The 113,327-nt window shown below is 67.9% G+C and carries 112 protein-coding genes (1 of these 112 running past the window's edge); 28 read left to right on the top strand and 84 right to left on the bottom strand.

Annotated elements, in window-relative coordinates; genetic code table 11:
• The 8 genes from MO1_RS10265 to MO1_RS10230 form a co-directional block, all read right to left on the bottom strand.
• On the bottom strand, nt 1-1,814 hold the 5' portion of the coding sequence (locus MO1_RS10265) for an SDR family NAD(P)-dependent oxidoreductase (protein WP_082724408.1). 115 nt of this gene lie to the left of the window's left edge; only the first 1,814 of its 1,929 coding nucleotides appear in the window; it begins with the start codon at nt 1,812-1,814; its stop codon lies off the left edge, out of view.
• Nucleotides 1,811-3,289 (bottom strand): FGGY-family carbohydrate kinase, encoded by a 1,479-nt coding sequence (locus MO1_RS10260; protein WP_209436038.1) that lies wholly within the window; start codon nt 3,287-3,289, stop codon nt 1,811-1,813. Before MO1_RS10260 ends, MO1_RS10265 begins: the two co-directional genes overlap by 4 nt.
• 31 nt (nt 3,290-3,320) lie before the next feature.
• The gene (locus MO1_RS10255; protein ID WP_060915977.1) at nt 3,321-4,985 is read right to left on the bottom strand and encodes a glycerol-3-phosphate dehydrogenase/oxidase; all 1,665 of its coding nucleotides are present in this window, start codon (nt 4,983-4,985) and stop codon (nt 3,321-3,323) included.
• Nucleotides 4,986-5,052: 67 nt separating this feature from the next.
• On the bottom strand, nt 5,053-5,925 hold the full coding sequence (gene lsrF / locus MO1_RS10250; protein ID WP_060915976.1) for a 3-hydroxy-5-phosphonooxypentane-2,4-dione thiolase: 873 nt from the start codon (nt 5,923-5,925) through the stop codon (nt 5,053-5,055).
• Entirely contained in the window at nt 5,918-6,973 is a 1,056-nt protein-coding gene (locus tag MO1_RS10245; protein ID WP_060915975.1) for an ABC transporter permease, read from the bottom strand. The genes lsrF and MO1_RS10245 overlap by 8 nt, the downstream gene beginning before the upstream one ends.
• Entirely contained in the window at nt 6,970-7,956 is a 987-nt protein-coding gene (locus MO1_RS10240) for an ABC transporter permease (protein WP_082724404.1), read from the bottom strand. The genes MO1_RS10245 and MO1_RS10240 overlap by 4 nt, the downstream gene beginning before the upstream one ends.
• Nucleotides 7,953-9,443 carry a sugar ABC transporter ATP-binding protein gene (locus tag MO1_RS10235; RefSeq protein ID WP_060915974.1) on the bottom strand — a complete coding sequence of 497 codons (1,491 nt, stop codon included), beginning with the start codon at nt 9,441-9,443 and terminating at the stop codon, nt 7,953-7,955. The genes MO1_RS10240 and MO1_RS10235 overlap by 4 nt, the downstream gene beginning before the upstream one ends.
• A gap of 34 nt (nt 9,444-9,477) precedes the next feature.
• The gene (locus tag MO1_RS10230; RefSeq protein ID WP_060915973.1) at nt 9,478-10,563 is read right to left on the bottom strand and encodes a substrate-binding domain-containing protein; all 1,086 of its coding nucleotides are present in this window, start codon (nt 10,561-10,563) and stop codon (nt 9,478-9,480) included.
• Between the two features lie 184 nt (nt 10,564-10,747).
• On the opposite strand from MO1_RS10230, the gene MO1_RS10225 reads away from it, so the two are divergent.
• Both MO1_RS10225 and MO1_RS10220 read left to right on the top strand, forming a co-directional pair.
• Entirely contained in the window at nt 10,748-11,497 is a 750-nt protein-coding gene (locus MO1_RS10225) for a GntR family transcriptional regulator (RefSeq protein WP_060915972.1), read from the top strand.
• 74 nt (nt 11,498-11,571) lie between these two features.
• Nucleotides 11,572-13,035: a glutamate-cysteine ligase family protein gene (locus MO1_RS10220; protein ID WP_060915971.1), complete on the top strand. Its 1,464-nt coding sequence runs from the start codon at nt 11,572-11,574 to the stop codon at nt 13,033-13,035.
• Between the two features lie 145 nt (nt 13,036-13,180).
• On the opposite strand, the gene MO1_RS10215 is transcribed toward MO1_RS10220, so the two are convergent.
• From MO1_RS10215 to rplM, 8 genes are all read right to left on the bottom strand, one after another.
• Entirely contained in the window at nt 13,181-13,351 is a 171-nt protein-coding gene (locus MO1_RS10215; protein ID WP_036309909.1) for a CsbD family protein, read from the bottom strand.
• A 127-nt stretch (nt 13,352-13,478) separates the two neighbouring features.
• Nucleotides 13,479-14,876: a dTDP-4-dehydrorhamnose reductase gene (gene rfbD / locus MO1_RS10210; RefSeq protein ID WP_060915970.1), complete on the bottom strand. Its 1,398-nt coding sequence runs from the start codon at nt 14,874-14,876 to the stop codon at nt 13,479-13,481.
• Between the two features lie 2 nt (nt 14,877-14,878).
• Nucleotides 14,879-15,877 (bottom strand): dTDP-glucose 4,6-dehydratase, encoded by a 999-nt coding sequence (gene rfbB, locus MO1_RS10205; RefSeq protein ID WP_060915995.1) that lies wholly within the window; start codon nt 15,875-15,877, stop codon nt 14,879-14,881.
• Between the two features lie 2 nt (nt 15,878-15,879).
• Entirely contained in the window at nt 15,880-16,749 is an 870-nt protein-coding gene (gene rfbA, locus MO1_RS10200; protein ID WP_060915969.1) for a glucose-1-phosphate thymidylyltransferase RfbA, read from the bottom strand.
• Nucleotides 16,750-16,944: 195 nt separating this feature from the next.
• On the bottom strand, nt 16,945-18,462 hold the full coding sequence (gene wzy, locus MO1_RS10195) for an O-antigen polysaccharide polymerase Wzy (protein WP_060915968.1): 1,518 nt from the start codon (nt 18,460-18,462) through the stop codon (nt 16,945-16,947).
• Between the two features lie 65 nt (nt 18,463-18,527).
• Complete coding sequence (gene glmM, locus MO1_RS10190; protein ID WP_060915967.1) at nt 18,528-19,871, bottom strand: phosphoglucosamine mutase; 1,344 nt, start codon at nt 19,869-19,871, stop codon at nt 18,528-18,530.
• A gap of 7 nt (nt 19,872-19,878) precedes the next feature.
• Nucleotides 19,879-20,364 (bottom strand): 30S ribosomal protein S9, encoded by a 486-nt coding sequence (gene rpsI / locus MO1_RS10185; protein WP_020098671.1) that lies wholly within the window; start codon nt 20,362-20,364, stop codon nt 19,879-19,881.
• Between the two features lie 29 nt (nt 20,365-20,393).
• On the bottom strand, nt 20,394-20,840 hold the full coding sequence (rplM, locus tag MO1_RS10180) for a 50S ribosomal protein L13 (RefSeq protein WP_036309904.1): 447 nt from the start codon (nt 20,838-20,840) through the stop codon (nt 20,394-20,396).
• Nucleotides 20,841-21,263: 423 nt separating this feature from the next.
• Between rplM and MO1_RS10175 the strand changes: the two genes are divergently transcribed.
• The 7 genes from MO1_RS10175 (at nt 21,264) to MO1_RS10145 (ending at nt 29,477) form a co-directional block, all read left to right on the top strand.
• Complete coding sequence (locus MO1_RS10175) at nt 21,264-22,025, top strand: glycosyltransferase (protein WP_167542032.1); 762 nt, start codon at nt 21,264-21,266, stop codon at nt 22,023-22,025.
• A complete protein-coding gene (locus MO1_RS10170; RefSeq protein ID WP_060915965.1) occupies nt 22,022-23,071 on the top strand; it encodes a glycosyltransferase in 1,050 nt (349 codons plus the stop codon). Before MO1_RS10175 ends, MO1_RS10170 begins: the two co-directional genes overlap by 4 nt.
• Nucleotides 23,072-23,102: 31 nt before the next feature.
• Nucleotides 23,103-24,275: a lipopolysaccharide biosynthesis protein gene (locus MO1_RS10165; RefSeq protein WP_060915964.1), complete on the top strand. Its 1,173-nt coding sequence runs from the start codon at nt 23,103-23,105 to the stop codon at nt 24,273-24,275.
• Complete coding sequence (locus tag MO1_RS14500; protein WP_082724402.1) at nt 24,272-25,291, top strand: polysaccharide pyruvyl transferase family protein; 1,020 nt, start codon at nt 24,272-24,274, stop codon at nt 25,289-25,291. The genes MO1_RS10165 and MO1_RS14500 overlap by 4 nt, the downstream gene beginning before the upstream one ends.
• Nucleotides 25,292-25,395: 104 nt before the next feature.
• Nucleotides 25,396-26,895, top strand: coding sequence for a tyrosine-protein kinase domain-containing protein (locus tag MO1_RS10155; protein WP_060915962.1), 1,500 nt, complete (start codon nt 25,396-25,398; stop codon nt 26,893-26,895).
• Nucleotides 26,896-26,898: 3 nt separating this feature from the next.
• Nucleotides 26,899-27,774: a hypothetical protein gene (locus MO1_RS10150; RefSeq protein ID WP_060915961.1), complete on the top strand. Its 876-nt coding sequence runs from the start codon at nt 26,899-26,901 to the stop codon at nt 27,772-27,774.
• Nucleotides 27,738-29,477, top strand: a complete 1,740-nt coding sequence (locus tag MO1_RS10145) for a sensor histidine kinase (RefSeq protein ID WP_236081021.1) — start codon at nt 27,738-27,740, stop codon at nt 29,475-29,477. The genes MO1_RS10150 and MO1_RS10145 overlap by 37 nt, the downstream gene beginning before the upstream one ends.
• A gap of 1 nt (nt 29,478) precedes the next feature.
• Here MO1_RS10145 and MO1_RS10140 read toward each other — a convergent pair whose 3' ends face one another.
• On the bottom strand, nt 29,479-29,847 hold the full coding sequence (locus MO1_RS10140) for a response regulator transcription factor (RefSeq protein WP_060915959.1): 369 nt from the start codon (nt 29,845-29,847) through the stop codon (nt 29,479-29,481).
• Between the two features lie 89 nt (nt 29,848-29,936).
• Between MO1_RS10140 and MO1_RS10135 the strand changes: the two genes are divergently transcribed.
• From MO1_RS10135 to MO1_RS10110, 6 genes are all read left to right on the top strand, one after another.
• Nucleotides 29,937-31,583 carry a sensor histidine kinase gene (locus MO1_RS10135; protein WP_167542031.1) on the top strand — a complete coding sequence of 549 codons (1,647 nt, stop codon included), beginning with the start codon at nt 29,937-29,939 and terminating at the stop codon, nt 31,581-31,583.
• Nucleotides 31,584-31,665: 82 nt separating this feature from the next.
• Nucleotides 31,666-33,174 (top strand): sugar transferase, encoded by a 1,509-nt coding sequence (locus tag MO1_RS10130; RefSeq protein ID WP_060915957.1) that lies wholly within the window; start codon nt 31,666-31,668, stop codon nt 33,172-33,174.
• 44 nt (nt 33,175-33,218) lie between these two features.
• Nucleotides 33,219-34,856 carry a sensor histidine kinase gene (locus MO1_RS10125; protein ID WP_060915956.1) on the top strand — a complete coding sequence of 546 codons (1,638 nt, stop codon included), beginning with the start codon at nt 33,219-33,221 and terminating at the stop codon, nt 34,854-34,856.
• A complete protein-coding gene (locus MO1_RS10120) occupies nt 34,853-35,983 on the top strand; it encodes a nucleotidyl cyclase domain-containing protein (RefSeq protein WP_060915955.1) in 1,131 nt (376 codons plus the stop codon). Before MO1_RS10125 ends, MO1_RS10120 begins: the two co-directional genes overlap by 4 nt.
• Nucleotides 35,984-36,020: 37 nt before the next feature.
• Nucleotides 36,021-37,820 (top strand): DUF4012 domain-containing protein, encoded by a 1,800-nt coding sequence (locus MO1_RS10115; RefSeq protein WP_060915954.1) that lies wholly within the window; start codon nt 36,021-36,023, stop codon nt 37,818-37,820.
• A gap of 94 nt (nt 37,821-37,914) precedes the next feature.
• Nucleotides 37,915-38,472 (top strand): hypothetical protein, encoded by a 558-nt coding sequence (locus MO1_RS10110; protein ID WP_060915953.1) that lies wholly within the window; start codon nt 37,915-37,917, stop codon nt 38,470-38,472.
• A gap of 23 nt (nt 38,473-38,495) precedes the next feature.
• Here MO1_RS10110 and MO1_RS10105 read toward each other — a convergent pair whose 3' ends face one another.
• Nucleotides 38,496-39,185 carry an endonuclease/exonuclease/phosphatase family protein gene (locus tag MO1_RS10105; protein WP_036309890.1) on the bottom strand — a complete coding sequence of 230 codons (690 nt, stop codon included), beginning with the start codon at nt 39,183-39,185 and terminating at the stop codon, nt 38,496-38,498.
• 30 nt (nt 39,186-39,215) lie between these two features.
• Between MO1_RS10105 and MO1_RS10100 the strand changes: the two genes are divergently transcribed.
• Together MO1_RS10100 and MO1_RS10095 are read left to right on the top strand one after the other, a co-directional pair.
• Nucleotides 39,216-40,223 carry a glycoside hydrolase family 6 protein gene (locus MO1_RS10100; protein ID WP_255209252.1) on the top strand — a complete coding sequence of 336 codons (1,008 nt, stop codon included), beginning with the start codon at nt 39,216-39,218 and terminating at the stop codon, nt 40,221-40,223.
• Nucleotides 40,224-40,312: 89 nt separating this feature from the next.
• Nucleotides 40,313-41,368, top strand: a complete 1,056-nt coding sequence (locus MO1_RS10095) for a response regulator transcription factor (protein ID WP_060915994.1) — start codon at nt 40,313-40,315, stop codon at nt 41,366-41,368.
• A gap of 66 nt (nt 41,369-41,434) precedes the next feature.
• Here MO1_RS10095 and MO1_RS10090 read toward each other — a convergent pair whose 3' ends face one another.
• The 3 genes from MO1_RS10090 to MO1_RS10080 all read right to left on the bottom strand — a co-directional run bounded on the left by MO1_RS10090 (nt 41,435) and on the right by MO1_RS10080 (nt 44,800).
• Nucleotides 41,435-43,123, bottom strand: coding sequence for a glycosyltransferase (locus MO1_RS10090; RefSeq protein WP_036309888.1), 1,689 nt, complete (start codon nt 43,121-43,123; stop codon nt 41,435-41,437).
• A gap of 20 nt (nt 43,124-43,143) precedes the next feature.
• Nucleotides 43,144-43,980, bottom strand: coding sequence for a hypothetical protein (locus MO1_RS10085; protein ID WP_060915951.1), 837 nt, complete (start codon nt 43,978-43,980; stop codon nt 43,144-43,146).
• A 193-nt stretch (nt 43,981-44,173) separates the two neighbouring features.
• Complete coding sequence (locus tag MO1_RS10080; RefSeq protein WP_235186048.1) at nt 44,174-44,800, bottom strand: hypothetical protein; 627 nt, start codon at nt 44,798-44,800, stop codon at nt 44,174-44,176.
• A 229-nt stretch (nt 44,801-45,029) separates the two neighbouring features.
• Here MO1_RS10080 and MO1_RS10075 point away from each other — a divergent pair, with 229 nt between their 5' ends.
• A complete protein-coding gene (locus tag MO1_RS10075) occupies nt 45,030-45,581 on the top strand; it encodes a hypothetical protein (RefSeq protein ID WP_036309885.1) in 552 nt (183 codons plus the stop codon).
• A 76-nt stretch (nt 45,582-45,657) separates the two neighbouring features.
• Here the strand turns inward: MO1_RS10075 and truA are convergent, their stop codons facing one another.
• Genes truA through MO1_RS10060 form a run of 3 tightly spaced genes read right to left on the bottom strand, consistent with a single transcriptional unit; the run spans nt 45,658 to nt 48,311 of the window.
• The gene (gene truA, locus MO1_RS10070; protein ID WP_036309884.1) at nt 45,658-46,500 is read right to left on the bottom strand and encodes a tRNA pseudouridine(38-40) synthase TruA; all 843 of its coding nucleotides are present in this window, start codon (nt 46,498-46,500) and stop codon (nt 45,658-45,660) included.
• Nucleotides 46,501-46,522: 22 nt separating this feature from the next.
• On the bottom strand, nt 46,523-47,434 hold the full coding sequence (locus MO1_RS10065) for a PfkB family carbohydrate kinase (protein WP_060915950.1): 912 nt from the start codon (nt 47,432-47,434) through the stop codon (nt 46,523-46,525).
• A gap of 34 nt (nt 47,435-47,468) precedes the next feature.
• Nucleotides 47,469-48,311, bottom strand: coding sequence for a universal stress protein (locus tag MO1_RS10060; RefSeq protein WP_036309882.1), 843 nt, complete (start codon nt 48,309-48,311; stop codon nt 47,469-47,471).
• Nucleotides 48,312-48,503: 192 nt separating this feature from the next.
• Here MO1_RS10060 and MO1_RS10055 point away from each other — a divergent pair, with 192 nt between their 5' ends.
• Complete coding sequence (locus tag MO1_RS10055; protein WP_060915949.1) at nt 48,504-50,450, top strand: acyltransferase family protein; 1,947 nt, start codon at nt 48,504-48,506, stop codon at nt 50,448-50,450.
• A 159-nt stretch (nt 50,451-50,609) separates the two neighbouring features.
• Here MO1_RS10055 and rplQ read toward each other — a convergent pair whose 3' ends face one another.
• The 39 genes from rplQ to MO1_RS09860 all read right to left on the bottom strand — a co-directional run bounded on the left by rplQ (nt 50,610) and on the right by MO1_RS09860 (nt 76,060).
• A complete protein-coding gene (gene rplQ, locus MO1_RS10050) occupies nt 50,610-51,179 on the bottom strand; it encodes a 50S ribosomal protein L17 (protein ID WP_036309880.1) in 570 nt (189 codons plus the stop codon).
• 55 nt (nt 51,180-51,234) lie between these two features.
• The gene (locus MO1_RS10045; protein ID WP_036309879.1) at nt 51,235-52,224 is read right to left on the bottom strand and encodes a DNA-directed RNA polymerase subunit alpha; all 990 of its coding nucleotides are present in this window, start codon (nt 52,222-52,224) and stop codon (nt 51,235-51,237) included.
• Nucleotides 52,225-52,341: 117 nt separating this feature from the next.
• Nucleotides 52,342-52,740, bottom strand: a complete 399-nt coding sequence (gene rpsK / locus MO1_RS10040) for a 30S ribosomal protein S11 (RefSeq protein WP_018171470.1) — start codon at nt 52,738-52,740, stop codon at nt 52,342-52,344.
• A 34-nt stretch (nt 52,741-52,774) separates the two neighbouring features.
• Nucleotides 52,775-53,149 (bottom strand): 30S ribosomal protein S13, encoded by a 375-nt coding sequence (gene rpsM, locus MO1_RS10035; protein WP_036309878.1) that lies wholly within the window; start codon nt 53,147-53,149, stop codon nt 52,775-52,777.
• Between the two features lie 146 nt (nt 53,150-53,295).
• On the bottom strand, nt 53,296-53,412 hold the full coding sequence (gene rpmJ, locus MO1_RS10030) for a 50S ribosomal protein L36 (protein WP_005050492.1): 117 nt from the start codon (nt 53,410-53,412) through the stop codon (nt 53,296-53,298).
• Nucleotides 53,413-53,477: 65 nt separating this feature from the next.
• Nucleotides 53,478-53,699: a translation initiation factor IF-1 gene (infA, locus tag MO1_RS10025; protein WP_017201569.1), complete on the bottom strand. Its 222-nt coding sequence runs from the start codon at nt 53,697-53,699 to the stop codon at nt 53,478-53,480.
• A gap of 139 nt (nt 53,700-53,838) precedes the next feature.
• On the bottom strand, nt 53,839-54,516 hold the full coding sequence (locus MO1_RS10020; protein ID WP_060915948.1) for a DsbA family protein: 678 nt from the start codon (nt 54,514-54,516) through the stop codon (nt 53,839-53,841).
• 12 nt (nt 54,517-54,528) lie between these two features.
• Entirely contained in the window at nt 54,529-55,362 is an 834-nt protein-coding gene (gene map, locus MO1_RS10015) for a type I methionyl aminopeptidase (RefSeq protein WP_060915947.1), read from the bottom strand.
• Nucleotides 55,362-55,955 (bottom strand): adenylate kinase, encoded by a 594-nt coding sequence (locus tag MO1_RS10010; protein WP_060915946.1) that lies wholly within the window; start codon nt 55,953-55,955, stop codon nt 55,362-55,364. Before MO1_RS10010 ends, map begins: the two co-directional genes overlap by 1 nt.
• Nucleotides 55,952-57,277, bottom strand: coding sequence for a preprotein translocase subunit SecY (gene secY, locus MO1_RS10005; protein ID WP_036309874.1), 1,326 nt, complete (start codon nt 57,275-57,277; stop codon nt 55,952-55,954). Before secY ends, MO1_RS10010 begins: the two co-directional genes overlap by 4 nt.
• A 100-nt stretch (nt 57,278-57,377) precedes the next feature.
• Nucleotides 57,378-57,938: a 50S ribosomal protein L15 gene (gene rplO, locus MO1_RS10000; protein WP_036309873.1), complete on the bottom strand. Its 561-nt coding sequence runs from the start codon at nt 57,936-57,938 to the stop codon at nt 57,378-57,380.
• Nucleotides 57,938-58,123 (bottom strand): 50S ribosomal protein L30, encoded by a 186-nt coding sequence (rpmD, locus tag MO1_RS09995; protein WP_020098644.1) that lies wholly within the window; start codon nt 58,121-58,123, stop codon nt 57,938-57,940. The genes rplO and rpmD overlap by 1 nt, the downstream gene beginning before the upstream one ends.
• Nucleotides 58,123-58,809 (bottom strand): 30S ribosomal protein S5, encoded by a 687-nt coding sequence (gene rpsE / locus MO1_RS09990; RefSeq protein ID WP_036309872.1) that lies wholly within the window; start codon nt 58,807-58,809, stop codon nt 58,123-58,125. Before rpsE ends, rpmD begins: the two co-directional genes overlap by 1 nt.
• Nucleotides 58,806-59,165 carry a 50S ribosomal protein L18 gene (rplR, locus tag MO1_RS09985; RefSeq protein ID WP_036309871.1) on the bottom strand — a complete coding sequence of 120 codons (360 nt, stop codon included), beginning with the start codon at nt 59,163-59,165 and terminating at the stop codon, nt 58,806-58,808. Before rplR ends, rpsE begins: the two co-directional genes overlap by 4 nt.
• A 2-nt stretch (nt 59,166-59,167) precedes the next feature.
• Nucleotides 59,168-59,704, bottom strand: coding sequence for a 50S ribosomal protein L6 (gene rplF / locus MO1_RS09980; protein ID WP_036309870.1), 537 nt, complete (start codon nt 59,702-59,704; stop codon nt 59,168-59,170).
• Between the two features lie 6 nt (nt 59,705-59,710).
• Nucleotides 59,711-60,109 carry a 30S ribosomal protein S8 gene (gene rpsH / locus MO1_RS09975; protein ID WP_036309869.1) on the bottom strand — a complete coding sequence of 133 codons (399 nt, stop codon included), beginning with the start codon at nt 60,107-60,109 and terminating at the stop codon, nt 59,711-59,713.
• A 134-nt stretch (nt 60,110-60,243) separates the two neighbouring features.
• On the bottom strand, nt 60,244-60,834 hold the full coding sequence (rplE, locus tag MO1_RS09970) for a 50S ribosomal protein L5 (protein ID WP_036309868.1): 591 nt from the start codon (nt 60,832-60,834) through the stop codon (nt 60,244-60,246).
• Nucleotides 60,835-60,836: 2 nt separating this feature from the next.
• Nucleotides 60,837-61,196 (bottom strand): 50S ribosomal protein L24, encoded by a 360-nt coding sequence (gene rplX / locus MO1_RS09965; protein WP_018187341.1) that lies wholly within the window; start codon nt 61,194-61,196, stop codon nt 60,837-60,839.
• A gap of 2 nt (nt 61,197-61,198) precedes the next feature.
• Nucleotides 61,199-61,567 (bottom strand): 50S ribosomal protein L14, encoded by a 369-nt coding sequence (rplN, locus tag MO1_RS09960; RefSeq protein ID WP_036309867.1) that lies wholly within the window; start codon nt 61,565-61,567, stop codon nt 61,199-61,201.
• A 3-nt stretch (nt 61,568-61,570) separates the two neighbouring features.
• Nucleotides 61,571-61,936: a 30S ribosomal protein S17 gene (gene rpsQ, locus MO1_RS09955; protein WP_036309866.1), complete on the bottom strand. Its 366-nt coding sequence runs from the start codon at nt 61,934-61,936 to the stop codon at nt 61,571-61,573.
• Nucleotides 61,936-62,250: a 50S ribosomal protein L29 gene (gene rpmC, locus MO1_RS09950; RefSeq protein WP_036309865.1), complete on the bottom strand. Its 315-nt coding sequence runs from the start codon at nt 62,248-62,250 to the stop codon at nt 61,936-61,938. The genes rpsQ and rpmC overlap by 1 nt, the downstream gene beginning before the upstream one ends.
• Entirely contained in the window at nt 62,250-62,669 is a 420-nt protein-coding gene (gene rplP / locus MO1_RS09945) for a 50S ribosomal protein L16 (protein WP_036309864.1), read from the bottom strand. The genes rpmC and rplP overlap by 1 nt, the downstream gene beginning before the upstream one ends.
• Nucleotides 62,669-63,424: a 30S ribosomal protein S3 gene (gene rpsC, locus MO1_RS09940; RefSeq protein WP_036309863.1), complete on the bottom strand. Its 756-nt coding sequence runs from the start codon at nt 63,422-63,424 to the stop codon at nt 62,669-62,671. The genes rplP and rpsC overlap by 1 nt, the downstream gene beginning before the upstream one ends.
• Entirely contained in the window at nt 63,424-63,819 is a 396-nt protein-coding gene (gene rplV / locus MO1_RS09935) for a 50S ribosomal protein L22 (protein ID WP_018187347.1), read from the bottom strand. Before rplV ends, rpsC begins: the two co-directional genes overlap by 1 nt.
• A 40-nt stretch (nt 63,820-63,859) precedes the next feature.
• A complete protein-coding gene (rpsS, locus tag MO1_RS09930) occupies nt 63,860-64,141 on the bottom strand; it encodes a 30S ribosomal protein S19 (RefSeq protein WP_018187348.1) in 282 nt (93 codons plus the stop codon).
• A 12-nt stretch (nt 64,142-64,153) separates the two neighbouring features.
• Nucleotides 64,154-64,993 (bottom strand): 50S ribosomal protein L2, encoded by an 840-nt coding sequence (gene rplB, locus MO1_RS09925; RefSeq protein WP_036309862.1) that lies wholly within the window; start codon nt 64,991-64,993, stop codon nt 64,154-64,156.
• Between the two features lie 24 nt (nt 64,994-65,017).
• Complete coding sequence (gene rplW / locus MO1_RS09920; protein WP_036309861.1) at nt 65,018-65,317, bottom strand: 50S ribosomal protein L23; 300 nt, start codon at nt 65,315-65,317, stop codon at nt 65,018-65,020.
• The gene (gene rplD / locus MO1_RS09915) at nt 65,314-65,976 is read right to left on the bottom strand and encodes a 50S ribosomal protein L4 (protein ID WP_036309860.1); all 663 of its coding nucleotides are present in this window, start codon (nt 65,974-65,976) and stop codon (nt 65,314-65,316) included. Before rplD ends, rplW begins: the two co-directional genes overlap by 4 nt.
• Before the next feature lie 2 nt (nt 65,977-65,978).
• A complete protein-coding gene (gene rplC, locus MO1_RS09910; RefSeq protein ID WP_036309812.1) occupies nt 65,979-66,638 on the bottom strand; it encodes a 50S ribosomal protein L3 in 660 nt (219 codons plus the stop codon).
• Nucleotides 66,639-66,649: 11 nt separating this feature from the next.
• Nucleotides 66,650-66,958, bottom strand: coding sequence for a 30S ribosomal protein S10 (rpsJ, locus tag MO1_RS09905; protein ID WP_018171443.1), 309 nt, complete (start codon nt 66,956-66,958; stop codon nt 66,650-66,652).
• Nucleotides 66,959-67,364: 406 nt separating this feature from the next.
• Nucleotides 67,365-67,580 carry an Rv0909 family putative TA system antitoxin gene (locus MO1_RS09900; RefSeq protein ID WP_036309810.1) on the bottom strand — a complete coding sequence of 72 codons (216 nt, stop codon included), beginning with the start codon at nt 67,578-67,580 and terminating at the stop codon, nt 67,365-67,367.
• A gap of 144 nt (nt 67,581-67,724) precedes the next feature.
• Nucleotides 67,725-68,915, bottom strand: a complete 1,191-nt coding sequence (gene tuf, locus MO1_RS09895; RefSeq protein ID WP_036309808.1) for an elongation factor Tu — start codon at nt 68,913-68,915, stop codon at nt 67,725-67,727.
• Nucleotides 68,916-69,063: 148 nt separating this feature from the next.
• Nucleotides 69,064-71,178 (bottom strand): elongation factor G, encoded by a 2,115-nt coding sequence (fusA, locus tag MO1_RS09890; protein WP_036309806.1) that lies wholly within the window; start codon nt 71,176-71,178, stop codon nt 69,064-69,066.
• Nucleotides 71,179-71,255: 77 nt separating this feature from the next.
• Complete coding sequence (gene rpsG, locus MO1_RS09885) at nt 71,256-71,726, bottom strand: 30S ribosomal protein S7 (protein ID WP_018187368.1); 471 nt, start codon at nt 71,724-71,726, stop codon at nt 71,256-71,258.
• Between the two features lie 5 nt (nt 71,727-71,731).
• Nucleotides 71,732-72,100: a 30S ribosomal protein S12 gene (rpsL, locus tag MO1_RS09880; RefSeq protein ID WP_018187369.1), complete on the bottom strand. Its 369-nt coding sequence runs from the start codon at nt 72,098-72,100 to the stop codon at nt 71,732-71,734.
• A 305-nt stretch (nt 72,101-72,405) separates the two neighbouring features.
• On the bottom strand, nt 72,406-73,761 hold the full coding sequence (locus MO1_RS09875) for a DUF5684 domain-containing protein (RefSeq protein WP_060915945.1): 1,356 nt from the start codon (nt 73,759-73,761) through the stop codon (nt 72,406-72,408).
• A gap of 27 nt (nt 73,762-73,788) precedes the next feature.
• A complete protein-coding gene (locus tag MO1_RS09870) occupies nt 73,789-74,448 on the bottom strand; it encodes a hypothetical protein (RefSeq protein ID WP_036309803.1) in 660 nt (219 codons plus the stop codon).
• A 66-nt stretch (nt 74,449-74,514) separates the two neighbouring features.
• Nucleotides 74,515-74,982 carry a DUF6121 family protein gene (locus MO1_RS09865; RefSeq protein WP_060915944.1) on the bottom strand — a complete coding sequence of 156 codons (468 nt, stop codon included), beginning with the start codon at nt 74,980-74,982 and terminating at the stop codon, nt 74,515-74,517.
• Between the two features lie 16 nt (nt 74,983-74,998).
• Nucleotides 74,999-76,060, bottom strand: a complete 1,062-nt coding sequence (locus tag MO1_RS09860) for a hypothetical protein (RefSeq protein ID WP_052009390.1) — start codon at nt 76,058-76,060, stop codon at nt 74,999-75,001.
• Between the two features lie 131 nt (nt 76,061-76,191).
• Between MO1_RS09860 and MO1_RS09855 the strand changes: the two genes are divergently transcribed.
• Nucleotides 76,192-76,797: a hypothetical protein gene (locus MO1_RS09855; RefSeq protein ID WP_036309857.1), complete on the top strand. Its 606-nt coding sequence runs from the start codon at nt 76,192-76,194 to the stop codon at nt 76,795-76,797.
• Between the two features lie 4 nt (nt 76,798-76,801).
• Here MO1_RS09855 and MO1_RS09850 read toward each other — a convergent pair whose 3' ends face one another.
• The 6 genes from MO1_RS09850 to pxpA all read right to left on the bottom strand — a co-directional run bounded on the left by MO1_RS09850 (nt 76,802) and on the right by pxpA (nt 88,093).
• Nucleotides 76,802-77,428 (bottom strand): hypothetical protein, encoded by a 627-nt coding sequence (locus tag MO1_RS09850; RefSeq protein WP_060915943.1) that lies wholly within the window; start codon nt 77,426-77,428, stop codon nt 76,802-76,804.
• 100 nt (nt 77,429-77,528) lie between these two features.
• Complete coding sequence (rpoC, locus tag MO1_RS09845) at nt 77,529-81,404, bottom strand: DNA-directed RNA polymerase subunit beta' (RefSeq protein ID WP_060915942.1); 3,876 nt, start codon at nt 81,402-81,404, stop codon at nt 77,529-77,531.
• A 41-nt stretch (nt 81,405-81,445) separates the two neighbouring features.
• Complete coding sequence (gene rpoB, locus MO1_RS09840; protein WP_036309795.1) at nt 81,446-84,940, bottom strand: DNA-directed RNA polymerase subunit beta; 3,495 nt, start codon at nt 84,938-84,940, stop codon at nt 81,446-81,448.
• Between the two features lie 241 nt (nt 84,941-85,181).
• Nucleotides 85,182-85,772: a hypothetical protein gene (locus MO1_RS09835; protein WP_036309793.1), complete on the bottom strand. Its 591-nt coding sequence runs from the start codon at nt 85,770-85,772 to the stop codon at nt 85,182-85,184.
• A 27-nt stretch (nt 85,773-85,799) separates the two neighbouring features.
• On the bottom strand, nt 85,800-87,341 hold the full coding sequence (locus tag MO1_RS09830; RefSeq protein WP_255209251.1) for a 5-oxoprolinase subunit B/C family protein: 1,542 nt from the start codon (nt 87,339-87,341) through the stop codon (nt 85,800-85,802).
• The gene (pxpA, locus tag MO1_RS09825; protein ID WP_036309790.1) at nt 87,338-88,093 is read right to left on the bottom strand and encodes a 5-oxoprolinase subunit PxpA; all 756 of its coding nucleotides are present in this window, start codon (nt 88,091-88,093) and stop codon (nt 87,338-87,340) included. The genes MO1_RS09830 and pxpA overlap by 4 nt, the downstream gene beginning before the upstream one ends.
• Nucleotides 88,094-88,224: 131 nt before the next feature.
• Between pxpA and MO1_RS09820 the strand changes: the two genes are divergently transcribed.
• Together MO1_RS09820 and MO1_RS09815 are read left to right on the top strand one after the other, a co-directional pair.
• Nucleotides 88,225-89,061 (top strand): alpha/beta fold hydrolase, encoded by an 837-nt coding sequence (locus MO1_RS09820; protein WP_060915940.1) that lies wholly within the window; start codon nt 88,225-88,227, stop codon nt 89,059-89,061.
• 128 nt (nt 89,062-89,189) lie between these two features.
• Nucleotides 89,190-89,711, top strand: coding sequence for a hypothetical protein (locus tag MO1_RS09815; RefSeq protein WP_060915939.1), 522 nt, complete (start codon nt 89,190-89,192; stop codon nt 89,709-89,711).
• Between the two features lie 2 nt (nt 89,712-89,713).
• Here MO1_RS09815 and MO1_RS09810 read toward each other — a convergent pair whose 3' ends face one another.
• The 3 genes from MO1_RS09810 to MO1_RS09800 are packed head-to-tail and all read right to left on the bottom strand — an operon-like array spanning nt 89,714 to nt 92,530.
• Complete coding sequence (locus MO1_RS09810) at nt 89,714-90,577, bottom strand: DNA-methyltransferase (RefSeq protein ID WP_060915938.1); 864 nt, start codon at nt 90,575-90,577, stop codon at nt 89,714-89,716.
• Entirely contained in the window at nt 90,574-91,623 is a 1,050-nt protein-coding gene (lplAB, locus tag MO1_RS09805) for a lipoate-protein ligase LplAB (protein WP_060915937.1), read from the bottom strand. Before lplAB ends, MO1_RS09810 begins: the two co-directional genes overlap by 4 nt.
• 4 nt (nt 91,624-91,627) lie before the next feature.
• On the bottom strand, nt 91,628-92,530 hold the full coding sequence (locus tag MO1_RS09800; RefSeq protein ID WP_060915936.1) for an alpha/beta fold hydrolase: 903 nt from the start codon (nt 92,528-92,530) through the stop codon (nt 91,628-91,630).
• A 73-nt stretch (nt 92,531-92,603) separates the two neighbouring features.
• On the opposite strand from MO1_RS09800, the gene MO1_RS09795 reads away from it, so the two are divergent.
• The gene (locus tag MO1_RS09795) at nt 92,604-93,050 is read left to right on the top strand and encodes a MarR family winged helix-turn-helix transcriptional regulator (RefSeq protein ID WP_060915935.1); all 447 of its coding nucleotides are present in this window, start codon (nt 92,604-92,606) and stop codon (nt 93,048-93,050) included.
• Nucleotides 93,047-94,402 (top strand): MFS transporter, encoded by a 1,356-nt coding sequence (locus tag MO1_RS09790; protein ID WP_060915934.1) that lies wholly within the window; start codon nt 93,047-93,049, stop codon nt 94,400-94,402. The genes MO1_RS09795 and MO1_RS09790 overlap by 4 nt, the downstream gene beginning before the upstream one ends.
• Nucleotides 94,403-94,487: 85 nt before the next feature.
• Here MO1_RS09790 and MO1_RS09785 read toward each other — a convergent pair whose 3' ends face one another.
• Nucleotides 94,488-95,153: a response regulator transcription factor gene (locus MO1_RS09785; RefSeq protein ID WP_060915933.1), complete on the bottom strand. Its 666-nt coding sequence runs from the start codon at nt 95,151-95,153 to the stop codon at nt 94,488-94,490.
• Nucleotides 95,150-96,418 (bottom strand): sensor histidine kinase, encoded by a 1,269-nt coding sequence (locus tag MO1_RS09780; RefSeq protein ID WP_036309854.1) that lies wholly within the window; start codon nt 96,416-96,418, stop codon nt 95,150-95,152. Before MO1_RS09780 ends, MO1_RS09785 begins: the two co-directional genes overlap by 4 nt.
• Nucleotides 96,419-96,772: 354 nt before the next feature.
• On the opposite strand from MO1_RS09780, the gene MO1_RS14770 reads away from it, so the two are divergent.
• Nucleotides 96,773-96,916, top strand: a complete 144-nt coding sequence (locus tag MO1_RS14770) for a hypothetical protein (RefSeq protein ID WP_164499360.1) — start codon at nt 96,773-96,775, stop codon at nt 96,914-96,916.
• Between the two features lie 12 nt (nt 96,917-96,928).
• Here the strand turns inward: MO1_RS14770 and MO1_RS09775 are convergent, their stop codons facing one another.
• The 5 genes from MO1_RS09775 to ddaH are packed head-to-tail and all read right to left on the bottom strand — an operon-like array spanning nt 96,929 to nt 102,523.
• A complete protein-coding gene (locus MO1_RS09775; RefSeq protein ID WP_060915932.1) occupies nt 96,929-97,774 on the bottom strand; it encodes a transglutaminase family protein in 846 nt (281 codons plus the stop codon).
• Nucleotides 97,771-98,703, bottom strand: coding sequence for an alpha-E domain-containing protein (locus tag MO1_RS09770; RefSeq protein ID WP_036309775.1), 933 nt, complete (start codon nt 98,701-98,703; stop codon nt 97,771-97,773). The genes MO1_RS09775 and MO1_RS09770 overlap by 4 nt, the downstream gene beginning before the upstream one ends.
• Nucleotides 98,697-100,391: a circularly permuted type 2 ATP-grasp protein gene (locus MO1_RS09765; protein WP_036309773.1), complete on the bottom strand. Its 1,695-nt coding sequence runs from the start codon at nt 100,389-100,391 to the stop codon at nt 98,697-98,699. Before MO1_RS09765 ends, MO1_RS09770 begins: the two co-directional genes overlap by 7 nt.
• 48 nt (nt 100,392-100,439) lie before the next feature.
• The gene (rocD, locus tag MO1_RS09760) at nt 100,440-101,660 is read right to left on the bottom strand and encodes an ornithine--oxo-acid transaminase (RefSeq protein ID WP_060915931.1); all 1,221 of its coding nucleotides are present in this window, start codon (nt 101,658-101,660) and stop codon (nt 100,440-100,442) included.
• Nucleotides 101,657-102,523, bottom strand: a complete 867-nt coding sequence (gene ddaH / locus MO1_RS09755; protein ID WP_060915930.1) for a dimethylargininase — start codon at nt 102,521-102,523, stop codon at nt 101,657-101,659. Before ddaH ends, rocD begins: the two co-directional genes overlap by 4 nt.
• A gap of 165 nt (nt 102,524-102,688) precedes the next feature.
• On the opposite strand from ddaH, the gene MO1_RS09750 reads away from it, so the two are divergent.
• A complete protein-coding gene (locus MO1_RS09750) occupies nt 102,689-103,438 on the top strand; it encodes a hypothetical protein (protein WP_036309767.1) in 750 nt (249 codons plus the stop codon).
• 189 nt (nt 103,439-103,627) lie between these two features.
• Here MO1_RS09750 and MO1_RS09745 read toward each other — a convergent pair whose 3' ends face one another.
• Together MO1_RS09745 and MO1_RS09740 are read right to left on the bottom strand one after the other, a co-directional pair.
• The gene (locus tag MO1_RS09745; RefSeq protein ID WP_060915929.1) at nt 103,628-107,347 is read right to left on the bottom strand and encodes a proline dehydrogenase family protein; all 3,720 of its coding nucleotides are present in this window, start codon (nt 107,345-107,347) and stop codon (nt 103,628-103,630) included.
• Between the two features lie 44 nt (nt 107,348-107,391).
• Nucleotides 107,392-107,952 carry an acyl-CoA thioesterase gene (locus MO1_RS09740; protein ID WP_036309763.1) on the bottom strand — a complete coding sequence of 187 codons (561 nt, stop codon included), beginning with the start codon at nt 107,950-107,952 and terminating at the stop codon, nt 107,392-107,394.
• A gap of 132 nt (nt 107,953-108,084) precedes the next feature.
• Between MO1_RS09740 and MO1_RS09735 the strand changes: the two genes are divergently transcribed.
• Nucleotides 108,085-108,594, top strand: a complete 510-nt coding sequence (locus tag MO1_RS09735) for a GNAT family N-acetyltransferase (RefSeq protein ID WP_036309761.1) — start codon at nt 108,085-108,087, stop codon at nt 108,592-108,594.
• 267 nt (nt 108,595-108,861) lie between these two features.
• Here MO1_RS09735 and MO1_RS09730 read toward each other — a convergent pair whose 3' ends face one another.
• The 3 genes from MO1_RS09730 to MO1_RS09720 are packed head-to-tail and all read right to left on the bottom strand — an operon-like array spanning nt 108,862 to nt 112,384.
• Nucleotides 108,862-110,592: a cytochrome b/b6 domain-containing protein gene (locus tag MO1_RS09730; protein WP_060915928.1), complete on the bottom strand. Its 1,731-nt coding sequence runs from the start codon at nt 110,590-110,592 to the stop codon at nt 108,862-108,864.
• 6 nt (nt 110,593-110,598) lie between these two features.
• A complete protein-coding gene (locus MO1_RS09725; RefSeq protein ID WP_060915927.1) occupies nt 110,599-111,588 on the bottom strand; it encodes an electron transfer flavoprotein subunit alpha/FixB family protein in 990 nt (329 codons plus the stop codon).
• Between the two features lie 19 nt (nt 111,589-111,607).
• Entirely contained in the window at nt 111,608-112,384 is a 777-nt protein-coding gene (locus MO1_RS09720; protein ID WP_060915926.1) for an electron transfer flavoprotein subunit beta/FixA family protein, read from the bottom strand.
• 331 nt (nt 112,385-112,715) lie between these two features.
• Here MO1_RS09720 and MO1_RS09715 point away from each other — a divergent pair.
• Nucleotides 112,716-113,327, top strand: a 612-nt coding sequence (locus tag MO1_RS09715; protein ID WP_157526408.1) for a DUF222 domain-containing protein, incomplete at its 3' end; no start/stop codon positions are given.

The following is a 113,327-nucleotide window of genomic DNA, read 5'->3' as shown; positions in this document are numbered from 1 at the left end:
CCGAGCAGATTGCGCGTGCGGTACTCCGCGACGGACATGCCGTACTCCGCGGCCCGCTGTGCGAGCAGCTCGGGCGTCCAGATACTCGTATCGAAAACGGCATCAGGCTCGACCTGATTGACCCGGATGCCGTCTTGCGCCCACTCGAGCGCCAGCACGCGAGCGAGTTGAGCTGCGGCGGCTTTGCTCGCGGAATACGCAGCGACGCCAGGACCGGGCGCCGCCACGTTCTTCGTCGAGACGAGCACCAGCCGCCCCCCTCGTGGTGACCGCGCCAACAGCGGATGGGCAGCCCGCGCGAGACGGGCCACAGCGGTGACATTGACCCGCATGGCGCGGTCCCATTCGTCGTCTCGCAGGTTCGCGACCGGGGCACTCGCCGGGAAGATCCCCGCGGCGGGTACGACCATGTCGAGGCCGCCGAAGTCTCGAGCGGCCGTGTCGATGGCAGCGTCAATGACGGACGGGTCGCTTACGTCGCCGACGACCCCCCGCCAGGCCTCGCCGTCGAAGGCGTCCGCCACCCCAGAACTCAGGTCGACACCGACAACAGCGGCCCCGCTCCGCAGCAGATGGTCCGCGACGGCGCGGCCGATGCCGGACGCGGCGCCGGTGACGAGTGCGACCTCGCCTGTGAGCGGCGAGCGCTTCTTGCCGGCGAGCTTGGCCTGCTCGAGCGACCAGTACTCGATGTCGAAGGTGAGCTCCTCACTCAGTGACTGGTATCCACCCATCCGATCGGCGGCGTCGATGACGTCGAAGGTGTGCAGCGCCACGTCGTGAACGACACGCAGGTCTCGTACGGTCTCCCCGGTGACGAGCAGCCCTAGATCAGGATCGAGGACGACACGGGGCGCGGGATCCAGCTCTGTCATCACGTCGATGCGGTCCCGGTGGCGCTCGACGTATTCGTGATACCGGGTCGCGAACTCTTCGACATCGCGACCCAGCATCGGTGACCGCTTGGTGTAGAGGACGTGTTCCGGGGTCGCGGTTCCGCGTCTGGTAGCCCTGTCGAGCCCTGGCCGCGCGGCGACCTCCGCGCCTCGCGAACTGGTGGACTGGCGCATCAGCATCGGCCGCCCGGCAGCAGCCGACACCGCACGACGGAGCTCGGCCAGTTCCTCGACATCGCCCTTGCGATCGGAGGTGCCCCCGGGGTCACCCCACTGCGTCACACCGGTTGCCGAGGCCGCACGGGCGACGAGCTCGCGATGGCGGCCCAGGGCGGCATCCGGATCGTCTGCGAAGGTGAACAGCCCGTGGTTGCGGAGGACCACCGCGTCGACGGTCGAGACGTCCGTGGACGCGATCCGTCTCGCGAGCGGGAACCCCGGCATCACGTACGGGAGCACGAGCACACCGTCGCCCAGGACCTCGGCGATCTCGCTGTCATCGACATCCCGATTGGTCAGCGCGACGATGGCATCGGCGTGCGAGTGCAGCACCGCTTTTCCGGGCAGGTAGGCGTGCAGCAGCGCTTCGATCGAGGCCGTAGGGGCGGATGCATCGAGCGAGGCCTGCCGAAGCTCGTTCACCATCGTCATGTCGTCGAGCTCATCGAGCTGTAGCAGCTCGGCCAGCCGGGAACGGCGGAGCGGCGCGAAGCCCGCGGCCTCGATAGTGCCGAGGTCCCACCCGCTTCCCTTGACGAGGACGAGGTCGACGTCGGCGCCGGTGACATCGCGCCCGACGGTCTTGATCGAGGTGTTGCCGCCGCCGTGGAGCACGAACGAGGTATCCGCACCGAGCTTGCGGCTCACGCGGACGATGGCGTCCAGGTCGCGACGGTGGCCGTCCGAGATCACGCTCACGCGGAGACCTCCCACACGGATCCCATGGCCGACAGCACTCGGTCGAATCGAGCGGCCTGATCCCGATAGGCGTCGCGTGCCGTGCCTGGCGACACCACCAGCGCCGGATCGGGTGCGACCTGCCACGGTGATGTGTCCATGCCGACTCCCCGAGCGGCGAGCGACGCGACGCCACGGGCGCCGAGCTCGGTGCCCAACTGCCGCCGCATCGGATGATCGAGGATGTCTGCGAACATCTGCGCCCACTGGGCATTCTTCGCGCCCCCGCCCGCCAGCGTCCAAGGTCCATCCGTGAGGCCGGCGCCGCACGCACTGACCTTCTCGATCTGCACTCGGTGGTACTGCGTGATGCCCTCGGCGACCGCACGGGCCACGTGCGCGAACGTGTGGCTTCCCTTGATTCCGAGGAACGTGCCCGAGGCACCCAGGTGCTCAGGGGCGCCGTGGATGAACGGCAGGAAGATCAGTCCGTCAGCCAGGGGCGGAGCGTCGGGGCATGCCTCTAGGAGATCCCGTGGGGTGACCGGAAGCGTTGCACGCGAGCCGAGGATGCTCGAGGCCCATTCGATGCTCGCCGCCGAGGTCGGCGCGACCTCCATCGCAAGCATGAGTTCGCTGTCGGGCAGGAGCGCGTTGATGGTCACGCGAGGCGGAACGGTGTCGGCCGGCACGACGACGCTGTTGATGGCCCACGTTCCGACGATGACCGTGACATCGCCCTTTCGAGCCGAGCCCGCGCCCAGCGGACTTGCGACGCAGTCCATGCAGCCTGCGACGACAGGGACACCTTCCGGCAGTCCCGTCGCCGAGGACGCCTCGGCCGTGACGGCGCCGACGACGGCATCAGAGGATCGCAGCGCCGGGAACATGCGGAGGATGCCGCGAGGCAGACCCAGCATCTCGACGGCGGCCGACTCGTATCGGCGCGACCGCAGGTTCACGAGTCCGCAGCCGGATGCATCCGAGAGGTCCGCGCTCGGCGCTCCGGTGAGGCACAGTGTCAGCCAGTCCTTGCAGGTCAGGGCCCATCGTGCCCGCGCCAGTGTCTCCGGCTCGTTGTCCTGCAGCCAGCGAAGCAGGACCGCAGGCTGCGCCGCCCAAGGGATCGACCCTGTCAGCAGACGCACGCGCTCGACCTCGGCCGACGGAAGCGCGGCAACGATCTGCTCCGCCCTGCTGTCGGTCGACGCGATGGCTGACCGCACGGGCCTCAGGTGCTCGTCGACGAGATAGAGCCCGTTGCCGTGACCTGTCGCCCCGATACTGCTGACGTGCCACCCCTCGCGCTGCAGATGCTCGGTGAGATCCCGCAGGACGTCGGCGACGACGCTCCAGAGCGCGTCCATGTCGATCTCCTGACGCTCTCGCGACACCGCGACGCGGGGGTTGGGCGACGAGACCGTCCTGATCTCGTTCCCGTGCTGGTCGAATGCGGCCGCCTTGGCCGAAGTGAGACCGACGTCGATGCCGATCACGCAGCTTTTCATCTTGCTCGTTCTCCCGGGTTCAGAGCGTTCCGGCGGGGACCTGGTCTGCGGCTTCGTCGCCTCGCAGGGCCCGCGGCATGAAACGCCGAGCTGCTTCACGGTAGCGCGCCACCTCAGCATCGGCGTGCGCCTCGCTCCACCCCGCGTATGCCACCAGCACTGCGGCGGCGGCGGACGAAGCCGCGAGCCCCACGTCGCTGCCGAAGGCGATGACGGTGCGTCGCACCAGGACGTCCTCCAGGGTGAACGCGCCCTCCTCTCGGACGGCGTAGAGCACTTCGGCTGCGATCGCACCGGTCTCAGGGTCGATGACCTCTGCGAGCGCAGGGTCGGATGCCGCAAGTTCCGCGATGGGACGGGCCAGCGTCCCGTACACCGATGCGAGCCTCGTCGCCACGGCCGCCGGGAGGTGGCTGCGATCGGTGAAAGCTTTCGTGAACGCCGTGATCTCTGCCGCCGGCGCCCCGGGGAAACGCGAGGTCCGGGTGGGCGACGGCTGATGCGGCAGACCCAAGGCGTCCTCGACCTTTCGGAGAGTCTGCTCGCCGAGCGCGCGGTGCGTCGTGTACTTACCGCCGATGATGGTGAGCAGCCCGCGCTCGTCGCCCGTGTGCTCGATGATGTCGCTGTCACGTGAGACGGAGGACGGGTCGGTGAGGTCGGCGACGTAAGGCAGGGGCCTCACGCCGGAGTAGGACCAGAGGACGTCGTCCGGCTTCAGGGACGCGTCGGGGATGATCGTGTTCGCCGAGCGGAGCAGGTAATCCACCTCGGCCTCATCGATGGCGATCTCGTCGATGGAGCCGTCGTAGGGGAGGTCGGTGGTTCCGATCATGAAGCGGCCGTCCCACCAGGGCAGCACGAACATCGGGCGCCCGTCTTCGGGCGAGTCGAAGAAGATGCAGGTGTCGGGAGCTCCGGGGAAGGCCTCGACGACGAGATGGCTGCCTTTCGTCGGCCCGATCTTCCGAGGGTGGTCGCCCGCCAGATCGAGGACGGCATCCACCCAGGGCCCGGCCGAGTTGATGACGAGGGGTGCCCGGAGCTCGCGGGTCTCGCGTGAGAGCCGGTCGCGGTAGGTCACGCCGACGACCCGCCTCGCATCTCGAAGGAGGCCCGTCACGGGCGTGTGCGTGAGGATCGTGGCGCCGCGGGCACTCGCGTCGATGGCGATCTCGACCGCGAACCGCTCTGTCACAGGCACGTGCGCGTCCTGGAACAGTCCGCCCCATTTGACGCCGGCCTTCGCGACCGAGGGCCATTCCCGCTTGAGACGGCCCGAGAACACGATCCGGTTCAGGGGCAGCTTCTTGCCGAGGGCGAGGACGTCATGGACGATGAGCCCGCACGACATCAGCCAACCAGGGGTCTTGTTCCACTTCGCGAACGGGATCAGCATCGGGTACGGCCGCACCAGGTGCGGCGCACTCTGCAGCAGGATGTCGCGTTCTCGGATCGACTCGAGCACGAGAGGGATCTCGAACCGCGGAAGGTACTTGAGCCCGCCGTGGATGAGACGCGTCGAGATCGCCGAGGTGCGGGCCGCAATGTCGTCCTGATCGATCATCACGACGTCGAGCCCTCGGGCGGCGAGCTCCCGCGTGATCGCCAGACCGTTGATGCCGGCGCCGATCACGACGACGTCGGCGTTCGACGGAGTGCTGTGGGTGTGCAGAGTGGGCATGGGTGTCCTCACCGGGCGCGTGTGCCCGAGCAGGGATGCGGGCGCCGCGTCGGCGCCCGCATCGGGTTCAGTGCGACAGGGTCTGGAAGAGGTCGAACGCGTCGGACGAGGTGAGTCCGTCGTGCACGACCCCGCGGACGGCGGCAAGCATGGCGGCGGGGTGCTCGGACTGGAAGACGTTCCGCCCCATGTCCACGCCCGCGGCGCCCTCCTGGATCGCCTGGTAGGCCACGCGGAGCGCCTCGCGCTCTTCGACCTTCTTGCCGCCGGCGATGACGATCGGAACGGGGCAGGCGCTTGTGATCGTCTCGAAGCCGTCCTCGACGTAGTACGTCTTGACGAACGCGGCTCCCAGCTCTGCGCTGATGCGGGTGGCGAGGCGGAAGTAGCGGGCGTCGCGCACCATGTCTCGCCCGACCGCCGTTACTGCCAGGACCGGGATCCCCGCACCCTGACCCTGGTCGACGAGCGTGGTCAGGTTCTTGATCGACTTGGTCTCGTTCTCACCGCCGACGAACACCTGGACGGCGAGGGCCGCGGCATCCAGCCGCACGGCGTCGTCGATGGACACCGCGAGCTCTTCATCCGAGAGCTCCTTCAGGATGCTGGGGCCGCCCGAGGCTCGCAGGACGATGCCCTTGCCGTTCTCGGGCGGGATGGTGGTGCGCAGCGCGCCGCGGGTGCACATCAGGGCGTCCGCCTGTGGAACCAGCGGCAGGATCGACCGGTCGAGTCGCTCCAGGCCCGACGTCGGGCCCTGGAAGTAGCCGTGGTCGAAAGCGAGCATGACGGTCTTGCCGTCTGCCGGGTCGAACACGCGCGACAGGCGCGCGCGCAGGCCCCAGTCCTGGCCGGCCTGGCCCTTGAGGTGGAATCCGCCTGCAGGTGCGGCGCTTCCGCCGAAGTCGGTGCCGTCGCGGAGGTCGTCGAGGTCAGCCATTGATGGGCTCCTTCTGTGAGGGGGTGGAGGGGGTCGTTGTCCGGCTGCGCATGCTGTCCCGCAACCGTCGGATGCTCGAGCGGCCGGTTCCCGTCGCCGCCGATGCGACGATCACGACGAGGACGACGAGCACGCCTTTGAGGACGTTCTGCGCCCCGACCGACCAGCCGACGAGGTTCAGCAGGCCGGACAGCAGCACGAAGAAGAGGGCGCCTGTCCATGCGCCCGCGGGTACGGGGCGGCCGCCCGAGATGAGGGTGCCGCCGATGACCACCACGGCGATGGAGTCGAGCATGTAGCTGGTCCCGAGAACCGTACTCGGCGAGATGTACGCCGCGAGCAGGCCGCCGACGAGGCCCGCGAACCCGGCGCTGATGAGGTAGGCGGTTGCGGTGACGAGCGCGACCTTGATGCCTGCGCGCTCCGCGGCGCGTGCGCTCTGGCCGACCGCGATGATCGACAGTCCGAGCTGCGTGTGCCGAAGGACGAACCAGGTCAGCACGGTGACGGCCGCGACGATGATCGCAATGATCGGGATGCCGACGACCTTGGCATTGACGAAGGCGCGCAGCACCGGGTCGGCACCGCCGCGGGCCGCATCGGCGAGCAGCAGCGTCGCGCTCGTGACGATGAGGCTGGTCGCGAGGGTCGCGATGATGGGCGGCACGCGGAGCACCAGGATCGCGGCGACCGACACGGCTCCCGCCAGGGCGCCGGCGACGACGGCGGCGAGCAGTCCGACGGCCGGGCCGTGCGTCGCACCGATCGCGACGGACACGTACGAGGTCATCGAGATGACCGTTCCCACTGAGACGTCGATGTTGCCGGGCCCCAAGGTGATGACGAGCATCTGGCCGAGGGCGACCAGCACCAGGAAGGGCGCGAGCGAGAGTGCCTGCGTGATCGGGTCGAACGGCGACCCGGGTCGGACGGCGATGATGACGGCCCAGACAGCGAGAACGCCGATCAGGGACCAGCCCCACGCCGGCCAGCTGAACCGCCGGGATGCGGGAGCCGTGGGGAGGGTGCGGGTGTCGACTGCGGTCATCGGACGAACCTCTCGGTGATGATGCGACCAGCCAGCACCGCGATGACGATGAGGCCTTGCGCCGCCGACTGCAGGGCGGACGGGAGATTGATGAGGCTCAGCAGCACGGTGATGAGCCCGAGGGTGACGGCGCCGAGCGTCGTCCCGATGGGCAGGGCGCGTCCGCCCGAGAACGTGCCGCCCCCGAGGATGACCGCGGCGATGGTCATGAGGGTGTACTCGCTCGCGGCGTTCACATCGCCCGACCATGTCTGCGAGGCGAGCATGAGACCGGCCGCGACCATGAGGACGGCGGCGAGTGCGTAAGCCGTGATGCGGGTGCGCGTCAGCGAGACACCGGCCTTTTCGAGCGTCGCGGCCTGCGACCCGAGCGCCCGCATCTGCGCGCCCACGCGAGCGCGGCGGGTGATGTACCAGCCGGCCAGCGTCGCCAGGACGATGAAGATGACCGGCGCGGGGAACCACGTCGGACGCCAGGTCGAGATGACCGACAGCCAGTCGGGCGTCTGACCGCCCGGCGTCGGGCGGATCTGCAGGCCGATGCCGAGCCAGACGAATGACATACCGAGGGTCACGATGATCGACGGCACCCCGCGACGCTGGACGACCAGGGCGAGTAGACCGTAGACGACGACGATGCCGACGATCGCAGCGACGGCGAGCAGCGGAGCGTCGATGAACAGCGTCGCGGCGATGACGGTGATGAGGCCCACGAGATAGCCGACGCTGAGGTCGATGTCGCCGACACTCATGATGATCATCTGCGCCTGCGCCGCGAGCACCAGAGGCACCGACGACATCAGCATGAGGGTGAGTCCGGGGATGCTCAGGATGCCGGGCTGCAGGCTCGCGGTGATCGCGAAGATGACGGCAAGGGTGAGCAGCGCGAGCAGCGCGGGCGAGCCGTTGATCGCACTCCCCCGCAGCCGGGTGGTTGTCGTCGGGAACGAGGCGGACCGTTGTCCTGCCGGTGCCGTGGTCATCGCGCGATCTCCTCGATGCGTTCGTCGGTGCCGAACGAGTCGGCGATGATGCGGTCCTCGGTGATCTCGTCGCCGCGCAGCTCGCTGACGATGCGGCCGGATCGGAACACGTAGACGCGGTCGCAGTGGGCCATCTCGCCGTTCTCGGTCGAGTACCAGATGACTGATCGTCCGCGAGCGGCCTCGACGCGCATGAGGGCGTAGAGCTCGTTCTTCGTCGTCACGTCGACGCCCCGGAACGGGTCGTCGAGCAGAACGAGGACGGCGTCCGTTGCGAACGCTCGGGCGACCAGGACCTTCTGTTGATTGCCGCCGGACAGGGCGGTGATGGGCGAGCGCGCACCGCCCTTGATGTTCAGGCGCTGCACCCACTCCCCCGCGAGCGCACTCTTGCGACCGGATCGCACGACACCCGCGGTGGAGAGCTGTCGGGTGGATGCCACGGTGAGGTTCTCCGCGACGGTCCACAGCGGGAAGATCCCGCTCGTCTGCCGGTCGCCGGGCACGTAGGCGCGTCGCTTGGCCACCGTCGCGCCCCGGCTGTTCGACCACAGCCGTCGCAGCGCGACATCCTGTCCGTGGCCGGCCAGGCCCGCGAGGCCGACGACCTCGCCGGGGCGGACGTGCAGCTCGACGCCCAGATCGTCGAGTCGGGCGAGTGTGCCTTCGGCGCGCACGTCGGGTCGGGGTGCGCTCGTCACCCGGCGGACCGTGCTGGTGTCGGCGTGGACGTCGCCGCCCATCGTCGCCAGCAGTGCGTCCTCGCTCGTCACTGCCGCGCCGGTCACCTCGACGATGCGACCGTCCTTCATGACGGCGATTCGGTCGGCGTTGGCGAGGACCTCCTGCATGCGGTGCGAGATGAGCACCATGCTCACGCCCCGTGCGGTCAGCGAGCGGAGGTGGGCGTAAAGCTGGCGGGTCGCGTCCACGCTCAGCGACTCGGTCGGCTCGTCCAGGATGAGCATCGACAGGCCGTCAGTACAGAGGGCGCGAGCGATCTCGAGCATCTGACGCTGCGCCATGCTGAGGTCGACGACCCGACGGACGATGTCGATGCCGTGCCCCGGAAAGATGTCGTCGAGCGTCTGTGCGACGCGGCGCTCGGCGGTACGCCGCCACCGCCAGCCTCGCGCCGCGGCATCCGACAGCGCGATGTTCTCGGCGACGGTGAGGTCCGGGCAGAGTGCGAGCTCCTGGTACACCATGCGCACGCCCGCGGCAGCGGCGGTGCGCTGATTCCACGGACCGGGGGCGCGCCACGCCACCGATCCGTGATCGGGGGCTTCGCGGCCTGCGAGCACGCGCATGAGCGTGCTCTTGCCTGCGCCGTTGTGGCCGACCAGTCCGAGGATCTCTCCCGCTCCGACGGTGATGTCGATGCCCGTCAACGCGGCGGTCTTGCCGTATCGCTTCGACACGTCGGTAGCGGTCAGCAGCGGCGGCGTGACGGCGCTGTGTCCGGGCGTGTTCATCGCAGAGGTCATGGGAGTGTTCCTTCGAACCGGTCGGCCGGACGGATTACTTCTTGAGCGCGGGTGCTTCGACGGGCTCGCCCGCGGCGATCGCCTCGAGAGCAGCCGTGATGGATGCCTCGTCCCACGCGTTGGCGGCGTACTCATCCGTGCCGAGCGCGTCGACCCAGTAGTCGAGGTCGGCCTGCGCGACCTGGACGAGCGGCAGCACGACCTCGTTCGGGACGTCGTCACGGCGCTCCTTGGCGAGAGCGACGTAGACGGCGGCCACGACCTGACCGGGGTCCGTCAGGGCGGCGAAGGAGCCGTTGTCGAGACCGCTCTCCTGCCAGAACTTCAACGACTTGCCATCGGTGTCGAAGACGACGACCGGCGCCTCGCGCCCTGCGGATTCGAATGCCTGCACGACACCCATACCGCCGATGCACCCGGGGACGGCCGCGATCTCGGGCAGGGAACCGAGGACGCCCACGATCTCCTTCTGCGCGGTCGCAGAGTCGCAGAAGCCGTTGACCTCGGCCGCGACCTTCACATCGGGGTAGTCCTTCAGGATCTCCATCTGACGGGCGTGGAACGCTTCTTCCGGCTGCGAGCCGACGACGCCGCGGTTGATGACGATGTCGCCCTTGCCGTCGATCGCGTCGAGGGCCGGCTGAATGGAGTCAGCGCCCCACTGCCCGTAGTCGTTGCGCACGACAGTGCCGCAGCTGGTGTCCATGTCGGCGTCGAGGATGATGACGTTGATGCCCGCGGTGCAGGCCTCTTCGATCACCGGCTTGAGAGCGCTGGACGAGGCGGGGATCACCATCAGCACGTCGGGGTTCTGCAGCATGAGGCTGCGGATCTGCGACGCCTGCTCCGTTGCACTGTTCTCGCCCGGGGCGTTGACGACGGAGTAGTCGGAGACGACGCCGTCCGACTTCAGCTTGTCGGCCTCGGTTTCGAACTTGTCGATCAGGGTGAGTCGCCACCCGTTCACGAACCCGTTCGACAGGGCGATCTTCAGCCCCTTGGGCTCGCCACCGGATGAGCCGGCGGGCTCGGCCGAGGCCGCACAGCCGGCGAGGATCACTGCTGCGGCTGCGGTGGCCGCTGCGGCGGTCAGGGCGCGCCGCATATTCGGGAACTTCATCTGTTGCCTCCACTGTTCGCGTCTTCGCGAGTCGGGCACTCGCTCGTTGAGTGCGCGGATCAGAACATGTCCTTACCAACCTGTCATTACAAGTTGGTAATGACTAAAGTAGGGACAGCGAACCCGCGATGTCAATTGCGAGGTTGATACGCTCGACGCCGAGCCGCAGGGCGAAGGAGTACAGATGCCGACACGTGCGACGAACAGCACGCTCGATCGCGATGCCGACGTACCGCTGTGGCAACAGCTCGCGCGCCGATTGCGAAGCGAGATCGAGGAGGGCGTTCTCCGACCTGATCAGGCACTGCCCTCGGAGTCCGAGCTGATCGACCGTTACGGGGTCTCACGCACCGTGGTCAGGGAGGCTCTGGGCGAGCTCGTCCGGAACGGACTCATCTACAAAGTGCGCGCGCGCGGATCCTTCGTGGCACCCCAACGGCCGGAACTGAAGTTCGTCGGCGCCGTCACCGGATCCTCCGACGACCTCGCTCCCACCGGCCGCACCATCTCGACCCGGGTCCTCGACTTCTCGACAGGCGAGGCAGACGCCCGTGAGGCGGACCACCTGAAGATCGGGGTCGGCGATCCTGTCGTCCGCCTGCGTCGACTCCGCAGCGTCGACGAGACGCCGTGGCTGCTCGTTCAGACGGTTCTGCCCGCCGAGCGCTTTCCGACCCTGTCGCCGACGCAGCTCGAGAACGCGTCGCTGTACGCGCTCCTCCGCCGCCGCTTCGGTGTCGAGCCGAGCGGCGCGGATCGCTGGATCAGCGCAGTGATCCCTGACCGCAAGGATGCCGAGTTGCTCGAGTTGGCGTCCGGAAAGCCGGTCCTGGCAATCGAGTCGGTGGCGTGGGATGCCGACGGCGTACCTTTCGAGCTGTACCACGCGCTCCATCGCAGCGAGGAGTCGCGCTTCTACGTCGGCATCCGCTGAGACGCGGTGCGGGACGAGCGCAACGCTTGTCAACCGCCCCATGCGTTCGCGACGACCCGACCTATCGTGGCGGGGTGGGAGAAGAAGTCGAGAAGCAAGAGATCACCGGTGCCGATCGCACCCTTCATCGCGAGAAGATCCGTCGGAACCTCGACGTCTTCGAACGGATGCTGGGCGAAGCCCGCTTCGACACGGATGACCCGATGACGGGCCTCGAACTCGAGCTGAACCTTGTGGATGCCGTCGGAGACCCCGCAATGCGGAACGAGCAGGTCCTGCAAGCAATCGCCGACCCCGCGTTCGTGACGGAGCTCGGTCGCTTCAACGTCGAGATCAACGTGCCGCCAGCGAAGCTCCGCGAGGGCGGTCTGACGGTGTTCGAGGACGGCCTTCGGCAGAAGCTCAACGATGCCGAGGAGCGGAGCGAGGATCTCGGCGCGCATCTGGTGATGATCGGCATCCTGCCCACCCTCGCGGAGCCGCACCTGAGCCGCAGCACGCTGAGCGACGACTCGCGGTACGACCTGCTGAACGAGCAGGTGCTCGACGCGCGCGGTGAGGACATCGCGATCTCGATCGCCGGTCGTGAGCGACTCGAGACGACGGCCGACTCGATCGTGCCCGAGGCGGCGTGCACGAGTACGCAGTTCCACGTGCAGACCTCGCCGGCGCAGTTCGCGTCGTATTGGAACGCGTCGCAGGCGATCGCGGGTGCGCAGCTCGCGGTCGCGGCGAACTCGCCGTACCTGCTGGGGCGGGAGCTGTGGCGCGAGTCGCGCATCCCGCTGTTCGAGCAGGCGACTGACACCCGCAGCGAGGAGCTGAAGGCGCAGGGCGTGCGTCCGCGGGTGTGGTTCGGCGAGCGCTGGATCACGTCGGTGTTCGATCTGTTCGAAGAGAACGTCCGCTACTTCCCGGCGCTGCTGCCGATCATCGACGACGAGGACCCGCTCGACGTGCTCGAGTCGGGTGGGGTGCCGTCGCTGGCGGAGCTGAAGCTGCACAACGGCACGGTGTATCGGTGGAACCGGCCGGTGTACGACGTCGCCGATGGCGTGCCGCACCTGCGCGTGGAGAACCGCATCCTCGCGGCCGGTCCGACGGTGGTCGACACGGTCGCGAACGCTGCTTTCTATTTCGGCCTGGTGCGTTCCCTGGCGGAGGATGAGCGCCCGGTGTGGTCGCGGATGCCGTTCGCGACAGCCCGAGAGAACTTTCAGTCGGCCGCGCGGGTGGGTATCGACGCACGGCTGTCGTGGCCAGGCATCGGTCAGGTGCCGGCGACGAAGCTGATCCTCGACACGCTTCTCCCCCTCGCCGCTAAGGGTCTCGACACGTGGGGCGTCTCCCCCGGAGAGCGTGACCGCTACCTCGGGATCATCGAGGGTCGCTGTGCGACCAAGACGAACGGTGCCGACTGGTTCGTCCGACGGATGCGGGCGCGCTCGGGGATGGAGCGGGCCGACGCTCTCCGTGCCACGTTGCTGGAGTACCGCGAGGCGATGCATACGAACGAGCCGGTGCATACCTGGAATTGACGCCGCGCCGCCGGACGCCCTAGCCGAACGTCCGGGGTTATGCGGATCCGCCTCGCCCGGCCGCCAGTGCAGCGGCGGGTGGGTCTCCCCGGGGAACGCCGAACGCCCGGGTCCGTTCGGAGCCCGGGCGTTCGGAGGTCGCTTTTTACTTGAAAGCGTCCTTGACGTGCTCGCCGGCCTGCTTGAGGTCGGCGGCGGTCTGGTCCTTGTGACCCTCGGCTTCGAGGCTTTCGTCGTTGGTCGCCTTGCCGGCGCCCTCCTTGCCCTTACCCGTGAGGTCCTGAGCAGCGTTCTTGATCTTGTCGTCGAGTCCCATAGAACTGGTCCTTCCGTCGATCGGTCCGGGAGCGGAACGTCCCGAGGCCAACCACGCTAAGCAGGGCCTCCGATACCGACCACCCCCTGGCCAATCGCCGGACGATGAGTTAGGCCAAGGGCAGGGCTCAGCCGAGGTAGTCGCTCAGCGACTCGCGCCAGTCGCGCGGCGTGAACCCGGTCGCCTCGATCTTCGCGAGGTCGAGCACCGACCACCGGGGTCGCGGCGCGACAGGGCCGGATGCCGAGGCGAAGTACTCGTCGGTCGACACCCCCGTCACGCGCGCACGGTCGTGGCCGGAGTGCGCGAAGACGTCTGCCGCGATCTCTGCCCACGAGACCGCGTCGCCTGCGCCGGTGAGGTTGTAGACGCCCGACGGCGCATCGCCGTCGATCAGGTGACGGATGCCGCGGGCCAGCTCGTCGGTGAAGGTGAGACGCCCGATCTGGTCGTCGACGACCGAGGGCGAGATGCCCCGCTCGGCGAGCGAGGCCATCGTGCGGACGAAGTTCTTGCCTTCGCCGATGACCCAGGAGGTGCGGACGATGTGGTGACGGGGAACCGTGGCGACGATCGCGTCGGCGGCGGCCTTGGTCTGGCCGTAGACGCCGAGCGGTGCGACCGGCTCGTCCTCGCCGTAGGGCGCGTCGGCGGTGCCGTCGAAGACGTAGTCGCTCGACACGTGGACGAGGGTCAGGCCGTTCTCGGTCGCGATGCGGGCGAGCTGTGCGACGGCGGTGACGTTGCCGGCCCAGGCTCCGGCGCGGTCGGTTTCGGCGGCATCCACTGCGGTGTACGCGGCGGCGTTGACGAGGGTGCCGTAGTCGCGCCAGCGGCGCGCGCTGGTGAGGTCGCTCGTGAGGTCGAGGTCTTCGCGTCCCGCGAACTCGACGGAGGCGGAGTCTGCGTAGGCCTCGCGCAGGGCGCGTCCGAGCTGGCCGTTCGCCCCGACGATGAGGGTCTTCTTCGCCGGGATGGGCACGACGTCGGCGAGCCGCGGGTGGGCGAGGTCTTTCGGGGAGATCTCGACGTCGGCGAGCGGGATCGGCCAGGCGATCGCGGCGGTCTCGTCGGCGAGGTTGAGGAACGAGTACGACGCGTCGGGCGACCAGTGGTCGTTGACGAGGTAGGTGTACGCGGTGTCGGGTTCGAGGGTCTGGTACGAGTTGCCGACTCCTCGCGGCACGAAGATCGCACGCGACGGGTCGAGCTCGGTGGTGAAGACGGTGCCGAAGGTGGGGCCTTCACGCAGGTCGACCCAGGCGCCGAAGATGCGGCCGGTCGCGACCGAGACCCACTTGTCCCACGGTTCGGCGTGGATGCCGCGGGTCGTCCCGGCGGCGTCGTTGAACGAGATGTTGTTCTGCACGGGGCCGAAGTCGGCCAGGCCCGCGGCGGTCATCTTCTCGCGCTGCCAGTTCTCCTTGAACCAGCCCCGGCTGTCGCCGTGAACGGGCAGGTCCCAGACGACGAGTCCGGGGATGCCGGTCTCGGTGGGCGCGAGCGCCTTGCCGAACTCCGTCATGGTCACTGGCCCTTGCTGGCGTAGAAGGCTTCGACGCCGTCTTTGGCCGGAGCCCACCAGCTCTCGTTCGCGCGGTACCAGTCGATGGTGGCGGCGAGCCCCGCTTCGAAGTCACGGTACGACGGCGTCCAGCCGAGCTCGGTGCGGAGCTTCGTGGAGTCGATCGCGTAGCGCAGGTCGTGTCCGGCACGGTCGGTGACGTGGTCGTAGGCGTCGCGGGCTTCGCCCATGAGCTCGAGGATGAGTTCGACGACGGTCTTGTTGTCTTTCTCACCGTCGGCACCGATGAGGTAGGTCTCCCCCATCTGGCCCTTGTCGAGGATGGTGAGGACGGCCGAGGAGTGGTCGTCAGCGTGGATCCAGTCGCGCACGTTCTCACCCTTGCCGTACAGCTTGGGGCGGATGCCGCGGATCACGTTCGTGATCTGTCGCGGGATGAACTTCTCGACGTGCTGATACGGGCCGTAGTTGTTCGAGCAGTTGCTGATCGTCGCGCGGACGCCGAACGAGCGGACCCAGGCGCGAACGAGGAGGTCGCTGCCGGCTTTGGTCGACGAGTAGGGCGAGGACGGGTTGTAGGGGGTGTCCTCGGTGAAGCGGGCGGGGTCGTCGAGTTCGAGGTCGCCGTACACCTCGTCGGTCGAGATGTGGTGCAGCCGGGTGTCGTGGCGACGAGCGGCTTCGAGGAGTGTGTACGTGCCGATGATGTTCGTGTCGAGGAAGGGCCGCGGGTCGTGCAGCGAGTTGTCGTTGTGCGACTCGGCCGCGTAGTGGACGACGGCATCCGCTTTCGAGAAGAGACCGTCGACGAGTTCGGCGTCGGCGATGTCACCGACGACGAGGTCGACGCGATTCTCGGGGAGGCCGACCAGCGACGCCTCGTTGCCCGCGTAGGTCATCTTGTCGAGCACGGTGACGGTGTGGTCGGTGTGCTCCACGACGTGGTGCACGAAGTTCGAGCCGATGAAGCCGGCGCCGCCGGTGACGAGGAGGTGTGCCAAGGTCATTCGCCTCTGTTCAGGATGTCGAGCAAGTATGTGCCGTAGCCGGACTTCACGAGCTTCTGCGCGCAGGCGCGGAGTTCGTCGTCGGAGAGGAAGCCCTGTCGCCATGCGACCTCTTCGGGCACCCCGATCTTCAGGCCGGTGCGACGCTCGATGGTGCGGACGTACTCGCCCGCGTCGAGCATCTGGTCGAAGGTTCCGGTGTCGAGCCAGGCCGTGCCGCGCGGAAGCACCTCCACCTGCAGCTTGCCGGCGGCGAGGTAGGCGGTGTTGATGTCGGTGATCTCGTACTCGCCGCGGGGCGACGGCTTGAGGTTGCGGGCGATCTCGACCACGTCGTTGTCGTAGAAGTACAGGCCAGGTACGGCGTAGTTGCTCTTCGGCTCGGTGGGCTTCTCTTCGAGCGAGACCGCGCGACCGTCGCCGTCGAATTCGACGACGCCGTAGGCGCTGGGTTCTGCGACGTAGTAGGCGAAGACGGCGCCGCCGTCGACATCGTTGTATCGCTGGAGCTGCGAACCGAGACCGGGTCCGTAGAGCAGGTTGTCGCCCAAGACCAAGGCGACCTTGTCGTCACCGATGTGGTCAGCGCCGATGGTGAACGCTTGGGCGAGGCCGTCGGGCGAGGGCTGCTGCGCGAACGTCAGGTTGATGCCGAGGTGGGATCCGTCACCGAGCAAGCGCTCGAAGTGCACGGCGTCGTGCGGGGTCGTGATGATCAGGATGTCGCGGATGCCGGCGAGCATGAGCGTCGTCAGCGGGTAGTAGATCATCGGCTTGTCGTACACCGGGATCAGTTGCTTCGAGGAGCCGAGCGTGATCGGGTGCAACCGCGTGCCCGAGCCGCCCGCGAGAATGATGCCCTTCATGAGTCCCCCACTGTGTGAATCCGTCGACCGGAATGCCGCCTCGTCGGGGCGTTCGAAGCCTACTGGGTGGAGGCTACCGGCTCATTACAGGAAGTCAGACGGTCAACTCCGCAAGCGACGGCCGCCCTCACGATTCGTCCAACGCCGCAACGAGCCTAGGCAGGTAGGGCCCCCTCGAATGCACCCCGACCGCGGCTAGACCGGTTGCGGCGACGGTTTAGCGGGTCGCATACGAACCGCCGGGAGAACGCCCTCCCCGACCTTTAGCCGACCAAGCCCGGCCCTGAAGAGGCCGATAAAGGCGAGGATCAGGATCACGGTCGACAGATTTTGGAATGCATCGCCACGGATGAAGGAGAAGAACAGCGGGGTGAGAACCGCAATAGTCGTTGTCTTCATGAATCCGTCTCCGGACCGTCTCACACTCAGCTTCGCGGCTGCTACGGCGACAAGGACGCCGACAACCACGATTCCGACCCAGCGGAAGTTTGCATAAGCCTCGCCGATGGCCGAGATGCTGGTCTCGATCTTGTCCGGATAGTAAAAACGAGGCACGTACTCACGGGTGAACCATGTATTCGCGCCGCCGTCCTTCCAAGGGATGAGGTCACCCGGAACGAACCACGTCGGGACCGCCGCGTATGTTCGGCCAAACAGCCACGGCACCTGCCCGGCTGCGTCCACCTCGTTGAGCAAGATCAGGCTGTCGAACGGCCGGGTCTCAGCACCTGATGTCAATCGCTCCATCAGTGTGCCGAGCGGGTTCGCCTGAAGCGCTCGGATCGAAGCTCCCTCATCGTAAACGCCTTCCCGAAGAAAGAGCGACATGGTCATGGCACCTACCAGGAGTCCTCCACCGATCAACGTCAGAGTTCGAGCAGTGAACCGAGATGGACCAGTCTGCTTAAGGATCAGAATGGGAAGAATGACACCGAGTAGCAATGGCCCACGACCACCAGTCGTGAACCCGACTGCCACGAGCACTGCGGCTGCGAGGAGGGCGCCGCCGTTCCACTCTCTCAGACCAGCGAACCGGCGCACGAGCACATACATCACTAGCGCGACCGTGAGGGGCAAGTAACCGAGCGTCAAGTAATAGCGGCCAGCGAGGAAGCTGGATCGAACTGAAACGCCCGAGAAGTGAGCCGCAAGGCCCCCTGACGATTGCACCAGCAGAACGGCGCAGCCGACCGCGAAGATTGTTACGAAAACCAAGATCAATCCAGCGCGCCGGACTGTGGTTTCGCTAAAGCACAGCGCATTGAGCTTCATCGTGTTCGCAGCGACCCGACGTCTGGCCTGGATGAGGAAGTAACAGACCCCGAATGCTGCGTAAAACGTTGCGACCTGGCCGAGGGACGCCACCCCCGCGTCGACGGTCGGACCGACAAACGTTCGCGAGTCGAGTAGCGCGCCCGGGGTGGTGTAGCCGCTGGACTGAACGGTGATCGGCCGCAAAGCGAAAATGAGGATGCCACCGATAGCCGCAATACCGGCGGGCGTCAGCGGGTGACCTACGCGGCGCATTTCGAACATCGCCAAAAACGCGAGTGCCAATCCAATCGTCGCCGCCAGCACACTGTAGGCGCCGTCTTCGAAAGCCACAATCAGAAGTGGCGCGACAAGGCAGAGCAGAACTAGGTAGATCACGGCGAACGAGGCGCCCCCAATGCGCAGTTCGCTGAGGGCAGCCTCGTGGGGTGATCTGGTCATGATGTCACCATGCTAGGTGCGGGAGGCGAACCAGCTCACACTGGGGATGTTGTTGGAGACAACCGTCAGCGCCTTACGACCTCCGCGAGCCGCTCGGCAACCTTGTAAGCCGTGTTCTCCGACGCAGCTTCGACCATCACACGAACGAGCTGCTCGGTACCTGACGGGCGGAGCAGCACGCGGCCCGCGTCGCCGAGTTCGGCTTCCGCGACGGCGACGGCTTCGAGCACGTCGGGGTCGGTGGCGCGTGAGCGCTCGACACCCTTCACGTTGAGAAGCACCTGCGGGAAGACGGTCATGATCTTCGCGAGCTCCGACAGCGGCTTCCGCTGACGGACGACTTCGGCGGCGAGATGCAGACCAGTGAGGAGCCCGTCACCGGTCGTGGCGTACTCGCTCATGATGACGTGGCCGCTCTGCTCGCCTCCGAGAGAGAACTTGCCTTCGTTCATCCGCTCAAGCACGTAACGGTCACCGACGCCAGTTGTTTCGAGGCGGATGCCGTTGGCTTCCATCGCGCGGTGAAGACCGAGATTGCTCATCACGGTGGCGACGAGGGTGTTCTCGTGAAGCAGACCGCGCTCCTTCATCGAGACGGCCAGGATCGCCATGATCTGGTCACCGTCGATGACGCGTCCATCGGCGTCCACGGCAAGGCAGCGGTCGGCGTCGCCGTCGTGGGCGATGCCGAGGTCAGCGCCGGTGCGGAGCACTTCGGCGACGAGAACGTCGGTGTGGGTCGAGCCGACACCTTCGTTGATGTTGACGCCGTCCGGGTCGGCACCGATGACGGTGACCTTGGCTCCCGCATCGCGGAACGTTTCGGGTGAGACACCCGAAGCGGCGCCATGGGCGCAGTCGAGCACGACGTGCAGACCGCGAAGCGGGGTGTGCATCGACGCGAGCAGGTGCACGACGTAGCGGTCTTCGGCGTCAGCGAAACGGCTGATGCGCCCGACGGCTCCGCCGGTCGGCAGAAGCTTCGGGCCGGTCATGGCTTCTTCGATGCGCTTCTCGACGAGGTCCGGCAGCTTGACGCCGCCGCGCGCGAAGATCTTGATGCCGTTGTCTGGCGCGGGGTTGTGTGACGCGGAGATCATCACGCCGAAGTCGGCGTCGATGTCGCTCACAAGGAACGCTGCGGCGGGCGTCGGCAGCACACCGGCGTCGAGCACGTCGACACCGGATGATGCGAGCCCGGCGGCAACGGCGGCACTGATGAAGTGCCCTGACACGCGCGGATCGCGAGCGACGACGGCCGTCAGGCGCTTGCCTGTGGCCTTTCGCGCCTCCGCGATACGGCCCTGGCCCAGGACGACAGCAGTCGCCTGGGCCAGGGTCAGCGCGAGATCTGCGGTGAGCGAGCCGTTTGCAAGGCCGCGCACACCATCTGTCCCGAACAGTGCCATCGAAGGATTAACGCTTCGAGTACTGAGGAGCCTTACGCGCCTTCTTGAGACCAGCCTTCTTGCGCTCCTTGACGCGAGCGTCACGGGAGAGGAAGCCGGCCTTCTTGAGGGTCGGGCGGTTGTTCTCTTCGTCGATCTGGTTCAGCGACCGCGCGATGCCGAGGCGCAGGGCGCCGGCCTGGCCCGAGGGGCCACCACCCGAAATGCGGGCGATCACGTCGTAGCCACCGGCGAGGCCGAGGACCGTGAACGGGTCGTTGATGAGCTGCTGGTGCAGCTTGTTGGGGAAGTAGTCCTCGATCGTGCGGCCGTTCACCGTAATGGTGCCCGAGCCGGGAACCAGACGAACGCGGGCGATGGCCTGCTTGCGGCGGCCGACAGCGGCACCGGGAACGGAGAGCACGGGACGGACCGGGGCAGCCTCAGCGGCGGCCGGGGTCTCGGTCGAGTAGTTCTCAGGGGTCTGGTCGAGGGAGTCAGCGATCTTCGCCATCAGATAATCCTTATTCTTCTCGGCGGCGCTTACTGGGCGACCTGGTCGAAGGTGTACGTGGTGGGCTGCTGTGCAGCGTGGGGGTGCTCAGCACCGCGGTAGACCTTCAGCTTCGTCAGCTGCTGACGACCCAGGCTGTTCTTGGGAAGCATGCCGCGGACGGCCTTCTCCACAGCGCGAACCGAGTTCTTTTCGAGGAGCTCGGCGTAGGTGACCGACTTGAGGCCGCCCGGGTAACCCGAGTGGCGGTAAGCCTTCTTCTGCTCGAGCTTCTGGCCGGTAAGGGCCACCTTGTCGGCGTTGATGATGATCACGAAGTCGCCGGTGTCGACGTGGTTCGCGAAGGTCGGCTTGTGCTTGCCGCGCAGGAGCGTGGCAGCGTGCGAGGCAAGGCGGCCGAGGACGACATCGGATGCGTCGATGACCACCCACTCACGGGTGATCTCACCAACCTTGGGCGTGTATGTGCGCGTCACAGTAGTGCTGCTTTCATTGATTCGAACGGAGAAGTTCGTGAATCCCACTCCGGGGTGGTTCGCTCGGGATGCCGGTCGAACACGCCAGTGGAGGGCTCACGTTCGCGGTGCCAGGCCAGCAGGGCGCAGGCACCAATGAATAAGCATACACCGTCCTGACCCTCACTGACGCAGCAGCCGACAATGGACCCCAGGCTGGGGTCGTAGCGCGCACAAAGGTGACACGCCCGTTACACGGAGGTGCTAGCTTGCACGCGTGCCGGGCAGAGCTCGGCGCCTCGGCCAGCGAAGCCCGAGCAGCGAGCAATCAGGGACTCGCAACCGTTCCCGATTGCCCCACGGCTGTCCCCCTCTGCGAACCGAGCCCCAGGAGCAACCATGAACGATGCAACGCCGACTGCGCCGCGCTGGAGCCTGGTGACAGTGACCTTCAATAGCGCCAAAGCGCTTCGAGAGTTCTGGAGCGACCTTGACTTGAGCGCTTCGCTCGAATGGATCGTCGTCGACAACGCGTCGCAAGACGACTCCGTCGAGGTTGCGGAGCAGCTGGGCGCGAAGGTGATCCGGCTCCCGGAGAACGTCGGATTCGGCGCAGCCAACAATCGCGGCTTCGAGAACTCGGTGGGCGAATACGTCGCATTCGTGAACCCGGACGTTCGAGTACTTCCAGAGTCGCTCCCGACCCTCGAGGAAGCGGTGGAGCGAACTCAGGGGATCGTGAGCCCTCAGCTGCTCAACGCCGACGGCTCGTTGCAGCCGAACGGGCGTGGGTACCCGTTCCTCGCCTTCAAAGTCCTGAACCGACTACAGAACAACAGCAGCGCCTCGGGCTACCGCCGATTTGCGGAAGCTGGCCAAGAGATCGACGTGGCCTGGTTCATGGGTGCGGCGGTAGCCGGCCGCCGCGACACACTGCGTGATCTGGGCCCCTGGGACGAGCACTTCTTCGTCTACTACGAAGACAGCGACTTGGGCATGCGGGCTCGCGCTCGCGGCATCAGACGCCTTGTGACGGGAAACGTGCAGTGGCGGCACGGATGGGCGCGAGACACAAAAAAGCCTTCATTCGCCGCTTGGCGTCGAGAGATCCCCTCGATGGTCAAGTTCTACGCCCGCTACCCGTACCTACTGTCGGTCATGCCAGAGCGAACGGCTGCTCGACTTGACCGCGAGTTCGCAGCGTGAGGGTCGCGTTCGACATCCTCGGAGCGACGGAGAAGTCCGGCGGAATGCGGCTTCACGCGTCTGAGATAGTCCGGGCCTGGTCGGAGACGTTCCCTGACGATGCGCTACTGCTTATCGCCGGGACCTGGGCGACCTCAGACTTTGCGGACGCGAATGTCGACGTCGTCGTGGTGAATAACGAAAAAGTCACTAGCCGCGCATTCGGCCAACTCTTGAAGGCTCCGAGAGCCGCGAAGAACTTCGCTGCGGACGTGTTGATCTCCCTCAGCCCGATCGTTTCGCCTTTCGGCGAAGGCCCCAAACGACTGTGCTTCCAGCACGACTGGCGGCACAAAAAGAACCCGCAAGAATTCCCACTCGCACAGCGCCTGTATAGAAAGCTGTGGGAGGTGTCGGCGAATCGGGCCGACCTCAATGTCTGCATCTCCGCTAAGGCCGAGCGCGAAACGCGACAGTTTGCACCGAAGTCTCGAACATTCGTGATTGAAAACGGGCGAGACCATGCACGGCGTTGGGCGTCGCACGAACACGCAGCACCGGACACCCCGCACGTTGTGACGTTCGGCCACCACAACAACAAGCGACCAGAGTTGGTCATCGACGCATGGGCAGGCGTGGCCGCAGAACATCCGGAGGCGCGACTCACGGTCCTCGGCGCCCGCGACGCCTACGCTGCTGAGCTGAAGTCGCGAACACAAGAACTCGGGATCTCATCGGCTGTCGATTTCCCCGGGTTCGTCACACCGCAAGAGTACGAACGGTCGTTGTCTACCGCTGCGGTCGTAGTCATGGCGTCGACAGACGAGGGCTTCGGGCTCCCCATCGCCGAAGCAGAGTATTTCGGCATCCCCGCCGTCATCACCAGCGACAGTGGGATGTCGGAGATCTTCGGTGACTACCCTCTCGTCGCGGACCCAACTCCTGCGTCCATGGGACGGGCGCTCGCGACGGCACTCTCGGCGCAACGGGCGGGGTCGGGGGCTCGAGCGCTCTGGTCCTGGGACGATGTCGTCCGCGAGATGAGATCCCAGATCGGGAACCTTTGAGAACTCTCGGATCAAGGCGCATGAAACGCAAATGAAGAAAATCGCTCGGTTACTGGCGCCTCTGACGAGTTCGGTCTTGCTGCGGCTCGTACAGCTGCTCGTCATGGTCGTGGGTGCGCAACTCGTCGGTCAGGAAATTCGCCCGTCATTCATCGCCGCCTTCAGCGTCGTCGCGGCCTTCGGCGTTTTCACCGACTCTGGAGCAGCGACATACCTTCTCGCGTCCGACGCGGTCGGCAGACGGATTCTCGCGCTCGCGCTTCGCATCCAACTCGTTCTCTCCGCAGGCGGGTTAGTGGCCGCGACGCTGTTTTCATTGCTCGCGTTGCCGTGGGCCGACCACATGCATGGTCTTTTGATCGTCGGCAGCCTTGCTGCAACCCAGGGCATCGACTCTGTGACGAGAGTCGCCCGCTCGGTGCGACTTCGCCAGGGCGATGACCTGGGATTCGCGGCCGGAGACGGACTATCAGCGGTCGCCAAACTCGCGGTCGTCGGCGGCGGGCTGCTCGCTGGATCGATCTACTTCGTGGCCATTTTGCCGATCGCTTCACTCGCGGTTCTGCTGACAATGCTGGTTCTGGCGAAACGAACACCGTTGGTCGATTCGGAGGCCACCCCGCGTATTCGCTCAGTTCTGCAATATGGAGTGGCTGGAGCGCTGAGCGGGCTCTACTCCCAAACCCCTTACCTGCTGGCGACCTGGATGCTGCCTGTAGAGGCCGTTGCCGTTCTCTCGGTGATATTGCGGGTCATCCAGCCGATGGAGATTGCTCCGGCGGTCGCTTCGCAACAGCTCTTGCCTCGCATTCGCCGGATGTCACCACAATTTTGGTTCGTGTGGTGGGCTGTGTTCGCTGGTGGTGGCCTCCTTCTTGGCGCCGCCATTGTCGTCGCACGCACGCCCCTCGAGATTCTGTTCGATCAGAACTTGACGCCCCTGCTGGTCCTTTCACTGATGGCTTGCACGGTGCCCGCCAAGTTCGGCAACTACCTCTTGTCCGCCCTCACCCTCGCTCTGGGCGGCGTGCGATCAAAGATCACCGTGTCGCTCTGCGCCGGCTTCGTGGCTGTTGCCAGCAGCTTGGTTCTTCTCCCCCTGGTTGGCGCCCCCGGGGCCCCCGTCAGCATGCTTGCCAGCGAGGCAGTGCTCGGTGGCGGACTGATTCTTGCGATCCGAGCTGCGCACCGAAAGGCACCATGAATAAGTTGAACATCGGGATCATCTCCGCGGACAGGACAGGCGAAGACGGGAATGCGATTAATCTCGGCGACGCATTCCTTACGGATGTCCTCGCAGCCGCCATCGCGACCCGCGGTCATCACGCCGTCGCCGTCGATTTTGGCGAGGTGAGGACCGATGGTGCATCGCGACGTCAACTAACCGGACTCGGAGACCTCTCCCGATTTGTCGGGGAGATGGATGCGGTAATCGTTGGTGGCGGAACAATGCTGCAGGACGATAACCGATCCTCTTTGATCGGAGGCCTTCCACGCCTTGTTGCAGCAACCCGCGTCGTGGCAGCCGCGCGCAGGACTCCGCTCGGGTACTTCGGGGTGGGATGCGATCCCGTGGAGCGCACCATCCCGCGTCTGCTGCTCAGCACCGGCGTCAGGGGGGCGGCGGTATGGGTTCGAGACTCGCGATCACTTGAACGAGTGCGTAGGAACCTGCACGGACGCGGGTACCTCGCGGCGGACGCTTGCCTCCTCGAGGGCGCCCTGCCGCCACAGGCCGATCGGTCCCCCGAGCTCGTCAGTTTCGCGATGAACTTTAGAGACGTGGACCAGCTGAACGCCCGCGTCATCGAGAAGATCGCCGCTGGGCGAGAGGTTGCACTCTTGAGGATGTCTCAGGGCGGTGGGCTCGACGACTTGCCGGACGCGGCGCGCGCCAGGATTCCAGAATTTGCGGCTTCGATCGCTGGTCCGGCCACCTGGCAAGACGCGTACGGCACGATAGCGAGATCGAGACTCCTGGTGGCTTCTCGAATGCACGCCCTCTACATGGCACTCTTGTCGGGAACGCCCATGGTGGCGGTCGGGAAATCGGCAAAGGTCACTGCTTTCGCTGATGAATTCGGCGTACCCAGGGTTGAAACCCTGCAGGAAGTTGACCCGCTCAGCCGTCACGTGGCAGCCCGGGAGAGCCTGGACGATGCGCGAGAACGAGCGCGCAGCGGATTGACTCAACTATTGACGTCGCTTGCTGCGGCCTAGTTGAGCATTGTGGCTACCGCCTCGTCATCTGTTCGACATCGGGCGTGTGGCAGGATGATTGAACTGACGGGGGCGCCGCTCGAGGCGTGATAACGAGAGGCACCATGGAGCTCACCGATTACATCCGAGTCCTGCGCAAGAACTGGCTAGTGATAGTTGTTCTTACTCTGGTCGGGCTCGGTGGCGCCGCGGCGTTCTCTCTTACCCGGACCCCTGTGTACGAATCCACGAGTACGGTCTTCGTCTCTACACAGACCGGCGGTAGTGCGCTCGAACTGCAGCAGGGATCAACGTTCACCCAAGCCCGCATCAATACGTACGTCGGTGTGGCAAAGACGCCTATCGTGCTCAACAGGGTGATCGCTGAATTGAACCTAGGGGAAGACGCCACACAGCTTGCCGATCGGATCTCGGTCGCAGCCCCCCTTAACTCGACGCTCATCGGAATTACGGTGACGGATCCGGACGCAGTCCGGGCTGCCAGGATCGCGAACGCAATCGCAGGAAGCCTCGCGTCCGCCGTTCCGGAGATCGAGCCTGAGGCGGCTGACGGCAGCAGCCCTGTTCGGCTGACCAGGGTTCAGGACGCGCAACCAGCGCTTTCCCCAGCCAGCCCTAACGTCCCCCTCAACCTCGCGCTCGGCACGCTCATCGGGCTCGCGCTGGGCATCGGTCTCGCCGTCCTCCGCACGGTTCTCGACAACAAGGTTCGCACCCCGCGCGACGCAGAGCAGATCACCTCCGCTCCCTCACTGGGCGCCATCGCCTACGACGCGAAGGCGAAGGAGCGTCCGCTCATCGTGCACGCCGATCCGCTCAGCCCCCGGGCCGAGTCGTTCCGCGCGCTGCGCACCAACCTGCAGTTCCTCGACATGGGCGGACGGGCGAGCTTCGTGGTCACCAGCTCGGTGCCGAGCGAAGGCAAGTCGACGACGACCATCAACCTCGCAATCGCTCTCGCCGACGCCGGCAAGAAGGTTGCTCTTCTCGACACCGATCTGCGCAAGCCGAAGGTTGCCGAGTACCTCGGTATGGAGGGCGGTGTCGGCCTCACCGACGTGCTCATCGGGCGCGTCCGCGTCGGCGACGTCATGCTTCCCTGGGGCGGCCGCAGCCTGTTCGTCCTGCCCGCGGGCAAGATTCCGCCCAACCCGAGCGAGCTGCTCGGGTCGAAGCAGATGGCCACCCTCCTCGAGGTGCTCGAGCGCGACTTCGACGTCGTCCTCTGCGACGCTCCCCCGCTGCTCCCCGTGACCGACGCCGCCATCCTCGCTCGCGGCACGAGCGGTGCGATCCTGGTCGCGTCGGCCGGCAAGGTCACGAAGCACCAGCTCGAAGGCGCCGTCGAAGCGCTGAGCACGGTCGGTGCACGGGTTGCCGGATTCGTCATGTCGATGGTCCCCACCCGCGGTCCCGACTCGTACTACAACGGCTATGGGTACGGCTACGGGTACGGCTATGCGGTGGAGCAGCCGAAGGCCGCGCGCGGGCGCAAGCGCAAGACGCCCGTCGCCGTCGTCCCCGACACCACCCCCGTCATCGGTGATCTCGGCTTCGACTCGCGACGCGATGCGCGGGGCGCGGGCGACGTCACCTCACGCTGACCGATGGCACGCCGGTCGCCGGTTCGCCGCGGGATGCCCGCGATCGTCGTCGCAATCCTCGTCGTCGCGCTCACCGTCGCTGTCGGGGCTCTCGTCGTCCTCGCGCTGCAGCGCGGGCAGGGTGAGGCCCCCGACCGAGCGGCGCAGCCAGCACCCTCGATCGAACTCCCTTCTCCGTCACCCACCCCCTCGGCGAGCGCGATCGCTCTGACACCCCCCGCCGCGAAGGAACGATTCCTCGCGGTCGGCACCGACAACATGTGGCGCGCGACAGCGGGGGCCTGCGACGGCACGGCACCCGTCATCGAACGATCCGACGACGACGGCGACACCTGGGTCGACGTGACCCCCACCTACCGTGACATCGCTCAGGTGCGCGACCTGATCCCGTTCGCCGAGACCGAGGCCGACCTCGTCGCCGACATGGGCGACGACTGCGAGACCCAGGCCCTCCGCACCTTCACCGAAGGCACTTTCTGGTCGCCCTACGACGACCTCCTCGCCCAGTCCACCTATCTCGACGGAGCGAGCGTCATCATCGACGGCGACGCCACCGACGCACCCTGCGCACAGCCCTGGGGCCTTCGCGCCTCCCGCGACACCGTCGCCTTCATCTGCGACGGCACCGCATACGCTACCGTCGACGGCACGACCACCGAGATCGGCACCGACGTCGCTGCCCTCGACGTGCTCGAAGATCAGATCGTCGCCGCCACCGCGTCACCCGACTGTGACGGCATCCAACTCACCACCCTCGCGCCCGACACCGTTCCGCTCGACTGCCTCGACGGGGATGCCACAGGCCCTGTCGCGCTCGCCCTCACAGCCGACACAATCAGGGTGTGGGCGGGAGACGAGCTGATCAGCACGGCGCGCTGATGCTGCGCGCGGGCCGGGTCTGGCGCGCCCTGGGGGCAACTTTCGTCAGCGGCCGGTACTTCACTCGATGGTCTCTGGTCCTCGCGATCGCGGTCGGAGTGCTGCTCAGCGTTCCCAGCGTCGGCGATGCGTCGTTCGAGGGATACCTGCGCGGCGTCACCGTCGCCGCCCTCGGCTCGCTCCCTCTCATCGTCATCGGCTTCATCGGGACGTGGGCAGAGCGCAGCCTCGATCGTCCCGCCGCACGCGCGGCCGCCGTCATCGGGACGATCGTCGCGATCGCCGGCATCCGCCCGTTCGTCAACGACGCCGTCAGCACACTCCTGTTCGCCACCTCGACCGGCACGAACTGGGCGAGCCGCATCGTCACCAACCTGATCACGTGCCTCGCCGTGTTCACGGTGTGCGCCCTCACCATCACCTATCAACGGCAGCTTCACGCCACGACGGCGCGACTGCAGCTCGCGGCGGCGCAGATGCGTGCGGGCATCGCCGAGGTCTGCCGCCTGCAGAACGAAGCCACCCGCACACGTCACCGCCTCGTCGATGACCTTCGCGCCGCACGAGACCAGCTGCTGTCACGGCCGCTCGACTTCGAGGCTGTCCGGGGCTACGCAGATCGCGTGCGGGCGGCATCCCATGCCCTCAACGGGCTGCGCACTGCTCCCGCACCCGACTCCCTCCACGCCGTGCGCGTCGGCCCGACCGAGCGGATGCCGTTCCTCGGCCGCCTGGGCACGACACCGCCGCTCACCGTCGGACTCACCTACCTGGCGGCGACGCTTCCTTTCGCGCTCACACACGGCGGCCTGTCGGTCGTGCTCACCGCGGTCGTCGTGAACGCCGCCCTCGATCTGGCCGCGTGGGCCCTCATCCGCTCCACGCGCCGACTGAGGCCACGCCTGCGCGGCAGCCTCTTTTTCGCCACGTGGCTGGCAGTGGGCGTCGCGGTCATGGGGCTCACCTTCGCGCTCATTCCGGACGTCGGATCGCTCGGACTCGTCCCCCTGGCGGGCGTCCCCCTCATCGCCGTCATCATCAGCCTGTGCGTCGACGTGTACCGACGCGCGCACGCCGAAGAGCAGCGCGCGACGACGGTGCTCCTCGGGTCGGCTCGGCGGCTCGCCGCGGAGGTCGACGCCTCGCAGGCACCGCTCGACCGTGCGACCGACCTGCTGCACGGGCGGCTGCAAGGACGATGCGTCATCCTCGCCGCACACGTGGACGAGAACGTCCCCGAGCCCGAGGTGATCGAGACCTTCCGGGCGCAGACCGACGACATCCTCGATGACGTCCGCAGCGACGACATCGACGGGGAGGACGAGCCCGAAGACATCGACGACCTCGTCCGGGCCTGGTCGGTCGTCATGGGCGTGTCGCTCGCCATCAATGCCGATGCCCGCGACGCCCTCACTCGGGCCGCCCTCGGCGACGCGGTCAGCAGTCTGGTCAACGAGGGACTCGTGAACGCCGTCAAACACTCCGGCGCCCGGTGGGCGGAGATCGAGATCGGCCGCCGCGGCGACCGCCTCCACGTCCGCGTCGCGAGTCCCGGCATCCTCGCCGTCGTCGGACCTGCCGACAACGGGCGCGTGACCGGCATTGGAACGCGCGGCGACGGCACGACCGTGCGTCAGCAGGGCGATCGCGTCATCCTCGAAGGAGCGTTCGCGATCCCGACCGCGAACGTGGCGACGAGCTGACTCAGCTCGCCGCGAGGAGGGAGGCCACGCGCTCGCGCAGCTGGCGCGGCGTGAACGGCTTCACGACGTAATCGTCGACGCCCGCTGCCTTCGCCTGCGCGACGTCCTGCGGCGACGACCGGGCCGTCAGCATCATGATGCGCGTCGCCGAGAAGTCAGGATCGGCGCGCAGAGTCGAACAGACCTCGATGCCCGTTTTGATGGGCATCATCCAATCCACGATGACCATGTCGGGATGCTGCTCGTACGCCACTTCGAGGCCGACGCCACCATCGTGAGCCACTGCTACCTCGTGACCGACACTCGACAGCACATGGTTCAACAACGAGGCGACGTCGACATCGTCTTCCACCACCAGGACTCGTGCCATGTCGGCCCCCTCCGGGTGTGACGAGCCGATCGACAGATCGACATTGGCTTGAGACTACACGCGACATGCACGCGCTGTACGGTGTACGCGTGACGACACCCACCGCAGCGGGGAACACTCCTCCCCCGCCGTCGTCGCGCACGCGACGGTGGGTGTTCTGGACAGCCACCCCGATCGTCATCGCCGCGCTCGGCCTGGTGGGCCTCGCTCTGCAGGCCCCCGGCTTCTCCATCGCCTGGTGGTGGCCTGCTGCGGGGGCATCGACGTGGTTCGCGCTGCGCGCGCAACGAGGCGAGCGACGGTGGGCTCTGGTCGCGACCCTCATCGCCACGTCGACGAGCAACGCCCTCGCCGGCAGACCCTGGCCGGTGGCGCTGTTGTACGGGCTGTGCAACACCATCGAGATCGCCGTGTTCCTCGGAGTGCTCGGGCGCGACGTCGATGGCTTCCGCCTGACGACCCTCACCCGCGCCGTTCACTTCGTCGCGGCATCCCTCGCGGCATCGGCCGTCCTCGGGGTGACCATCGCCGCGGCTGCGTCTCTACTCGCGGGAGCGTCGTTCCTCCCCATCGCGATCGTCGCCTTCGCCTCCCACAGCTCGGCCATCATCCTGATCGGCGCGCTGGCTGTCCTCCCGCCGCGCGAAGCCCGGATGCCGCAGGTCGTCGAGCTCGCGGTGCACGCGGTCGTCGCGCTCGCCACGCTCTTCCTCACCTTCGGGCCGGGCGGGGCGGCGAACCTCAGCTTCCTCGTCTTCGCCGTGCTCGCCGGCGGGTGCCTGCGCTTCCCCCTGCGGACCGCCCTCTGGCAGTCGCTTCTCATCTGCATCGCTGCGCTGCTGTTCACCCTCACCGCCGGCGGCGCTTTCGGGTTCGACCTCGCCGCTCCGCGCGCGTCGCCCGTCACCCTCGTGATCTTCATGAGCACCGTCGGCGTCTTCACCCTGCTCGTATCGGTGGCCAGGTACGAGAGCCGGACCCACGCCGCCCTCGCGCTCACCGCCGCCGAGGAGATGGGGCAAGCCGAACGTGCCCGGGTGGCAGCCCTCGGCGCGCAGCTCGAGTTGCAGCGTCAGCGCGAGGACTTCGCGACGACCACCAGCCACGAGCTGCGCACCCCTCTGACGAACATCCTCGGCTACACCGATTTGCTGCTCGACACCGACCTCGACGACAAGCAGCGTGGGTGGCTCACCAAGGTGCGGCGAGGAGCAGATCGGCTGACCACCCTGATCGACGGACTCATCGAAGCCCGCACCCCCGGCACGACGGACGCCGTCGCCATCGACGCAGTGATCATCCGGGTTCGCGCCGCTCACGCCGCCGACGCAACGGCCCGCCACGCCGCGATCGTCGCCACGCCCACCGGGCTCATCGCCCGCGCCCATGAACCCGATGTCGAGCGGGCCCTGTCGAGCCTCGTCTCGAACGCCGTCACCTTCGCAGAGAACGGCACCGTCATCATCAGCGCCGCACGCGTTGCCGATCAGATCTGGATCACCGTCACCGACGACGGGCCGGGCATGTCCGCCGGTACGCTCCAGCACGCTTTCGACCGGTTCTACCGCGGCCCCGAAGCCGAAGGGCGAGGTTCGGGCGGACTCGGGCTCGGGCTCGGCAGCGCGCGCGATCTCGCCCGACGCAACGGCGGCGACGTCACTCTCACCTCAGACGCCGGCCACGGGGTCGCGGCCGTTCTCCGGCTGCCCGCCCTGCCGCAGGACGACGCCTCATGACGGATTCGACACACGGCCGTCACACGCCCCTGCTAGCGTCCGCCCAAGGGAAGACGAGCGTCTCGCGGGGAGTAGTGGAACCATGGCGACCACGATGACAACGGAATCGGCGGAGAGCAACGAGACGACCACGCGCACGGGTACTGCGCGCCCGGTGACGAGCTGGCGCCGCACGTATGCGCGCCGACTGTGGATCAGCGACCTGCTCGTGCTCGTCTGGGTCGTCTACGGAACCCAGATCGCCTGGTTCGGTCTCGGCGCCGCCGACCTCGCCATCCAGACCGGACGCGTCGCCGGCGAGGTGTCGTACTGGGGCTTCTCCGGCGCCCTCATCATCGTGTGGATGCTGGCTCTCAGCCTCGCCGACACCCGCGACTACCGCGTCATCGGCGGCGGCACCACCGAGTACGCCCGCGTCACCCGGTCGAGCGTGACCCTCTTCGGCCTGATCGCGATCGCCGCCTTCCTGACGCAGACCGAGGTCGCGCGGGGGTTCCTGCTCATCAGCCTGCCCCTCGGCATCCTCCTGCTGCTCTTCGAACGCTGGCTCTGGCGCCAGTGGCTGGTCGCTCAGCGCACGGTCGGCGCATACTCGGCGCGGGTGCTGCTCGTCGGGTCGCGGCGCTCGGTGATCGAGACCGCGCACGAGCTGCTGCGCAACCCGACCGCGGGCTACCACCTCGTCGGCGCGTGCGTGCCGAGCGGCGCGGTTGCCGAAACCATCGAGGGCACCGACATCCCCATCATGGGCTCGATCTCCGCCGTCACCGAGGCGATGGCGGTCTGCGGCGCCGACACCGTCGTCGTGACCAGCACCGACGAGCTCCCGGTCGACAAGGTCAAAGAGATCTCGTGGGGGCTTGAAGCGGGTCGCCAGCACCTCGTGCTCGCACCGGGCATCGCCGACATCGCCGGCCCCCGCATCCACACGCGCCCCGTCTCGGGTCTTCCGTTGATCCACGTCGAGACTCCGAAGTTCGGCAAAGGCCAGAGGTTCGCCAAGCGTACGTTCGACATCCTCTGCTCGCTCGCCCTCATCATCGTCGCCTCCCCCGTTCTCGCAGCCGTCGCCCTCGCGGTCAAGATGTCTTCGCCCGGCCCCCTGCTCTACCGCCAGCAGCGCATCGGTCTGACGGGCACCCCCTTCGAGATGCTCAAGTTCCGCTCGATGCGGGTCGGTGCCGACCAAGAGCTGCAGGCACTGCTGAAAGCGCAGGGCACGAGCGAGAAGCCCCTGTTCAAGATCCAGAATGACCCGCGGATCACCCCGATCGGCCGCTTCATCCGCAAGTACTCGCTGGACGAGCTCCCTCAGCTGTTCAACGTGCTGGGTGGCTCGATGAGCATCGTCGGGCCGCGCCCGCAAATCGCCGCGGAAGTCGCGCTCTACACCGACAGCGCGAAGCGCCGCCTCCTGGCCCGCCCCGGGATCACCGGCCTGTGGCAGGTCAGCGGACGATCGACGATGGAGTGGGAAGACGCCGTGCGACTCGATCTCTACTACGTCGAGAACTGGTCCCTGGTCAACGACATCCTCATCCTGGTTAAGACGGTCCGCGCGGTTCTCCGGCCGGGAGCATCCGCCCACTGACCGCCCGTGCACGATCCGTGCCACACTGGCGACGGAGCCACCTGATGCCGACAACCGAGAGCCGCTGGGCCGACAGCCAACTGATCGGCACACGTGTCCGATCGGTGTGGCAGTGGCAGCTGATCTTCACGTTCAGCGTCGTCGTCATCACCGTCGCCGTCGGCGTGCTCGACGTCGGACTGCTCGCGACGCCGGGGTTTCTCTTCGGCATCCTCGTCATCGTGATCGCGTCGATCGCCACGCTCGTCACCCCGTGGGCACGCACGCCGAAGCACGCCGCGTTCGTGCTGCCTGTCGTCGACATCGTGGCGATCGGCTTCCTCAGTCTCAGCCAGCCCAGCCTCGGCTACCTGTGGGTGTTTCCCATCGCGTGGGTCGCGACCTACTACGGGACTCTCGAGATCGTCTCGTCCCTGGCCGCAGTCGCGCTCATGAACCTCGCCGACCCCGCGCACTGGGACTTCTCGCCCGGCGTGATCGTCGAGCTCCTCATCGTGCTGCTGGCACTGGCGTTCCTCGCCATCACGATCTCGGTCGGCGCTCAGCGCATCCGCGCATTCCGCGCCCTCGCCAGTAATCAAGCGCGGCGGTTGGCGACCACCGTCGAACGCGTCCAGTCCGCCGAGCAACGGGTCAACACGGTATTCGACTCGATCTCCGTGGCGCTGGCTCGCATCGCCCCCGGCGGCGAGATCGTGTCCGCCAACTCCGCCTACCGCGCGCTGTACTCCCTCGACACGCAAGACCTCCGCTTCCCCGTCGGCGGCGCCGTCGAGTACTCCGGCTTCCGCGGCCGGGCGCTCGCGCCCTCCGAGACCGCCGCGGCCCGCGCCGGTCGCGGCGAGCTGGTCGACCAGGAGCGACTCTGGCTCTTCGACCGCAGCGGGACCTGGCGCGCCCTCAACCTCTCGATCCGTTCCTCCGGGGCGAACTCCATCGGCGAAGAGACCTTCGTCGTCGAGCTCGAGGACCTCACCGTCGTCTCCGACGCCCAGCGCGAAGCCCCGCAGGCCACCCGCACCATCGCGCACGAACTGCGAAACCCCCTGACGGCGATCCTGGGACACGCCGACCTCCTCATCGAAGGGGACTCCCTCACCCCTTCGCAGCGCGATCACGTCGCGATCATCGAGTCGGCCAGCGAGCGCATGCTGACCCTCATCCAGGGGATCCTCACCCAGTCCACGGATGCCGACGACCTTCGCGCCCGCTTCGACACCGCCCAGCTGGTCGCCGCATCGATCGAGGCGTTCGAGCCGGCGGCGTCCGCTGCCAGTCTCACCATCGACGCGGTCATCGCCGGCCCGTTGGAGGTGGACGGCGACGAGTTCCGCCTCCGTCAGGTCGTCGACAACATCATCAGCAACGCCATCAAGTACAGCGACCGCGGCACGCTCCGCATCGCGGCTGCCGTCGACGACGACGGCTGGGTGGCGGTCACGATCGCCGACGAAGGCATCGGCATGTCGTCCGACGATGTCGAGCGGGTGTTCACCCCGTACTTCCGCGCGCAGACCGTGCAGGAGGGCGGTGTCCCGGGCACGGGCCTCGGCATGGGCATCGCGCGTGACATCGTGGAGAGCCACGGCGGTAGCATCACCGTGGAGAGCGCTCTCGGACGCGGGACGACCGTCACGGTCCGTCTGCCCGCCGCAGGCCGCGGAGAGGGGGACGCACAATGACGCACATCGACGTGACCATCGTGCTCGTCGCCCTCGCGACGACCTGCACGATCATGATCATCGGCCTCGGGTTCCTGCCGTTCCCGGGGCGGGCGGCATCTATCTGGTCGTCGGGCTTCGCCCTGGCCATGCTCAGCTGCTACCTGCTCGTCGCCGCCGACCAGATCGGCTCCGAAGCGCTCCGCGGCGCCGCACACGGGCCGATCCTGTGCGCCGCCGGCTTCGCATGGGTCGGACTGCGCGCACGCCGCGGCACCGAGCCGATCATGCTGGTCCCCACCATCGTCGTGTTCAGCATCGCCACCATCGTCCTCGGCCTCACCGCCGACACGCCCGCCTACGGACCGGTGTTCCGTCTGGTGTTCCTGGTCGCCGCCGTCGCCAGCGGCCTCACCGCGTGGGAGCTCCTGCGGCTCCGCACATCCGAGCGCGAGATGGCGCTGCCGCTCCTTGTCGTCTCCTTCGGCTTCGTCGGACTCGCCGTCGTCGTCGCGATCGATGGGGTTGCCCGCCTCGCATCAGGAACGCTCGGCCAAGCCGAATCGGACATGCGCGACCTCTACGACATCAACGAACTCGTCGCGCTGCTCTACCTCGTCTGCGCACTCGTCACCCTGCTCTACCTCGTGCGCCGCGGCGCGCAGAAACCCGAGCAGCAGCACACCGTCGATTTCTTCAGCATCGCGCGCGACCGTCTGGTGCGCGCACACGCCGCCGGCGACCGCTGGTGGTCGCTCATCGACGTGCGCCTCGACGACCCGACCGAACTCCTCGAGGCCTCGAGCGGTCGCGCCTTCCAGCGCATCACCGCTCGCTTCGAGAACGACATCCGCGAGGTCATGCCTCCTGAGGCCGACATCCACCGGGTCTCGCCCACGCAGGTCCTGGTCCTCCTCCCCCGCCCCGACACCGCCGTGCGGGGATATCTCTCCCGACTCCTCGAGCGCATCGGTACCCTGACCGACCAGCCGGCGGTTCCGATCCGCCTCTCGGCGAGCATCGGCGTGGCCGCGGCACCCCTGGCCGAGTACGACCTCGACCGCCTGTGCGAGGCTGCGGCCGACGCCGCACAGCACGCCCAGGTGTCGGGTGGCGACCGGTGGGAACGCGCAGTCTTCGCCCCCTGACGCGTCTGCGCGCACGGCTCACCATAAGATCGTGCCGATGCCCGAGACTTTCCTTCCCCCCGTCGCTCGCCGTGCGGGCCTCGTCGTCCTGTGGGTCCTGGGACTCGCCCTGCTCCTGCTGGTCGCGGCGGTCGCGTGGATCGGTGTGCGCGGCTTCCTCGCCTACGGCCACCTCGACGCCGCGCAGAAAAAGGCCCCGGCCATCGCCGCAGACCTCGGCAACCTCAGCGCGGCGAGCGCCGCCCTCGACGACCTCGCGAGCGACACCGGCGCTGCCCGCGACCTCACCTCCGACTGGATCTGGCAGGGCGCCGAGGGGATGCCGTGGGTCGGCCCCCAGCTCGCGGCGATCGCCGATGTGGCCGCCGCTGTCGACGACGTCGTCACCGGCAGCGCACGCCCGATCGCTTCGGTCGCCGGTGGGTTCGGCGTGGACGCCTTCATCCCGGTCGACGGACGCATCGACACCACCGTCTTCACGGCGCTCGCGGCTCCTGCCACCGACGCCGCGGGGGTCGCGGCATCCGCTCGTGACGACGTCGCCGCGATCGACCGCACCCCGCTGCTCGCACCGATCTCGGACGCGGTCGACCGGGTCGGCACGCTCCTCACCCAGGTCGCCTCGGGCACCGATGCGCTCGCCCGCGCGAGCACCCTGCTGCCCTCGATGCTCGGAGCCGACGGGCCCCGCGACAACCTGCTGCTCGTGCAGAACAACGCGGAGTGGCGGAGCCTCGGCGGCATCGTCGGATCGATGTCGATCATCCGCACCGACGAGGGCAGCATCGAGCTGACGGGCCAGTACTCGTCGTCGGACTTCGAACGCTACGAGAAGCCGGTGCTGGACCTCGGCGAATACGAGACGATCTACCAGACGCGGCCCGGCCGCTACAGCCAGAACGTGACGCAGGTGCCCGACTTCCCGCTCGCGGCCCGCCTCGCTCGCGAGTTCGTGTCCAAGAAGGGTGAGGATGCGTCGAGCGTCTTCTCGATCGACCCCGTCGCCCTCTCGTACCTGCTCGAGGCCACGGGGCCCGTGACCCTGCCCACCGGCGACGAGCTCACGAGCAAGAACGCCGTCCAGCTCCTCCTGAACGAGGTCTACCTTCGTTACGAGGACCCGCGCCAGCAAGACGCGTTCTTCGCCGCAGCGGCATCCTCGGTCTTCACGGCGATGACCAGCGGCAACGTGAACCCCGCGGCCCTCATCAGCGCGCTGGGGCGCGCCGGCTCCGAGCACCGCATCTCCCTCTGGAGCGCCGACGAGGCCGACCAGAAGGTCCTCGCCGGAACGACCCTCGCGGGCACCCCGCCCACCAACGACGCCGACACCGCCCGATTCGGCGTCTACTTCAACGACGGCACCGGCTCGAAGATGGACTGGTACGTCACCCCCGACGTCCAGCTCGCCTGGGAGGGATGCGGCACCGGTACGACCCCCCGCACGCTCTCGCTCGAGATCTCGCTGACGAGCACGGCCCCCGCCGACGCCGCCACGTCGCTGCCGAAGTACATCACCGGCGGCGGCACCTACGGGGCGCCTCCGGGAACCGCGCGGACCCTCGGCGAGGTCTACCTGCCCGAGGGCTTCAGCGTCGCCTCGGCCAGCACCTCGCTCGGTGCGGGCTTCGCGGGCGGCATGGTCGGGGGCCGTCAGGTGCTCTCGTACTCGTTCGACCTGAAGCCGGGTGACAGCGAGAGCGTGACGATCGACGTCGTCGCCGACACCGACATCCGCGACGCCGAGGCGTGGGTCACCCCCACGGCTGACGCATCGCTCTCACCCGTCGTCCGCGCCTCGTGCGAGGCGGTCGCGTCGAGCGGCACACTCGGCTGATCCCGACCCGTTGCCCAAACGTCACCGGAGAGAAATCCCAGGTCGGACCGCCTCAGTTACACTGACGTAAGTACCCGGCCCGAAAGCAGCACCCATGCGCAGATTCACACGCGCCACCCTCACGGTTTTCCTCCTCGCGACGATGTCTTTCGCCGCCCCCGCCGTCGCGAACGCGTCGACGATCTACCCGCCGGTCGACGCCTGCTCGTCGGATGCCGCCGGTGCCGGCCCGGGCGACACCATCAGCTTCTCGTGCGACGCCCGCAGCTTCGCGCCGAACGAAGCCGTCACCGTCACCGTGACCGGTGAGAACGGCGCGGGGGCGACCTTCGCCATGGTCCGCACCGCGATCTCCACCGCCAGCAAGCGCTACGAGTCCGACGCGAACGGTGCGCTTCCCGCCATCCGTATCGTGCTGCCCTCCGATGCGCGCGGCGTCTACAACATCGCCGCGATCTCCGCGTCGTCGACCGGCGGCACGGCGAGCGCCGTCATCGACACGAGCGACAGCAGCGACCCGCTCGTCCGCGCCGGATTCGACGGCAACCAGCTCATGGGACTGTGGATCGGTGCCGGCGCCCTGCTCGCAGCCGGTGCGGTCATCGTGATCGCCGCGGCTCTTCGTCGTCACCGCGACCGCACCGACGACTGACCTCGTCGCCCGCCGCTCCCGGATCAGGCGACATTCGGCGCCTTGCGCGGCTTCGCCGTCACCAGGATCGGCAGATGATCACTGGCACCCTGCGGCAGCGTCCGCACTTGCTCGATCTCGAAGCCGCTCGACGTCGCGAAGTCGTAGTAGCCCTTGAAGAACTTGTAGCGCGTGTACGTGCGCGAGTCGCTCAGGCTCAGTTCGTACCCGCTCTCACGGATCACCTGGCCCAGGTTCTCCTTGAAGACGGGGTAGTTGAAGTCGCCGACCATGAGGATCGGCGCCCCCTTGCCGAGCGTGGCCAGTTCGCGAAGTGCCGCACGGATCTGGTGGCGACGCAACGAGTTGAGTGCCGTCAGCGGCGCCGCGTGGAACGACGCGACGATGAAGTCCGCGCCGGTGTCGATGTCGTGCAGGTTGAGTCCCAGCATCCGCTCGTCTGCGGGTTTCAGGACGATGTCGTGCAACGACTTCTTGAGCGAGAAGGTGCGGCTCGCGCCGACGCGGAAGCCGTTCTCGCGGTAATAGATCGCGAGCCCCAGCCGGTTGCCCCGCGTCGCATCGGCGAGAACGAGTCCGCCGATGCGCTCCGGCATGTCGGTCGTGTCCACCTCTTGCAGGCACAGCACGTCCACGTCGTAGCGGCGCACCAATTCGGTGAGTTCGCCCGCTGCGGCGTGCTTTCGCAGGTTGTACGAGACGACGGTGATCATCGAGCATCAGCCTATGACTAGAGTTCAAGAGTGGCTCCCAGGAAGCTGCGGATGCCGCCGGCCCGCGTACTCGTCCCCGTGGCGATCGTCGCGGCCCTCATCCTCGCCCTGGTGCTCGTCGGAGTCATCGGGAGCGCTGTGACCCGCGGTTTCCACGCCCTCACCGCTCAGCCCCCTCACGAGGGCTCGATGATCATCGCGCCGACCCAGGCGAAGGCAGCTGCGGCCGCCCGCGACCTGAGCGGCGACGAGAAGGATGCCGCCGACTACCTCGCAGCGCAGCCCACCGCCTACTGGCTGACCCCCGAGCAGGACCCCATCGGGACCGCCGGCGGCACCGTGCTCGACCTCATCTCGCAGGCGCGCGACCAGAATCGCTCCGTGGCGGTGGTGATCTACGGCTTGCCCGGGCGCGACTGCGGCAACCACTCCGCCGGCGGCCTCTCCGAGGCGGACTACCCGACATGGGTGGGCGAGATCGGTGCGGCCCTCGACACCGCCCCCGAGGTGCAGAAGATCGTCGTGCTCGAGCCCGACAGCATCGCTCTCTCGGACGAGTGCGGAAACATCGCTGAACGAGCCCGACAGCTGAGCACCGCCGTCGATGAGCTCACGACCGCGAACACCTGGATCTACATCGACGGCGGTCACAGCAACTGGCTGCCCGCCGAGAAGATGGCTGACCTGATCCGGCAGACCGGCGTCATCGACCGCGTCCGCGGATTCGCGACGAACGTGTCGAACTATCAGGCATCCGCCGACGAGTTCGCCTACGCGGCGTCCCTCTCGTCGCTCCTCGGCGGAGCGCACGCGATCGTCGACACCTCCCGCAACGGCGTCGCCTCCTCGGGCGGCGAATGGTGCAACCCTCCGGGTCAACGCGTCGGCGAACCCGGCGGGTCGTTCCACGACGGCGTCGTCGACACGAACCTGTGGATCAAGCCCGCGGGCGAGAGCGACGGCGAGTGCAGCGGCGGCCCCGCAGCGGGCATCTACTGGCCGGAAGCCGGCGTCGAGCTCACGCAGGGCGTGCGATGAGCCCGATGGTGCGACTGGGGCCTGTGTAGCATGAGGACCGACTTTCACACTGGGACGGGGGGCAGAGATCGATGAGCGATTCAATGTCGATGCACAAGACAGCGGTCATCGTCGAGGACGATCCCGACATCCGCCACCTCATCGTGGAGGTGCTCGAGGCTGCCGGCTTCTCGACCGTCTCCGTGGGCAACGGGATCGACGGCGTTCGCGCCGTGCTCTCCTACCAGCCGCTCATCACGACGCTCGACGTCAACATGCCCGGCATCGACGGGTTCGAGGCGGCCCGCCGCATCCGCGCGCAGAGCGACACCTACATCATCATGATCACCGGTCTCGAAGAGGAAGCTGACGTCGTCCTCGGCCTCGGTGCCGGCGCCGACGAATACGTCGTGAAGCCGTTCCGTCCGCGCGAGCTGCGCGCCCGCGTCGAGTCGCTGCTGCGTCGTCCCCGGGCGACCGGCACGTCGACCGCCGCCGCCCCTCGACAGGATGCCGCCGGCCCGTCCTTCCCCGGGGCGCGCCCCGCCGCCGCACCGCAGTTCGACGTCGCTCCCACGTCGCCCGTCTTCGACGAGCGGGTCATGACCCCCGTCTACACGGAGCCGCAGCAGCCCCACCCGGGCTCCGCGGTCGTGGTCCCGCAGACCAGCAACCCCGCCTTCGGTGCCCCGCAGCAGTATGGCCAGCCGCAGAACATGCCTCCTCAGGGTGCTACCGGGATGCCGCCGCAGGGGACGCCCCCGCAGGGTGCACAGCCCGGCACCGCCATGGCCCCGGCATCCGCCACCCCTCCCGTGGGTGGACCCGGCTGGACCGTTCACCGCGACCTGGCCGTGCACGCCGAGCACCGCGTGGTGCTTGTGGCCGGCCGCGATCTCACGCTCACGCGCACCGAGTTCGACCTGCTGTCGACACTGATGGAGTCGAAGCGGCGGGTGCGCAGTAAGGCCGACCTGACGCTCGTGCTCCGCGGTGAGTCGTACGTGACCAGCTACTTCGTCGGCGAGGCAGACAAGCGCGCGATCGAGGCGCACATGACGAACCTGCGCCGCAAGCTCGGCGACAACCCGAACAACCCGCGGTACATCGAGACGGTCCGCGGCGTCGGCTACCGCCTCACCTCCGAGGCCGTCGCCAGCGCCTGACACCCCGAACACGAAAGAACCCCCGAAGGATGCCTCCGGGGGTTCTTTCGTGCGTCGGGAGCGAGGTCAGACCTTGAAGCCCTGGTGACGCTGGAACAGCTTGATGGCCATCGTGAGGGTCTGCAGCACCGTGACGACACCGACGATCGGCCAGCCGACCCACAGGATCGCCGACTGCGTCACCGGGTCGAGCAGGTTCCAGATGACCGCGATGGCGATCGCGACGATGCCGAAGATGATGAACGGCGTCCAGTGGCCGAAGCTCACGCCACCCTTCTCGGCTCGCGCCTGCAGCGCCCAGTTGTCGACCTTCTTCTTCGAAAGGAAGCGGGTCCACGATCGGATGAAGTGGCTGATGCGGATCCACATGAAGATCTCCGCCGGGAACAACAGCACCGCGAAGGCGATGTCGCGCCCGTTCGCCTTCTTCATCGAGCGCGCCATGCGGAAGTTCAGTCCCGCGGCCACGAGGGGCGGCAGCAGCCACCACGGGGAGAAGACGAAGGCGTTGATCGAAAGCGACGCGATCAGCAGCGTGATGAACGCGACGCGGACGAAGAAGTTCGTCAGCATCGAGAACTGCTCGAACCAGCGCAGGCGCAGGTTCGGGTGGAACGGCTGACCCTTCGTGTCGCCGCGCTGACCGGGCCACATGAGTTCGATGGCGCCGTAGGTCCACTTGACCTGCTGAGCGTCGTAACCCTTCAGCGTCGTCATGCCACCGACATCCGCCCTCGCGAACGGGCTGATCTTGGTGAGGTAGCCGGCCGACTTGATCTGCAGCGAGAGGAGGGAGTCCTCGACCTCGGAGTCCTTGACCCACGGGGAGGTCTGGTGGTTCTCCTTCATGATGTCGCGGAGCGCCGTGGTCGAGAAGATCGAGAACTGCCCGCCGAGCACCGCCATGTTGCGCCCGCGCAGCAGGTTCTGCATGTTGAAGGCGGCGAACTGGGTGCGCTGACCCGCGATGAGCCACTTCGCGATGAAGCCCTTGATCGGCCGGTCGTCGATCGTGTAGATCGCGGAGATGCCACCGATGCGCGAGTCCGCAACGGCCTCGTTCTCGAGGTACTCGACCGCGCGGCGATCGGCGGTCGTGTCACCGTCGACACCGAGCAGGTAGTCGTAGCCCTCGACGAGTGCGTACCCATAGTTGAGGGCGCCGACCTTCTTGTCGGGGTTCTTGCCGATGTCGTGCACGAAGACCTCGGTGAACTGCAGGCCGAGCTCGGTCTCGACCTCGTGCGGTCCCGAGAACTCCGACGCGATCTTCACCGTGTCATCCGACGTGTTATTGACGACGATGTGGATGACGTCAGGCACGCGGCTCTGATCGAGAAGGGACTGGATGACGTCGGCGATCGACTCGGCTTCGTTGTACGCCGGGACGATGCATCCGATCGTGGACCGGTGGACGGAGGTGTTCTCGAGGACGGAGGCGAAGTCGTCGGCGAATTCGTCGACGGGGATGAGCGCGCCCGGACCGCCCGGTTCGACGCCGTAACCGCCCTGCGGGGGCGCGGCCTGCCACGAACCCTCGGTGGGTGCCTGCCAGGAGCCCTGAGGAGCGACCTCGGGCCACGCTCCGGTCGGCTGCTGCCAGTGCGGCGCGACGGGCTGCTGCGGCGCTTGAGCGGGGGGCCACGACGCCTGCTGCCACTGCGGCGCGACCTGCGGGTCTTGACCCGGCCACGCGCCGACAGGCGGCTGCGCGGGCTGCCAGCCCTGCGGGCCGGGGGTGTACGGAGTGGTCACGTCGTTACCTCGAACTGGATTCACGGAGTGGTGGGACCGCCGGTGCCGCCGGTCGATGTCCAACCGTCGGTGCCCGTGTTTCCCTGAGTGGTGTCGCCCGATGTCGTTCCGTCGGACGATCCCCCCGTGGATCCTTCGGCCTCTGTCTCCCGAGGATAGATCGCAATCGGGATGACCGGGTAGACCGTCTGCTGCGCGAACGACTTGTCGTCGTTCGCGGTGCCCTCGACCCAGATGTCCAGCGCGAACTGCAGCGTCAGGCCGTAGGTGTCCTGGGGCAGCTGATTGATCGTCGTCTCGGGGACGAGCAGACCGCCCTGGAAGCTGTTGATCAGCAGGCCGCGGTTGGAACGGATCGTGTCGGTGGGAACGAGCGTGCGCGGGTCGGCGCTGAACTGGAACGGCGAGCCGACCTGGTTCGAGGTCTGCGCGGTCTGCGAGCTGATGGTCACGTTCGCCAGGAAGACGCGACGCTTCTGCTTGAGGACGGCCTTCTCATCGACGCGGGTGTCCTTGACGTTGACCGCGAAGCCGAAGGTCTTCGGGTTGTCGGCGTGCCATTCCTGGGTGCGCTTGGAGTCGACGGCCCAGAAGTCGAGGACGATCTGCAGGCCGTCGGCCACCTCGTATGTCATCTGCACCGAACCGTCGTAGCTGAACTGCGAGTCGAACGGTTTCTCGTCAGCACCGGCCGCAGGGGTGGCGTTCGGAGCAGGCGTCGCTGCCGCGTTGTTGCTCGTGCCGGAGATGGAGTTGAACGCCTCGACGACCTGCGAGCAGCCCGACAACGAGACCGCTGCTGCGGCCGCCAGGACGACAACGGCCAACCGGCGGCGGGCAAGGGGACGGATGGGCATGCGCGAACCTCGTTCGATTTAAAGGGTGGAGGGCACCGGCGGCGGGGTTCGGGTCGCCGCCGCCAGTGCCACGTCTTCGACCGTAGGGGCGGCGACGGCCGGAAACCCGGGACTTCGCGATCCCTCGTGGTGGCCTTTACCTGATCTTGAGGTTCTTGAGGTGCAGGATGCCGGTGGCCCGGCATCCGCTCGCTCAATCGTTCGAGCCGGATGCCGCCTGCTGCGCGATGGCCACGGTCACCGTGTCGGTCGCGGTCTGCTTCGCGTACTCGTCGGCTTTGGGCTTCGTCTGAACGAGGAAGTCGTAGGTGAACTGCAGAGTCACGTACGTGGCGTCGGCGGGGACCTGGCCCACGTTGAACGTCTGCGAGTAGCTGTAGGGCTTGAGGACCAGGTAGCCGTTCTTCACGCTCGCCTGATCGACCTGCGGCTCGAGGGCGTCGAAGGTCTCCTCGGCACTGGCGGGCACGGCCAGCATGGTCGCCTTCTGCAGGTAGACCTTCTGGCCATCGTTCGGCGTGATCGTCGTGACGAGAGACAGGCTGACGGGCTTGACGGCGTTCGGGGTCCAGCGATCCATCCGCAGGTCCGACCAGTAGTTGACGGCCACCTTCACTGCGCCGGCGGTCAAGTCGCGCTGCGTGGAGCCGCTCGACAGGTCGTTCTCGACCGGGGGTGCGACAACGACGGGCGGGGCCGAGGTCTTGACCGGCTCGGACGGGGTCGGCGTGCTCATCGCCCAGGGGGCCGGCCCGCATCCCGACAGGGCAGCCGACGCAACGACGACCGTCGCGGCGGCAGCCAGACGCATGGTTCTCATCCGCATCATGACCCCTCCCCGCGGTCACGCCAGTCTATAAGCGCGGGTGCCACTCGCCCGCCGCTTCGGACATGACGAAGTGGGTCAGTATTTACCAGACCGAAACCTGCTCTAGTTGCCGTTGCTGGGCGATTCCTGAATACTGGCTATGTCCAACCAACGGGGGGCGGCCGGTTGGGTTTTCTTTCGCCGTCCGCGCTTCGAACCTACGACGACCGAAAGAGAAACCATGAAGAACAAGATCAGCAAGGCTGCGGCGGCTCTCGTCGTTGCCGCAGCGGCGGTCTTCGCGGCCCCGGCCGTCGCGAACGCCTACGCTCCCTCTGCTCCTGCGAACACCGATGTGATCGTCGCGCCCGGCGCGCCCGTCACCCTCCCGTTCTCCGGCTTCGAGCCGCAGGAGAATGTCACCTTCACCCTCACCGGTGAAGGCGTCACCGACGCCAGCCTCGCCTTCGTGGCGTTCGCTGCCGGCACCGACTCGACCACCGAGGTCAAGGAAGCGAACGAAGACGGAACCGCTGCTGCGGTCGTCACGCTCCCCGACAACGCTTCCGGCACCTACACGCTCTCGGCTGTCGGCGAGACGAGTGGTGCGGCTAACGAGGATGTGACCATCACGGTCGCAGCCACGGGTGGCACGGGCGGCGGAGTTCTGCCGAACAACGGCTTCGACGGCGACGCACTCCTCGGCCTCTGGGTCGGCGGCGGCGTCCTCGTTCTCGCCGGTGCGAGCATCGCGGTGGCCGCTTCGGTCCGCCGCGCTCGCCAGACGGCGTAAGGCATTCGCGAACCATCGCGATAAAGAACTCCCCCCGGCTACGGCCGGGGGGAGTTCTTTTCGTCTGCAGCAGGTGTCATGCGACCGGCGGGTCGAGCTCACGCCGCGCGCGGGTCTGCTCCGCCCGCGCCGCGAGGAGTTCGTCGGCGGGGTACCCGACCTCGGTCAGTGTCAGTCCGCGCGCCGCGAGCACCTTGATCTCGTTCGTACGCGCGAGCTCATCGCGGATCTCTGCGACACGACCCACCTCGATACGCCCCTCACCTGCAGCGACGCAGGCGCCGACCAGGGCGCGCACCATGCTGTGGCAGAACGCGTCGGCCTTCACGGACGCGACCAGGATGCCGGACTCGTCGCGACGCCAGCCGTATTCGAGGAGCGTCCGGATCGTCGTCGCCTCCTCGCGCGGCTTGCAGTACGCGGCGAAGTCGTGGAGTCCGCGCAGGCTGCGAGCAGCGGCATCCATGGCAGCCACGTCGAGGGATGCCCCGACCCAGGTCGTCCGCCCGCGCTCGAGCGGGTCGTACCCGGTCGTGCGGTCGGCGATCCGATAGGCGTAGCGACGCCAGACAGCCGAGAAGCGCGCGTCGAACCCCTCCGGGGCGACGTCGACACGGTGGACGGCGACGTCGGGATAGGGGCCCAGCACGCCGTTGATGCGCGCGGCGAGCGCGCGGGGCTCCGGATGCCGGCCCGACAGCAGGCGACGTTCCTGCCCCTCCGTCAGATCGAGGTGGGCGACCTGCGCGGAGGCGTGGACCCCGGCATCCGTTCGCCCCGCGACGACGAGTCGAGGGTCACCTCCGAGGATGCGGGCGATCGCCGTTTCGAGGGTGCCCTGCACGGTGCGGAGGTTCGGCTGTCGCGCCCAACCCCGGAAGTCGGTGCCGTCGTAGGCGAGATCGATCCGCAGGCGCACGCTGCCAGCCTATCCGCGGCGGTCAGAGCGCCGCGTCGACCTCGGCACGCGTCGGCGGGTTGGCACCGGGGCGCGACACGGTGATGCCCGCCATGACCGCCGCGCGGCGGAGGGCCCGGCGCAGGGCGTCGGCGTCTCCCGTCAGCAGATCGGCGTCATCCACGACGCTTGTGATGAGGCTCGCCATGAAGGCATCGCCGGCGCCGATCGTGTCGGCGACGTCGACCGTGAGTGGTGCGACGTCGACCGCTCCCGACCGACCGAGTGCGAGCGCGCCCTCTCCGCCCCGCGTCATGACGACGACCTGCGGGCCGAGGGCGGCGATGGTCTCGAGCACCTGCTCGGCCGGCATGCCGGGGTAAAGCGCATCGGCATCCTCATCGCTCAGCTTCACCAGCGTCGCGGCGGCGAACGCGCGCTCGGCGACGGGGCGAGGCGTGTCGCCGACGAGCGCCGGCCGGATGTTCGGGTCGACCGTGACGATGCGCCCAGCGCTGCGTGCGTTCTCCAGTGCAGCGAGGGCGACCTCTCCCCCGGGCCGCAGGAACAGGGCGATCGAACCGGCATGGATGACGGATGCCGCGCCCGCCGCCGCGTCGACTGCGGCGGCGTCGAGCGCCCACACGATGTCGAAGTCGTACTCCGCCGACCCGTCGGCGCGCAGCCGCGCCCGCGCGGTGGACGTCGCGGCATCCGTCCACGAGGACTCCTCGATCGCCGCACCGGACGCGGCGACCTGGTCGGCGATGCGACGGCCGCGGTCGTCGCGGCCGAGCCGAGTGAGGAGCGTAGTGGACACGCCCTGCCGGGCGATGCCGACGGCGACGTTCGCGGGGCTGCCGCCGACGAATTCGGCGTCGCCGCCGCTCTGCTCGACGATGTCGATCAGCGCCTCGCCGATGACGAGGACGGTGTCGGTGTCGGTGTGGGTCATGCCCTCACTTTCGCACGTCGTCCGCGCTTCTGCGTCACCGCACCACGGCGGTGACCGTCGGCAGGTGCGACAGCAGCTCCTGACTGATCGATCCGAGGAGGAATCGGGCGAGAGCGCGACGGCCGTGCGTGCCGACGACCACCATGCGGGCATCGGCGGCGATGGCTGTGAGCACCTGTGAGGGGTGCCCTCGCTCGACCCGTCGGACGATTCGGAGGTCGGGATAGCGCGACGAGAGTCCGGCGAGAGAAAGCGCCAGCACTTCCTCGGTCATCGACTGCATGTTCGCAAGGTAGAGGTCGGGGTAGACCTCCATCGCGTTCCGCGGTGTGTTGACGGGCGTCCACACACTCACCGCGATGAGCGGTTCGCCGAGACGGTCGGCCTCGGATGCCGCGAACTCGATCGCGTGCTCGGTCACGTCGGACCCGTCGACGCCGACGACCACGCCCATTCCCTCGCCGAGGTCGCGGTCGGGGACGACGACGACGGGGCACGTGGCGCCCGCAGCGATCCGGATCCCGTGGACGCCGCGAGCGGGTCCGCTGCCTGTGCCGCGGTAGTCGCTTCCGATGACGAGGACGGCCGCCCCGGCAGAGGCCTCGACGAGCTTCGTCACGGGGTTGCCAGATTCGACCCGCGTCGACACCGGGACACCGGCATCCGCCACTCGCTTCGCCTCACCGTCGAGCAACTGCTGCGTCGCGGTCTGGGCCGCTCCGAGCACTTCGGCTTCGCCGATCGCGCCGATCGCTCCCCCCACGACCGAGATGAGCTCGATCGACTGCCGCCGCCGGGTCGCGCGCTCGATGGCCCAATCGACGGCTCGGCGCGAGACCGATGCCCCCGTGACTCCGACGATGATGTTGCCCGCCATGATGACCGCCCCTTCCTGGGGACGATGCGACCGCCCGATCGCGGTGACGTCTGCGGCGCTCGTCCGTCTCTCGGTGATGCCAACCTATCCCGCGCCCCGCCGCGCCGGAAGGGACCCGGGCGTGCTCAGGATGCCTCTTTAGACTGGAGGGCGATCTTGCCCACCCGGCCCCGACTTCTGTGTCCCCCCGACATGACCCGACTCACTCCTGCGCGCCTGTCAGGACTCGACGGACTGCGAGCCGTCGCGGTCCTGCTCGTCGTCGTCTACCACCTCTTCCCTGTGCTGCCGGCGGGGTTCCTCGGTGTCGACGTCTTCTTCGTGATCTCAGGGTTCCTCATCACGACCCTTCTCGTCCGGGAGCACGACGAGCACGGCCGCGTCGGTCTTCTGGAGTTCTGGCGCCGTCGTGCCCGCCGGCTCCTGCCCGCCATCGGGGTCGTGGTCCTCGTCTGCGCGTCCCTCGCCTGGATGGTCGGCGGGGACGTCCTCGTGGGCCTGGGCGGCCAGCTCGCGGGAGCAGCGACGTTCGCGTACAACTGGCTCGCCGTCGCCGCCGGGTCGTCGTATTTCGGGGGCGGAGCGTTCGATTCCTCGGCACCTGAGCTGCTCCGAAACCTCTGGTCCCTCGCCGTCGAGGAGCAGTTCTACCTGCTGTGGCCGCTCCTCCTCCCGCTCGTGCTGAGGCTCCGCCGCGACCGAGTGATCGTCGCCGTCGCTCTGGCCGCGGCATCCGCTGTCGCCGCACTCCTCCTCGCCGGCGGAGACGTGACGCGCGTGTACTACGGCACCGACACCCATGCCTTCGGGCTGCTGCTGGGTGTCGCGCTCGCCTTCGCACGGCCGTCAGAGCGCACACGCGGTGTGCCCGCAGTTGTCGGTGGGCTCGCGATCGCGGGGGTCGCGGCGCTGGCCGTCGTCACCCCGGGACGCGGTGTGGAGACCTTCCCGGGCCTGCTCGTCGCAGCATCCGTTCTGACCGTGGTCTCGATCGCCGCGGCTGTCCGTCCCGGGTCCCCGCTCGGACGCATCCTCGACGTCGCACCGCTCCGCTGGATCGGCGAACGCTCGTTCGGCATCTACCTGTGGCACTGGCCGCTCGTCGTCCTGCTCACGGTCGCGACGACGCGCACCTCCCCCGACGTCGCCGTTCCCGTCGAGGTCGCCCTCGCCACGCTCGCTTTCACCGTCGTCGCTGCGGAGCTGTCGTACCGCTTCCTCGAGCAGCCCGTGCGGCGACGCGGCTTCCGCGCCACGCTCCGGGGTGTCGGGCGCGCCTTCCGCGGCGGCCCGACCCGACGCCTGGGCGCGACCACGGCGGTTGCGGCCGGCATCCTCGTCGTCGTCGGAACGACAGCCGCCGTCGCCGACGCGCCCCGCATGGCGTCGAGCGAAGCGGTCGTCAGCGACGGGCAGGCTGCGCTCGCGGCGGGGGCAGGAACCTCCGACCACGCGACGCTGCCCGGAGCGGCCCTCCCGAGCGGCGACCCGCTGCTGCGCCCCGAGTGCCCGTCGGCGCATCTCGCCGATGAGGACGGCATCTGCACCCCGCCGGACGGACGTCCCGCTCCCCCGGCACCCGCACGCGTCCCCGGCGCCCGCGTGACCGCGGTGGGCGATTCGGTCATGCTCGCCTCCGCGGGCGGACTGCTCGATCGGATGCCGGGAGTCGACATCGACGCGAAGGTGTCGCGCTCCATGAGCACCGGCGTTCGCATCATCGACGACCTCGCCGCCCGGGGCGAGCTGCGCGACTACGTCGTCGTCGGCCTCGGGACCAACGGATCGATCAGCTCGGACGAGCTGGCACGCCTGGAAAAGGATGTCGGACCCCGGCGCACCCTCATCCTCGTGACCGCGCACGCGCCGCGGGACTGGATCCCCGGCGTCAACGACGAGCTCGAAACGTTCGCGCATCAGACACCCGGAGTCGCGATCGCCGATTGGTCAGCCGCGATCTCGCGTCACGAAGACCTACTTGCGGGCGACGGCATCCACCCCGGCGCGACCGGAGGGACGCTGTACGCCGACACGGTTGCCGACGCGATCGACAGCGTGGAGAACAGCCGCGCCGAGCTCCAGTACCGACTGAAGCTCGCCCAGTGGGCCGTCCGCGACACCTTCCCCGCGCCGCGCTGAGCGCCGCCGCGTTTTCCGCGTGGTGGTCGCCGCCTCACCGGTCGACACCATGTTCTCTCACCGAGATCACACATGCCCGGCCCAGAGGCACCGCGGGCACGGAAAAGGGCCCGCCCCGAAACGGGGGCGGGCCCTCGGATTCCCTCCGGAGAGGGAGCCTTACTTGGCCTCGTCGGCCTTCTCGTCCTCGGACGCGACAGCGTCTTCGGCGGTGGCTTCAGCAGCAGCACCCTCCGCAGGCGACTCGGCACCGGCGTCGGCGGCGTCCTCAGCGGGCGTCTCGACCTCGGTCTCCTCGACCGCGGGCTCCTCGGCGGCCGGCGCAGCGGCAGCCGGAGCAGCCTTCTTCGTCGACTTGGCCTTCGGGGCGACGGGCTCGAGAACGAGCTCGATCACCGCCATGGGCGCGTTGTCACCCTTGCGGTTGCCGACCTTCGTGATGCGGGTGTAGCCACCTTCACGCTCGGCGACCAGGGGGGCGATCTCGGCGAACAGCTCGTGAACGACGCTCTTGTCGCCGATCACCGCGAGGACGCGGCGGCGGGCGTGCAGGTCGCCGCGCTTGGCGAACGTGACCAGACGCTCAGCGAACGGACGCAGGCGCTTGGCCTTCGTCTCGGTCGTCTTGATCGACTTGTGCGTGAACAGCGAAGCGGCGAGGTTCGCCAGCATCAGACGCTCGTGTGCGGGGCCGCCTCCGAGGCGGGCACCCTTCGTGGGCTTGGGCATGTCAATTACTCCTGGGAAAAAAGTCAGTCAATGGACTCGGCGGACCGAGATCCGATCAGACGGTCTCGTCGTCGTAGCCGCCGTAGAAGTGCGCGCCATCGAACCCGGGAACCGAGTCCTTCAGCGACAGACCGAGCGAGACAAGCTTGTCCTTGACCTCGTCGACCGACTTCTGACCGAAGTTGCGGATGTTCATGAGCTGCGTCTCCGAGAGGGCGACGAGCTCGGACACCGTGTTGATGCCTTCGCGCTTGAGGCAGTTGTACGAGCGAACCGACAGATCGAGGTCCTCGATCGGCATCGACAGCTCGTTCGTGAGAACCTCGGCGACCGGCGCGGGGCCGATCTCGATGCCCTCGGCCTCGACGTTCAGCTCGCGAGCGAGACCGAACAGCTCGACCAGCGTGCGACCGGCGGACGCGACAGCGTCGCGAGCCGAGATCGACGACTTGGTCTCGACGTCCAGAACCAGCTTGTCGAAGTCGGTGCGCTCACCGGCACGGGTGGCGTCGACGCGGTAGCTGACCTTGAGAACGGGCGAGTAGATCGAGTCGATCGGGATCTGACCGGCCTCGGCGTACTCGTTGCGGTTCTGGGTCGCCGACACGTAGCCGCGGCCACGCTCGATCGTGAGCTCGAGCTCGAACTTCGCCGAGTCGTTGAGCGTCGCGATGACCAGGTCGGGGTTGTGGATCTCGACACCCGCCGGAGCGGAGATGTCTGCAGCCGTGACCTCGCCGGCACCCGTCTTGCGCAGGTACGCGGTGATGGGCTCGTCGCGCTCGCTCGACACCACGAGCTGCTTGATGTTCAGGATGATCTCGGTGACATCTTCTTTCACACCCGGGACGGTGCTGAACTCGTGCAGCACACCGTCGATGCGGATGCTGGTGACCGCGGCACCCGGGATCGACGACAGCAGGCTGCGGCGCAGGGCGTTACCGATCGTGTAGCCGAAGCCCGGCTCGAGGGGCTCGACGACGAACCGGCTCCGGAAGTCGCCGATCTTCTCCTCGGTCAGAGTGGGACGCTGTGCAATGAGCACTATGTGTTCCTTTCAGTCACGTGACCGCTATATGACACGTGCAGTTGGTGAAGTGTTGAGTTGTGTCCGGGATGCCGGGGCGCGACACGCGTCGTCGCCACCGGCATCCGTCGAAGATCAGACGCGGCGGCGCTTCGGGGGACGGCAGCCGTTGTGAGCCTGGGGCGTGACGTCCTGGATCGAACCGACCTCGAGGCCGGCAGCGGTCAGCGAACGAATCGCGGTCTCGCGGCCCGAGCCGGGTCCCTTGACGAAGACGTCGACCTTCTTGACGCCGTGCTCCTGCGCCTGACGCGCAGCGGACTCGGCGGCCATACCGGCGGCGTACGGGGTCGACTTGCGCGAGCCCTTGAAGCCGACGCCACCCGAGGAGGCCCAGCTGATGACCGCACCCGAGGGGTCGGTGATCGAAACGATCGTGTTGTTGAACGTCGACTTGATGTGGGCCTGGCCCAACGCGATGTTCTTCTTCTCCTTGCGGCGCGGCTTGCGCGCTGCGGACTTGGCCTGTGCCATGTGAGTGTTCTCCTAAACCTGTGGCGGCGGCGCTTTAGCGCGCCTTCTTCTTGCCGGCGACGGTGCGCTTGGGACCCTTGCGGGTACGCGCGTTGGTCTTCGTGCGCTGGCCGCGCACAGGCAGGCCGCGACGGTGGCGGATGCCCTCGTACGAGCCGATCTCGACCTTGCGGCGGATGTCTGCGGCAACCTCGCGGCGGAGGTCACCTTCCACCTTGTAGGTGCCTTCGATGTGGTCGCGGAGAGCAACCAGCTGCTCGTCGGAGAGGTCCTTGACGCGGATCGACTCGTCGATTCCGGTCGAGCTGAGGATCTCAACGGAGCGGGTACGGCCGATGCCGTAGATGTAGGTGAGGGCGATCACCACGCGCTTGTCACGCGGGATGTCAACGCCGGCAAGACGTGCCATGCGATGTCTCCTAGGAGTCGGTGGAGGTGTGGAGCAGGATCGGTGCTCGGGCCTCCGACCCGAGGTGTCCCCCGCTGCGCGGGTTCTGATCCTGCCGTTATGTGTTCAGTTGTGAGCCTGCGGGCCGCGCGAGGCGCGGCATCCCATCAGCCCTGGCGCTGCTTGTGACGCGGGTTCGACTTGCAGATGACCATGACGCGACCGTGGCGGCGGATGACCTTGCAGTGATCGCAGATGGGCTTGACGGAGGGGTTGACCTTCATGATGTTCCTGATTCGCTGTCTTCGCCGCCGCTCCGGAAGGAGCGAGGCGTTACTTCTCGACCGGTCTAGCGGTAGCGGTAGACGATGCGGCCGCGGGTCAGGTCGTAGGGCGAGAGCTCCACGACCACACGGTCCTCGGGGATGATGCGGATGTAGTTCTGCCGCATCTTTCCGGAGATCGTGGCCAGGACCTTGTGACCGTTGCTGAGCTCGACGCGGAACATCGCGTTCGGCAAAGCCTCGGAGATCACGCCCTCGATCTCGATGACACCGTCTTTCTTGGCCATACGCTCGCTTACAGTTGGCAGACCGGTCGGTCTGCGGTGAGTGGGGATTGTGGTGACACGCCGAAACAGGCGCAACGCACCAAAGATTTAGTGTACGTGATATCGAGACGCCCCGCCACTCGGGCGGGGCGTCGTCGAGTCAGCGTGACGTCAGGTTCGCGAGGATGTCGGCCTTCGGGTCGTACGTGACCGGAACGATCTTGTCGTTGACCATCAGCGTCGGCGTGCCGGTCGCTCCCTCCGGGAGCTTCTGGGCCTGGGCGAACCCGACGTACTCGTGGTCCTTGATCGTCTTCTCCAGCTTCGCGGTCATCGTGACACCGGAGTCCTTCGCGAGCGTGATGAGCTCATCGTCGGTGAGACCCGGAGTCTGCTCCTTGGGCTGATTGTCGTACAGCGCACGGAAGAAGGCGTAGGAGTTCGCGGGGTCGGCCTCGGCGACGGCATAGAAAGCGGATGCCGCACGACTGGAGTACTCGGTGCCCTGCGACAGACGGTCGAGGATCGTGACCGGGTGAACCTCGAGCGTGATCTTCCCCTCGTCGACCAGGCTGGCGATCTCCTTGCCCTCGGCCGCCTCGAACTGGCCGCAGTAGGGGCACATGAAGTCGACGTACGTGGAAACCTTGTCGGGTCCCTTGCCGAAGGTGATCGCACCGGTCTCACGGTTGATGCCGCTCGACGCCGGAACGGGGCCGGGGTCGGTGGCGCGCGAGTTCAGGAGGGCAACGATGGCGACGACACCGACGAGGACGACCACCACCCCCACGCTGATCCAGATGGCGAACCAGTTGGTCTTGCGCGCGGCCGTGGCCATGTGCGTGTCCTCTCAGGAGATGGGGGTCGGGGTGACGCCGAACGGTGCGAGACCGGCGGCACCGCCGTCGGGCGCAGTCAGCACCCAGATCCCTCCATCGTGCACCGCGACGCTATGTTCCCAATGGGAGCCGTCCGTGCCGTCGACCGTGCTGACGGTCCAGTCGTCGTCTTCGACCAGCGTCGCTTCGTCGCCGCCGACGATCATCGGTTCGATCGCGACGCACAGTCCGGGACGCACCTCGGGACCGAGGTCGGCGACGCGGTAGTTGAAGACCGTCGGCCCCTCGTGCATCTTGCGGCCGATGCCGTGACCGACGTAATCGCGGAGGATGCCGTACCCCTCCCCCGACGATTCGACGTAGGTCTGCACGGCGTCGCCGATCTCACCGACCCGCGACGCGGACGCAAGGGCCGCGATTCCCGACCAGAGCGAGCCTTCGGTGACGTCCGACAGTCGCTGGCGCGCCGCGACGAGTTCGGGGCGCTCCGGGTCGGGCACGACGATCGTGATCGCGGAGTCGCCGTTCCAGCCGTCGAGCTGTGCACCGCAGTCGATGGAGACGATGTCACCCGGTTGCAGGACGCGGTCACCCGGGATGCCGTGGACGACCTCCTCGTTCACCGAGATGCAGGTCGTGTGGCGATACCCGCGGACGAGCTGGAAGTTCGACTCGGCACCCGCAGCGAGGATCGTGGCCTCGGCGATCGCGTCGAGCTCGGCGGTGGTGACACCGGCCCGCACGGCCGGGCGGACGGCATCCAGAGCAGCAGCGGTGATGAGACCCGGGGCCACCATCGCGCGCAGCTGGGCGGGGGTCTTGTAGATGGAGCGGCGGAACACCATCAGGCGGTGATGCCGCGCGCCGCGAGGGCGACGGTGATCCGCTCGGTGATCTCGTCGAGCGATCCGACCCCGTCGATCTCGTCGACGATGCCGCGCTCGCGATAGACGTCGAGGATGGGCGCGGTCTCGGACTCGTAAATCGAGAGCCGCTTGGCGATCGACTCCTCGTTGTCGTCGGCCCGGCCCTGCTCGGCCGCGCGGCGCGAGAGGCGCGCGATCGACTCGTCGCGGGGAACCGAGAGCTCGATGACCGCCGTGAGCGGCTCACCACGACTGTCGAGGAACACATCCAGGTCGCCGACCTGGCCCAGGTTTCGCGGGTACCCGTCGAGCAGGAAGCCCTCCGCGGCATCCTCCTGCGCCAGGCGGTCGCGCACGATCTCACTCGTCAGGTCGTCCGGCACAAGGTCGCCGGCATCGATCAGTGCCTTGACCTTCAGGCCCAGCTCCGTGCCGTCCTTCACATTCGCACGGAACACGTCACCAGTCGAGATGGTCGGGATGCCGAGGAGATCGGCGATCCGGGCCCCCTGCGTCCCCTTGCCCGAACCTTGCGGGCCGATGATCAGGAGGCGGGCGGGGGTCTGCGTCATCGGAGGAGTCCTTCGTAGTGGCGCTGCTGGAGCTGGGCGTCGATCTGCTTCACCGTCTCAAGACCGACACCGACGATGATCAGGATCGAGGCGCCACCGAACGGGAAGTTCTGGTTGGCGCCGACCGTCGCGAGTGCGAGGAGCGGAAGCAGGGCGATGAGGCCCAGGTAGATGGAACCCGGCAGGGTGATGCGGGTCAGGACGTAGTCGAGGTACTCCGCGGTCGGGCGACCCGCACGGATGCCGGGGATGAACCCGCCGTACTTCTTCATGTTGTCGGCGACCTCGACAGGGTTGAACGTGATCGCGACGTAGAAGTAGGTGAACCCGATGATGAGCAGGAAGTACACCGCCATGTAGAGCGGGTGGTCGCCGTTGACGAAGTTGGCCTGGATCCACGAGACCCAGCCCGGCACGCTACCGTTCGCGGCCGGGTTCGCGTTGAACTGCGCGATGAGGGCGGGGATGTACAGGAGCGACGAGGCGAAGATGACGGGCACGACGCCGGCCATGTTGACCTTGATCGGGATGTAGGTGTTGCTCCCGCCGAGCGTCCGACGACCCACCATCCGCTTGGCGTACTGCACCGGGATGCGTCGCTGGGACTGCTCGACGAAGACGACGAGCGCGACCGTCGCGATGCCGACGGCGAGGACGAGGAGGAAGATCTCGAAGCTGCGCGCGACGGCGATGCTCCACAGAGCGGAGGGGAAGGTCGCGGCGATCGAGGTGAAGATGAGCAGCGACATGCCGTTGCCGATGCCGCGCTCGGTGACGAGCTCGGCCATCCACATGATGAGACCGGTACCGGCGGTCAGCGTGACGATCATGAGCAGCTGTGCCCACCACGCCTCGTCGGTAAGGAGCTGCTGGCACTCGGGGACACCGGTGATACCGAAGAGCTGACCCGAGCGGGCCACGGTGACGAGGGTGGTCGACTGCAGCAGCGCCAGCGCGATCGTCAGGTAGCGGGTGTACTGGGTCAGCTTGGCCTGTCCGGCCTGGCCTTCCTTGTACAGCGTCTCGAAGTGGGGGATCACGACGCGCAGGAGCTGCACGATGATCGTGCCCGTGATGTACGGCATGACGCCGAGGGCGAAGATCGACAGCTGCAACAGCGCGCCACCCGAGAACAGGTTGACGAGCGAGAGGAGCCCCTCGGTGGACCCGGACTGGTCCAGGCAGGTCTTCACGTTCGGGAAGTCGACGAACGGAGCCGGGATGTGCGCGCCGAATCGGTAGATGGCGATGATGCCGAGCGTGAAGCCGATCTTCCGACGGAGATCCGGAGTGCGGAAGACCCGCGCAATAGCGCTGAACAAAGGGATTTCCTCCAGTGGGATGCCGGGCGCGTCGGGGCGCGCCGCATTCCAACATACGGCAACAGGGGCCGGAGGTTACCCTCCGGCCCCTGGCACGTGATTACTTGATCGAACCGCCAGCGGCGACGATCTTCTGCTCGGCCGATCCCGAGACCTTGTCGACGGAGACCGTCAGCGCGACCGAGATGTCGCCGGTGCCGAGCACCTTGACCTTCTCGTTCTTGCGGACGGCGCCCTTGGCGACCAGATCCGTGATGGTGACGTCGCCACCATTGGGGTACAGCTCCGCGAGCTTGTCGAGGTTGACCACCTGGTACTCGACGCGGAACGGGTTCTTGAACCCGCGCAGCTTCGGCGTACGCATGTGGAGGGGCATCTGCCCGCCCTCGAAGCCCACCTTGACCTGGTAACGAGCCTTCGTACCCTTGGTACCGCGGCCCGACGTCTTACCCTTGGAACCCTCACCGCGACCGACACGGGTCTTCGCGACGTTGGCGCCGGGGACCGGACGCAGGTGGTGGACCTTCAGCACGCCGGGGCGCGCTGCATCCTTCTTCGGGGCAGCCTTGTCGGCAGCGGGCTTGGCCGCAGCCTTACGGGTTGCCGGCTTCTTGGCCTTGGGCTCGACGGTCTCGACCGTCTCGTCCTTGTTCTCAGCCATCAGTCGATCTCCTCAACCTTCACGAGGTGCGCGACGGTCTTGATGTAACCGCGCGTCTGCGCGTCATCGGGACGAACGACGGAGTCGTTGATCCGCTTCAGACCGAGCGAACGCAGCGTGTCACGCTGGTTCTGCTTTTCGCTCACCTTGGACTTGACCTGGGTCACCTTCAGACGAGCAGCCATCATGCACCCACCTTTGCAGCCTTGACGGCGTCAGCCTCGGCACGGACCAGACGCGCAGGCGCGACCTGGTCGAAGTCGAGACCACGACGAGCGGCGACGGCGCGCGGCTCTTCGAGCTGCTTCAGCGCTGCGACGGTCGCGTGCACGATGTTGATCGTGTTCGACGAACCCAGCGACTTCGACAGCACGTCGTGGATGCCGGCGCACTCGAGGACGGCGCGAACCGGACCACCGGCGATAACACCGGTACCGGCAGCAGCCGGACGGAGCAGCACGACACCGGCAGCAGCCTCACCCTGGACGGGGTGGGGGATGCTGGAGCCGACGCGCGGCACCCGGAAGAAGTTGCGCTTGGCCTCTTCGACACCCTTGGAGATGGCGAGGGGGACTTCGCGCGCCTTGCCGTAGCCGACGCCGACGAGACCGTTGCCATCGCCCACGACGACGAGCGCGGTGAAGCTGAAGCGACGACCACCCTTGACGACCTTGGACACACGGTTGATCGTGACGACGCGCTCGAGGAACTGGTTGTCGCCCCGGTCGCGCGAGTTGCGGTCGCGGGTCTGGCTGCGCTCGCGGCCACCGCGGCGCGGCTCGCGCTCACGCTCGGCGGGAGCCTCGGCCGTAGCCGCAGCCGCAGCGGGCTGCTCGGTCGCGGTCACTTCGTTCTCCTTGTTCTCGGTCACAGGTTCAGACCTCCTTCGCGAGCGCCATCGGCGATCGCAGCGACGCGGCCCGCGTAGCGGTTGCCGCCGCGGTCGAACACGACCGTCTCGATGCCGGCAGCCTTGGCACGCTCAGCAACGAGTTCGCCGACCTTGCGGGCCTTGGCGGTCTTGTCACCGTCGAACGTGCGCAGACCCGACTCGAGGGTCGAGGCGGAGGCCAGCGTGGTGCCCTTGCTGTCGTCGACGAGCTGAACGAAGACGTGGCGGGCGGAACGGGTCACGACGAGGCGCGGACGCACCTCGGTGCCCACGATCTTCTTGCGAAGACGGAGGTGGCGACGCGAACGTGCGTCGGACTTCGACTTAAGAGCCATGGTTACTTACCACTCTTTCCGGCCTTGCGGCGAACGACCTCGCCCGCGTACCGCACACCCTTGCCCTTGTAGGGCTCCGGCTTACGGATCTTGCGGATGTTGGCGGCGGCCTCGCCGACGGCCTGCTTGTCGATGCCGGCCACGGTCACCTTGTTGTTGCCCTCGACGGTGAGCGTGATGCCCGCCGGAGCCTCAACCAGAACAGGGTGCGAGAAGCCGAGTGCGAACTCGACCGACGACCCCTTCTGAGCGACGCGGTAACCGGTACCGACGACCTCGAGGCCCTTGGTGTAGCCCTGGGTCACGCCGATGATGTTGTTGTTGATGAGGGTGCGGGTGAGCCCGTGGAGCGAGCGGGATTCGCGCTCGTCGTCGGGGCGGGAGACCAGAACCTGGTTCTCTTCGACCTTGACCTCGATGGGCTGCGCCACGGTGAGCGAGAGCTCGCCCTTGGGGCCCTTGACTGCGACGTCCTGGCCGGAGACCGAAACGGTCACGCCGGCGGGGATGTCGATGGGAAGTCGTCCAATACGCGACATGTCAGATCACCACACGTAGGCGAGGACTTCCCCGCCGACGCCCTTCTGCTCAGCCTGGCGGTCCGTGAGGAGGCCAGAGGAGGTGGACAGGATCGCGACACCGAGGCCACCGAGGACCTTGGGAAGCTCGTTCGACTTTGCGTACACGCGAAGGCCGGGCTTCGAGACGCGCTTGATGCCGACGATCGACCGCTCGCGGTTCGGGCCGTACTTCAGGGTCAGTGTGAGGGTCTGGCCGACACGAGCGTCGGAAACCTCCCAGCCGGAGATGAAGCCCTCCTGCTGGAGGATCTCGGCGATGTGCGTCTTGAGCTTCGAGCTCGGCAGCGCGACGGAGTCGTGGTGCGCGGAGTTCGCGTTGCGCAGACGGGTCAGCATGTCTGCGACCGGGTCTGTCATCGTCATAAGTGTGTTCCTTTAGTCACGAGGTTTCGACTGCCGTTACACGACAGGCGACCTTCTATGAATGATCAATATTCAGTTGTGCAGTCGTTCGGCCCCGGAGCACGCCCCGAGGCCGAACGATCGATCTTATCGGATCACGCCTGAGCGTCAGCCGACTTGAACGGGAAGCCCAGGTGCTTGAGAAGCGCCCGACCCTCGTCATCCGTCTTCGCCGTCGTGACGATCGTGATGTCGAAACCGCGAACGCGGTCGATCTTGTCCTGGTTGATCTCGTGGAACACGGACTGCTCCTGGAGACCGAAGGTGTAGTTGCCGTTGCCGTCGAACTGCTTGGCCGACAGACCGCGGAAGTCGCGGATGCGGGGCAGGGCGAGGTTGACGAGGCGGTCGACGAACTCCCACGCGCGGTCACCGCGGAGGGTGACGTGGGCACCGATGGGCTGACCCTCGCGCAGCTTGAACTGCGCGATGGACTTGCGGGCCTTGGTGACGACCGGCTTCTGACCGGTGATCTTGGTGAGGTCGTCGACCGCACCATCGATCACCTTGCTGTCGCGCGCAGCCTCACCGACACCGGTGTTGACGACGACCTTGACGAGACCGGGGATCTGCATGACGTTCGCGTAACCGAACTCTTCCTGCAGGGCCTTCTTGATCTCGGCCTGGTACTTCTGCTTCAGGCGGGGCTGGATCTTGCCAGCCTCCGCGGCAGTTGCGTTGCTCATGTTCAGAGGTCCTTGCCGCTCTTCTTGGCGTAACGGACGCGAACGGTGCGCTTGACGCCGTCCTTGGTCCGCTCCTCGACGCGGTGGCCGACACGGGTCGGCTTCTTGGTCGACGGGTCGACCAGCGCCACGTTGGAGATATGGATCGGGGCTTCCATCGTCTCGATGCCGCCCGTCTTGGTGCCGCGCTGCGACTGGCCCACGCGGCTGTGCTTGGTGACGTAGTTCACGCCCTGCACAACGACGCGGTTCTGCTCGACGAGGACCTCGAGGACCTCGCCCTGCTTGCCACGGTCGCCGCCCTTGTCCTGCTTGCGGCCGCTGATGACCTGAACCAGGTCACCCTTCTTGATGTGCGCCATGATCAGATGACCTCCGGTGCCAGCGAGACGATCTTCATGAACTTCTTGTCGCGAAGCTCACGACCGACCGGTCCGAAGATGCGGGTGCCGCGGGGCTCCCCGTCGTTCTTCAGGATGACGGCGGCGTTCTCGTCGAACTTGATGTACGAACCGTCGGGACGACGGGTCGACTTGACGGTACGGACGATGACCGCCTTGACGACGTCGCCCTTCTTGACGTTGCCGCCGGGGATCGCGTCCTTGACGGTCGCCACGATGACATCGCCCACGCCCGCGTAACGGCGGCTGGAGCCACCGAGGACGCGGATCGTGAGGAGTTCCTTGGCGCCGGTGTTGTCGGCGACCTTGAGGCGAGACTCGTTCTGGATCATTTCTTACTTCGCCTTCTCGAGAATCTCGACCAGGCGCCAGCGCTTCGTGGCGCTGAGCGGACGGGTCTCGTTGATGAGGACGAGGTCGCCGATGCCGGCGGCGTTCGACTCATCGTGAGCCTTCACCTTCGACGTGCGGCGGATGACCTTGCCGTAGAGGGGGTGCTTGATGCGGTCCTCAACCTCGACGACGATCGTCTTGTCCATCTTGTCGCTGACGACGTAGCCGCGGCGCGACTTGCGGTAACCGCGGGCGTTGACGTCGCGGACGTCGTGCTCGGACGACTCGTGGCCCTGAGCCTCGACCTTGGGGGCCTCAGCGGCAGGTGCTGCCTTCTTGGCAGGAGCCTTCTTGGTGGTCTCAGCCATCACTCGGCCTCTTCCTTCACGGCCTCAGCGGACTCGTCCGCCTTCTTGGCCTTGGTCTTCTTCGCCTTCGTGGCCGCCTCTACCGGAGCGGGCGTGGCACGGATGCCGAGCTCCCGCTCACGGATGACGGTGTAGAGCCGCGCGATGTCGCGCTTGACCGCACGGATGCGGCCGTGGCTCTCGAGCTGGCCCGTAGCCGACTGGAAGCGCAGGTTGAACAGCTCTTCCTTGGCCTTGCGCAGCTCCTCCACGAGGCGCTGGTCTTCGAATGTGTCCAGCTCGCTCGGGGCGAGCGTCTTGGTGCCGACAGCCATTACGCGTCGCCCTCCTCGCGCTTGATGATGCGTGCCTTGAGCGGCAGCTTGTGAATGGCACGGGTCAGGGCCTCACGAGCAAGTTCCTCGTTGACGCCCGCGACCTCGAAGAGGACGCGACCCGGCTTGACGTTGGCGACCCACCACTCCGGCGAACCCTTACCGGAACCCATGCGGGTTTCGGCCGGCTTCTTGGTGAGCGGGCGGTCGGGGTAGATGTTGATCCACACCTTTCCACCACGCTTGATGTGACGCGTCATGGCGATACGAGCGGACTCGATCTGACGGTTCGTCACGTACGCGGAGGTGAGCGCCTGAATGCCGTACTCGCCGAAGCTGACGGTGGTGCCGCCGGTGGCGGCGCCGTCACGCTTCGGGTGGTGCTGCTTGCGGTACTTGACCTTGCGGGGAATAAGCATCAGGCTGACGCTCCTTCTGCGACGGGGGCCTCGTTGCGGGGGCCACGGCGACGGTCGCCGCCACGGTCATCACGACGGGACTTCGGTGCGTTGGCCTGCTCGCGAGCGAGCTCCTTGTTGGTGAGGTCGCCCTTGTAGATCCAGACCTTCACACCGATGCGGCCGAAGGTGGTCTTGGCCTCGTAGAAGCCGTAGTCGATGTTCGCGCGGAGCGTGTGCAGGGGCACACGGCCTTCGCGGTAGAACTCCGAACGGCTCATCTCGGCGCCGCCGAGACGGCCGGAGACCTGGATGCGGACACCCTTGGCACCGGCGCGCTGAGCACCCTGCAGACCCTTACGCATCGCGCGGCGGAAAGCCACACGAGCGGAGAGCTGCTCGGCGATGCCCTGAGCGACCAGCTGAGCGTCGGCCTCGGGGTTCTTGACCTCGAGGATGTTCAGCTGGATCTGCTTGCTCGTGAGCTTCTCGAGGTCGGCGCGGATGCGCTCGGCCTCGGCGCCACGGCGGCCGATCACGATGCCCGGACGGGCGGTGTGGATGTCGACGCGAACGCGGTCCCGCGTGCGCTCGATCTCGATGTTGCTCACGCCGGCACGGTCGAGCGACGTCGTCAGGAGGCGACGGATCTTGACGTCCTCCGCCACGTAGTCGGCGTAACGCTGACCGGGCTTGGTGGAGTCCGAGAACCAACGCGAGACGTGGTCGGTGGTGATGCCGAGGCGGAAGCCGTACGGGTTGACCTTCTGTCCCATTACTTGCTCGCCTTCTTGGTGTCAGCCGCCGCAGTGTCCGCGACCTCGGGGGTCGAGAGCACCACGGTGATGTGGCTGGTGCGCTTCTTGATCTGGAACGCGCGGCCCTGTGCACGGGGCTGGAAACGCTTCAGCGTCGTGCCCTCGTCCACGTAGGCGTTCTTCACGTACAGATCCTGGTCATCCAGGAACTCGTTGTCCTTGTCGGCCTTCACACGAGCATTCGCGACCGCAGCGGCCACGAGCTTGTAGATGGGCTCGCTGGCACCCTGGGGAGCGAACTTCAGGATGGCGAGAGCCTCCTGAGCCTGCTTGCCCTTGATGAGCGCGACGACACGACGAGCCTTCTGAGGGGTCACGCGGATGTGCTTCACGCGTGCGATGGATTCCACCACTTTTTCTCCTCCTCTTCCTCTCTCTGAGAGCGCCACCGCGTTAGCGGCGACGGCCCTTCTTGTCGTCCTTCTCGTGGCCGCGGAAGGTGCGGGTGGGCGCGAACTCGCCCAGCTTGTGGCCGACCATGGTCTCGGACACGAACACAGGGATGTGCTTGCGTCCGTCGTGAACCGCGATCGTGTGACCCAGCATGGCCGGGATGATCATCGATCGACGTGACCAGGTCTTGATGACGTTCTTGGTACCGGCTTCGTTCTGCGAGACGACCTTGCGAAGCAGGTGCTCGTCGACGAAGGGGCCCTTCTTAAGGCTGCGAGGCATCTTCCTCTACTCCTACTTCCGCTTCTTGCCGGCGTTGCGACGGCGAACGATCAACTTGTCGCTTTCCTTGTTGGGGTGCCGGGTACGACCCTCGGCCTGGCCCCAAGGAGTAACGGGGTGACGTCCACCGGAGGTCTTACCCTCACCACCACCGTGGGGGTGGTCCACCGGGTTCATGGCGACACCACGCACGGTCGGGCGGATGCCCTTCCAGCGGTTACGGCCGGCCTTACCCCAGTTGATGTTGGACTGCTCGGCGTTGCCGACCTCGCCGATGGTCGCGCGGCAGCGCGCATCGACGTTGCGGATCTCACCCGAGGGCAGACGAAGCTGCGCGTAGGGGCCGTCCTTCGCCACGAGGCGAACGGACGCACCAGCGGACCGCGCCATCTTCGCGCCGCCGCCGGGGCGGAGCTCGATCGCGTGGATCACGGTACCGGTGGGGATGTTGCGCAGCGGCAGGTTGTTGCCGGGCTTGATGTCGGCGCCAGCACCCGACTCGACGATGTCACCCTGCGACAGCTTGTTCGGGGCGAGGATGTAACGCTTCTCACCGTCGAAGTAGTGCAGCAGCGCGATACGCGCGGTGCGGTTGGGGTCGTACTCGATGTGAGCGACCTTGGCGTTGATGCCGTCCTTGTCGTTACGACGGAAGTCGATGACGCGGTACTGGCGCTTGTGGCCACCACCGATGTGACGGGTCGTGATGCGGCCCTGGTTGTTGCGACCACCGGTCTTCGCCAGCGGGCGAAGGAGCGACTTCTCGGGCGTCGATCGCGTGATCTCAGCGAAGTCGGCAACCGACGAACCGCGACGACCGGGTGTCGTGGGCTTGTACTTGCGAATAGCCATGTCTCTAGTCCTCTATCCCAGCTGTCAGCCGACGGCCGTGAAGATGTCGATGGTGCCCGACTTCAGGCTCACGATGGCGCGCTTGGTGTCCTTGCGCTTACCGGTGCCGAAGCGGGTGCGGCGGGCCTTGCCCGGGCGGTTGAGCGTGTTCACCGACGCGACCTTGACGCCGAAGATCTTCTCGATGGCGAGCTTGATCTCGGTCTTGGTGGCGCGGGGGTCCACGAGGAACGTGTACTTGCCCTCGTCGATGAGCCCGTAGCTCTTCTCGGAGACGACCGGCTTCAGGATGATGTCGCGCGGGTCCTTGTGAACGGCGGTCATGCCGAGACCTCCTCGGTGGCGCCGGCCTTCGCAGCGACGAACGCGTCGTAGGCGGCCTTGGTGAAGACGATGTCGTCGGAGACGAGCACGTCGTAGGCGTTGAGCTGGTCGAACGTCAGCACGTGAACGTACGCGAGGTTGCGAACGCTCTTGACGGTCAGCTCGTCATCACGGGTGATGACGACCATGACGTTCTTGGTAGGCGCAAGCTGGCCGAGGACCGCGACAGCGGCCTTCGTCGAGGGAGCGCCTTCGATGCCGAACGAGTCGACAACGTGCAGGCGTCCACCGCGAGCGCGGTCACTGAGCGCACCCAGCAGGGCGGCGGCGACCATCTTCTTGGGGGTGCGCTGCGAGTAGTTGCGCGGCTTGGGACCGTGGACGATGCCACCACCGGTCATGTGCGGCGCGCGGATCGAGCCCTGACGGGCGTTACCGGTGCCCTTCTGCTTGAAGGGCTTGCGGCCGGCGCCGGAGACCTCACCGCGACGCTTGGTCGAGTGGGTTCCCTGGCGAGCCGCCGCGAGCTGCGCGACGACGACCTGGTGGATGAGGGGGATGTTCGTCTTGACGTCGAACAGCGCGGCGGGCAGCTCCACGGAGCCGGCCTTGTTGCCGTCTGCCTTCACGACGTCGAGCGCGAGAGTCGAGTCAGCCATGATCAGGCACCCTTCACTGCGTTGCGGACGTAGACGATGCGGCCACGAGCACCGGGGACGGCGCCCTTGACGAGCAGCAGACCCTTCTCGGCGTCGACGGCGTGCACCGTGAGGTTGAGGACGGTCACGCGCTCGCCACCCATACGGCCGGCCATGCGCATGCCCTTGAAGACGCGGCTCGGGGTCGACGATGCGCCGATCGAGCCGGGCTTGCGGTGGTTGCGGTGCGCACCGTGCGAAGCGGAGACGCCCTTGAAGTTGTGACGCTTCATGACACCGGCGAAGCCCTTGCCCTTGCTGGTGCCGACGACGTCGACCAGCTGGCCGGCCTCGAAGGTGGCGTCGACGGTGAGCTCCTGACCGAGTGAGTAGTCAGCGGCGTCAGCCGTGCGCACCTCGGTGAGGTGGCGGCGAGGGGTCACACCAGCGGCGTCGAAGTGAGCCGTCTGGGGCTTGTTGACCTTGCGCGGGTCGATCTGGCCGTAAGCGATCTGAACGGCGTTGTAGCCGTCGCGCTCGGGCGTGCGCACCTGGGTCACCACGTTGGGGGCGACTTCGATGACGGTGACGGGAACGACCTTGCCGTTCTCGTCCCAGACCTGGGTCATGCCGAGCTTGGTGCCCAGCAGGCCCTTGGAAACCTTGGAGTTGATGTCAGTCATGATGATCGACCTCAGAGCTTGATCTCGATGTTGACGTCGGCCGGGAGGTCGAGACGCATCAGCGAGTCGACAGCCTTGGGCGTCGGGTCGATGATGTCGATGAGGCGCTTGTGGGTGCGCATCTCGAAGTGCTCGCGGCTGTCCTTGTACTTGTGCGGCGAACGGATCACAGCGATCACGTTCTTCTCAGTCGGAAGGGGCACGGGGCCCACGACCGTCGCGCCCGCACGGGTCACGGTGTCAACGATTTTGCGTGCCGACGAGTCGATGACCTCGTGGTCATACGACTTCAGGCGAATGCGGATCTTCTGTCCCGCCATTGTCTGCTCACTCTCTTTCTCGCGTCGTACCTCGGGGGCATTGGACGCACGGGGCGCTCTCGCGCCGGGCACTTCTCCCCGCCCTGAGGCGAGGTGATCGGCACCGCTGTTCTGATGTCATTCCGCAGGAGGACCTGCGGCATCCCGTCTCCCCCGAACGCACGCATGCGAATCCGTCTCCGGAGGGGGTGTGGGGATGTGGTGTTCTGCTACCCGCGGCCTAGGCTTTTCACCTATGCACTGCCCTGGTAGTGATCCCGCGCACAGCGCAAGAATGTGGAACCTGTACAGTCTACGTGCCGGTCGGGCGTGTCGCAAACCCGGGCGTGTCGCGCGCGACGGGAGGCTCACCGCCGAGCACGACTGAGGGGGTGGATGCCGCGGCATCCACCCCCTCAGTCGTCAGTCACTCGTTGCCGATGCGGCGATCGACGTTGTCCCGGACCTCGTCCACCTTCGCGTCGACGGAGTCGGGTGCGACCTTCTTCACGAACTCCGCGGCAGCGTCGAGGACCTTGTCGCTCACGTCCTCCGCCTTCTCGGACTTCAGGTTCTTCTCGATCTCGTCCTTGTGCTGCTCGAGGAACTGCTTCCCCTTGCCCACCACGTCGTCGATTCCCATGGACTCCCTCATCTCCGTCGATGCCCGCGCAGGTGTCGCGGCGCCGTCAGTCTAAGACGCTCCCCCGGGGCTGCGCACCCCTCGCCGGAACGACGAAGGGGCCGGGCCCGAAGGCCCGACCCCTGTCGGTGAGTCCGAAAGGACTTACTTGATGATCTTGGTCACCGTGCCGGCGCCGACGGTGCGGCCACCCTCACGGATCGCGAAGCCGAGGCCATCTTCCATGGCGATGGGCTGAATGAGCTCCACCGTCATGTCCGTGGTGTCACCAGGCATGACCATCTCAGTGCCCTCGGGCAGCGAGATGACGCCGGTGACGTCCGTGGTGCGGAAGTAGAACTGCGGGCGGTAGTTCGTGTAGAAGGGGTTGTGACGGCCACCCTCCTCCTTCGAGAGGATGTACGCAGTGCCCTCGAAGTTGGTGTGCGGCGTAACCGAACCCGGCTTCACGACGACCTGGCCACGCTCGACGTCGTCACGCTTCAGACCGCGAAGCAGCAGACCACAGTTCTCGCCTGCCCATGCCTCGTCGAGCTGCTTGTGGAACATCTCGATACCCGTGACCGTGGTCTTCTGGGTCGCGCGGATGCCGACGATCTCGACCTCGGAGTTGATGGCGAGGGTGCCACGCTCGGCGCGACCGGTGACGACCGTTCCACGACCGGTGATCGTGAAGACGTCCTCGATCGGCATGAGGAAGGGCTTGTCCTTGTCACGCACGGGGTCGGGGATGTTCTCGTCCGCGGCCTCCATGAGGTCGAGGATCGACTGCACCCACTTCTCGTCGCCCTCGAGAGCCTTGAGGCCCGAGACGCGGACGACAGGAGCGTCCTCAGCGAAGCCCTGCGATGCGAGGAGCTCGGAGACCTCGAGCTCGACGAGCTCCAGGATCTCCTCGTCGTCGACCATGTCGGCCTTGTTGAGCGCGACCATCAGGTACGGAACGCCGACCTGCTTGGCGAGCAGGACGTGCTCACGCGTCTGAGCCATCGGGCCGTCGGTGGCGGCGACCACGAGGATCGCGCCGTCCATCTGGGCAGCACCGGTGATCATGTTCTTGATGTAGTCGGCGTGACCCGGCGCGTCGACGTGCGCGTAGTGACGCTTCGGGGTCTCGTACTCGACGTGCGAGATGTTGATCGTGATGCCGCGCTGACGCTCCTCGGGAGCCGAGTCGATCGACGCGAAGTCACGCTGAACGTTGGTCGCGGACGGGAACTTGTCGGCGAGCACCTTGGAGATCGCCGCGGTGAGCGTCGTCTTGCCGTGGTCGACGTGACCGATCGTTCCGATGTTGACGTGCGGCTTGGTCCGCTCGAACTTGGCCTTAGCCACTAGGTCCTCCTCAGGACGTCATGTAGATCTTCCGGGCACTGGATTGCGACCGGTCGCCTACGGGGATGTTGTCAGTGTAGTTGACGTGACGATATTCAGTTTGAGCGGATGCCGAGGGCCGGGGCCCCCGGCATCCGAAGAACGAGTGTTACTCGCCCTTGGTCTTCTGGACGATCTCGTCGGCCACCGCGCGGGGGACCTCGGAGTAGCTGTCGAACTCCATCGAGTAGACCGCGCGACCCGAGGTCTTCGAGCGCAGGTCACCGATGTAGCCGAACATCTCCGACAGCGGGACGAGAGCGCGGACGATCTTGATGCCCGCGCCGTCCTCCATCGACTGGATCTGGCCCCGACGCGAGTTCAGGTCGCCGATGACGTCGCCCATGTACTCCTCGGGAACGCGCACCTCGACGGCCATGAGCGGCTCGAGGATGACGGGGTTCGCCTTGCGGAGAGCCTCCTTGAAGCCCATCGAGCCGGCGATCTTGAACGCCATCTCAGAGGAGTCGACATCGTGCGACGCACCATCGAGCAGGATCGCCTTGACACCCACGATGGGGTAGCCGGCCAGGACACCGACGTTCATGGCGTCCTGGAAGCCCTGGTTGGTCGGCTCGATGTACTCACGCGGGATGCGGCCACCGGTGACCTTGTTCTCGAACTCGTACGTGTTGTCCGAGGCGAGGTCGAGGGGCTCGAGCGCGAACTGGATCTTCGCGAACTGACCCGAACCACCGGTCTGCTTCTTGTGCGTGTAGTCGTGACGGTCGACGGTCTTCTTGATCGTCTCGCGGTACGCGACCTGGGGCTTGCCGACGTTCGCCTCGACGTTGAACTCGCGCTTCATGCGGTCGACGAGGATGTCGAGGTGCAGCTCGCCCATGCCCTTGATGACCGTCTGACCGGTGTCGACGTTCAGCTCGGTGCGGAAGGTCGGGTCCTCTTCGGCGAGCTTCTGGATCGCGACGCCGAGCTTCTCCTGGTCGGCCTTGGTCTTCGGCTCGATGGCGACCTCGATGACGGGCTCGGGGAAGGTCATCGACTCGAGGACGACCGGAGCCGTGGGGTCGGTCAGGGTGTCACCGGTCGTGGTGTCCTTCAGGCCGATGACGGCGTAGATGTTGCCGGCGGAGACCGCGGGAACGGGAATCTCCTTGTTGGCGTGCATCTGGAAGATCTTCCCGATGCGCTCCTTCTTGCCCTTGGTCGAGTTGATGACCTGCGCGCCGGAGTCGAGGCGACCCGAGTAGACGCGGATGTAGGTGAGGCGACCGAAGAACGGGTGCACCGCGACCTTGAACGCGAGGGCCGAGAAGGGGTCGTTCGCGTCGGGGTGACGCTCGATGACCGTGTCGTAGTCCTTCGGGTCGTGCGCCTCGATGGCGCCGACGTCGAGGGGGTTCGGCAGGTAGTCGATGACAGCATCGAGCATGGGCTGCACGCCGCGGTTCTTGAAGGCGGAGCCGCACAGGACCGGGTAGATCTCGGATGCCACGGTGAGCTTGCGGATCGCGCCCTTGATCTCGGCGACCGTGAGCTCCTCGCCACCGAAGAACTTCTCGAGCAGTGCGTCGTCGGTCTCAGCGACCGTCTCGAGCAGGAGCTGACGGTATTCAGCCGCCTTCTCGGCGAGGTCCGCCGGGATCTCCTGGATCTCGTACTTGGCACCCATGGTGACATCACCCTTGGAGTCACCGGGCCAGACCAGCGCGCGCATCTCGACGAGGTCGATGACCCCGAGGAAGCCGTTCTCCGCGCCGATCGGCAGCTGGATCACGAGCGGCTTGGCACCGAGGCGCTTCACGATCGTGTCGACGGTGAAGTAGAAGTCGGCGCCGAGCTTGTCCATCTTGTTGACGAAGCAGATGCGCGGGACGTTGTACTTGTCGGCCTGACGCCACACGGTCTCGGACTGGGGCTCGACGCCCTCCTTGCCGTCGAAGACGGCGACGGCGCCGTCGAGGACGCGGAGCGAGCGCTCCACCTCGACGGTGAAGTCGACGTGACCGGGGGTGTCGATGATGTTGATCTGGTTCTTGTTCCAGTAGCAGGTCACGGCGGCAGACGTGATCGTGATGCCGCGCTCCTTCTCCTGCTCCATCCAGTCGGTGGTCGAGGCACCGTCGTGCGTCTCACCGATCTTGTGGTTGACACCCGTGTAGAACAGGATGCGCTCTGTCGTCGTCGTCTTGCCGGCATCGATGTGCGCCATGATGCCGATGTTGCGGACCTTGTTGAGGTCGGTGAGCACTTCTTGTGCCACGGGGTGTCCTTACGTGTAGTGACGGATGTCGCGGGGCGGCCGGCCGGGGGTTGCCCGGCCGGCCACCAAGGTGCTGATTACCAGCGGTAGTGCGCGAACGCGCGGTTCGACTCGGCCATCTTGTGGGTGTCTTCACGGCGCTTCACCGCGGCACCGAGGCCGTTCGAGGCATCCAGGATCTCGTTCTGGAGGCGCTCGGTCATGGTCTTCTCACGGCGACCCTTCGCGTACGAGACCAGCCAGCGCAGCGCGAGCGTGTTCGCACGGTGCGGCTTGACCTCGACGGGAACCTGGTAGGTCGAGCCACCGACACGGCGGCTCTTGACCTCGAGGGTGGGGCGGACGTTGTCGAGCGCCTTCTTCAGCGTTGCGACGGCGTCCTGGCCGTTCTTCGCCTCGACACCCTTGAGGGCGTTGTAGACGATGGCCTCAGCGATGGACTTCTTGCCATCGACGAGGATCTTGTTCACCAGCTGGGTGACGATCGGAGCACCGTAGACCGGGTCGTTGACGACGACGCGGCGGGGTGCGGGTCCCTTACGAGGCATCTAGCTCAACCCTTCTTGGCGCCGTAGCGGCTGCGAGCCTGCTTACGGTTCTTGACAGCCTGGGTGTCCAGGGCGCCGCGGACGATCTTGTAACGCACACCGGGGAGGTCCTTGACACGACCACCACGGACCAGCACGAGCGAGTGCTCCTGCAGGTTGTGGCCCTCACCGGGGATGTAGGCGGTGACCTCGGTGCCGTTGCGGAGCTTCACACGGGCGACCTTGCGCATCGCCGAGTTGGGCTTCTTGGGCGTGGTGGTGTACACGCGGGTGCAGACACCCGCCTGCTGCGGGTTCGCCTTCAGGGCGGGCGCCTTGGTCTTGGTGACCTTCGGCGAGCGACCCTTGCGAACCAACTGCTGAATGGTTGGCACGTTCTCTCCTTGTCGATCTGCGCGCGGCTCTCGCCTTGCACAGGTGCTGCACGGTGACAGCGTTCGTGGTTTCACCACAAATCCATCTGCTTGCCGCGATCGCGGCGAACGGGGTGATGGATATGCCGTGGGGGTGGCCTGTTCGCAGACCCTGTCCCTGGATGCGTTCGCCTCGCCCGCTCCGCACCGAGGCACGTCGCATGGCGCGCGTGTGCGCACACCCGCTCAATGATACGCGGGTTCGCCAACCCTGGTCAAACGAGGCCAGGGTTCACCGGCAGTGCTCAGGTGACGGTGGCCACCGGTCAGGAACCGGCATCCGCCCGCTGCAACCGGATCGGCGCATCGCCCAGCAGGAACCGGTCCGTGACCTCCGCCTCGACACCCGCCTCGACCTCGATGTCCGTGCCCAGCAGACTCGGCAGGAGGATGCCGTTGGTCGAGCCGAGGTCCGTGATGGTCCAGACCTCGCCCCGACGCTCCAGACGCGCGTGCGTCTTCGAGACGGTGCGGGTCGCGTCGGCGACCGCGACGAGCTGTGCGAGCGGATGGGCGGGGTCGCCGACGGGATTGCGCCCGAGGATCACGACGTCGGCCGACAGCGCGACCAGCGAGCCGCCGGGGAGGACGAGCTCCCATCGGGCGCTGCCGCGCCTGACGACGACCGTGCGCTCGAGGTCGTCGTTCCACGACGGCGTGTCGACCTGTTCGCGGTCGCGCTCCTGCGCGGACACCGACGACGTCGCCGACACGGGGGCGCCCGCGGCGGGCGAACCCGCGACTGCAGACACCTCCCCCGTCAGTTCGGGGAAGACGTCGCGTTCGTCTCGTTCCGCCGCGGTCGCCGCGGGACGCAACCTCGCGATCGGCGCCTCCTCGAGCCCGGGAACCGAGGAGATGATGCCCTGAGCGGATGCCGGCGCCGGCGAGCTCGCGTCCTCGCCCCGACGCGCCGAGCTCGGCGGGAAGGGGGAACGCACCATCGGCGTCGGGGACGTGGGGTCGAGCGCGACCGGCTCGACGATCGGCTCTGCCGACGAGGAGGCGGCGGCTGCGCTCGGAGCGGCGGCGGGCTGCGGCGTCCAGGGCTGCGGGGCGACGGATGCCGGGGGCGGCGGCACGACGGAGACACCCGCTCGCGGGGTGGCCGGAGCGGGCTCGGCGGTTGCGGGGAACGGAGGTGGGGGAAGAGGGGCGCCGAAATCCGTGGCGAGCGAGCCGAAGGGCGGATAGGGCGGCGAGGCCGGAGGCGATGCCGGCGACGGGCGAACGTGCTCGGGTCGGGCACCGCGCCACTCCGCGGGGCCGAAGCCGACGATCGTGACCCACACGGGGAAGAGGAGTGCACCGACAACCGTCATGCCGGTGCTGTAGCCGAACCCGGGGTTCAGACGGTGGACGGTGAGGATGAGCAGTACCCAGACGGCGATGGTGCCCGGGCCCGGCACCAGCAGCAGGAGCGCCAACCACGGGGAGAATCCGCCCCAACGGAGGAGAACGGCGACATTCAGCCCCGGCACCCACGCCTGCCACGGCTCTTCGCCCATCTTCCGGAACGCGCCCGCGAGGGCGAGCGCCACCCACACGTAGACCGCGACGCCGAGGATGACGGAGAGCAACCCCAGGACGACACCCGCACCGCTGTCGACACCCGTGTTCATTCCCCCACCCTAAATGAGCAGGACCGATCAGACTCCGGGCAGCCCTTCGCCGGTGTCGAACGGCGCATCGAGGGACCGGGTCAGCTCTTCCAGCATCGCGGCGATCTGCGGCTCGACGTACTGAGCGACGGCGGTCTGGATGCGCAACCGGTGCCGCAACAGGATCGTGCAGGTCTCGCGGCCCACCATGCTCGCGTACTCGTCGGCGAGGCGGACCTCCTGCCGAAGGGCGGCTTTCGCGTCTTCGGTCAGCGGGGGAAGAGCCGGGACGGCGGCATCCGCTTCGTCGGCCAACCCCGCGATCGTGAAGAGGAAGGGGGCGCCGGGGACGGGATCGGGGTCCATCGGCAGACCCTCGAACTCGGGTTCGAGTCCCTCGGCTGGGCGGTAGGTTCGGGAGCGATTCCTGTCGGCTTGATGGTCGAGCTCGGCCTGCAGCATCGGCAGGTTGCGCGCCGTGTACTGCGCGACGGAGGTGTCGACGATCGTCTTGATGCGGGTCGACAGACCGTGCTGCACGCCGTGCGGGACATCAGAGCCGAGACCGGCCGCAGACAGTATCGGCGACCCGAGGCACCGACGACACGGAGCGACGCGGCCTCGGTGAGTGGCGGGCTCCCACCGCGGCAACCAGCGCAGCCAGGCTTCCACAGCCTGGCTGACCTGCGTCTCGAGCGATCGCTCCACGAGTCCATTGTCGCGGAGATGCGGGCCGATCGGGGGTATTTCAGGGCGACGGGATGCCGCGGCCGATCACTCGTCCTCTTCCTCGTGTTCCCACGGCCACTCGGGGCGACGAGCGCGCGTCCGCCGGAGCGCGATTCCCGCCCACGCCGCCACTGCCGAGGTGACAGCGAGAACGAGCGCGTACCAGGAGAGGCTGAACTCGCCCGCCGCGCTCACCGAGAGGGCGACGTCGGCGCCGGGGACCAGGCCTCCGAACACGATGCCCGCGAGATACGCGGCGACCGTGGCGATCATGACCCACCCGGCGGAGGGGAAGCGTGCCCGGCGCACCGCTCCGTACTCGGTGCCGGCGAAGGCGACCGCAGAGAGAAGCATCGCGACGATGCCCGCTCCCTGGCCGAGCCCGGGGGCGGCGATGACGTCGGTGTCGGTGAGCAGACTCGTGAAGCCGAACCCGCAGATCGCGAGCGCCGCGAAGCCGATCGTCGCGAAGAACGCGGCAATCGGCGGCGCGACACCAGCGGGCTGCGTCATCAGCCGCGGGTGCCCATCAGTACTGGTGGAGCTGAGGACCGGCCTCGAGCGTGCGCTCGTACTCGCGCTGCGCTTCGTCGTTGAGCTCGGTCACGCGGCGACCGCGAGCAGCGACCCAGGCGCCGAACCAGATCGTGATCTCGCGGCCCAGAACGAAAGCGATGACGGCCAGCGGCGCGAGCAGCTGATCGCCGACGATCTCGCCGGCGCGCGACGGGGCGATCGACCAAAACGGCGCCTCGAACAACTGACCGAGGATGTGGCCGCCGTACGCGATCGCGCCGACGATGAGTCCGAAGACGACCCAGCGACCCCATCGGCCGCGGTTGATGAAGGCGCCGAGCAGCCAGAAGCCGAGGAAGAAGACGGCGACGGGGACCCAGAAGCCCCACGTGGTGACGACCTCTACCGTGCGGTTGCCGAGTGCATCGAGCGCCAGGTCGTCGTTCAGGATGCTCAGGCCGAGCGTCGCGGCGAGGTAGAGGATCGCGAACAGCAGAGCCGCGAGAAGGCCGATCGCGCCGGCTGCGCCGCGATTACCCCGCGGGCGGGGTGCTTCGGGAGCCTGGACGAAGATGGGCTGCTGCGAGTAGACGGCCGTCGGCGCTGCTGTGGCGGTGGCGGCGGGCTCGGTGGAGGTGACCGTCGTCGGCGTCTCGTCGACGTGCGAGTAGACGGCCGTTGCCGGAGCGGCCTGCGACGCCGGTTCGGAGACGACGGACTCGTTGGCGCGCGTCGGCGCGTCGGCGGCGACGGCTTCGGGCTCTTCAGCGGCCGGGCGGTACAGGGGTTCGCTCGTGACGGCGCTCGACGCGACGGGGGCGTCGGGTTCGCTGTACTTGCTGTAGTCGACGGAGAGGTCCGACCCGCGGTCGCTCACATCGAAGGCGGCATCGCCGCGGCGACGGTCATCGGCGGCGCGGGAGGCCGCCTCTGCGTCGGCGAGGCTGTCGTTGGCGCTGCCCACGACATCGTCGACACCGCGCGACGCCTCGGGCGAGATCGGCTCGTTGATCGGCTCACCGTACGCGGGCTCGCTCTTCTGGTCGTCTCGCTCGCCGTACTTGGGGTCGCTCATTGCCGTGTCACTCCTCACGCGGGGGCGTGCGCCACCGCTGAAGCGAGCGTATCCCCGCGTTCCGCAGCCACCCGGGAGGCGCCCCGTCGTGTCTCGAGGCGGAGTGGCACGCGATGCGTATCGTTGACGTCATGACGAGGCGGCGCGCAGTGATCGGACGAGCGATCGGCGCTCTCCTCGCGAGTGCCGCACTAACGCTGGGGGCGTCAGCGTGCGCCCCGGAGCCGGATTCGCTTCCCGGGCCGACGGATGCGGCATCCGCCACACCGACGCCCACGGTCACGCCCGTCGCGATCGCCGACTTTCCGTTCGGACCCTCGACGTCGACCACCCCGCTTCCGTCGGACTGCAAGAGCATCCTCTCCGACGGCATCCTCGCGACGCTTCAGGGCATCCCTCTGAACGCGACGGGGATGGGCGGCGGCATCCGCCCGGACAGCAGCCGCGTCTGCGTGTGGGCAGACCCCGGCGCCAGCCGGACGAGCCTCGTCACGGTCGTCGGGTACTCCCCCGAGCGTTCAGCCCGCGACGCCCTCTACCTCCTGGGCGTCGACGACGGCTACCTCTGCTACGAACCCGACCGTGGTCTCCGCTGCGAGAAGACCTGGACGGACGACCTCGGCCTCCCGCAGGGACGCACCGTCTTCTGGCGCGATGGCGTCGCGATCGACACGCAGTACTCGAACCTCGCACCCCAGGGCTATACGGCCGCGATCGTGGCGAAGATCTGGCGCTGACGCGTCAGCCTTCGACCGGCCAGACCGCCTCCGCCACCCGGGCGGCGTACTGCTCGGGATGCCACGCCTGCTGCGACGTCGACAGCCAACGACCGCCGCCCGCCTCGATGGTTTCGACCAGCTTCCCGTCCGCCCGTGTGCACCGGACGCGACCGTCCGCCTCGCCGCACTCGAATCCCTTGCCGGGCAACGCGGCCGCTGCGATGGCACCGGCATCCGTCGGGACCGTCGCGACCGTGGTCGAGATCCGGCCTTTGTCGGACGTCCAGAGGCACGTGAGAGCCACGGAGGGCTCGAGGGCGGCCACAACAGCGGTGGCGCTCGAGACGGGCGGGTCGGTGGACGCGGCGACCTTCGCCCCGTCAGTCACCCGGAGGGCGGCCCAGGATGCCTCGTTGTAAAGGTCCCGGCACGTGGGAGGCGCTGCGGTCGCGTCGGGGCTCGCTTGTGGCGCAGGCGACGGCGCATCGGGGTCGATGGCGCGCTGCGCGGTTCCGCCCGTCTGGGTGAGCCACTGCGTCGCCGCCGGGAACATCGGTGCGGCGAGCACCAGCAACGTCACGACGATCGCGGCGCTCACGATGCCCACGAACCATGCGAAACCCGCGTTCCGCCCACCCACCCGTGCCATGTGTCCCACGGTAGTGCTCGCGCCCGTCGGATCATCCTCGGCAACGCCGAAGGCCCCCGGGATATCCCAGGGGCCTTCGGTTCAGACGTTCACACCTCGATCAGTTGTAGCTGCCCGGGGTGAAGTCATCGGTCGAGAAGCTGTCGAAGTCGACGTAGCTCAGGTCGGCGTCGCTGTACGCGCCGTCCGAAGCGAAGATGCGGTTGGGGTACCGCTCGCTCTTCGCCTCCTCCGTCGCCTCGACCACGACGTTGCGGTACTTCGCAAGGCCGGTGCCGGCGGGGATGAGCTTTCCGATGATGACGTTCTCCTTGAGGCCGACGAGCGGGTCGCTCTTGCCCTCCATGGCCGCCTGCGTCAGGACGCGGGTGGTCTCCTGGAACGATGCGGCCGACAGCCACGACTCGGTCGCAAGCGACGCCTTCGTGATACCCATCAGCTCGGGACGGCCCGACGCGGGACGCTTGCCCGCCGCGACCGCCTCGCGGTTCATCTGCTGGTAGCGCTTGAAGTCCACCAGCTCACCGGGCAGAAGGTTCGTCTCGCCGTGGTCGACAACCGTGACCTTCCGCAGCATCTGGCGCACGATGACCTCGATGTGCTTGTCGTGAATCGGCACACCCTGCGACCGGTACACGCCCTGCACACCGCCGACGAGGTACTTCTGGACCTCACGGGCGCCCATGACACGCATGACCTCCTTGGGGTCCAGCGTGCCGACCTGCAGCGGCTGACCGACCTCGACGCGCTGGCCGTCCTCGACGAGGAGGGTGGCACGCTTCAGGACCGGGTAGACGTGCGGCTCGTCGCCGTTGTCGGGGGTCAGGATGAGCTTCTTGGCCTTGTCGGTCTCATCGATCTTGATGACACCGTCGGCCTCAGCGATCGGGGACGCACCCTTGGGGGTACGGGCCTCGAACAGCTCCTGCACACGGGGAAGACCCTGCGTGATGTCGTCTGCCGACGCCGAACCACCGGTGTGGAACGTACGCATCGTCAGCTGGGTACCGGGCTCACCGATCGACTGGGCCGCGATGATGCCGACGGCCTCGCCGATGTCGACGAGCTTGCCGCTGGCCAGCGAACGGCCGTAGCACTTCGCGCAGACACCGACGGCGGAGTCACAGGTGAGGACCGAGCGCACCTTGATGCTCTCGATGCCACCGGCGACCAGCTTGTCGATGAGGACGTCACCCACGTCGTCGCCGGCCTCGGCCAGGACGGTGCCCTGCGCGTCGACGACAGCCGAAGCGAGGGTACGGGCGAACACCGAGTTCTCGACGTTGGCGTCGCGGACGAGTTCACCGTCGGCGCCGGGAGCGGCGATCGTGAACTCGAGGCCCTTGGCCGTGCCGCAGTCCTCTTCACGGATGATGACATCCTGCGACACGTCCACGAGACGACGCGTGAGGTAACCCGAGTCGGCCGTACGGAGGGCCGTGTCGGCCAGACCCTTACGGGCACCGTGCGTCGCGATGAAGTACTCCGCCACCGACAGACCCTCGCGGTACGAGGAGATGATCGGACGGGGGATGATCTCACCCTTGGGGTTGTTCACCAGGCCTCGCATACCCGCGATGTTGCGGATCTGCAGCCAGTTACCACGGGCGCCGGAGCTCACCATGCGGTTGATGGTGTTGTCCTCGGGGAAGTTGTCCCGCATCGCCTTCTGGACCTCGTCGGTCGCCTCGGTCCAGATCTTGATGAGCTCCTGACGACGCTCGGCGTCGGTCGTGAGGCCCTTCTCGAACTGTCCCTGGACCTTCGCTGCCTGCTTCTCGTAGGCGGCGACGATCTCCTTCTTGTTCGGCGGCGTGAGGACGTCGCTGAGGGCGACGGTCACACCCGAACGAGTGGCCCAGTAGAAGCCGGCGTCCTTGATCCGGTCGAGGGATGCCGCGACCTCGGTCTTCGGGTACTCCTCGGCCAGCTTGTTGACGATCTGCGACAGCTTGCCCTTGTCTGCCTGCTCGCGAACGAACGGGTAGCCCTTGGGGAGCGTGTCGTTGAAGATCGCCTGGCCGAGCGAGGCATCCACGAGACCGTGACGCTCGTAACCCTCGGGAGCCTCCCCCTCGAGGAAGGTCAGGCCGGGAACGCGGATGCGGACCTTGGCCTGCAGGTCGAGGGTGCCCTCGTCCTTGGCCAGGATCGCCTCACCGACGGAACCGAACACGCGACCCTCACCGGCAGCGCCCGCCTTGAGCGTCGTCAGGTGGTGCAGACCGATGATCATGTCCTGCGAAGGCAGGGTCACCGGGCGGCCGTCCGACGGCTTCAGGATGTTGTTCGACGCGAGCATCAGCACGCGGGCCTCGGCCTGAGCCTCGACCGACAGCGGCAGGTGGACGGCCATCTGGTCACCGTCGAAGTCCGCGTTGAACGCGGCGCAGACGAGCGGGTGGAGCTGGATGGCCTTGCCCTCGACGAGCTGCGGCTCGAACGCCTGGATGCCGAGACGGTGCAGGGTGGGTGCACGGTTCAGCAGCACGGGACGCTCGCGGATGATCTCCTCGAGCACGTCCCAGACCTCGGGACGGGTGCGCTCGACGGCGCGCTTGGCCGCCTTGATGTTCTGCGAGTGACCGAGGTCGATCAGGCGCTTGATCACGAACGGCTTGAAGAGCTCCAGCGCCATCTGCTTGGGCAGACCGCACTGGTGCAGCTTCAGCTGCGGGCCGACGATGATGACCGAACGGCCGGAGTAGTCGACGCGCTTGCCGAGCAGGTTCTGGCGGAAACGACCCTGCTTACCCTTCAGCATGTCGCTGAGGGACTTCAGGGCACGGTTGCCGGTACCGGTGACGGGGCGACCGCGGCGGCCGTTGTCGAACAGTGCGTCGACGGCCTCCTGCAGCATCCGCTTCTCGTTGTTGACGATGATCTCGGGAGCACCGAGATCGATCAGACGACGGAGACGGTTGTTGCGGTTGATGACACGGCGGTACAGGTCGTTCAGGTCGGACGTGGCGAAACGGCCACCGTCGAGCTGGACCATCGGACGGAGCTCCGGCGGGATGACCGGGACGACGTCCAGGACCATCGACGCGGGGCTCATGCCCGTCGACAGGAACGAGTTGACGACCTTCAGACGCTTGATCGCGCGGATCTTGCGCTGACCCTTGCCCTCTGAGATCTGCAGGTGCAGCGACTCGGCCTCGGCGGCCAGGTCGAACGCCAGCAGGCGACGCTTGATCGACTCGGCGCCCATGTAGGCCTCGAAGTACTGACCGAAGCGGTCCTGGAGCTCCTGGAAGATGTCGTCTTCCTGCTTCAGCTGACCGACCTCGAGCCCGCGGAACTCGTCCCACATCCGCTCGAGCTTGGCGACCTGCTCGTCGCCGCGCTTGCGGATGGTGGTCATCTCCTTCTCGGCGGCGTCCTTGGCCTTCTTCTTCTGGTCGGCCTTGGCACCTTCCGCCTCGAGAGCGGCGAGCTCGTCTTCCAGCTTCTGGAGACGGTCGGCAACGCGCGCATCGCGACGGTCCGCGATGTTCTTGATCTCGAGGCGAAGGTTCGCCTCATGGGTCGGGAGGTCGCGGTGACGCGCATCCTCGTCGACCGAGATCACCATGTAGGCGGCGAAGTAGATGACCTTCTCGAGGTCCTTCGGCGCCATGTCCAGCAGGTACCCGAGGCGCGAGGGCACGCCCTTGAAGTACCAGATGTGGGTGACGGGTGCGGCGAGCTCGATGTGGCCCATGCGCTCACGACGGACGGAGGACTTGGTGACCTCCACGCCGCAGCGCTCGCAGACGATGCCCTTGAAGCGGACGCGCTTGTACTTACCGCAGGCGCACTCCCAGTCGCGGGAAGGTCCGAAGATCTGCTCTCCGAAGAGACCGTCCTTCTCCGGCTTCAGCGTGCGGTAGTTGATGGTTTCGGGCTTCTTGACCTCGCCGAACGACCAACGACGGATGTCGTCGGCGGTGGCGAGACCGATGCGAAGCTGATCAAAGGTCTGTGACTCGAGCACTGATTCTCCTGTGTCGGAATTCTGTTCGTTGCCGGTACGGGTCAGATCTCGTCGATCGACGTCGACTCGAACCGGGTGGAGATGTTGATGCCGAGCTCTTCCGCTGCACGGAAGGCCTCGTCGTCACTGTCACGCAGGTTCACCTCGGTGCCGTCGGCCGAGAGGACCTCGACGTTCAGGCAGAGGGACTGCATCTCCTTCATGAGGACCTTGAACGACTCCGGGATGCCGGGCTCCTGGATGTTCTCGCCCTTGACGATCGCTTCGTAGACCTTGACGCGGCCGACGATGTCGTCCGACTTGATCGTCAGCAGCTCCTGCAGTGCGTATGCGGCACCGTAGGCCTCGAGCGCCCAGACCTCCATCTCACCGAAGCGCTGGCCACCGAACTGGGCCTTACCGCCGAGCGGCTGCTGGGTGATCATCGAGTAGGGGCCCGTCGAGCGTGCGTGGATCTTGTCGTCGACAAGGTGGTGCAGCTTCAGGATGTACATGTAGCCGACCGAGATCGGAGCCGGGAACGGGTCACCCGAACGGCCGTCGAACAGCTTCGCCTTGCCGGAGCTGTCGATGAGACGCTCTCCGTCACGGGTCAGGTTCGTGGAGTCGAGCAGACCTGCGATCTCCTCCTCGAACGCGCCGTCGAACACCGGGGTGGCGACCTTCGTGCCGGGAGCGGCCTCGCGAGCCTGCTCGGGCAGCTTGCCCGCCCAGTCCGGCGAACCTTCGACCTTCCAGCCCTGCTTGGCGACCCAGCCGAGGTGCGTCTCGAGGACCTGGCCGAAGTTCATTCGACCGGGGATGCCGAGCGGGTTCAGGACGACGTCGACGGGGGTACCGTCCGCCATGAACGGCATGTCCTCGACGGGCAGGATCTTCGCGATGACGCCCTTGTTGCCGTGACGACCGGCGAGCTTGTCACCCGCGGTGATCTTGCGCTTCTGGGCGATGTAGACCACGACGCGGCGGTTGACACCGGAGCCGAGCTCGTCGTCGCCGTCTTCGGCGTTGAACTCCTTGACGGCGATGATCGTGCCCTGCTCACCGTGGGGCACCTTCAGCGAGGTGTCGCGGACTTCGCGGCTCTTCTCGTTGAAGATCGCGCGGAGCAGGCGCTCCTCGGCCGACAGCTCGGTCTCGCCCTTGGGCGTGACCTTGCCGACGAGGATGTCGCCGGGGCGGACCTCGGCACCGATGCGGATGATGCCTCGCTCGTCGAGGTCCTTCAGCAGGTCGGGGCTGACGTTGGGGAGGTCACGGGTGATCTCCTCCTTGCCTAGCTTGGTGTCGCGAGAGTCGACCTCGTACTCCTCGATGTGGATCGAGGAGAGGGTGTCGTTCTTGACGAGCTCCTGGCTGAGGATGATCGCGTCTTCGAAGTTGTGACCCTCCCACGTCATGAACGCGACGAGGAGGTTCTTGCCGAGCGCGAGCTCGCCGTCCTCCGTGGCGGGACCATCGGCGATGACCTCGCCGATCTCCACACGGTCGCCGGCCGAGACCACGACGCGCTGGTTGTACGACGTGCCCTGGTTGGAGCGGTCGAACTTCCGGAGGAAGTAGTCCTGCGTGCCACCCTCGTCGAGCTGGACGGTGACGACGTCGGCCGACACCTCGGAGACGACACCGGGCTTGAGCGCGGTGATCACGTCACCCGCGTCGATGGCGGCGTAGCCCTCCATACCGGTTCCGACGATCGGCGACTCGCTGCGCAGCAGCGGGACAGCCTGACGCTGCATGTTGGCACCCATGAGGGCGCGGTTCGCGTCGTCGTGCTCGAGGAAGGGGATGAGGGAGGTCGCGACCGACACCATCTGGCGCGGCGAGACATCCATGTAGCCGATCTCGTCGACGGGGAACAGGTCGACCTCGCCACCCTGCCCGCGGCGGGCGAGGATGCGGTCGTTGACGAACGCACCATCAGCCTTGAGCTCGACACCGGCCTGAGCCACGACGTAGTCGGCCTCTTCCGCTGCCGTCAGGTAGTCGATCTGGTCGGTGACCTTGTTGCCCACGACGCGGCGGTACGGCGTCTCGATGAAGCCGAACGCGTTGATGCGCGCGAAGGAGGCGAGCGAACCGATCAGGCCGATGTTCGGGCCTTCCGGGGTCTCGATGGGGCACATGCGGCCGTAGTGCGAGGGGTGGACGTCACGGACCTCGACGCCGGCACGCTCACGCGAGAGACCACCGGGGCCGAGCGCCGAGAGGCGACGCTTGTGGGTCAGACCCGCGAGCGGGTTGTTCTGGTCCATGAACTGCGACAGCTGCGACGTTCCGAAGAACTCCTTGATCGCGGCCACGACGGGGCGGACGTTGATCAGGGTCTGCGGCGTGATCGCCTCGATGTCCTGCGTGGTCATGCGCTCGCGGACGACGCGCTCCATGCGGGACAGGCCGGTGCGGACCTGGTTCTGGATGAGCTCGCCGACGGCGCGGATGCGACGGTTGCCGAAGTTGTCGATGTCGTCGACGTCCAGGCGGATCTCAGCGGGCTTGCCGCTGCGGACACCGTCGTAGCTGACGTCGCCCCGGTGCAGACGCACGAGGTACTTGATCGTCGCGACGATGTCCTCGACGGTCAGGACCGAGTCGCTGAGGGCCTTGTCGATGCCGAGCTTCTGGTTGATCTTGTAACGACCGACCTTGGCCAGGTCATAGCGCTTCGAGTTGAAGTAGAAGTTGTCCAGCAGCGCGCGGGCAGCCTCGGCGGCGACCTGCTCGCCCGGACGGAGCTTGCGGTAGATGTCGCGGAGCGCATCTTCCTTGGTGAGGATCGTGTCCTTCTCGAGGGTCTCCTCGATCGAGCTGAAGCCCGCGAACTCCTGCATGATGTCTTCGGTCGTCAGGCCGAGGGCCTTGAGGAAGACGGTGACCGACTGCTTGCGCTTGCGGTCGATGCGGACGCCCACCTGGTCGCGCTTGTCGATCTCGAACTCGAGCCACGCACCACGGCTGGGGATGACGCGAGCCGAGACGATGTCCTTGTCGGACGTCTTGTCGGGGGTCTTGTCGAAGTAGACACCGGGCGAACGGACGAGCTGCGAGACGACGACGCGCTCGGTGCCGTTGATGATGAAGGTGCCTCGGGCGGTCTGGAGCGGGAAGTCGCCCATGAAGACCGTCTGCGTCTTGATCTCACCCGTGAGGTGGTTCATGAACTCGGCCTCGACGTAGAGGGGTGCGGCGTACGTCTTGCCGCGCTCCTTGCACTCCTCGATGGAGTACTTCTCGGGCTCGAGGTAGGGGTTCGTGAACGAGAGCTGCATCGTCTCGCCCAGGTCCTCGATCGGCGAGATCTCCTCGAAGATCTCCTCGAGGCCGCTGATCTCAGGGACGTCGGTGCGTCCCTCGGCCTGCGCCTCGGCGACGCGTGCCTTCCATGCCTCGTTGCCGACGAGCCAATCGAACGACTCGGTCTGCAGCGCGAGGAGGTCAGGAACCTCCAGCGTGTCGGAGATCTTGGCGAACGAGAGGCGGGATGCTCCGCGGCCGTTCTTGATGGTGGTGGTAGATGCGTTGCGCGCAGCAGCCAAGGGAATTACCTCCGTGAGCCCGGGGAGGGCTGGTTTTCCTTGTCGTCAGGTGGAGTACTCCCGTCCACGCCTGCGGCGCGCGCCAACGGAGTCCGTTGGGGGCGCAGGCACAAGCCGACCACCATATGAGGGCAAGTAGAGGGGAGCGCAACTACCTACTATAGGACGAGCGACGCGCCGTGTCCAGTCGAATGATTGACGACTTCGACAGCCTGCGGTATAACTCGCTCCGAGACTCTCCTCAGCTCCACTGCCATGTGACGAGGACGGACTGCGCGACGGCATCCCTCTCCGCCTGCGGGGCGTCGATGCTCGAGGAGAACGTGATGATGTAGGTCTGCCCCGCGTCGACCAGGTAGTACTGGTCGATGACGTAGGGGATGTCGCTCTGCTCGACCCGGGCGGTCAGGTGAGCGGACTCCGAACCGGCCGCAGTGACCCGATCGAGTGCTTTCACCTCGGTGGCGCCGGCCCCCTCGAGCTCGGCGACGCCGGCCTGCTCGACCTGTTCCGAGGTGACCTCCCCGCCGGGCGAGACGAGGATGTTGAGGTTGTCGCTGTAGCCGTCGGTGTCCTGCAGATCGGCGGCGAAGGTCGTCTCATCGAACCCGTCCGGTGCGCCGTCGGGGAACCCCCAGCCCTCGGGCAGCGTGAACGAGTACTGCTCCGCGGTCACGGTGTCGCCTGAGGCCGGGGCGAACTCCACGGCCTCCGACTCCGGCGCGGGGGCGGCCGGCGTCGACGGTGACGTCGGAGCGGACTGCCCCGTGCATCCGGCGAGCCCGAGCCCGGCGGCGAGGACGAGGGCTGCGGAGGCGCGGCGAAGGGACATGCCGCCGACCCTACGCGTCGCCGCCGCTCACATCCGGGGGCTTGCGCTCCGGAAGAGAAGATGAGAGCCCGGCCGCGCCTGAGCGAGGGCAGCGCGACCCGCGGATGTGACGACGCCGATCACGGGGTACCCACCGGTCACCGGGCCGTCGGGACCGAGGACCACGGGACGTCCGTCGGGCGGGACCTGGACGGCGCCCGGCAGCATCCCCTCGCTGGCGAGCTCGCGGCCCGCCGCATCCGATTCCCGTTCCAGAGGCGGGCCTTCGAGTCGGATGCCGACGCGGTCCGCCCGCGCCCCGACCACCCAGCGGGTCTCGAACAGTGCACGCCGGGCCACGGGAGTGAACCAGCCCGCCCGGGGTCCCGCGGCGATCGGGATCACGAGGGCGTCCGCCGGCGGGGTCCACGGCCAGAGGTCGACGGCCGGAACGGGATGCCGCGCGTCCTCCGCCGTCGCCATGGCATCGCCCGCGCGGAGCGGGAGCGGACCGAGACCAGCGAGGGTGTCGGTCGCGGCGGAGCCGACGACGGGCGGCGCGGCCACTCCCCCGCGCACGGCGAGGACGGCGCGCACCCCGGCGCGGAACGGGCCCATCTCGAACTCGGCGCCGGCGGGCCAGTGGACCGGTCGATACGGATCGACCTGCCGGCCCGCGACCCGGAGAGGTCCCCACGCTCCCGTGACGGCGATCCAGAGATCCCGCGCCGCGCTCGCGCGGAACCCTCCGAGTGTCACCTCGAGGGCAGCCGCCCCCGGCGCGTTCCCCACCAACCGGTTCGCGGCCGCGAAGGCGGGGCGGTCGGCGGCGCCCGAGGTGGCGATGCCGTCGGCGAGGCGCCCGGGGCGGCCGGCATCCTGGATCGTCGCGAGCGCTCCTGGATCGGTGACGGTGAACGCTGCGCAGGCGGGGCCGGTGACGGCTGCGACCCGGCCGGCCGCGGGCACCCGGGCCGAGGGGACGCGCCGGAATCGCACCCTCGTGCCGGGACGGAGCAGCACGGGGCGGTCCGCGTCTGGGTCGAAGAGCGGCGCGTCGGTCGTGCCGATGAGCTGCCACCCGCCGGGAGTCTCGCGGGGGTACGCGCCTGTGAAGCGCCCCGCGAGCGCGACGGCACCCCGCGGCACACGGGTGCGAGGTGTCGCCCGCCGAGGCACGTCGAGGTCCCAGTCGTCGCTCACGAGATAGCCGAAACCGGGGGCGAAACCCGTGAACGCCACCGTCCACCGCGCCGCGAGATGACGCTCGATGAGCCCGTCGGAGGTCAGCCCGAGGAGGGATGCCGTCTCGGCGAGGTCGACGCCGTCGTAGACGACGGGGAGCTCGGCCTCCTCCCCCGCCGCACTCGACGGCTCGTGTCCCCCGTTGTCCGCGCCCGCGACCCACGCGCGAGCGGCGATGAGCGGGAGGACGGTCGGGTCGACGTGGACCAGGACCGTGCGCGCTGCGGGGGTTAGGTCGACGACCCCGCGAGGGCGGGTGTCGGCCAGCCGGGCGTGAAGGGCGAGGACGTCGGCGAGCGTGTCGACCTCGACGAGCACGGCGCTGTCGCCGAACGGCCGGATCACCACGGCGCGCGTACCGCGATCCCCGCGGCGTCGAGCGCCGCGCGCACGGCCCGCGCCATCGCGACCGAGCCGACCGTGTCGCCGTGGAGACAGAGGGATGCCGGCTGCACCCGGATCGCCGATCCGTCGACAGCCTCGACGACGCCGTCGCGCACGAGCGTCACGGCACGCGCGGCGACCCGGTCGGCGTCGTGCAGGAGCGCACCCGGTTCGGTGCGGGGGACGAGGGAGCCGCTGGGCAGGTATCCGCGATCGAGGAATGCCTCGACCACGAAGGGAAGTCCCTGCGCCGCCGCGGCGTCGACGATCGCCCCCGGCATCCCAAGCACCGGCAGGGGCCTGCCGAGGTCGTGCGACACGTCCGCGACGGCAGCGGCGACGGCGTTCGCCGCCTCGAGCTGCGCCGACACCGCGTGGTAGAGCGCGCCGTGCGGCTTCACGTAGCGGAGGTCGGCACCGGCCTCGGCGAGCGCGACAAGCTGCTCCCGCACCTGCTCGCGGAGGAGCGTCGGTGGGACGGCGAGCGCGACGCGCCCGAACCCTGCTCGGTCGAGGAAGGACGGATGAGCCCCGACTGCGACGCCCCGCGCGGCCGCGCGGCGGACCGCGTCCGTCATGGAGGCGGCGTCGCCCGCGTGGCCGCCGCACGCGACTGACGCGCTCGAGACGACGGCGAACATCGCCTCATCGTCCGCGGTGGGGGCGCCGTCGACGGTCTCACCGAGGTCCGCATTCAGGTCGATCGACGCCATGAAGCAACGGTAGCGGCGAGGTGCCGGTGAACGGTCGACGAAGGATCCGTCAAGCTGTGGCCGACAAGAGGTGCCGACCGTAGCGTCGAAGGTATCGCCGGAGGACCGCTCCGGCCGGAAGGAGCACCGCTGTGGCGTACATCACTGTGGGAACCGAGAACTCGGTCGACATCGACATCTTCTACACCGACCAGGGGTCGGGTCAGCCCGTCGTGCTGATCCACGGGTTCCCCCTGAACGGCGAATCCTGGGGCAAGCAACAGGCTGCGCTCCTCGATGCCGGGTATCGCGTCATCGCCTACGACCGGCGGGGCTTCGGCGCGTCGACCAAGACGGCCTCGGGGTCGGACTACGACACTTTCGCCGCCGACCTCCATGCGCTCGTCGAGGAACTCGAACTGACGGATGCCGTCCTCGTCGGGTTCTCAATGGGCACGGGCGAGATCGCGCGGTACCTCTCGCGCTACGGCGCCGACCGCATCGCGAAGGTCGCATTCCTCGGCTCGCTCGAGCCCTGGCTCCTGAAAACCGATGAGAACCCCGACGGCGCCGGCGACCAGGCATTCTTCGACGGCACGGCCGCGGCGGTCGCCGAGGACCGGTACGCCTTCCTGACCGGGTTCTTCCAGAACTTCTACAACCTCGACGACTACCTCGGCACCCGCATCTCGCAAGAAGCGGTCGACGCGTCGGTCGCCGTCGCGAACCAGGCCGGGAACGCCGCCATCGCCGCCGCGCCGCTCACGTGGGCGACGGACTTCCGCGGGGACATCCCCGCGGTGACCGTCCCCACGCTCATCGTCCATGGAACCGCGGACAATGTCCTGCCGATCGATGCGACGGCGCGCCGATTCCGCGAGCTCCTACCCGAGGCGACCTACGTCGAGATCGAGGGCGCCCCGCACGGGCTGCTCTGGACCCACGGCGCCGAGGTGAACGAGGCACTGCTGAGCTTCCTGCGCGGCTGAACCTCCTCGAGAAACGGCGTCCGGGACGGGACACGCTCGCGTGTCATCCCGGACACCGTTTCTCGATCCGGTGGTGGGAACGCGAGCGCGGGTCATGCCACGATGAGTGCACGAGCGAGGGGGTCGCGATGACGGATGCCGCGGTGCAGCACACGGATACCAGCAAGAGCATGGTCGTCGATCACGCGCTCTCGAGGCGTCTCGCGCGGGACCACCAACGGAAGAAGCAGCCGGCGCTGTGGATCGGCGGGGCGGCGATCGTCCTTCTCTTCGGATTCGGGACGTTCGCGCTCAACGGGAACTTCCGCTCCTTGATCCTGGCCGCATTCTGGGGGCTGGTCATCGCGATCGGGTTCGTCGCGATCCGCCACCTGGGGACGCAGAAGCTCACCCGCGTCATCGAGGGCCTCTACCCGAGCGGGGAGCACCTGACCGTGACAGTCAGCGACACCGGGGTGACCGTGACCACCTCGGCCACGAGTCTCACGGTCGCGGCATCCGCCCTCTGGCGCATCTCGACGGCGCCGCACTCGGTGATGGTGCGCATCCACGGACTCATCGGGCCGGCGATGATCCTGCCGCGCGAGCTGCTGGACGACGCCGACGTCGCCCGGCTGCGCGCTCTGGCGCCCCGCATCCGTCGCGGCTGAGCTCAGCCGACCACGAGCGCGTCGGGGATTCGCGCACGCATGACGGCGAGCGCGTCGGGGCTGTGGTCGACGAGGACGGCGTCACGGCCGAGCCCATCGGCGACCGCGCCGGTCGTGCCGGATCCGGCGAAGAGGTCGAGGACCCGGTCCCCCGGACGGCTCGACGCCTGCACCATGCGGCGCAGGATCCCCTCGGGCTTCTGGGTCGGGTAACCGGTCTTCTCGCGACCCGACGTGGGAACGATCGTGTGCCACCAGACGTCCGTCGGCAGCTTGCCGCGCGCCGCCTTCTCGGGCGTCACGAGGCCGGGAGCCATGTAGGGCTCTCGGTCGACCGCATCCGAGTCGAAGAAGTACGCGGACGGGTCCTTTACGTAGACGAGGATCGTGTCGTGCTTGCTCGGCCAGCGCTTGCGCGACTTCGCCCCGTAGTCGTAGGCCCAGATGAGCTCGTTGAGGAAGCAGTGGCGGCCGAAGACCGCATCCAGCATCACCTTGGCGTAGTGGGCCTCGCGGTAGTCGAGGTGAAGGTAGAGGGTGCCGTCGTCGGAGAGCAGCCGCCACGCCTCACGCAACCGCGGCTCGAGGAAGCCCCAATAGTCGTCGAACCGATCGTCGTAGAGCTTCAGCGCACCGCGCGTGCGGGCGTAGGAGCTGCCCCGGAAGCCGCCCTTGACGAGACCGACGGGCGGAGCAGGTGCGTCGGGGTCGGGCTGCAACCCCTCCGTGCGGACCGCGGACTCGATCGCGCGTTCCTGCCTGCGTCCCGTGTTGAAGGGCGGATCGAGGTAGACGAGCGCGAACGAGGCGTCCGGCAGGCGCCGGGCGACCTCGAGGTTGTCGCCGAGGTGGATCTCGACGGTCACGGAACGCGGCGGAGCCAGGCGTCCGTCGAGAACTTCGACTCGACGAGGGCCTCGGCGTCGGCGTACTCCTCCGCGGAGATCGACCCCGGCTTTGCGTCGTACAGCGAGGTGAAGGTCTCCTTGAAGCGCTCGATGATCTCGGCGCGCGGCAGGCCGGTCTGGCTCCGGAGCGGATCGACCCGCTTCGCCGCGGAGGCCGTGCCTTTGTCGGAGAGCTTCTCGCGCCCGATCCGGAGGACTTCGGTCAGCACCTGGCCGTCCATGTCGTAGCTGAGGGTCGCGTGGTGCAGCACTCCCCCGTTGGCGAGACGCTTCTGCGCAGCGCCGCCGATCTTGCCCTTCGACGACGCGATGTCGTTGAGCGGCTGGTAGGTCGCATCGATCCCGAGCGAACGGAGCGCGTGCAGCACCCAGTCGTCGAGGAAGGCGTAGGAGTCCGCGAAGGTCATGCCTGCGACGAGGGATGCCGGAACGTACAGCGAATAGGTGACGATCGAGTTCGCGGCCATGAGCATCGCCCCTCCGCCGGAGATGCGGCGGACGACCTGGAAGCCGTGCCTGGCGGCACCGTCGGGGTCGACCTCGTTGCGATACGACTGGAACGAGCCGATGACGACGGCGTTCTCGCTCCACTCCCAGATGCGGAGCGTGGGGGTCCGGCGGCCGTCGCCGACACGAGCGGTCAGGACCTCGTCGAGCGCGAGGTTCATCGCCGGCGAGACAGCCTCGTCGTGGATGACCTCCCACTCGAATTCCGCCCAGCCGGGTGCGACGATGAGTGCACGGCGGACGGCGGTGGCGACCGCTTCGGGCGTGAACCCGAGCAGCTGCGCCCCTTCGGGGAGCGCTCCGCGGACGGCGGCCGCGATCGTCGGGACGTCGGCCTCGGTGGGGAGGCCTGTCACCGCCGCGTCGATGTCGGCGAGCGCGTCGTCGGGTTCGAGGAAGAAGTCGCCCGCGAGATGGAAGTCCGCGATGCGGCCGTCCTCCACCTCGAGGTCGACGACGACCAGCTTGCCGCCAGGGACCTTGTACTCGCCGTGCATGGTCTTATTCTCCTGTGTCCGCGGCGGGTGCGGGTGCACTGTCGGTGACGGATGCCTCATCCCGTCGCGCGATGCGCGCATCGAGCCAGGCGACGAGGTCGGCGAAGGCCTCCGGGGCGCAGTGCTCGTTGAAGATCTCGTGCCGCGCGTCGGGGTAGACGAGCGTCGTCACATCCGTCAGCCCGGAGCGCGAGCGGTAGGCGTCGGCGAGGCGGTGGACGCTCCGCGGGCCGCCCACCGGATCGTCGCGACCGACCATGAGGAGGACAGGAAGGGCGACGCCGAGGTCCTTTCGGGGCTTGCCGATGAGCCGCAGCGTGTCGAGCGGGCCAAAGAGCTTCGGCAGGGGGACGAGGGTCGTGAGCGGGTCATCGAGGAACGCGCGGCCGACCGCGGCATCCGTCGAGAGCCACTCGACCCCGGTCGCGTCCGTTCCGGCCCAGCGCTTGTTGAGGGGGGCGGCGTTGAGGGCGCCGGGCCAGAGCAGAGATGAGCCGGAGAGGACGACCGCGTCGTAGGCGCGCGGGTCGAGGTTCACGAGCTTCTGAGCGAGGAACGATCCCCACGAGTGCCCGAGGAGGACGAGCGGCAGCCCGAGGTTCGCGCGCCGGATGATCCCGGTGAACTGCTGCAGCCCCGCGACGGTGGCCCGAAGGCCACCGGGTCCGAGCCGGCCGAGGCGCGAGGGGTCGCCGCCGTGCTGACGGAGCCCGGTGCGGCCGTGACCGCGGTGGTCGTCGGCATAGACAGTGAACCCGTCGGCCGTGAGCGCGGCGATGAGGCCGCCGTAACGGCCGGCGTGCTCGCCGACGCCGTGGAGGAGCTGGACGACTCCGCGCTCGGCCCCCTGGGCCTGGTGGACGTCGTAGACGATCGCGATGCCGTGTGCATCGATGAACTCGGGCATGCGTCGAATCCTAGGGGCCGGAAGGGCTGCCCTCTCAGCCGTTAGCCAAACTAATGAGCTATGCTAAACAAATATGAGCAGCGCATCCGAGGAGACGACGACGGATCTGGCGCACGCGGCATCCGATTTCCGCATGGCGACGTTCCGCCTCGCTCGTCGTCTCCGCTCGCAGCGCGCCGTCGACACGATGAGCGACGGGCAGTTCGCCGTCCTCGCCGCCCTCAAGGTCCACGGCCCGCACACGCTCGGCGAGCTGGCTGAGCGCGAGCGCGTCTCGGCGCCATCGATGAATCGCACCGTCAACTGCCTCGAAGAACTCGACTATCTCACCCGCACTCCCGACGAGAACGACCGTCGCAAGGTCGTCATCACCCTGACCGAGCCGGGCCGAGAGGTCGTCGTCGAGACCGTACGTCGACGCGATTCGTGGCTCGAAGAAGCCCTGGAAGAACTGTCGGATGCGCAGCGGGCAACCCTCGCCGAGGCCGCCGCCATCATGCAGGAGGTGGCCGGCCGATGAGTTCCGCCATGTTCCGCTCCTTCTCGGTGTTCAACTATCGCGTCTGGTTCATCGGTGCCCTCGTGTCGAACGTGGGCGCCTGGATGCAGGCGACCGCCCTCAGCTGGGTGGTCCTGACGCAGCTGACCGACAACGACGCCGCCGCCATGGGAATCACCATGGCGCTCCAGTTCGCGCCGCCCCTCCTTCTCGTCGGTGTCACGGGTCTCGTCGCCGACCGTTTCGACCGGCGCAAGCTGCTGTTCGTCACGCAGGGCTCGCTCATGCTGCTCGGACTCACGATCGGCGTCCTGCTGCTCCTGGGCAGCATGAACCTCTGGACCATGTACGCCTTCGCCTTCGCGCTCGGCGTCGTCGCCGCCTTCGACAACCCGACGCGTCAGGCGTTCGTCTCCGACCTCGTCGCCCGCGAGAACGCCTCGAACGCCGTCGCTCTCAACGCCGCATCCTTCAACACGGCCCGCATGATCGGGCCGGCCGTCGCCGGCCTCGTCATCGTCGCCGTCGGCACGGGGTGGGTGTTCCTGGTCAACGCACTGACGTTCCTCGCCATGCTGGTCTCGCTCTCACTCATCCGCAGCGAGGAACTCGCGCCGCGACCGAAGCTTCGGAGCGCGGCGCGGATGGCGGACGGCCTCCGCTACGTCGCCGGCCGTCCCGATCTTGTCGTGACGTTCATCATGGTGTTCCTGCTGGGAGCGTTCGGGATGAACTTCCCGATCCTCGCGTCGACGATGGCGATCGAGTTCGGCCAGCAGGCCGATGGATACGGCATCCTCAGTTCGATCCTCGCGATCGGCTCTCTCGCGGGAGCCCTGCTCGCCGCACGCCGTGATCGCGCGCGCCTGCGGTTGGTCATCGGCGGGCTCGGACTGTTCGCCGTCGCGTCAGCGCTGTCGGCGGCGATGCCGGTCTACATCGCCTACGCGGCGACGCTCATGCTGATCGGGTTCTCGACGGTCACGACCCTGACGACCGCGAACGGCTACGTGCAGACGACGACCGAACCCGCCCTGCGCGGCCGGGTGCTCGCGCTGTACATGGCGATCCTCATGGGCGGCACCCCGTTCGGAGCCCCCATCGTGGGGTGGGTGGCCGATGAGTTCGGACCCCGCACCGCCATCCTCCTCGGTGCAGCAGCCGCGCTCGTCGCCTTCGCCGTCGGCGGCGGCTGGCTGCTGTTCTCGGGTCGGCTCCACTGCCACGAGTCGCGCCGCTTCGCCATGACGATCGACGAGACCCGCCCCATCTCGATCGTCGCCCCCGAGGAGTTCAGCGACGAGGTGGCCGGAACGACCCCGATCCGGTTGCCCGATTACGACACGGATGCCGCGGCTCGGCCGCGTCGCTGATCCGCGGCTCCCGCATTCCGGGGACGCGTGATGCCGCGTCCGTGCCCGCTCGACGACGATTCGGGTCCCCGGAGGACCCCGACGCTCAGTCGAGACCGTTGCGGACGCCCCACAGCGCGAGCTGCGTGCGGTCCGCGACGCCGACCTTGCGGAGCGCGGACTGCAGCTGGGTGCGGACCGTGTGGACGGACACGTGCAAAGCAGCCGCGATCGCCTCGTTGGCCGTGACCCCTGAGGCGAGCATCGACACGACCCGCCGTTCCGCCGGGCTCAGCGACGCGAGCCGCTCGACGTCGGGATCGGGGGCGCGACGTCGGACGAACTCCCGGAGCACGGGCGCGATAGCCCGAGGGGACACGACCGCTTCTCCGCGGGCCGCGGCCTCGACGGCGGCGACGACCTGGTCGGAGTCGTAGCTCTTCAGCAGGTATCCGACCGCGCCCGCGTCGATCGCGTCGGTGATGTAGCCGTCGACGGCGAAGCTCGTCATGACGATGACCGCCGGCACCTCGCCCGGCGTGGCGAGCAGCTGCCGAGTGGCATCCGCACCGTTGAGCCCGGGCATCTGCATGTCCATCAGGACGACATCCACCGACTCCGCCTGCGCCACCCGCACCGCGTCGATGCCGTTGCCGACCTCGCCCACGATGCAGATGCCGCCCGCCGACTCGAGCTGCAGTCGGAGCCCCTTGCGGACCGAGCGGTTGTCGTCGGCGATGAGGACTCGAATCGGCGCGCGCACGGCAGTCACGAGCGCTCCGCCTCAGTCGAAGCCACGGGGATGACGAATCCGAGGCTCCAGCCACCACCGACATCCTCACCTGCGGAGAGCGAACCGCCCAGGATCTCGACGCGTTCACGGATGCCGCTGAGTCCCCATCCGAGGCTGATCCCGGACAGATCGCCCACGGGCGCCGCAGCGGCGTTCGCGACCGCCACGCTGATGCGCCCGGGAGACCGGGACACGCGGACGTCGACGGGCGCACCCGGTGCGTGCTTCGCGGCGTTCGTCAGGGCCTCCTGCACGCCGCGGAACGCTGTCGCCGAGACGACGGCGGGCAGGGAGTCGAGGCTCCCCACGACGTCGAGGGCGACGACCGCACCCCGCGCGCGCCAGAACCCGACGAGCTCGTCGAGGTCGCGCAGGTCCTGCGTCGCGTCCGACGACACGACTCCGCCGACGCGGAGGTCGGCCAATGCGCCCGCGAGCCCGGCGGCGGCGAAGCGGCCCTCGTCCCGCACGTCCTGGAGGAGCTCGAGCGCCTGCTCCGCACGCGTCGGAGCAACCTTGAGGGCCGCATCGGCGAGGGTGATCAACCCCGCCAGGTGCTGCCCGGCGACGTCATGGAGCTCCTGCGCGATGCGCGCCCGCTCGCACCGCTGAGCCTCGGCGACGCGTTCGTCGTGCTCGCGCGCGGCGCTTTCCGCCGCTTCGCGCGCGACCCGCATCCGCCTCGCCTTCACCGACCACCAGAGCCCGAGCGCCGTCCCGCCGACGGCGGGCGCCGCCAGTGACATGACCTGGCTGGCGAGCCAGCCGACGGCGGCAGCGATGCTCTCGCCCGCCCCCATGGCCCAGCAGAGCAGCACGACCGATTCCGCGACGATCACGGCCGCGCACCACGCGATGGCCCGGGTCGCGTTCAGCCGCGTCGCTCCGAGGAAGATCGCCACCGAGATCGGCAGGGACATCCCGGACACCCAGGTCGGTACGGAGAGACCCGTCGCCAGGGCGAGGTGGATCGCGACGACGAAGGCGATCGTGAGTCGCGGCATCCGTTGCGTGAGGAAGAGGACACCGGCTTGGAGCGCGCACCCGAGGATCAGGAGCGCGTAGGTGCCTGCGATCGGGACGGGCAGCGGCCACCCGGTCGCGCCTTCGAGCAGCGCCACCGTGGGCGACACCAGCGCCTGGACCACGGTGGTGAGGAAGACCGTGACGACGAAGAACCACGAGGCGCGTGCCGAGCCCAGCAGGGCCAGGGGTTCCGTGGCGGGAGTCGGCGGTGAGGTCATCGGGAACGTGTTTCCGTGGACGGGGAGGCGGTCGCCTAGGAGCATGCCACGACCGGCGGGCTCTTGCGGGCATCCCGAGCGGGTCGGCATCCGCTCTCACTCAATCGGGTGAAACTGACCGCCTGATCGCCCCGGTCTGGGTCGCCACCGCGCGGAAGAGGCCCGACGGCGCCGCTTCGGGCAGATCGCGCCCCCCTATCGTCGCTAGCGGGGGGACCCGTCGGATCACGGCTTCGATTCGACGGCTCGGGGCCGGCCGACTTCGGGGGAAGTCCCGGCTCCGAAACCCTCCCCCACCTCGCCCGGTGTCAAGGGGGGCTGACTCCGCCGCGGGCCGCGCGTAGCGTCGCGGCCATGAGCGACACACGCGAAGACCCGACCCCCGACCAGGACGCCCCCACCGGCGGCGACGACGGCACCGAGAGCCAGCTCGACGCCGACAACGCCGTCGAGGAGGACACCCTCAAGACGCTCGACCCGAACGACTCCCCCGCTTGAGCGGATGCCGCGTCACGCCTCGCGCGTGATGAGCACCCTCACGTCAAGCCGGCTCTTGAACGGCCCGGCGTAGACGCCCCGGAGGGGCGGGACGTCGTTGTAGTCGCGGCCCCGGCCCACGGTCACGTGCCGGTCGCCGATCTCGGCGTCGTTCGTCGGATCGTAGCCGTGCCATGACCCGGCGTACCACTCGATCCAGGCGTGCGACTCACCGACGACCGGCACGCCGACCTCGGCCGTGGGGTTCGGGTGCAGGTAGCCCGACACGTACCGTGCCGGAATCCCGACGGAGCGGAGGGCGCCGAGCGCGATGTGCGCCATGTCCTGGCAGACGCCCTTGCGTTCGACCCAGGCCTCGGCACCGGTGGACTGCACCTCCGTCGCCCCGGGTACGTATTCGACCGCCTCGCCCACCGCCATCGTGATGGCGAGCGCCGCATGCGAGGGGTTGTCGTGCTGGGCGGCGATACCGGCGGCAAGGGCTGCGACCTCGGGATGCGGATCGGTGCGCCCCGTCTGCGACAGCATCTCGACCGTGGCGATCGAGCGTTGCGCATCACGTGTGAGCGCCTCCCACGACGTGTCGGGGTGCGTCAGGGGCCGGGCGCGCACCTCGACGAGCGAGCGCGCCGTGATGTGGAGCGCGGAGTGCTTCGCGAGGACGTCGAAGGCAGCCACCCGGGTGCCGAAGTAGTCGACGTAGTAGTTCACGTTCGTCGAAGGATCGATGTCGAGCTGCGAGCTGAGGACGAACTGGCTGTCGCTCGTCGTCGGCAGCATCCGCGCCTCGTTGTACGACGCCCCCACCTCGCCCGGGTAGTCGAAGCCCGTCGTGTGCTCGATGCGCAGCCGCTTCATGAGGTCTCTCCGATCCAGCTGGGTTCGGCCTGCGTGGGGAAGAACCGCCCCCGGATGGCCTCGGACGCCTCACGCGTGACCGACTGCACGCTCTGCATGTGGGCGGGGAGTTCGGCGAGCACCTCGTCGATCGGCTGGTACTCGAGTTCGTTGCGCATCCGCCCCAGAGCGCGGAGCACCGTGTTCGAGTGCCCGACCCGGTCGGCAACGGGATCGATCGCGCTCATGCACTGCTCGGCGGTGCGGATCGAGTGGATGATCGAGCGCGGGAACAGTCGGTCGAGCAACAGGAACTCGGCGGCGTTCTGCGAGCTCGGCATGCCGCGGTAGGTGCGCAGGTACGCCTCGTACGCGCCGCACGAACGGAGGATCGTCGTCCACGACGGACCAGATGCCTCGGTCAGCGACCTCGTCGCGAGCATGCGCGCCGTCATGTCGGTGCGCTCGATGGCGCGGCCGAGGGTGAAGAACTGCCAGGCCTCGTCGTGGCTCGTCGAATTGTCGGTGACGCCGACGGCGAGCGCGGCGCGCTCGCGGACCCACTGGAAGAACTCGTGGGTCTTCTCGTCGTTCAGCCGCCGCGGCATGCGCGAGTATGTCGTGTTGAGCGTCTCCCAGAGCTCGGTCGACACGATCTCCCGCGCTCGACGGGCGTTCTCCCGCGCCGCCTGCAGGCAGTAGGCGATCGACGACGGGTTGGTGCGGTCCACGGCCAGGTTCGTCAGCACGTCGGCTCGCGTCACGGGCTGATCGCCCGCGGGAGTCACGGTGCCCATGACACCCATGAGCGAACGGCAGGCGGTGTCTTCGTCTATCCAGGGGTCCTCGAGGAGGAGCTGGAGGTGGACGTCGAGGATGCGGGCGGTGCCGTCCGAGCGCTCGATGTAGCGACCGATCCAGAAGAGGCTCTCGGCGATGCGGCTCAGCATGCCCCGTCACCTCCCTCGACGTCGCTGCCCTGCTGCTGCTGTTCCTGCTGTTCCTGCTGTTCGGAGAGCGTCCGTGGCCGGTCCTGCGGTGAATGGTCCGGCTCGTCCTGGGCGTCGTAGATGATCGGGATCGCCGAGGTGGCGGTGGCCTGCTCGGCGACGAGACCCGCGAGCGTCTGCGACTGGCCGTACTCGCCGCGGTTCGGCGCCTCCCCGCCGACGATCCACGTGTCCTTCGACCCGCCGCCCTGGCTCGAGTTGACGACGAGCTGACCCTCGGGAAGCGCGACACGCGTGAGGCCGCCGGGGAGGACCCACACCTCGTCGCCGTTGTTGACGGCGAAGGGACGGAGATCCGCGTGGCGGGGCCGCATCCCGTCGTCGACCAGAGTCGGGATCGTGGAGAGCATGACGACGGGCTGCGCGATCCAGCCCCGCGGGTCGGCCTTCAGCTTCGTGCGAAGCGCGTCGAGTTCGGCGGGACTCGCATCGGGCCCGACGACGAGGCCCTTTCCGCCCGATCCGTCGACAGGCTTCACGACGAGCTCGCCGAGCCGGTCGAGCACCTCTTCGAGGGCACCCGGATCCTCGAGGCGCCACGTGTCGACGTTCTTGAGGATGGGCTCCTCGGCGAGGTAGTACCGGATGAGGTCGGGGACGTAGGTGTAGAGCAGCTTGTCGTCGGCGACGCCGTTGCCGACCGCATTCGCGATCGTGACGTTGCCGAGACGCGCGGCGAGCATGAGCCCGGGAGCGCCGAGCATCGAATCGGCACGGAACTGCAGCGGGTCGAGGAAGTCGTCGTCGACGCGGCGGTAGATGACGTCGACGCGGCGCGGGCCCCGGGTCGTCCGCATGAAGACGCGCCCGCCCTGGCACACCAGGTCGCGCCCTTCGACGAGTTCGACACCCATGAGGCGCGCGAGCAGCGTGTGCTCGAAGTACGCGGAGTTGTAGACGCCCGGGGTGAGGACGACGACGTTCGGGTCGTCAACGCCCGGAGGGGCCGAGTTGCGGAGCGCCTGCAGCAGCTTGTTCGGGTAGTCGCCGACCGGCCGCACCCGCATCGAGACGAAGAGTTCCGGGAGGGTCTGCGCCATGACGCGCCGGTTGGAGATCACGTAGCTGACGCCTGACGGCACCCGCACGTTGTCCTCGAGGACGCGCATCTCGCCGTGCTCGTCGCGGATGAGGTCGATGCCGGAGACCTGGATGCGGACGCCGTTGGCGGGACGGATGCCGGCGGCCTGCCGGTAGAAGTACTGCGACGACGCGATCAGCTTCGCCGGCAGCACACCGTCGCGGACGACGTGCTGGTGCCCGTAGGCATCGTCGAGGAATGCCTCGAGCGCGCGCACACGCTGCTGGACGCCCTTCTCGATGCGCGACCACTCGTCGTAGGCGATGACGCGGGGGACGGCATCCAGCGGGAAGGGTCTCTCCTCACCCGCGAAATCGAACGTGACGCCCTGCGCGAGGTAGGAGCTCGCGAGCGATTCGGTGCGTCCGCGGAGCTCTTCCTGCGTCATCTGCGCGAGCGCCTGATACAGCTCCCGATAGGCCGCCCGCGACTGCGCCGCCTCACCGGGATGCGCCACACCGGCGAACATCTCGTCGAACGCCGGGATGCCGGAAGCGGTCTTGCGCGGCGCCAGCGTGGAGCCGTACCCGTCGAAGAGGTCACCCATGCGATGAGCCTAATCCGGGCGGTGTTGCCGGAGTGTTTCGCCCCGCCCTCAGTCGGTCAGGGCGAGCCGGAGCTGCGCGACGGCCCAGTCGATCTCGGTCGCCCGGATGACGAGCGGCGGCGCCATGCGGATCGTCTGGCCGTGCGTGTCCTTCACGAGCACACCCTGCGCGAGCAGCTTCTCGGCGACCTCGCGACCGGTCCCCCGCGCGGGGTCGATGTCGACGCCCGCCCAGAGGCCGGCGACCCGGATCGCCGTGACGCCCGCCCCGACGAGCGTCTCGAGCCGCGAGCGCAGGTGGTCGCCGAGGGCGAGGGCACGGCGCTGGAGATCGCCGGTCGCGAGCAGGTCGACGACGGCGAGACCGACGGCCGCCGCGAGCGGGTTGCCGCCGAAGGTGGACCCGTGCTCGCCGGGGTGGATGACCCCCAGGACCTCTCGGTCGCCGACGACGGCAGAGACGGGCAGGATGCCGCCGCCGAGCGCCTTGCCGAGGAGGTAGAGGTCGGGCACGACGCCCTCCCGCTCGCACGCGAACGTCGTGCCGACGCGGCCGAGGCCGGACTGGATCTCGTCAGCGATGAAGAGCACGTTCGCCGCCGTGCAGGCGTCGCGCACCGCGCGCAGGTACCCCTCGGGCGGGATGACGACGCCCGCTTCGCCCTGGATGGGCTCGAGGAGGACCGCTGCGGTGTCGTCATCGATCGCCGCCGCGAGGGCCGCGGCATCCCCGTACGGCACGATCTCGAATCCGGGCGCGAAGGGGCCGAAGCCGTCCCGGGCCTGCGGGTCGTCGCTGAAGCCGACGATCGTGGTCGTGCGCCCGTGGAAGTTGCCCGACGCGACGATGATCTTCGCCCGCCCCTCGGCGACACCCTTCACGCGGTACGCCCAGGCGCGCGCCACCTTGATGCCGGTCTCGACGGCCTCGGCGCCCGTGTTCATCGGCAGCACCATGTCCTTGCCGGCCAGCTCCGCGAGGGCTTCGGCGAAGGCACCGAGCCGGTCGTTGTGGAACGCGCGGCTCGTGAGCGTGATGCGGCCGAGCTGCTCGGTGACCGCCGCGACGAGGGTCGGATGCCGGTGCCCGAAGTTCAGCGCCGAGTAGGCCGACAGGAGGTCGAGGTACCGCTTGCCCTCCACATCGGTGACCCACGAGCCATCACCCTCAGCGACGACCACGGGCAGCGGGTGGTAGTTGTGGGCGACGTGAGCCTCTTCACCGGTGATCGCGGCGCTCGAGGAGTCGGGGAAACGGGGATCGGTCATCGCGCACCTCCGCGCAGTTCGAGCGTGCAGCATTTGATCCCGCCACCGCCGAGCAGAAGCTCGGAGAGATCGACGGGGACCGGAATGTATCCGCGGGATTCGAGTTGCGCCGCGAAGTCGGTCGCACGCGGCGAGATGAAGACGTGGAGACCGTCACTGGCGGCGTTCAGCCCGAAGACGGCACCGTCGGCATCCGTCACCTGGATCGCGTCGGGATAGCGTTCGGCCAGCACGCGGCGCGAGTCCTCGTCGAACGCGGACGGCAGATAGGCGATGTTCGCCCGCTCGACCCCACCCACGCCCTCGACGGGGTCGAGGACGGTGATCGCGGTGTCGAGGTGATAGAAACGCGGGTCGACGAGGCGCAGCGAGACGACCTCGCGGTCGAAAACGTCGGCGAGTTCGCGATGGCTGTCACCGACGGAGCGGAAGCCGGTGCCGGCGAGGATCGTGTCGCCCACGAGGAGAAAGTCGCCCTCGCCTTCCTGGACCTCCACAGGCTCGATGACCTCGAACCCGTGCGCCGCGAACCACGCCATGAACGGTCGCTCTTCGCCGCGACGCTCGTCGACTCGGAATCGCACACCCAGCGCACGACCATCGACGATGAAGCCGCCGTTTGCTGTATAGACCATGTCCGGAAGGCCCGGGACGGGATCGATCAGTTCGACTTCGTGCCCGAGGGCGAGGTACGCATCGTGGAGCGCCTGCCACTGACGCACGGCCTTCGCCGTGTCGGTGGGCCGCGACGGCTTCATCCACGGATTGATGCTGTACGACACGGTGAAATGCTCGGGGCGACACATCAGGTAGCGACGGCGCTGCGCGATGCGGGTCGTCGCGGTCTCGTTCGGCGTGGGCATTCTCGCTCCTCGTCTCCGGGGCGGCGGACGCTGTCCAGGGGCCCGACGGAACTCGCAGAAGCCGACGAATCGGGCACGCCGGGCTCCATCATGCCAGGTCGGATCGTGCCGCGACCGGTGGATACGTGCCACGCGGGGTAGCCCACGGATGACAGGATGCAGAGCATGGCCAGACGCACGGGTGAACAGACCAGAGCACTCCTGTTGCGCGCCGGGATGCAGTTGCTTCTCGAACGCGGCGTCAGTGCCGGCGTGCAGCACATCCGCCTGCAGGACGTGTTGAGACGCACGGGGCTGACCACCGGCGCCGCCTACCGGCTGTGGAGCGACCAGGCGGACTACCACCGCGAGCTCGCGGTCGCGATGGTGCGGATGAGGGTCACCGGGCCGGCCGACGTGATGAGGGCGCGGGTCGACGAACTGGTCGCCGCAGGCGCGTCCGGTGAGGACATCATCCGGGGCGCCGCGCTCGCGCACGTCCAGGCCGCAGAGCTCGCCACCGACGACCCGACGGACCTGCTCGACGCGCAGTCGTTCCGGGTCGCGCTCGCGCTCCGGACCACCGCCGACACGTGGCCCGAGCTGACCGAGGCCAGCCACGAGCGGCACCGAGAGTCGATCGAGGCGTTCACGGAGCTGTACCAGCAGGTGATCGACGCGTACGGCATGCGGATGCGGGAGGGCCTGACGATCGAGGACTTCGCCGAAGCGATGGCGGCGATGGCGGAGGGGTTCGCGATCCAATCGCTCGAGCGACTGCCGCACCCGTCCTTCCAGCTGTCGGGGTCCGACGGCACGCCCGCAGGCGAATGGACGCTGCTCGGCCTCACGGTCCGAGCGCTTGTGGACTCGTTCATGACTCCGCGCGAAGACGCCGACCCCGAGGCGTGGGTTCGATTGCCGCGGTACGCCTGAAAACGAAGAGCCCCGGGACAGAGATCAGTGGATCCCGGTCCCGGGGCGACACTCCCCCCGAAGTGTTTCCGTACGCGCTCCCCAGAAGCGCTTATCTATTCAATCAGCATGATTAATGCAAGCGCCAGAAAGATAAATTGTTTTCTTCACCGGATCGATTAATCCACCTGGATCGGATCTGACAGATCATCAGATCACGGACGCACTCCAGTGGTCGGGGTTGCCGAACCGGTGCGCCGTGATCGTGATCGACTGCTCGCGCAAGAACGGCAGCAGCTCGATGCGGCCGGCCTGGGTCACCTCGTCGGCGTAGATCGCCAGATCAGGGTCTCCCGCGATCGCATCGACGAGCGCGGCCCGGACGTCGCGCGTCTGCGCGGGCGGTCCGACGAGCCGCACCCGGTCGGCTCGCGTCGGCGCGCCGTCTCCTGACGGGCCCGCCATACGCGCTATCCACTGAGCGTCGGATTCGACGAAGACCGAGACCTCGAGGTCCCCGAGCGCCTGGCGGACCGTCGCGGGGAGACCGGACGGCGTGCTGACGACGAACGTCGACCGAGCTCGGACGGCCGCGATGACCGCGCGCACGAGCGCCTGAGGCGCGGCATCCGCCGTCGAGCGGATCTCGACGCTCGCGGGACGGTAGCGGAAGAGGTTCCGCTCGACCTCCAGGTGCGAGACGTCGACGACCTTGCCGAACGTGCGATCCCAGGCGACGGCGTCGGAGAGCGCGGCCCGGCGAAGCCACTCGAACGCGTCATAGCCGAGCGCGGGCTGCGCCGCTTCGATGACCTCGGCGATCGACGAGTCGAGGCCGCGCAGGTGCAGCGTCGAGGAGGCCGCCGCTCCCGAGGTGGGGCGCCAGGAGCCGAGTCCGATCAGGTGGTTGGGGCCGCCCGCCTTCGCTCCTGCGCCGACGGACGAGCGCTTCCAGCCGCCGAACGGCTGACGCTGGACGATCGCGCCCGTCGTCCCCCGGTTGACGTAGAGGTTGCCCGCCTCGACGCGGTCGAGCCAGAGGGCGAGGTCGTCGGGGTTCTGCGTGTAGAGACCGGCGGTCAGGCCGTAGTCGACGGCATTCTGCAGTTCGATCGCATGCTCGAGGGACCGGGCGTGCATGACCCCGAGAACGGGACCGAAGAACTCCTCGAGGTGCACGCGTGAGCCAGGCTTCACCCCGGTGCGGATGCCGGGCGACCAGAGCCGGCCGTCGTACCGCTCGTGCGGGAGCCGACGCGGCTCGACGAGCCACGCCTCATCCTCATCGAGGGTCGTGAGGGCCCACTCGAGCTTGCCGGTCGGCGCCTCGACGAGCGGGCCGACCTCGGTCAGCGGATCTTCCGGCGCGCCGACGCGGAGCGAGGTGGCGGCATCCACCAACTGTCGCGAGAACCGCTGCGAACGGCCGACGGGGCCGACGAGGATCGCGAGGGATGCGGCGGAGCATTTCTGCCCCGCGTGCCCGAAGGCGGAGCGGACGAGGTCGGATGCCGCCAGGTCGAGGTCGGCGGAAGGCATGACGATCATCGCGTTCTTGCCGCTGGTCTCGGCCTGGAGGGCGAGGTCGGGACGCCACGATCGGAAGAGCGCGGCCGTCTCGAACGACCCGGTGAGGATCACCCGGTCGACGGCGGGGTGCGTGATGAGCTGCTTTCCGAGACCGCCTTCGTCGAGGTCGACCAGGGCGAGCACGTCGCGGCCGATGCCGGCAGCGTCGAGCGCCTCCCAGATCGCCTCGGCGACGACCGCGGCGCAGCGGCGTGCCTGGGGAGCGGGCTTGAACACGACGCCCGATCCTGCGGCGAGGGCGGCGAGAGCTCCGCCCGCCGGGATCGCGACGGGGAAGTTCCACGGTGGCGTCACGACCGTCACGCGGGCGGGCACGAAGACCGCTCCGCTCACGCTGTCGAGTTCGCGCGCGGTCGCGGCGTAATAGCGCGCGAAGTCGACCGCCTCGCTCACCTCGACGTCCGCCTCGGCGAGCGTCTTGCCGGTCTCGGATGCCGCAACCTCGATGAGTTCGCCGCGGCGACGCTCGAGCGCGGCGGCCGCGCGCAGCAGCACACCGGCGCGGTCGGCGGCGGGCATCGAGCCCCACGCGTCGGCGGCAGAGCCCACGCGGTCGAGGGCCGCCTCGAGCTCGGACTCGGTTCCGACGTGGGCAGCCGTGATGGCGGCATCCCCGGCCGTCGATGACGCGACCCGGCCGAGGATCTCCCGCGCCCACGTGCGGTTGGCGGGAAGGGCGGGGTCGGTGTCTGCGGTGTTGCGGAAGCCGGGTGCACCGGTGGAGACCACCGTCTCGCGCGACGAGAAGACGGCCGTCTCGACGAAGGCGTCGCCCCCGAACAGCGCGGGACGGCCGGGGACATCGCCGGGCTGCGTCTCGTCGGGGTCGGTGGGGCGGGAGCCCTTGCCCGCGATCCCGAGAACGACCTGGGTGAGAGCGGCGTCGTCGAGTTCGGCGGATGCGGCATCCATCACCGTCGCCGGCACTGCGTCGTCGACCGTCGCGGCACGGTCCTGGCGCCGGCGCGGACCCGTCGTGAGCGTGCGGTCGGTCGCGCGGACGACCGAGGCGGTGAACCGATCGCGTTCGCGGACGAACATCGCGCGATCGAAAGCGAGATCGAACGCCGCGGAGAGGAAGTTCTCGCTGGACGCGTTCTCTTCGAGGCGGCGGACGAGATAGCTGATGGCGACGTCGAACTCGTCCGGGCGGACGACGGGAACGTACAGGAGGACGTGTCCGATCTCGCGGGCGACAGCCTGCACCTGCCCCTGCGCCATGCCGAGCAGCATCTCGACCTCGAGGTCGCGCTGCACCCCTCGTTCACCCGCGAGGAGCCAGGCGTACGCGATGTGGAAGAGGTTGTGGCCGGCGACACCGATGCGGACCGCCTGGGTGTTCTCGGGCCGGAGCGCTTCGTCGAGGCAGCGGACGTAATTCGCATCGGTGTCGAGCTTCGTGTCGTACGGCGCCGCCGGCCAGTCGTGCATGACCGCGTCGACGTGCTCCATGGCGAGGTTCGCGCCCTTGACGAGTCGGATCTTGATGCGCGCCCCGCCGGCGGCGACGCGCTCGCGCGCCCAGGCTGTCAGGGTCTGGAGAGCCGGAAGCGCGTCGGGGAGGTACGCCTGCAGCACGATGCCCGCTTCGAGGTCGCGCAGGCGCGGGTCGTCGAGGACGCGCATGAACACGGCCATCGTGAGGTCGAGGTCGCGGTACTCCTCCATGTCGAGGTTGAGGAACGTGGCGTCCTCCGCCGCCGACAGGTAGAGCGGTCGAAGGCGTTCCACGACACGCTCCACGATCTCGTCGAATGCCCACATCGAGAGGTGGCTGGCGATGGCCGACACCTTGACCGAGACGTAGTCGACGTCGTCGCGGCGAACGAGCTCGTGGATGCCCTCGAGGCGGCGGAGCGCTTCGGACTCGCCCAGCACGGCTTCGCCGAGGAGGTTGAGGTTCAGGCGCGCACCGGACTCGCGGAGGGTCTGGAGGGCGGGGCCGAGCTTGTCGGGCCGCGCATCGACGATGAGATGGCCGACCATCTCGCGGAGAACGCGTCGCGCGATGGGGACGACGGGCGTCGGGAGGATCGGCGCGACGACGCCACCGGCGCGGACCGCGGCCCGCAGGTACCACGGCAGGAACGCCGGGGCGAGCGGAGCGACCCGCTGCAGATTGGTCGCCGCCGCCGTCAGCGACTCGGGCCGCATGACACCGTCGACGAAGCCGAGGGTGAACGGCAGTCCGTTCGGATCCTTCAGCACCCCCGCGAGACGTTCGGCGGCGGGGTCTACGGCGACCTCGGCGGATTCGGCGACCCAACGCTCCGCGAGGGCGATGGCCCGCTCGGCGAGGTCGGAGGTGGGCGCTTGTGGCGCGACAGTGCTGTCCGACATGGGGCTCAGCCTATGCGCGTGATCACCCCCGGGAGCGGGACACGCTAGGACCAGATGCTCGGGGCATCCGACCGGGTCGAGGGCAGAGCGGATGCCGCGGCCCAGTCCTCGATCCACTGCGGCAGCGGTGCGAGGGTGTCGGGGCGGTGGAGTGCCTCGAACAGCTCCTCGAGGGGCACGAGCCCGCCGCTCTTCCGGAGGAACCGGACGCGCAGGATCATCTCGGCGTAGACCTCGCCCTTCACCACCGCACGATGCATCTGGTAGACGGCCTTGTCGTCGTGGCCGATGATCCGGCTCTCGACCGTGAACCGCTGCCACAGCTGGAGGGACTTCCGGAAGGTGACGGTCTCACTGGCGACGACGCCGTACCAACCGCGCTCGTTCATCGTCTGCCAGATGCCCGTGCGGGTCAGCAGATCGAAGCGGCCCAGGTCGAACAGCGACGCGTAGCGACCGTTGTTCATGTGGCCGAGGAGGTCGATGTCGGTGGGGAGGGTCCGCAGTCGGATACGGCCGACGGCGTCCGGCGCAATCGGTCCACGGCGGCGGTACTGCAGCCGCGCGAGCATCAGGGTCAGAAGGGTCCGCCACCATACGTTCACGAGCGGGGAGCCTAGCCCTGGTCACGCGCACAGTGCGGCATCCGTTGTCGCTTGTCGACAGTCGTGGCGGGGTATGTGCGGCCCAGTCGCTGTCGATTTCACGATCAGTGAGGCCGTGCGTAGAGTCTGGCCATGGAGCCCGAACTGCAGACCGACACCGTCGTCCGTCCCGTTCGCGATGTCGATGCCGAAGCACTCGGTCGCGTGCACGCAACGTGCTGGCACGAGACCTACGACCACATCATCAGCAAGGCCGCCCTCGAGAATGTGTCGGCTCGCCGCCTTGCAGAGCTGTGGACCCACTGGGCTCAGCAGGGGCCCGATTTCCTGATGGTCGCGGCGCTCGTGAACGGCGAGATCGTCGGCTTCGCCGGGTCTGGCCCTGCCCGTGACCGCGACGCACCGCGAGACCGCGAGCTGTACTTCATCTACCTTCTGGATGCCTTCCACGGCACCGGCATCGGACAGCGACTGTTCGACGCCGTCGTCCCCGAGGGCGTCGACGATCTCTACCTCTGGGTCGCCGAGGACAACCCCCGTGCGCACCGGTTCTACACCCGCAACGGGTTCACCCTCGACGGGGCGACCCACACCGAACCCTTCCTCGGCGAGACGCTGACGGAAGTCCGCTTCGTGCGCTGACGCGCGAACGCGAGTCTCGACGGCGCGGCTTCCCGTTTCGGATGCCGCGCCGTCGGTCTGTCTGAGGTGGGCGCCGCGTCGGCTGTGCGGCGCGGCGCGGGCGGCGCCGGGTCGGCGCTGTGACGGATGCACGACCGGCGGGGTGTGTGTGGTCTGCGCGCGACTCCGAGGCGACACCTGCACCACAGATCGTGCAGATGTAACCGTGCGGGTGTGCGAACTCGCGGAACCGTGCGGGCGCGCCAATTCGCGCGGCCCGTGGGCGGGTCAGCGGCTCTTGACCTCGCCGAACAGACGAGCGATCGGCGCGACGACGAGAGGACGCATTGCGACGTAGGCAGCGACCGTCACCGCGATCGACAGCGCGAAGAGCCAGAACCCGGCCCAGTTGTCGGCGTAGGCGTCGGGATCGACGGATCCCGTGGCCGCGTACATGTGATTGAGGTTGCGGAGAGCACCCGTCGACAGCACGAGCGCGACGTGGATGATGATGAACGCGACGAAGTAGAGCATCGTCGGGAAGTGCAGCTTCCGCGCCCATTCGACGGGGTAGAGCGCATTGAGTTTGGTCGCCTTCTTCGGCCACATCGCGCTCATCCGGTAGCCGGTGATCACCGCGACGGGAGCGGCGATGAAGATGGTCGTGAAGTAGGCGATCTGCTGCAGCGCGTTGTAGTTGACCCAGCCGTTCTCGGTCGGCCAGTCGAGCGAGACGTACTGCAGGGCAGCGGACAGCGCGTTGGGGAACACCTCCCACGACGTGGGGACCACCCGCATCCACTGCCCGGTCGCGAACAGGAGGACGAGGAAGATCAGCCCGTTGGCGAGCCACAGGATGTCGAGGGCCTGGTGCAACCAGAGCGTCAGGCTCATGCGGCGCTTACGGTCCTTCTTCGAGATCCAGAACGCGGACGGGCGCTTCTCGGACCGCACCTGCAGACCGGTGCGAATGATCAGCACCATGAAGAACGCGTTGAGGAAGTGCGACCAGTTGAGCCACGCGGGAAGCCCGACGGGAGCACCTTCGGGCAGGTGGTACTCGCCCGGATAGGTCGTGAGGAAGTCTTGCATCGGCGCGAGGCTGACAATCCAGCGGATGGCCAGCACCGCCATCGCGGCGACGAACAGGACACCGGCACCGCCCAGGATGACGACGCCGGCCCACTGAGCCTTCGTGAACGGGCCGACGCGAGCGGGCTCGGGCTTCGGCGCGGGCGCGACGCGAGGTGCGACGCCGGCGTGCGCGAGGCGACGTTCTACGAGGGGGCCGGCGGGAACAGCGGGGGTCAGTGGCGCGGCGGCGGCCTCGGGCTGGGCGGGAGCCGCGTGATCGGCGGGCGTCACGTTCGCCGCGGCGGGAGCGTCGGGCACCGCGTGATCGGTGGGCGTCACGTTCGCTGCGGCGGATGCCGCGGGAGCAACCGGCGCGGTGTCGGCAGGCGGCCAGGGGTCTCCCCCGGCGGCGCGCGGCAGGCCGCGGCGGACGGCGGGTGCGGCTCCGGCTGCGGCTGCGGCCGAGGCGTCCGACGCGGCGGCGGGGGCAGCCGACGCGGCGGTCGGCGCCGTCGGCATTGCGGCCGGGTCGACCGACGGTGCGGGCGCCGTCTCCCCCGGAGCGTGGGGAGTCTCGACCGCCACGGACGCGGCCGGCCCCGCCGCCGGGGGGCGACCGGCATCCGTCACGGACGGCGGCGGCCATGCCTCGCCGCCGCGCTCGCGTGGGAGCCCGCGCCGAGCGTGCGTGGACCGTTCCGGGGACGCCACGTGTACGGCTGAGGGCCCCGAAGCGACATCTGGCGCCCCCGGAGCGGCGGTGGCGGCGTCGAGGGGCACGACATTCGCAACGGGCACCGCGGATGCGGCATCCCGCGACTGCGCCGCTGCCAGCAGCGCTGCGGGCCCGTCACCGAGAGACGGCTCGGATCCGGCGGGTGGCCAGGGGTCGCCACCGGGGGCGCGCGGAAGCCCCCGGCGCACGGAACGCGCGTATGTCGCCATCCGCTCCTACTTCTTTCCCGCCTCGAGCGCCGCGATCAGCTGCGGCACGACGGTGAACAGGTCTCCGACGACACCGAAATCGGCGATGTCGAAGATCGGTGCCTCTCCATCTTTGTTCACCGCGACGATCGTTTTCGCCGTCTGCATGCCCGCCTTGTGCTGGATCGCGCCCGAGATGCCGAGAGCGACATACAACTGCGGCGATACCGAGACACCGGTCTGGCCGACCTGGTACGAGTAGGGGACGTAACCGGCATCCACTGCAGCGCGCGACGCTCCGACGGCGGCACCGAGAGCGTCGGCGAGCTGCTCGACGAGGGCGAACTGGTCGGCCGAGCCGAGTCCTCGCCCGCCCGACACGACCTTCGCCGCACCGCGGAGTTCCGGGCGGCTCGAGACGGCGACCGCCGCGTCGAAGCCCGTGATCGTCGCCGCGGGGGCCCCGGATGCCTCGACCTGCAGCGGCACCATCGCGGGGGCGTCGACGGCGTCGGCGCGAGCATCGATGGAACCCTGACGCACGGTCACGACGAGCGGACCGAAGGTCGCCGCCGCAGTGACGTTGTACGCGCCGCCGTAGACGGAGTGGTGGGCGAGTACACCTTCGTCGTCGCGCGAGACGCCGACAGCGTCGACGCACAGGGCCGCCGAAGCACGGGCCGCGAATCGACCCGCGACATCCCGACCCTCGATCGAGTTGGAGATCAAGACGGCGTCGGGCTGCACGAGAGCGGATGCCGCTGCCACCGCGTCGACGAGCGGCACCGTGAGAGCGGACTCGGCTCCGCTGAGCGGAGCGGTGAGGACGGTGGCCGCACCGAGCGCGCCGGCCGCTGCGGCGAGGTCGGCGTGCCGGGACTCGTCGGCGACGACGAGGACGACCGGAGTGCCGAGCGAGGCAGCAGCACCGAGGAGGCCGGGAGCGGAGGCGGCGAGCTCGCCGTCGGGGGTCACGTCGAGCCAGACGAGGACGGCGTCAGGGGCGAAGTCGGTCACGATGTTCTCCTCGGGTCTCTCACGCCAGCCGGTTCTCGAGGAGGAACGCCGCGAGCTTCTCGCCGGCATCCCCCTCGTCGACGATCTTCGTGCCGGCCTGCCGCGGCGGCTTCTGTGAAACCGCCGTCATGATCGACTGAGCAGCGGATGCCGGGTCGACATCGACGTCGAGATCGGCGAGCGACAGCACCTCGAACGGCTTCTTCTTCGCCGCCATGATGCCCTTGAAGTTGGCGAAACGGGCGTCGGGAAGCGCCTCGGTGATGGAGATGACGGCGGGAAGCGGGGCGGTGATCGCCGCCGTTCCGAAGTCGGTCGCACGGGTGCCCCTGACGGCATCCGTCGTGATTTCGAGTGCCGACAGCGCGGTGGCCTGCGGCACGCCCAGGTGCTCGGCGAGCATGGCCGGGAGGACGCCGCCGGAACCGTCGGTGGAGAGGTTGCCGGTGATCACCAGGTCGAAGCCGGTGCGGCGGAGCGCTGCGGCGAGGACGCGAGCGGTGACGCCGAGATCGGCGCCGCGAAGAACGTCGTCGGTGATCTGCACGGCGGAGTGAGCCCCCATCGCGAGACCCTTGCGAAGGGAGGCGGTCGCGGCATCCGATGCCATCGTCATCACGACGACCTCGGTACCCTCGTTCGCTTCGGAGAACGTGAGGGCGGCTTCGAGCGCGCGCTCCCCGATCTCATCGAGGACCCTCTCCGAGGCGTCGCGCGCGGCGAGCCCGGTTTCGAGATCGAGTGTGCGATCTCCCCAGGTGTCCGGCACTTCTTTCAGCAGGACGACGATCTTCATTGACTCCTCCTCGGCATCGCCTCAGAGTCTACGGTCGGGCGATCGTGTGCCGGCGCGAGGTGGCCGCGACCGAGCCGGGGTCGGCTCGAAACGAGACACGGGCCGCGGGAACGATCCGGGGTCAGCGCGCATGCAGACGGCCACGATGGTGGACCCGATGAGAGCGATGAGCACTGGGAGCACGAGGAAGCCCTTCTCGCGGCACCTTCGGAAAACGGGAAGTGCCAGGCAACTCGCTGGTGGCATTCGCGAACTCGTCGGTCGATATCGCCGCGATCGGCGGGGGCTGACGCGCCTGATCGATGTCGGAGGTTGGTGCGAGAGTGGAGGCATGACGGAAGCGGTGGAAAGCCCCGGTCGCGAGGACTATCTCGCCGCTCTGGCGGGCATCGTCGCGGATGTCGAAGCTGTCGAAAGACGAATGGCGGCGGTGCAGATCGAACAGCTTCGAGCGCTCGCGGCCGCCGGCCGGCTCGCTGATGGGCAAACGGTTCACCGGAACGCACAGGTGCGACTCCACGACATGGTTCTGCGGTCGATCACCGCCGAGGTGGGCGGGGTCATGCGGACGACCGATCGCACGGTGCAACGGCGTATCGGTGAAGCGCGGACGATCATCGAGGGGTTTCCTGCGGCTGTGACGGCGTGGGAGTCGGGGCGGATCGTGCGGGAGCATGTGCGGGCGATCGTGGATGCCGGGATGACGCTGCCCGCGGAGATGTGGGCGGAGTTCGAAGCCGTCGCGATCGAACGATGCGAGAAGGACACGCCGAACCGCGTGCGGGGTGAGCTCGAGATCCTCGCCCACCGGATGCACCCGCGGTCGTTCGCCGAACGCCACGAGGAAGCAGCCGCAGGCCGGTGCGTGCGGCTGGTGCCCGGGCGGGACGGGATGAGCGATCTCATCGCGACCCTGCCGACCGTCATCGCCGAGGGGATCCAC

The sequence above is a fragment of the Microbacterium oleivorans NBRC 103075 genome (genome assembly GCF_001552475.1).
Classification (GTDB): domain Bacteria; phylum Actinomycetota; class Actinomycetes; order Actinomycetales; family Microbacteriaceae; genus Microbacterium; species Microbacterium oleivorans.
The sequence above is the reverse complement of the archived record's forward strand: the minus strand, read 5'-3'. Positions and strand labels throughout refer to the sequence as shown.

What these genes read in the sequence shown, in the direction of transcription:
- infA (WP_017201569.1), bottom strand. Translation starts at nt 53,699, where the DNA reads ATGGCCAAGAAAGACGGTGTCATCGAGATCGAGGGCGTGATCTCCGAG.
- rfbD (WP_060915970.1), bottom strand. Translation starts at nt 14,876, where the DNA reads ATGACGGAGTTCGGCAAGGCGCTCGCGCCCACCGAGACCGGCATCCCC.
- MO1_RS10075 (WP_036309885.1), top strand. Translation starts at nt 45,030, where the DNA reads ATGAAGAACAAGATCAGCAAGGCTGCGGCGGCTCTCGTCGTTGCCGCA.
- MO1_RS09875 (WP_060915945.1), bottom strand. Translation starts at nt 73,761, where the DNA reads ATGAACACGGGTGTCGACAGCGGTGCGGGTGTCGTCCTGGGGTTGCTC.
- MO1_RS10125 (WP_060915956.1), top strand. Translation starts at nt 33,219, where the DNA reads ATGCCGACAACCGAGAGCCGCTGGGCCGACAGCCAACTGATCGGCACA.
- lsrF (WP_060915976.1), bottom strand. Translation starts at nt 5,925, where the DNA reads ATGGCTGACCTCGACGACCTCCGCGACGGCACCGACTTCGGCGGAAGC.
- rpsS (WP_018187348.1), bottom strand. Translation starts at nt 64,141, where the DNA reads ATGCCTCGCAGCCTTAAGAAGGGCCCCTTCGTCGACGAGCACCTGCTT.
- rpsJ (WP_018171443.1), bottom strand. Translation starts at nt 66,958, where the DNA reads ATGGCGGGACAGAAGATCCGCATTCGCCTGAAGTCGTATGACCACGAG.
- rplP (WP_036309864.1), bottom strand. Translation starts at nt 62,669, where the DNA reads ATGCTTATTCCCCGCAAGGTCAAGTACCGCAAGCAGCACCACCCGAAG.
- rpsI (WP_020098671.1), bottom strand. Translation starts at nt 20,364, where the DNA reads ATGGCGAAGATCGCTGACTCCCTCGACCAGACCCCTGAGAACTACTCG.
- rpsH (WP_036309869.1), bottom strand. Translation starts at nt 60,109, where the DNA reads ATGACGATGACAGACCCGGTCGCAGACATGCTGACCCGTCTGCGCAAC.
- MO1_RS14770 (WP_164499360.1), top strand. Translation starts at nt 96,773, where the DNA reads ATGAGCGACACACGCGAAGACCCGACCCCCGACCAGGACGCCCCCACC.
- rplN (WP_036309867.1), bottom strand. Translation starts at nt 61,567, where the DNA reads ATGATCCAGAACGAGTCTCGCCTCAAGGTCGCCGACAACACCGGCGCC.
- MO1_RS09730 (WP_060915928.1), bottom strand. Translation starts at nt 110,592, where the DNA reads ATGGCGACATACGCGCGTTCCGTGCGCCGGGGGCTTCCGCGCGCCCCC.
- ddaH (WP_060915930.1), bottom strand. Translation starts at nt 102,523, where the DNA reads ATGCCCACGCCGAACGAGACCGCGACGACCCGCATCGCGCAGCGCCGT.
- MO1_RS09775 (WP_060915932.1), bottom strand. Translation starts at nt 97,774, where the DNA reads ATGAAGCGGCTGCGCATCGAGCACACGACGGGCTTCGACTACCCGGGC.
- MO1_RS10105 (WP_036309890.1), bottom strand. Translation starts at nt 39,185, where the DNA reads ATGATCACCGTCGTCTCGTACAACCTGCGAAAGCACGCCGCAGCGGGC.
- MO1_RS09765 (WP_036309773.1), bottom strand. Translation starts at nt 100,391, where the DNA reads ATGGGTGACCTCTTCGACGGGTACGGCTCCACGCTGGCGCCGCGCAAG.
- MO1_RS10110 (WP_060915953.1), top strand. Translation starts at nt 37,915, where the DNA reads ATGCGCAGATTCACACGCGCCACCCTCACGGTTTTCCTCCTCGCGACG.
- rpsM (WP_036309878.1), bottom strand. Translation starts at nt 53,149, where the DNA reads ATGGCACGTCTTGCCGGCGTTGACATCCCGCGTGACAAGCGCGTGGTG.
- MO1_RS09720 (WP_060915926.1), bottom strand. Translation starts at nt 112,384, where the DNA reads ATGAAGATCGTCGTCCTGCTGAAAGAAGTGCCGGACACCTGGGGAGAT.
- MO1_RS09735 (WP_036309761.1), top strand. Translation starts at nt 108,085, where the DNA reads ATGGAGCCCGAACTGCAGACCGACACCGTCGTCCGTCCCGTTCGCGAT.
- pxpA (WP_036309790.1), bottom strand. Translation starts at nt 88,093, where the DNA reads ATGGCGTCGATCGACCTGAATGCGGACCTCGGTGAGACCGTCGACGGC.
- rplC (WP_036309812.1), bottom strand. Translation starts at nt 66,638, where the DNA reads ATGACTGACATCAACTCCAAGGTTTCCAAGGGCCTGCTGGGCACCAAG.
- rplE (WP_036309868.1), bottom strand. Translation starts at nt 60,834, where the DNA reads ATGAGCAACGCAACTGCCGCGGAGGCTGGCAAGATCCAGCCCCGCCTG.
- MO1_RS10140 (WP_060915959.1), bottom strand. Translation starts at nt 29,847, where the DNA reads ATGGCACGAGTCCTGGTGGTGGAAGACGATGTCGACGTCGCCTCGTTG.
- rplD (WP_036309860.1), bottom strand. Translation starts at nt 65,976, where the DNA reads ATGGCTGACTCGACTCTCGCGCTCGACGTCGTGAAGGCAGACGGCAAC.
- MO1_RS10065 (WP_060915950.1), bottom strand. Translation starts at nt 47,434, where the DNA reads ATGACCCACACCGACACCGACACCGTCCTCGTCATCGGCGAGGCGCTG.
- MO1_RS10240 (WP_082724404.1), bottom strand. Translation starts at nt 7,956, where the DNA reads ATGACCACGGCACCGGCAGGACAACGGTCCGCCTCGTTCCCGACGACA.
- MO1_RS10020 (WP_060915948.1), bottom strand. Translation starts at nt 54,516, where the DNA reads ATGGCCACGGCCGCGCGCAAGACCAACTGGTTCGCCATCTGGATCAGC.
- rpsK (WP_018171470.1), bottom strand. Translation starts at nt 52,740, where the DNA reads ATGGCACAGGCCAAGTCCGCAGCGCGCAAGCCGCGCCGCAAGGAGAAG.
- MO1_RS10060 (WP_036309882.1), bottom strand. Translation starts at nt 48,311, where the DNA reads ATGGCGGGCAACATCATCGTCGGAGTCACGGGGGCATCGGTCTCGCGC.
- MO1_RS09795 (WP_060915935.1), top strand. Translation starts at nt 92,604, where the DNA reads ATGAGCAGCGCATCCGAGGAGACGACGACGGATCTGGCGCACGCGGCA.
- MO1_RS10255 (WP_060915977.1), bottom strand. Translation starts at nt 4,985, where the DNA reads ATGCCCACTCTGCACACCCACAGCACTCCGTCGAACGCCGACGTCGTC.
- MO1_RS14500 (WP_082724402.1), top strand. Translation starts at nt 24,272, where the DNA reads ATGAATAAGTTGAACATCGGGATCATCTCCGCGGACAGGACAGGCGAA.
- rplR (WP_036309871.1), bottom strand. Translation starts at nt 59,165, where the DNA reads ATGGCTCTTAAGTCGAAGTCCGACGCACGTTCGCGTCGCCACCTCCGT.
- MO1_RS10130 (WP_060915957.1), top strand. Translation starts at nt 31,666, where the DNA reads ATGGCGACCACGATGACAACGGAATCGGCGGAGAGCAACGAGACGACC.
- MO1_RS10235 (WP_060915974.1), bottom strand. Translation starts at nt 9,443, where the DNA reads ATGACCTCTGCGATGAACACGCCCGGACACAGCGCCGTCACGCCGCCG.
- MO1_RS09800 (WP_060915936.1), bottom strand. Translation starts at nt 92,530, where the DNA reads ATGCCCGAGTTCATCGATGCACACGGCATCGCGATCGTCTACGACGTC.
- rplO (WP_036309873.1), bottom strand. Translation starts at nt 57,938, where the DNA reads ATGGCTGAGAACAAGGACGAGACGGTCGAGACCGTCGAGCCCAAGGCC.
- MO1_RS09780 (WP_036309854.1), bottom strand. Translation starts at nt 96,418, where the DNA reads ATGACCTCACCGCCGACTCCCGCCACGGAACCCCTGGCCCTGCTGGGC.
- rpsG (WP_018187368.1), bottom strand. Translation starts at nt 71,726, where the DNA reads ATGCCTCGTAAGGGACCCGCACCCCGCCGCGTCGTCGTCAACGACCCG.
- MO1_RS10120 (WP_060915955.1), top strand. Translation starts at nt 34,853, where the DNA reads ATGACGCACATCGACGTGACCATCGTGCTCGTCGCCCTCGCGACGACC.
- MO1_RS09835 (WP_036309793.1), bottom strand. Translation starts at nt 85,772, where the DNA reads ATGTCCCTTCGCCGCGCCTCCGCAGCCCTCGTCCTCGCCGCCGGGCTC.
- rplX (WP_018187341.1), bottom strand. Translation starts at nt 61,196, where the DNA reads ATGGCGCACATCAAGAAGGGTGACCTGGTTCAGGTCATCAGCGGCCGC.
- MO1_RS10215 (WP_036309909.1), bottom strand. Translation starts at nt 13,351, where the DNA reads ATGGGACTCGACGACAAGATCAAGAACGCTGCTCAGGACCTCACGGGT.
- MO1_RS09865 (WP_060915944.1), bottom strand. Translation starts at nt 74,982, where the DNA reads ATGACGCAGCCCGCTGGTGTCGCGCCGCCGATTGCCGCGTTCTTCGCG.
- rpsQ (WP_036309866.1), bottom strand. Translation starts at nt 61,936, where the DNA reads ATGGCTGAGACCACCAAGAAGGCTCCTGCCAAGAAGGCAGCACCTGCC.
- MO1_RS10010 (WP_060915946.1), bottom strand. Translation starts at nt 55,955, where the DNA reads ATGACGCAGACCCCCGCCCGCCTCCTGATCATCGGCCCGCAAGGTTCG.
- MO1_RS09855 (WP_036309857.1), top strand. Translation starts at nt 76,192, where the DNA reads ATGACGAGGCGGCGCGCAGTGATCGGACGAGCGATCGGCGCTCTCCTC.
- MO1_RS10115 (WP_060915954.1), top strand. Translation starts at nt 36,021, where the DNA reads ATGCCCGAGACTTTCCTTCCCCCCGTCGCTCGCCGTGCGGGCCTCGTC.
- MO1_RS10165 (WP_060915964.1), top strand. Translation starts at nt 23,103, where the DNA reads ATGAAGAAAATCGCTCGGTTACTGGCGCCTCTGACGAGTTCGGTCTTG.
- MO1_RS09850 (WP_060915943.1), bottom strand. Translation starts at nt 77,428, where the DNA reads ATGGCACGGGTGGGTGGGCGGAACGCGGGTTTCGCATGGTTCGTGGGC.
- rplB (WP_036309862.1), bottom strand. Translation starts at nt 64,993, where the DNA reads ATGGCTATTCGCAAGTACAAGCCCACGACACCCGGTCGTCGCGGTTCG.
- MO1_RS10055 (WP_060915949.1), top strand. Translation starts at nt 48,504, where the DNA reads ATGACCCGACTCACTCCTGCGCGCCTGTCAGGACTCGACGGACTGCGA.
- MO1_RS10150 (WP_060915961.1), top strand. Translation starts at nt 26,899, where the DNA reads ATGGCACGCCGGTCGCCGGTTCGCCGCGGGATGCCCGCGATCGTCGTC.
- MO1_RS10245 (WP_060915975.1), bottom strand. Translation starts at nt 6,973, where the DNA reads ATGACCGCAGTCGACACCCGCACCCTCCCCACGGCTCCCGCATCCCGG.
- map (WP_060915947.1), bottom strand. Translation starts at nt 55,362, where the DNA reads ATGGTGTTCCGCCGCTCCATCTACAAGACCCCCGCCCAGCTGCGCGCG.
- MO1_RS10095 (WP_060915994.1), top strand. Translation starts at nt 40,313, where the DNA reads ATGCACAAGACAGCGGTCATCGTCGAGGACGATCCCGACATCCGCCAC.
- wzy (WP_060915968.1), bottom strand. Translation starts at nt 18,462, where the DNA reads ATGACCAGATCACCCCACGAGGCTGCCCTCAGCGAACTGCGCATTGGG.
- lplAB (WP_060915937.1), bottom strand. Translation starts at nt 91,623, where the DNA reads ATGCACGGCGAGTACAAGGTCCCTGGCGGCAAGCTGGTCGTCGTCGAC.
- MO1_RS09815 (WP_060915939.1), top strand. Translation starts at nt 89,190, where the DNA reads ATGACGGATGCCGCGGTGCAGCACACGGATACCAGCAAGAGCATGGTC.
- rpsC (WP_036309863.1), bottom strand. Translation starts at nt 63,424, where the DNA reads ATGGGACAGAAGGTCAACCCGTACGGCTTCCGCCTCGGCATCACCACC.
- MO1_RS09750 (WP_036309767.1), top strand. Translation starts at nt 102,689, where the DNA reads ATGGCCAGACGCACGGGTGAACAGACCAGAGCACTCCTGTTGCGCGCC.
- rpmC (WP_036309865.1), bottom strand. Translation starts at nt 62,250, where the DNA reads ATGGCTGTCGGCACCAAGACGCTCGCCCCGAGCGAGCTGGACACATTC.
- MO1_RS09770 (WP_036309775.1), bottom strand. Translation starts at nt 98,703, where the DNA reads ATGCTGAGCCGCATCGCCGAGAGCCTCTTCTGGATCGGTCGCTACATC.
- MO1_RS10225 (WP_060915972.1), top strand. Translation starts at nt 10,748, where the DNA reads ATGCCGACACGTGCGACGAACAGCACGCTCGATCGCGATGCCGACGTA.
- MO1_RS10155 (WP_060915962.1), top strand. Translation starts at nt 25,396, where the DNA reads ATGGAGCTCACCGATTACATCCGAGTCCTGCGCAAGAACTGGCTAGTG.
- rpmJ (WP_005050492.1), bottom strand. Translation starts at nt 53,412, where the DNA reads ATGAAGGTCAACCCCTCCGTCAAGCCCATCTGCGATCACTGCAAGGTC.
- MO1_RS10085 (WP_060915951.1), bottom strand. Translation starts at nt 43,980, where the DNA reads ATGCCCATCCGTCCCCTTGCCCGCCGCCGGTTGGCCGTTGTCGTCCTG.
- MO1_RS10080 (WP_235186048.1), bottom strand. Translation starts at nt 44,800, where the DNA reads ATGAGAACCATGCGTCTGGCTGCCGCCGCGACGGTCGTCGTTGCGTCG.
- MO1_RS10230 (WP_060915973.1), bottom strand. Translation starts at nt 10,563, where the DNA reads ATGAAGTTCCCGAATATGCGGCGCGCCCTGACCGCCGCAGCGGCCACC.
- rpmD (WP_020098644.1), bottom strand. Translation starts at nt 58,123, where the DNA reads ATGGCTGCTCGTCTGAAGGTGACCCAGGTCAAGTCCAAGGTGAGCGAA.
- MO1_RS09860 (WP_052009390.1), bottom strand. Translation starts at nt 76,060, where the DNA reads ATGAGCGACCCCAAGTACGGCGAGCGAGACGACCAGAAGAGCGAGCCC.
- rfbA (WP_060915969.1), bottom strand. Translation starts at nt 16,749, where the DNA reads ATGAAGGGCATCATTCTCGCGGGCGGCTCGGGCACGCGGTTGCACCCG.
- MO1_RS09900 (WP_036309810.1), bottom strand. Translation starts at nt 67,580, where the DNA reads ATGGGAATCGACGACGTGGTGGGCAAGGGGAAGCAGTTCCTCGAGCAG.
- rplW (WP_036309861.1), bottom strand. Translation starts at nt 65,317, where the DNA reads ATGACCGCCGTTCACAAGGACCCGCGCGACATCATCCTGAAGCCGGTC.
- glmM (WP_060915967.1), bottom strand. Translation starts at nt 19,871, where the DNA reads ATGGCACTGTTCGGGACAGATGGTGTGCGCGGCCTTGCAAACGGCTCG.
- rocD (WP_060915931.1), bottom strand. Translation starts at nt 101,660, where the DNA reads ATGACCGATCCCCGTTTCCCCGACTCCTCGAGCGCCGCGATCACCGGT.
- rplF (WP_036309870.1), bottom strand. Translation starts at nt 59,704, where the DNA reads ATGTCGCGTATTGGACGACTTCCCATCGACATCCCCGCCGGCGTGACC.
- rplQ (WP_036309880.1), bottom strand. Translation starts at nt 51,179, where the DNA reads ATGCCCAAGCCCACGAAGGGTGCCCGCCTCGGAGGCGGCCCCGCACAC.
- MO1_RS09745 (WP_060915929.1), bottom strand. Translation starts at nt 107,347, where the DNA reads ATGTCGGACAGCACTGTCGCGCCACAAGCGCCCACCTCCGACCTCGCC.
- MO1_RS09790 (WP_060915934.1), top strand. Translation starts at nt 93,047, where the DNA reads ATGAGTTCCGCCATGTTCCGCTCCTTCTCGGTGTTCAACTATCGCGTC.